70 protein-coding genes and 1 pseudogene (1 of these 71 cut by a window edge) are annotated in these 93858 nt (G+C 43.0%); 9 read left to right on the plus strand and 62 right to left on the minus strand.

Annotation, left to right across the window (positions count from 1 at the left end):
• The 3 genes from AC1DVJ_RS08895 to AC1DVJ_RS08905 all read right to left on the minus strand — a co-directional run.
• A protein-coding gene (locus tag AC1DVJ_RS08895; RefSeq protein WP_477589999.1) for a hypothetical protein crosses the window boundary here: on the minus strand, positions 1–78 show its start. Its footprint begins 963 nt before the window's first position; 78 of the gene's 1041 nt are visible here — the first part of the coding sequence; it begins with the start codon at positions 76–78; the stop codon falls past the left edge of the window.
• Positions 79–266: 188 nt separating this feature from the next.
• Positions 267–797 (minus strand): hypothetical protein, encoded by a 531-nt coding sequence (locus AC1DVJ_RS08900; protein WP_477590001.1) that lies wholly within the window; start codon positions 795–797, stop codon positions 267–269.
• Between the two features lie 174 nt (positions 798–971).
• The gene (locus AC1DVJ_RS08905; RefSeq protein ID WP_477590002.1) at positions 972–1697 is read right to left on the minus strand and encodes a polysaccharide deacetylase family protein; all 726 of its coding nucleotides are present in this window, start codon (positions 1695–1697) and stop codon (positions 972–974) included.
• 314 nt (positions 1698–2011) lie between these two features.
• Here AC1DVJ_RS08905 and AC1DVJ_RS08910 point away from each other — a divergent pair, with 314 nt between their 5' ends.
• Positions 2012–2182 (plus strand): hypothetical protein, encoded by a 171-nt coding sequence (locus AC1DVJ_RS08910; protein WP_477590003.1) that lies wholly within the window; start codon positions 2012–2014, stop codon positions 2180–2182.
• An 84-nt stretch (positions 2183–2266) separates the two neighbouring features.
• Here AC1DVJ_RS08910 and AC1DVJ_RS08915 read toward each other — a convergent pair whose 3' ends face one another.
• The 6 genes from AC1DVJ_RS08915 to AC1DVJ_RS08940 form a co-directional block, all read right to left on the minus strand.
• Positions 2267–2413 (minus strand): hypothetical protein, encoded by a 147-nt coding sequence (locus AC1DVJ_RS08915; protein ID WP_477590005.1) that lies wholly within the window; start codon positions 2411–2413, stop codon positions 2267–2269.
• 62 nt (positions 2414–2475) lie between these two features.
• A complete protein-coding gene (locus AC1DVJ_RS08920) occupies positions 2476–3018 on the minus strand; it encodes a hemerythrin domain-containing protein (protein WP_477590006.1) in 543 nt (180 codons plus the stop codon).
• A gap of 119 nt (positions 3019–3137) precedes the next feature.
• Complete coding sequence (locus AC1DVJ_RS08925; RefSeq protein WP_477590007.1) at positions 3138–4868, minus strand: SulP family inorganic anion transporter; 1731 nt, start codon at positions 4866–4868, stop codon at positions 3138–3140.
• 158 nt (positions 4869–5026) lie between these two features.
• Positions 5027–5353, minus strand: a complete 327-nt coding sequence (locus AC1DVJ_RS08930) for an ArsR/SmtB family transcription factor (RefSeq protein ID WP_477590009.1) — start codon at positions 5351–5353, stop codon at positions 5027–5029.
• A 109-nt stretch (positions 5354–5462) separates the two neighbouring features.
• Positions 5463–6068 (minus strand): molybdenum cofactor guanylyltransferase, encoded by a 606-nt coding sequence (mobA, locus tag AC1DVJ_RS08935; RefSeq protein WP_477590010.1) that lies wholly within the window; start codon positions 6066–6068, stop codon positions 5463–5465.
• A gap of 167 nt (positions 6069–6235) precedes the next feature.
• Positions 6236–6760: a DoxX family membrane protein gene (locus AC1DVJ_RS08940; RefSeq protein WP_477590012.1), complete on the minus strand. Its 525-nt coding sequence runs from the start codon at positions 6758–6760 to the stop codon at positions 6236–6238.
• 183 nt (positions 6761–6943) lie between these two features.
• On the opposite strand from AC1DVJ_RS08940, the gene AC1DVJ_RS08945 reads away from it, so the two are divergent.
• The 4 genes from AC1DVJ_RS08945 (at position 6944) to AC1DVJ_RS08960 (ending at position 8983) form a co-directional block, all read left to right on the plus strand.
• A complete protein-coding gene (locus tag AC1DVJ_RS08945) occupies positions 6944–7198 on the plus strand; it encodes a transporter (RefSeq protein ID WP_477590014.1) in 255 nt (84 codons plus the stop codon).
• 347 nt (positions 7199–7545) lie between these two features.
• The gene (locus tag AC1DVJ_RS08950) at positions 7546–8181 is read left to right on the plus strand and encodes a GOLPH3/VPS74 family protein (RefSeq protein WP_477590016.1); all 636 of its coding nucleotides are present in this window, start codon (positions 7546–7548) and stop codon (positions 8179–8181) included.
• Positions 8182–8215: 34 nt separating this feature from the next.
• Entirely contained in the window at positions 8216–8473 is a 258-nt protein-coding gene (locus tag AC1DVJ_RS08955) for a MerR family transcriptional regulator (RefSeq protein ID WP_477590017.1), read from the plus strand.
• Positions 8474–8503: 30 nt separating this feature from the next.
• A complete protein-coding gene (locus tag AC1DVJ_RS08960) occupies positions 8504–8983 on the plus strand; it encodes a small multi-drug export protein (RefSeq protein WP_477590018.1) in 480 nt (159 codons plus the stop codon).
• 132 nt (positions 8984–9115) lie between these two features.
• On the opposite strand, the gene AC1DVJ_RS08965 is transcribed toward AC1DVJ_RS08960, so the two are convergent.
• From AC1DVJ_RS08965 to AC1DVJ_RS08975, 3 genes are all read right to left on the minus strand, one after another.
• Complete coding sequence (locus tag AC1DVJ_RS08965; RefSeq protein ID WP_477590019.1) at positions 9116–9490, minus strand: DUF4352 domain-containing protein; 375 nt, start codon at positions 9488–9490, stop codon at positions 9116–9118.
• A 96-nt stretch (positions 9491–9586) separates the two neighbouring features.
• The gene (locus AC1DVJ_RS08970) at positions 9587–11818 is read right to left on the minus strand and encodes a family 78 glycoside hydrolase catalytic domain (RefSeq protein WP_477590020.1); all 2232 of its coding nucleotides are present in this window, start codon (positions 11816–11818) and stop codon (positions 9587–9589) included.
• A gap of 73 nt (positions 11819–11891) precedes the next feature.
• The gene (locus AC1DVJ_RS08975) at positions 11892–12800 is read right to left on the minus strand and encodes an AraC family transcriptional regulator (protein WP_477590022.1); all 909 of its coding nucleotides are present in this window, start codon (positions 12798–12800) and stop codon (positions 11892–11894) included.
• Between the two features lie 145 nt (positions 12801–12945).
• Between AC1DVJ_RS08975 and AC1DVJ_RS08980 the strand changes: the two genes are divergently transcribed.
• Positions 12946–15648, plus strand: a complete 2703-nt coding sequence (locus tag AC1DVJ_RS08980) for an MGH1-like glycoside hydrolase domain-containing protein (protein WP_477590024.1) — start codon at positions 12946–12948, stop codon at positions 15646–15648.
• A gap of 55 nt (positions 15649–15703) precedes the next feature.
• Here AC1DVJ_RS08980 and AC1DVJ_RS08985 read toward each other — a convergent pair whose 3' ends face one another.
• The 28 genes and pseudogenes from AC1DVJ_RS08985 to AC1DVJ_RS09120 all read right to left on the minus strand — a co-directional run bounded on the left by AC1DVJ_RS08985 (position 15704) and on the right by AC1DVJ_RS09120 (position 61382).
• A complete protein-coding gene (locus tag AC1DVJ_RS08985; protein ID WP_477590027.1) occupies positions 15704–17536 on the minus strand; it encodes a sensor histidine kinase in 1833 nt (610 codons plus the stop codon).
• A 14-nt stretch (positions 17537–17550) separates the two neighbouring features.
• A complete protein-coding gene (locus tag AC1DVJ_RS08990; RefSeq protein WP_477590029.1) occupies positions 17551–18987 on the minus strand; it encodes a response regulator transcription factor in 1437 nt (478 codons plus the stop codon).
• Between the two features lie 175 nt (positions 18988–19162).
• The gene (locus tag AC1DVJ_RS08995) at positions 19163–20782 is read right to left on the minus strand and encodes an extracellular solute-binding protein (protein ID WP_477590030.1); all 1620 of its coding nucleotides are present in this window, start codon (positions 20780–20782) and stop codon (positions 19163–19165) included.
• Between the two features lie 128 nt (positions 20783–20910).
• Entirely contained in the window at positions 20911–21783 is an 873-nt protein-coding gene (locus AC1DVJ_RS09000; protein WP_477590032.1) for a carbohydrate ABC transporter permease, read from the minus strand.
• Positions 21784–21797: 14 nt separating this feature from the next.
• Positions 21798–22748, minus strand: coding sequence for an ABC transporter permease (locus tag AC1DVJ_RS09005; protein ID WP_477590034.1), 951 nt, complete (start codon positions 22746–22748; stop codon positions 21798–21800).
• 361 nt (positions 22749–23109) lie between these two features.
• Positions 23110–23292, minus strand: a pseudogene (locus AC1DVJ_RS09010) (glutaminase); the annotation flags it as partial.
• 102 nt (positions 23293–23394) lie between these two features.
• Complete coding sequence (locus AC1DVJ_RS09015; RefSeq protein WP_477590036.1) at positions 23395–24510, minus strand: Ger(x)C family spore germination protein; 1116 nt, start codon at positions 24508–24510, stop codon at positions 23395–23397.
• Entirely contained in the window at positions 24507–25985 is a 1479-nt protein-coding gene (locus tag AC1DVJ_RS09020; protein WP_477590038.1) for a spore germination protein, read from the minus strand. The genes AC1DVJ_RS09015 and AC1DVJ_RS09020 overlap by 4 nt, the downstream gene beginning before the upstream one ends.
• A 20-nt stretch (positions 25986–26005) precedes the next feature.
• Positions 26006–27088 (minus strand): endospore germination permease, encoded by a 1083-nt coding sequence (locus tag AC1DVJ_RS09025; RefSeq protein ID WP_477590039.1) that lies wholly within the window; start codon positions 27086–27088, stop codon positions 26006–26008.
• Between the two features lie 430 nt (positions 27089–27518).
• On the minus strand, positions 27519–28727 hold the full coding sequence (locus AC1DVJ_RS09030) for an SGNH/GDSL hydrolase family protein (protein WP_477590042.1): 1209 nt from the start codon (positions 28725–28727) through the stop codon (positions 27519–27521).
• Positions 28728–28744: 17 nt separating this feature from the next.
• Complete coding sequence (locus tag AC1DVJ_RS09035; RefSeq protein WP_477590043.1) at positions 28745–30961, minus strand: FAD-dependent oxidoreductase; 2217 nt, start codon at positions 30959–30961, stop codon at positions 28745–28747.
• Positions 30962–31061: 100 nt separating this feature from the next.
• The gene (locus AC1DVJ_RS09040) at positions 31062–32684 is read right to left on the minus strand and encodes a response regulator (RefSeq protein ID WP_477590044.1); all 1623 of its coding nucleotides are present in this window, start codon (positions 32682–32684) and stop codon (positions 31062–31064) included.
• Complete coding sequence (locus AC1DVJ_RS09045; RefSeq protein WP_477590046.1) at positions 32684–34423, minus strand: sensor histidine kinase; 1740 nt, start codon at positions 34421–34423, stop codon at positions 32684–32686. The genes AC1DVJ_RS09040 and AC1DVJ_RS09045 overlap by 1 nt, the downstream gene beginning before the upstream one ends.
• 88 nt (positions 34424–34511) lie before the next feature.
• Positions 34512–36098: an extracellular solute-binding protein gene (locus AC1DVJ_RS09050; protein ID WP_477590047.1), complete on the minus strand. Its 1587-nt coding sequence runs from the start codon at positions 36096–36098 to the stop codon at positions 34512–34514.
• 70 nt (positions 36099–36168) lie between these two features.
• Complete coding sequence (locus AC1DVJ_RS09055; RefSeq protein ID WP_477590048.1) at positions 36169–37038, minus strand: carbohydrate ABC transporter permease; 870 nt, start codon at positions 37036–37038, stop codon at positions 36169–36171.
• 13 nt (positions 37039–37051) lie between these two features.
• Positions 37052–37999, minus strand: coding sequence for an ABC transporter permease (locus AC1DVJ_RS09060; RefSeq protein ID WP_477590050.1), 948 nt, complete (start codon positions 37997–37999; stop codon positions 37052–37054).
• A 233-nt stretch (positions 38000–38232) separates the two neighbouring features.
• A complete protein-coding gene (locus AC1DVJ_RS09065) occupies positions 38233–39396 on the minus strand; it encodes a glycoside hydrolase family 88 protein (RefSeq protein ID WP_477590112.1) in 1164 nt (387 codons plus the stop codon).
• A 15-nt stretch (positions 39397–39411) separates the two neighbouring features.
• Entirely contained in the window at positions 39412–41754 is a 2343-nt protein-coding gene (locus tag AC1DVJ_RS09070) for a polysaccharide lyase 8 family protein (protein ID WP_477590114.1), read from the minus strand.
• 24 nt (positions 41755–41778) lie between these two features.
• Positions 41779–42642 carry a carbohydrate ABC transporter permease gene (locus AC1DVJ_RS09075; protein WP_477590116.1) on the minus strand — a complete coding sequence of 288 codons (864 nt, stop codon included), beginning with the start codon at positions 42640–42642 and terminating at the stop codon, positions 41779–41781.
• Between the two features lie 31 nt (positions 42643–42673).
• Positions 42674–43594 (minus strand): ABC transporter permease, encoded by a 921-nt coding sequence (locus AC1DVJ_RS09080; RefSeq protein ID WP_477590051.1) that lies wholly within the window; start codon positions 43592–43594, stop codon positions 42674–42676.
• A 139-nt stretch (positions 43595–43733) separates the two neighbouring features.
• The gene (locus AC1DVJ_RS09085) at positions 43734–45377 is read right to left on the minus strand and encodes an extracellular solute-binding protein (RefSeq protein WP_477590052.1); all 1644 of its coding nucleotides are present in this window, start codon (positions 45375–45377) and stop codon (positions 43734–43736) included.
• A gap of 126 nt (positions 45378–45503) precedes the next feature.
• On the minus strand, positions 45504–47726 hold the full coding sequence (locus AC1DVJ_RS09090) for a helix-turn-helix domain-containing protein (RefSeq protein ID WP_477590053.1): 2223 nt from the start codon (positions 47724–47726) through the stop codon (positions 45504–45506).
• Positions 47727–48069: 343 nt separating this feature from the next.
• Entirely contained in the window at positions 48070–52020 is a 3951-nt protein-coding gene (locus AC1DVJ_RS09095) for a polysaccharide lyase family 8 super-sandwich domain-containing protein (RefSeq protein ID WP_477590055.1), read from the minus strand.
• A gap of 831 nt (positions 52021–52851) precedes the next feature.
• Complete coding sequence (locus AC1DVJ_RS09100) at positions 52852–56442, minus strand: discoidin domain-containing protein (RefSeq protein WP_477590057.1); 3591 nt, start codon at positions 56440–56442, stop codon at positions 52852–52854.
• 29 nt (positions 56443–56471) lie between these two features.
• Positions 56472–58211 carry a class I mannose-6-phosphate isomerase gene (locus AC1DVJ_RS09105; protein ID WP_477590059.1) on the minus strand — a complete coding sequence of 580 codons (1740 nt, stop codon included), beginning with the start codon at positions 58209–58211 and terminating at the stop codon, positions 56472–56474.
• A gap of 16 nt (positions 58212–58227) precedes the next feature.
• Positions 58228–59061, minus strand: coding sequence for a carbohydrate ABC transporter permease (locus AC1DVJ_RS09110; RefSeq protein WP_477590061.1), 834 nt, complete (start codon positions 59059–59061; stop codon positions 58228–58230).
• Complete coding sequence (locus tag AC1DVJ_RS09115) at positions 59062–59991, minus strand: carbohydrate ABC transporter permease (protein ID WP_477590062.1); 930 nt, start codon at positions 59989–59991, stop codon at positions 59062–59064.
• Positions 59992–60074: 83 nt separating this feature from the next.
• The gene (locus AC1DVJ_RS09120) at positions 60075–61382 is read right to left on the minus strand and encodes an ABC transporter substrate-binding protein (RefSeq protein WP_477590063.1); all 1308 of its coding nucleotides are present in this window, start codon (positions 61380–61382) and stop codon (positions 60075–60077) included.
• 257 nt (positions 61383–61639) lie between these two features.
• On the opposite strand from AC1DVJ_RS09120, the gene AC1DVJ_RS09125 reads away from it, so the two are divergent.
• Complete coding sequence (locus AC1DVJ_RS09125; protein ID WP_477590065.1) at positions 61640–62533, plus strand: helix-turn-helix domain-containing protein; 894 nt, start codon at positions 61640–61642, stop codon at positions 62531–62533.
• Between the two features lie 76 nt (positions 62534–62609).
• Here AC1DVJ_RS09125 and AC1DVJ_RS09130 read toward each other — a convergent pair whose 3' ends face one another.
• The 19 genes from AC1DVJ_RS09130 to AC1DVJ_RS09220 all read right to left on the minus strand — a co-directional run bounded on the left by AC1DVJ_RS09130 (position 62610) and on the right by AC1DVJ_RS09220 (position 87175).
• Positions 62610–65192: a glycoside hydrolase family 38 N-terminal domain-containing protein gene (locus AC1DVJ_RS09130; RefSeq protein WP_477590067.1), complete on the minus strand. Its 2583-nt coding sequence runs from the start codon at positions 65190–65192 to the stop codon at positions 62610–62612.
• Positions 65193–65253: 61 nt separating this feature from the next.
• A complete protein-coding gene (locus AC1DVJ_RS09135) occupies positions 65254–66189 on the minus strand; it encodes an ROK family protein (RefSeq protein WP_477590068.1) in 936 nt (311 codons plus the stop codon).
• Positions 66190–66645: 456 nt separating this feature from the next.
• The gene (locus AC1DVJ_RS09140) at positions 66646–66885 is read right to left on the minus strand and encodes a hypothetical protein (protein ID WP_477590070.1); all 240 of its coding nucleotides are present in this window, start codon (positions 66883–66885) and stop codon (positions 66646–66648) included.
• A gap of 200 nt (positions 66886–67085) precedes the next feature.
• Positions 67086–68003 carry a sugar phosphate isomerase/epimerase family protein gene (locus AC1DVJ_RS09145; protein ID WP_477590071.1) on the minus strand — a complete coding sequence of 306 codons (918 nt, stop codon included), beginning with the start codon at positions 68001–68003 and terminating at the stop codon, positions 67086–67088.
• A 69-nt stretch (positions 68004–68072) separates the two neighbouring features.
• Complete coding sequence (locus tag AC1DVJ_RS09150) at positions 68073–68891, minus strand: 5-deoxy-glucuronate isomerase (protein WP_477590073.1); 819 nt, start codon at positions 68889–68891, stop codon at positions 68073–68075.
• A 4-nt stretch (positions 68892–68895) separates the two neighbouring features.
• Entirely contained in the window at positions 68896–69039 is a 144-nt protein-coding gene (locus AC1DVJ_RS09155) for a hypothetical protein (RefSeq protein WP_477590074.1), read from the minus strand.
• Between the two features lie 16 nt (positions 69040–69055).
• A complete protein-coding gene (locus AC1DVJ_RS09160) occupies positions 69056–69514 on the minus strand; it encodes a NanQ anomerase/TabA/YiaL family protein (protein ID WP_477590076.1) in 459 nt (152 codons plus the stop codon).
• 105 nt (positions 69515–69619) lie between these two features.
• On the minus strand, positions 69620–70462 hold the full coding sequence (locus AC1DVJ_RS09165; RefSeq protein WP_477590078.1) for a carbon-nitrogen hydrolase family protein: 843 nt from the start codon (positions 70460–70462) through the stop codon (positions 69620–69622).
• A gap of 94 nt (positions 70463–70556) precedes the next feature.
• The gene (locus AC1DVJ_RS09170; RefSeq protein WP_477590079.1) at positions 70557–71822 is read right to left on the minus strand and encodes an amidohydrolase family protein; all 1266 of its coding nucleotides are present in this window, start codon (positions 71820–71822) and stop codon (positions 70557–70559) included.
• A gap of 87 nt (positions 71823–71909) precedes the next feature.
• A complete protein-coding gene (locus AC1DVJ_RS09175) occupies positions 71910–73625 on the minus strand; it encodes a glycoside hydrolase family protein (RefSeq protein WP_477590081.1) in 1716 nt (571 codons plus the stop codon).
• A 29-nt stretch (positions 73626–73654) separates the two neighbouring features.
• On the minus strand, positions 73655–75535 hold the full coding sequence (locus tag AC1DVJ_RS09180; protein WP_477590083.1) for an MBL fold metallo-hydrolase: 1881 nt from the start codon (positions 75533–75535) through the stop codon (positions 73655–73657).
• A 71-nt stretch (positions 75536–75606) separates the two neighbouring features.
• Positions 75607–76410 (minus strand): creatininase family protein, encoded by an 804-nt coding sequence (locus AC1DVJ_RS09185; protein ID WP_477590085.1) that lies wholly within the window; start codon positions 76408–76410, stop codon positions 75607–75609.
• Between the two features lie 49 nt (positions 76411–76459).
• Complete coding sequence (locus AC1DVJ_RS09190; protein WP_477590087.1) at positions 76460–78157, minus strand: glycoside hydrolase family protein; 1698 nt, start codon at positions 78155–78157, stop codon at positions 76460–76462.
• A gap of 66 nt (positions 78158–78223) precedes the next feature.
• The gene (locus AC1DVJ_RS09195) at positions 78224–78952 is read right to left on the minus strand and encodes a glycerophosphodiester phosphodiesterase (protein WP_477590089.1); all 729 of its coding nucleotides are present in this window, start codon (positions 78950–78952) and stop codon (positions 78224–78226) included.
• 112 nt (positions 78953–79064) lie between these two features.
• Positions 79065–80936: a hypothetical protein gene (locus AC1DVJ_RS09200; protein ID WP_477590091.1), complete on the minus strand. Its 1872-nt coding sequence runs from the start codon at positions 80934–80936 to the stop codon at positions 79065–79067.
• A gap of 192 nt (positions 80937–81128) precedes the next feature.
• Complete coding sequence (locus AC1DVJ_RS09205; RefSeq protein ID WP_477590092.1) at positions 81129–82736, minus strand: extracellular solute-binding protein; 1608 nt, start codon at positions 82734–82736, stop codon at positions 81129–81131.
• Positions 82737–82827: 91 nt separating this feature from the next.
• On the minus strand, positions 82828–83700 hold the full coding sequence (locus tag AC1DVJ_RS09210; RefSeq protein ID WP_477590094.1) for a carbohydrate ABC transporter permease: 873 nt from the start codon (positions 83698–83700) through the stop codon (positions 82828–82830).
• 14 nt (positions 83701–83714) lie between these two features.
• A complete protein-coding gene (locus AC1DVJ_RS09215) occupies positions 83715–84689 on the minus strand; it encodes an ABC transporter permease (RefSeq protein ID WP_477590096.1) in 975 nt (324 codons plus the stop codon).
• Between the two features lie 284 nt (positions 84690–84973).
• The gene (locus tag AC1DVJ_RS09220; protein WP_477590098.1) at positions 84974–87175 is read right to left on the minus strand and encodes a helix-turn-helix domain-containing protein; all 2202 of its coding nucleotides are present in this window, start codon (positions 87173–87175) and stop codon (positions 84974–84976) included.
• Positions 87176–87452: 277 nt separating this feature from the next.
• Here AC1DVJ_RS09220 and AC1DVJ_RS09225 point away from each other — a divergent pair, with 277 nt between their 5' ends.
• Both AC1DVJ_RS09225 and AC1DVJ_RS09230 read left to right on the plus strand, forming a co-directional pair.
• On the plus strand, positions 87453–87614 hold the full coding sequence (locus tag AC1DVJ_RS09225) for an ATP-binding protein (RefSeq protein ID WP_477590118.1): 162 nt from the start codon (positions 87453–87455) through the stop codon (positions 87612–87614).
• A 1345-nt stretch (positions 87615–88959) separates the two neighbouring features.
• Entirely contained in the window at positions 88960–89925 is a 966-nt protein-coding gene (locus tag AC1DVJ_RS09230; RefSeq protein ID WP_477590100.1) for a helix-turn-helix domain-containing protein, read from the plus strand.
• 317 nt (positions 89926–90242) lie between these two features.
• On the opposite strand, the gene AC1DVJ_RS09235 is transcribed toward AC1DVJ_RS09230, so the two are convergent.
• The 3 genes from AC1DVJ_RS09235 to AC1DVJ_RS09245 all read right to left on the minus strand — a co-directional run.
• Complete coding sequence (locus AC1DVJ_RS09235) at positions 90243–92042, minus strand: glycoside hydrolase family 36 protein (protein ID WP_477590101.1); 1800 nt, start codon at positions 92040–92042, stop codon at positions 90243–90245.
• Positions 92043–92091: 49 nt separating this feature from the next.
• Complete coding sequence (locus AC1DVJ_RS09240; RefSeq protein ID WP_477590103.1) at positions 92092–93501, minus strand: alpha-L-fucosidase; 1410 nt, start codon at positions 93499–93501, stop codon at positions 92092–92094.
• Positions 93498–93858 (minus strand): hypothetical protein (locus tag AC1DVJ_RS09245; RefSeq protein ID WP_477590104.1); only part of this gene is annotated, 361 nt, incomplete at its 5' end. The genes AC1DVJ_RS09240 and AC1DVJ_RS09245, both read right to left, overlap by 4 nt.

Below are 93858 nucleotides of genomic sequence, written 5' to 3' on the forward strand. Positions count from 1 at the left end.
GATTCCCATAAGAACAAATAAACCGCTAACGACGAGAAAGACACATTTTGCGAATTTGGAAGCAAACGCTCGATCCATGACTATCATTGCCCCTTCACTTGTGATTCTTATAGTTGTATTAAAGCATGAGCCAGCCCTCCAACACTGTGAGAAAAATCACTATGTACCCATTCCCTGGAAATTTTTTATTGCCATAATTTCGACAAAAAACAAAACGGCTTTCCTTCGGATTTTTGAAATCCAAGGGAAAGCCGCTATTTCTACCTCTACAAGGCCACTTTTTTAAAATCACTGAGCATTTGATCTGCAACTGGGAACACCATCTCCTCTTCAGACAGCAGATGCTCTGTGGATACCGCACAGGCCACACAAAGCAGCGAGATCACCTTTTTCAGCTTTGCACTGTCCAGAGCTTTACATTGCTCTGCATAGGTGAGAAATGAGAGTACAAATCGTTCAGCTTCTTTATGGCCCTCTTCCAGAACCCAGGTTGAGGTCAAGAAGGTAGGCTCTATATTCTGATTCGCATACGCGCCCAAGACGGGCAGAACCTCCGCTTCCTCCCAGTGCTCATGATCCCCAAGTTGCTGCAGGAACATTGCCATTTCTGTTCGTATGTCTTGAAGAATACGCTCCGACTCTTCCGAGCCCTGCATGCACACCATATGATTAGCCATTTCCTGAACATGGTCAAGTTCTTTTCTCAATGCGCTATGTTCTTCCTTTAATCGGTCAAAAATCTGTTGGAGCTTAGGAACATTAGCCTCAATTAATTGCATCGCTGTTTCGTTCACCATACCTGATTCCTCCTTTTTATTGCTTTAATCACATTGTAAACCTTTTTTTCAGCTTTCTCTGTGAGAAGAATCACAAATATTAATCTCGGTTTCGTTACAATAGAAGAAAAGAATTAGCGCAACTATGATATCAATCAAGAGGCATGCCGCATCAGCAGCATGCCTCTTGATCGTTCACGGATTCTTAGCAGGGACTGCCTTCCGAAAGGTTAATAACTCAGAGACGGTAACAAACCGATACCCCCTCTTTTCCAATTCCGGTAAGATCATTTTTAAAGCCTCGATGGCCTGATTACGTCCTTCCACGTAATCATGGAACAGTACGATATCCCCGCTGCTCGCATTGTTTAAAACTTTATTTACAATTTTATTGACCCCTGGCTTATTCCAATCCCTCGTATCCAAATGCCATGACCACATGATCATTTTATATCCTTCTTGCTTGGCAATACTGACTAAATTCTCGTTATAAAAGCCCCCGGGCGGACGAAATAACTGACATCGAATCCCAGCGGCGGAGAAAATGGTTTCCTCTGCTTTATTCATTTCATTTTTCATATTTGTCCGTTTAGAAAGAAAAGCATGGCTATATGTATGATTGGCTATCTCATGTCCTTCGTCTACTTCTCGTTTGRGCACGTCAGGATAGAGCTTTACTTTTTTCCCAACCACAAAAAAAGTGGCTTTTGCATGATACTGCTTGAGTAAGTCCAGGATCTGCGGTGTTTGACTCGGATGAGGACCATCATCGAATGTTAAGGCGATTACTTTCTCATCGGTTGATACTTCCCAGACGACTTCTCCGCGCTTTTCATAATAAGACCGGTCTTTTGGGTGAGCAGCGTATCCAACAGACTGAAATAATAAAAAACAAATACAACAAGTTAGGATCGTTCTCATTGTTGCCTCCCGATTCTATCTTAGTTTCAAGCCCTAAGGAACTACGTTCCCCGGGCTTTTTGTGTGCTCTTGTTAACCTATTTCTTCTTTTTTCTGCTTTTACCATGATTCGGTTTGTTATCTCTTTGGTCCTTAGCGTGATTTTCTTGTTGTTGATCGTGTGTTGTCATGACATTAGCCCTCCCATCTGAGGAAATTAAAAGCAAACATAGTGTACTCATTTAAGGAGCAATATAATCAACTAGTTTCATTCAACTGGGATAAAATACAAGTCACCTTCTCATACTAACTACGAGATGATGGAGGTGAAATCAATGCCCAAAAATGACGCCGATCCCAAACATGATCGCGAAGATAACCGAGCAGATAGTAAAAACAATCAACAGAATCACGCCAATTTCCTTGAGGAAGCACAAACCTTAACGAGTGAGAAGGCTGCTGATTATGTACCAAGTTTAAATGGTATCCCCAAAGGTCAAGTTTGAGTAACTGGCTAAATAGTAGGAAAAGCAAGCGGCACTTTTCGCATCGTATGCGATAGGGCCGCTTGCTTTTTGATGAGTATCGAATTATGGTTCATCGATATATTCTTTTTCGTTCGGAATGCTATTAAAAAGGTTTTCATCTTTTCTTTTCTGATCTTGCTCGGTTTCGCGGTTAACAATACTTTTCCTTATTTCTTCGGAGTTGTCTTGAACATTAGTGTTCTCAACCATGGATGTACCTCCTTTCATCGACATTAGACTTTCCAATATCAAGAAAGTTATTCGACGATCATCTATGAAAAAAAGTATTCCAAATCGGTTAACACACGCTCCGTTAAAGGGAAAACAAGCTGCTCTTCCATCGTAAAGTGGTCATTTAAGATCAAACATGCCTGAACGAGATGTGCTGCAGCACCGGCTAATTGCTTCTTCACAACAAGCGGAGTGACATCAATGACCGCCTCTTGAAAAGACCTTATAAACGAAACACCAAGTTGATGATCTTTCTCCAATACCCAGAAGGAAGGCATCATCGAAGGCTCCGATTGACGATGGAAATAGGTTAGAAGGAATGGAAATAAATCCTGCTCTTCCCACTCTGAATGCTTCCGAAGCTCTTGCATGAATTGATCGGTCATGACACGGAGTGCCCGAATCTGCTGTATCCCTTTTTCCGAATCCTCTACAAGAATCAATTCCTTCGCACACGCTTCGAGGTTCCTCAGCTTCTCTCTTAATTCGCCATGCTCTTCCTTTAAACGATCTATCGCATACGCAAGCTCCGCGGGGTCTGAAGAAGCAAGCCCTGACATGTAGCCATTAGTTTGATTCGTCATACAGAGTCCCTCCCAAGGTTCATTTACATCCTGCCTCTAGTGTAGCATCGTGCAAAGGTTATCGCTGTGCGTTAAATCACACTACCTGCCAATTTGTGCTACACCTAGGCCTTGAGGGTTTAATCATGGATAACATCCGGATTGGAAAGTTGATCGCATTCACGGAACGCAAAGTGCTTGCAGCCTAGGCATTGCGAGTGGTCCAGTTTGGTTATTGCGAAGCTTACAGCTTCGCCTGTTTTGTCAAAAATATGCTCCTGCCCAATGCGTTCATCTAATTTGGTTTTTCGAAGCATGAGACGCGGCTGAGGTTGGATTTCGGAAATGAGTACGGTACCGCCATGCTTATAAAAATGTTTGACGATACTTGAAAGATTAGCTACCCCTGTTGTATCGAGATAGGGTACATTGGCCATTTTTAACAGAAGCACTTTGGGCTTGTATTGAATTTCGTCCATGATGGATTTCTCAAACATATTCGCAACACCGAAGAACAACGCCCCTTCCACGGTGTAGATACTAATTTGCGGGCAATTATGCAGCTCGTTAACCATATCAGAAGATACTCGTTCATTCTTATCGGTAGGGTCAGGCAAGACTTTAGCAGCAATAAGAAGGTCACTCATATGTTTCACAAAAATAATGCCTGACATCACGATACCAACCTCAACCGCGGTTGTCAGATCTGTAAAGACGGTAAGCAGGAAGGTAATCAGCAGCACCACGGACTCTGCCGTCTTCGTTTGCAGCACATGCACGAACTCTTTCCTTTCGCTCATATTCCAAGCAACCACCATTAAGATCGGCGCCATACTTGCAAGGGGAATCTGGGAGGCGTAGGGAGCAAATACGAACAGCACCAACAAGACGACAATCCCGTGAATAACCCCCGAAAGTGGAGATTCTGCACCAGACTTTATATTCGTCGCAGTTCTGGCAATAGCTCCAGTTGCTGGAATACCTCCGAATAGGGGAGTTATCATATTGGCGATTCCTTGACCAATCAATTCACGGTTGCTATTATGTCTGGTTCCTGCCATTCCATCAGCAACTACGGCTGAAAGTAAGGATTCGATGCCACCTAGCATGGCAATAATCAAGGCAGGTTTGATTAATGTTTGGATGTTATCCATGGAAAGTGCAGGGAATTGCAGGCTAGGTAAACTATTGGAAATGGTTCCGTAGGTAGAACCGATGGTTGCAACCTCGCCAGGATAGAAGAGTGCGGCCACAACAGTAGATATCACTATGCCCACTAATGAGCCGGGTATCTTGGGGAATAGCTTGGGTGTCAGAAGGATAAGCGCTAGGCAAATCACAGCAGTTAAGACACTGTACATCTGAATTGTCGAAAGATGAATGCCTAATTCCTTCATATTGGACCAAAAGCCTTGATGCTTGGGAAGGTTACTTAATCCAAGGAAATTGGCCATTTGGCCTGTAAATATGGTAACGGCTATTCCTGCGGTAAAACCTATTGTGACAGGACGCGGGATAAATTTGATGACCCCTCCCAATTTAAATATCCCCATGAATAGCAAAATAACGCCCGCCATAAAACCGGCGATCAGCAAGTTTTCATATCCATACTGCATAACGATAACGAATAAAATGGGAATAAATGCGCCTGTCGGGCCGCCAATTTGGAATTTGGAACCACCCAACAAGGAGATGAGTATACCTGCCACGATCGTGGTGTATAAGCCATATTCAGGCTTAACACCTGATGCAATGGCAAACGCCATCCCTAGTGGAATGGCGACAATACCTACAATCAGACCTGAAACTAAGTCTTTTTGAAATTTTTTTCGCGTATAGCCCTGAAATCTGCCTCTAAAAGAAAAATTCATATTCAATCCCACCAATTTTAAATATTTGATTATTTGAATATATATAAAATCATATATCCATAACTAATGGATGTCAATTTCATTTTTCATAATAAATAAACGAAAAAAAGGAGGCGAACCGAGGATACTAACCCGATTCACTCCCTTTTTGAAGTGAGTTACTGATTTTTTATATTTTCTAACATGGAAATGGCATTCACAAGGTGATTGTCAAAAATTTGCTTTGCAACAACAAGCAGATCCTTAATTAATGGGTCTGTTAGCGAGTATATGACAGAAGTTCCGTCTTTCATTCCGCGGACAACGTTTTTACTTCTTAATACGGATAACTGTTGTGAAACAGCAGAACCTTCACTGCCTAATAACGTTTGAATCTCATTCACGTTTTTATCGCCATCCGCTAATACTTCAAGAATTCTTATACGTAAAGGGTGTGCTAATGCCTTGAAAAAGTCGGCTTTAAAATGTTGTATTTCTTGAAACATCACGTTCTCCCCTAAATGTTCGAAGATTTGAATATATCTATCATATCATAAATCGACGAGCATTATATTAATTGGGATTAGGACATACCAAGGATGCGTACCTGCGCTCTTACTTCCATTGGTTATCCCAGTGCTGCATGGACTCGTAGTCCTCCAACGTCTTCATATGGGAAACAAATCGCAAGTCAATACCGTTTTCAATCCAAAAGCGATCCCCTAGCTCGCTCCAAAAAACGCGTTGCAGCAGGGCTGAAACCGAGGTTTCCCCTTGCTGTAAGAGAGGCGCGATGCGGGACACACAGGCGCGATCATAAATACCATGCAGGGGATGCAGCTCGGCAGCCACCAAGGGGACGACGGCTTCGAAGCCATCCAGCTTTCTTTGCATCAATAAGTGAGCAGCTGCGCTCGAGATGAAGGGCATATCGCACCCGACGACCCAGACGGACGTATGTTTAGCTAGGGATAATGCCGCATGCATACCTCCAAGAGGCCCTTGTCCGATGAAAAAATCCGTAATAATACGAACCGAACGATCGACCTTGTTTAAGAAGGGTTTGGGATCATTCGTTACAACAATCAACTCATCACATATTTGCCTCATACAATCGATCTGCCGGACAATCAGAGGTTTTCCATCAAACGGCAGCAATGCCTTCAGTTCTCCGTTCATTCGACGGCTAGCTCCACCAGCCAAAATAACTCCTGAAAGCATACCCATCACTTCTCCTTTTCCACATCATGTACAGTTCCACTTTAGTCCAAATCACATCACCTGTAAGTGAAAAATGTCACACACGCCTATAACGAAAAAACCTAATCTTCCTCTCACCAACGGAGAAAAGATTAGGTTTATCAACAATTTTTCATGGGATACTGACCTCATCTGAGTTTTGTTTTTAAATGACATACTTCTAAGAGCTTATCAAACCATCTGTGCAGGTAAGGAAGAATCAGATGATCCACACCAAATTTCCCTGCATTCGCGCCAGCTATTAAAATAATGAACCCGAGGAGGACTAACCATGGATTCGTGCTAACAGTGCCAGCAAACATATACATGAAATTCATCAGTAAGCCGAAGAAAATCGCGGCTGTCGTCAAAGCACCTAGCAATAGCCCCACACCAACTAAGAGTTCGCCCCAAGGAACCAGAACATTAAACCACCCTATATGCGGAAGCGCAAAATTTTTCAAAAAAGCCACATAATTCGCATAAACCAAATCTGTCGTTCCGTTTTCTAGAACCGGTTTAGCAATGGCTCCTTTTAGATAACCTGTCGCGTCGAAAGCTTTGTCACCTGTGATTTTGTGCCATCCAGCTATCATCCATTCCCAACCCACATACAAACGAACGATTGTTAAAAGTATTGCAGCGTAATTATTTTCCCTTACCCATTTCATCATTTCAACCATCTCCTTCGTCCTTTATGATTTCATTATAGATCGAAGAAAATGCCGTGTATGTGAGATAAGTCACTCTGATTGGATAATTGGAACAATAGGCTTCTGCACAGACAAATAGTCACTCACCTACATAACATGTGGAAGGAATGATAAACACCTACTTTTGAAGGAGTGAAATGAACAATGAGTTTACAACAACTGCCTCCGCCGCCTGCATATCCCCCTGCAAAAACTTCTTCTGGTTACATGATCGACTGTGTGAATCAATACACCTATGTATGGCTAAAGAATGGCGATAGTTTCTGGTTTTATCCGATTCGTGTAGAGTCCTTCGGAACATCAGGTTTTAGATGGACAGGATCGTTCTGGGTGTTTTATGGCATAGATTCAAGGTATATCGATAGCGTATCGTGTCCTCCGATTCCTACGCTTTATTGAAAACATCCATATCACGAAAAAGGCCTGCAGCCGCTCGAAAGAGCGAATCTGCTGGCCTTTTTTTGCTCCTTCTTACAGCATCTATAACTTTTAATTAATTAAGGCACCATTACACCTGAAACCGAAAATAACTGTACTAATAAAATGTAGAATTACTAATCATTTATGGGATTAATGAATGAAACAGTTGGATAGACAGCATGGTCGTTCACATCATTAACCATATTCGAGTTATCATAAACCCTTTGACTTATTTTATTTAGCATAATATTATAAGTAGTAAGTAGTAAGTAGTAAGTAGTAAGTAGTAAGTAATAAGTAAACATCTTCGAAAGGATGAGACTACCATGTTAAAAAATTTATCAATTCCCCAAGAGTTTGTCTTACTTGCATTAGATCGTGAAACCAATAAAATAAAGTCTATTTTTCGTATGCATGTTGCCTTGTATACGGTAATTGCTTGTATGATGGAACTTTCAATAAATGGTAACCTTACATTTGAAGGCGATGATACTGTGAGAATCTCTAACTCAGCACCCACAGGTGAAAAATATCTCGACAGATTACTCGAAATTATGGCTGCTGAGAAACCAAAGAAACTAAAGAAATGGGTTTCTTACTTTTATTATAGAAGAGAAATTTATAAAATGGTTGTGGAAAGCCTTGTAGATAAAGGAGTTCTAGAGATTGAACATACGAAATTTTTATTTGTTGTTCCAGTAAAAAAATATGTAGATGTAGCCAATATACGGAACCACATCGTGGAGAAGATTCGAGCTGAGTTATTAGAACATGGGAATGTAGAGGAACATACAATAGCCTTGGTGTTATTTTTAAACATTAAAAGTATGCTTAAGGATTATTTTTCTGATTACGAACAAAAAACGTTAAAGCAAAAACTAGAGATATTGCGTAAAGAAGACATTTATAAAAAAATTATGACGGTTGATAAAGCTATCCAAAGTCTTGATAATGGCTACTAGCTTCAAGTAATGCAGCAACATAGGGGTGAAAAATATGGGGAGAAAACGAAGTTTAGATAACATTTTATCATCAGAGTTTGTGAGTATTAGTGAGTTGGTTGAACTTTCTGGCGTTCGATACAGTACCATTAAATATTACACCGAAGAGGATATGATCCCATTTGAGCAAGAGGATACAAGACTGACAAGAAGATACCCACGTGAAATAGCACTAAAGCGACTTGAGGAAATTCGTGTAATGAAAGAAGAAGATGGATTGACGATCAAACAAATTAAAGAAAAATTATATTAGAAATTTTATTATGATACAAGGGGTATTCAAATGGTTGAATGGGTTCAACAAATAGATGGAATTTGGCAATACATCGCATTATTTTTAATATCCATATTACCATTTCTCGATGTTTTTTATATTATTCCATTAGGTATTGTGTTGGAGATGTCACCTGTAGCCGTTGGGATTATTGCTTTTGCAGGGAATTTTATTATGGTTTTAGTTTTTGCCATGTTTTTTAGACAAATTTCTGAATGGCGTAACAAACGGAGAGAAAAAAAGGGGAAATTAAAGCCTTCAAAAAGTGAGACTAGAGCCAGACATATTTGGGAAAAATACGGTCTTCCGGTGTTTGCTGTGCTTTCGCCCTCGATACTTGGAACAGATTTAGCTGCTTTAACGGCTCTATTGCTTGGTTCATCTAAAGTTAGAGTCATCACTTGGATGGGGATTAGTTTAGTCGTGTGGTCGATTCTTATGACAATTGGCTCTGTATATGGGCTCCAATACATGAATTTGATAAAGTAATCGGCTAACACGCTATACACATTCTCCGTATCTCTAAGAGTTTCATATGCACAAAATAAGCCCAATAAATCAATAATTTGATTTACTGGGCTTCACGAATGAATGGATGTTCTATTGCACTTGCACTTAAATCTAATTAACTGTTTTAAACCATGCTCCGCCGGAATCATCGGAGTTTCTGTTAAATGTGATAAGAGGATCAGGGTCATTTTTATCGACTATAAATACAACCCAACCCGTATGTGAATCCCCATGTTCAAGTCTTGTACCAAATCGGGGAGCTGGAGTTTCCGGAAATAATTCTTTAGAATATTCCTTTCCTGTAGATGCAACAAGATTGAAGTTCTGTCCAGTAAGCTCAAGCTCAAATATTTCATCCCAATTTTGAAAATCTGGAATAGATACTGTTACACTTGCAAGTAGATACTCTCTGTCGGTATCAGGTGTTAAATTATTCGATGACCATTCTAACAAAACCTTTATGGTTATCGCCTGTCTCCACCTCACAAATTACATACAATAATAAAGCAAAGGAACCGATCCATTGATCGGTTCCTTTGCTTTACAATTTTCTTGTCAGTTCACTCTGCAAATCACTTGAATTTAAGCCCGTACGACAGGGATACCAGGAGGGAAGCTCTCGCTCCACACCCCATTCTCATAGCTCAGTCGAATCGTGCCCGTTGGCACATTCAACTGAAGCGAAAACGATGTCCAAGTCGCCGGAAGCTTCGGACAAAAAGCGATTTCTTGCCAACCCGGCTTTGCAGGTTTTAACCCGATAATATCCTCGATCAGCAGTGGAACCGGCCCGCTTGCCCATGGATGGCATAGGCTGGTGTTCCATTTCTGGTCCTTGCCCCATGCTTCGAAGCAAGTGGTTGCGCCTTCTTTGATCATATTCCCCCAAGAGTGTTCATCGTCGGCTGAGAGCAAGTCATAGATCAACGCATACTCTGCGACCTCCGCTAGAGCCTTCATGACAAAGTAGGAGAAATAAACCCCGCATGCGAATCGCTTAGTCCGGATCATGTCGACAATGGCGCTGACAGATTCCTCCGGAGCAATATGGAACAGCAGAGGAAGTACATTGGCATGCAGGGCATGATGCGTACTCTGCTCCGAATCTTTAAACAAGACTTGCTTCTCATCATAGAAAGCCTCTACGAAGCTTTTCTTTAACTTCGGCAATCGATCCTCATAGGCAATACCGAGTAATTCCCGTATCTCGTTTACAGTACTGATGCAACCGATATAAAAAGCATTGATAACATTATGGCAGCCATGACCGACCGGCCTGGTCAGTTCAAAATCATAGTTATCACGCAAGTTTTGCGGCCAATCGACCAGATTCCATTTGTCCGTGAAGTTTTCAAGCAATCCATCCGCACGCTCATATTGCTCAAAATGCCGCAGCAAACCCTCCGCATACGGGTACATCTCCTGAAGGAATGCCTTATCCCCACTGTAACGGTAATACGTCATGACTTGCATCGGCCACTGTAATGAGAAATCAGCTATTTCTTGCATGAAATGTCCGGGTACGACCGCCATTATTCCTTCACAGACGAAAGAGCTGCGCCCAAATTGCTCAATAGCCTTGCGGTACAGCCGTAAATCCCCACTGAGCAGCATATGCGAGTGACCAATAATCGTATTGTCTCCCAGATATTGCCCCTTCTCTCGGCTCGGACAGTCCACATAATTTTCCTGGGATCCATAACGGACACCGTTTTTGCAAATGTCAAAAACTTGATTCATCAATTCATCCGAGCTGTGAAGCACACAGCTTTGCTCATCAAACGGATAATGCCTGACTACGGCGTGGAATGAATCCGGTCGCAGTGCTTCCTCGGGTCCCTGCACTTCGACATAGCGGAATGCCTTGTAATCATACGTTTCAAATACATCTACGTCACCGGATAATGTCCACTGATCATGATAAAGACAATTGCAACGCATTTCGTAGCGAACTGCCTGATCCCCCGACATCAGTTCTTCCCCTGAGAAAATATGTACTTGTTCGCCCGCTTTTCCATGTGCATGCATGCCGAATTGGCCTGTCAGCTCGCCCCCGAAGTCGATCAGATAATGACCAGGTGCAAGCCTTTCAACATGTGAAGGTTGCTTCGTATAGACGGCAAGCGGCGGAGTTGGCTGCAGCACAAATGTATAATCGGTTTGCTCTGCAGCCTCAGCATGTGCCCAATCTGAATCATCATAGTCGACTTCAGTCCAGCCCCGCTCCGATTGCTTTGCGTCCAAATGCTCTGTGAATTGCGTGTCATACCCGAATTTCACACCGGGCTGATTATCATAAACCCGTTTCGCTTTCCAAGTCGGATCCGTCTTGACCAGCAAATTCTCGCCAGCCCACAGTTCCGCCACGAGACCTTGCCGGTAGTCGGCACTGTTATAAGCGCGATTTAACAACCCCTGATAATAGACATGAACGGCCATTACATTTTCCCCAACTTTTAAATACGAACGTACATCTATTTTATTGAAATAGTAATGATTCGCATCACTCTGAGCGGGCCCTTGACCAACGAACTCGCCATTGATATACAGCTTATAATAATCATCTGCCGTCAGTTGAAGCCAAATCTTTTCCTCATCCATCACCTTGTCATCCAGCATAAATACAGTTCTTACATACCAATGGTGATGCTGTAAGTCAGGATCATGTAGTTCGACTTCAAACGTATCGAGCTCTTTATGGTAGAGATAGGATTTTTTCAAATTTATAAAAGAACGATCTGTCAACCAACTTGCTTGCCACTCGTGTGTCAATTGAACCCACTCCACTTCACTCAAATTCTTATTTTTGTCCAATTGGCTTGAATCGCCTAGACAACTCTGGAGCTATCATATCGTGTGATCCTTTCCGGTTCAATATACACTTTTTCTAGTAGTTCACATTTCTCACATTAGGGAGGGTCCGTTTCTCAACAAACTGCCTCGGCGAGCAGCCGAAATGCCTTTTGAATAATTGATAAAACTGGGCAGGACTGGTAAACCCTACTTTGCCGCTAATTTCAGTTACAGACCACGCCTCTGTTAGCAAGAGCTGCTCTGCTCGTTTCATTCGGCGCATCTGGACGTAGGACGTAAACGTCATACCCATTCCTTTTTTGAACAGCTTGGCAAAATAGCTGCTATTATAGTTCAGCTTGTTGCTTATATCCGCAATTTGGAAATAATTTTCCAACTGTTGTTCGATATAGACAAGTGCAGGACGCAATTTTTCCGCTAGCTGTGGATCCATCGGTTTTATGATGTGGGCATCATCAATCTGAATTAACGTGTACATGAGCTTTTTCAAGCTAGCATTGATAGAGAGCTTGTAGCCCCGCTGTTGTAACGTCATATCAAGCAGCATCTCATGAATAAGTTGGTGAATGACCTGTATGCTTGCCGAATATTTGTGCAGCGTTTCATTGAACTGTGTTAAATTGGCCGAGCGGCCGGTAAATGCGGCGAGATACGGAAGCAAGGATGGATCCATAAAGGCTGCCATTTCCACATGGCAGACGATATACAGCAGATCGTCGCGCCCATGTTTATGGGATCTATGCAGTTCATTGGAACCCAAGATCACCACATGACCAGCTTGCAGATGATAGCTGCGATGTGTTATTTCTATTGTCAGGTTACCTTGCAGTACAGCGATCAACTCTACCTCTTCATGATAGTGCCAGGGCCCATATTGATCAGACGGTTGGCTAGGATGATCTATGGTCCATATTTTAATCCGGAAATTTGGATCTGCATAATCCACTTGTTCTTTATCATAAGCCGTCAGATTCACTGGCACGGGGATCCTCCTGCACGTCATTGTTATTCCCATCATATCATGAATGTCCGTTTTCAAGATAATTAAAGCTTATATCAAGAGGCATTTTGGTATGTACTCTTTTAAAATAAAGAGAAGAGCCTACATTTCGAAGGAGCGATAGACCATGCATGAGATCGAGAAACTCCCCGATGACCATGATCTTAGGCTGCCTGCTTGGGGACCTTATACCAAACAATACATGGGTATCTCCCATATCAGCGATCAAGCGCGAGGCTTGCGATTTGATCTTAGTTTAATGCCTGGCTTCTACAGGAGAAAAATGGATATTCCCAGCGTGCTGTGGGAATCTGGCTATCATCCATGGGAGGCAACGGCGGATTACAGCTTCTTCTCCCACCGCCATGAGCTTGAATGGAAAGATCGCGTCTATACCGACATTTCCTTCAGCCGTGTCGCCGATAAGTCCCGTCTGATTCGCGTATCCTTCGTGAACCAATCCGAGCATCCGCAAAATTTGGTACTGCACTGGATGGCTTCGCTTCAGCCGCCTCGCCTTCTCGGGCACGGCGACGTACAGATATGTGCGGATGCGCAGCTGCCCGAGGGCGCTGTGTGGGTTGATGCGCTAGATTATAGCGAATTGAGTTTCGCACGCCCACGTCCGTCGGATGGCTTGGTCTATGACGGTTTTCTTAGAGGTGAAATTCGAGGCCAGCATTTTACGGGAGGGTCCGCAATAGGATGCAACTTCGGTGCCGACCAAGGGGACTTGCTGCGTTATGAGATACACCTCGCAGAGCCTTTGAATAACGGCGTGTTTTTGCTGCGCTACCAAACGGAGAAAAGTGGGGAGCTTGAACTTCAAATTGGACATCAGACATATCGATTGGATGTAGAGACTTCCAACTCCCTGAGGGTTGCCCGTCTACCAATCGGGACGCTTGCAGCAGGAGAATTCACACTCTCCTTATATGCTTGCGGCTCCAGCCCCTTGGTGCTGGACGGCTTTACCCTACTCGAGCACGACGCTTGCGAGGAAGTTGTCTTTGTCGACCGACTCTGGCACATCGAGCCTGAATTACTGGAAGGGCCTGTTCCTGGCAGCCTGATCCTCCGATATCAAGATTGCCCTTATCATTACGGCCTTTTGTGGAACTACCACGATGTAGAGATACGACAATACAAAAACGACGAACTGGATCGGTATGCCCGTCATACGGTGCATAATCACGTTGATGCCGTCTTGCAGGGTAATGGAAAGGGTCACTTTACGAATGTGTTCATGCGTCCCATTCATGTCGCACCAGCTTCATCGAAGATCCTTCATGGCATGGTCATCTCTGGGACGTACGAAGAAGTGCTTGCCGCCCTAACAGCGGTTTCGCTAGACTATGACGAATGCGAAGCCATTTATCAAGCTGAACGTGCGAAATTAATTCCCCCTCCCTCCTATGCTACCGGTGGCACCTATGCGTTTAGCCAGCAGCTTATGCGAGCTACGCTGCTAACCAATACAGTCTTCCCTGTCTACACCAAACGCAGGTATATTCGCCACAGTACGCCAGGGCGCTGGTGGGATTCCTTATATACATGGGATTCTGGGTTTATCGCACTCGGGTTCTCCGATTTGGATGCAGAGCGCTCCATAGATTGCTTGAACGCATATATGACAGAACCTGGTGACCGCCAGGCTGCCTTCATTCATCATGGCAGCCCGGTGCCCGTGCAGCATTATGTGTTTCTTGAGCTGTGGAACCAAGGGCAGTCTCTCGCCTTCTTGAATCATTTTTATCCGCGGTTACGTCAATATTACTTGTTCCTAGCCGGGAAAATTAGCGGGTCTACGACTAGCATACTTCGCTCCGGACTACTTAAGACATGGGATTATTTCTATAATTCCGGGGGGTGGGACGACTATCCGCCGCAAAAATATGTGCATGCGCAAACGCTGGAAGCAACAGTTGCCCCTATTGTGACAACGAGCCAGGCCATTCGTATAGCTAAAATCCTGAAAATGGCTGCCGCCATGTCGGATAATTGGCAGGAAGACATAAGGGAATACGAGCAGGATATAGAACGATGGCGTCATGCTTTGGAAAAGCATGCGTGGGATGAAGAAGCCGGTTATTACGGCTATGTCGTGCATAGCGAGCAGGGTGAGCCAGAAGGCTCTCTACGGCACAGCTCCGGGGCCAATTACAACATGGGGATGGATGGGCTTTACCCGCTAGTATCCGGCATCTGTACCAAATCGCGTGCGGATCGCCTAGTTGCCGCGCTGTTTGATGAAAAACGGTTATGGACGCCAATCGGCCTGTCCACCGTTGACCAAAGCGCGCCTTATTATCAGGCGGATGGCTATTGGAACGGTGCGGTTTGGATGCCGCATCAATGGTTTTTCTGGAAAACCATTCTCGATTTGGGTTACACCGATCTTGCTTTCCGCATCGCGGATACCGCTTTAAACTTATGGAAGCGTGAGACTGAGGCCACCTACAACTGTTACGAGCACTTTATCGTGCAAACAGGTCGAGGCGCAGGATGGCATCATTTCGGCGGTTTGTCCGCTCCGGTCATCAATTGGTTTGCTGCTTATTACCAACTTGGCAAAGTTTCCACTGGTTTTAATGTTTGGATGCTTCAGCAGTCCTTTAACGAAAGCTATACGGCGTATCAGGCGGAATTTCGCTATGCCGGTGAAGCCGAACAAGCCTTCTGCATCGTGGTCAACATGGCAGACCGCGTACACTATGAAGTTGAGGGAACAGGGTGTACGGTCTACTTGACGATTAACAGCTGTGGTGGTGTAGAAATGTGCATGACCGATTGCATGCCGCAGGCCGCCGTAAGGATTCGGGCATGTTAAATGATTTTCACGTAACAAAACCCGCCTATCTAAGGCGGGTTCTGTTTGTGCTATTTTACCTATCCGCTAACACATCCGTAAATTCATATATAGCTGGAATCTTAACAATTACTGTCGTTCCAACACCAAGCTGACTCTCGATCTCTACCCCGTAACCCTCTCCAAACAGCAACTTTATCCGATTATTAATATTGGAGAGCCCGATACTTTTTCCTTCAAAACTGTTTTTCACTCTCTCCGAATAGGCCATATGCAGTTTCGCTTTTATGCGCTCCAGCTCTTTTGGACCTATTCCATGCCCCGTATCCGCTACTCGAAAACAGATATCTCCATTCTCATCCATATGGCCGCTCACACAAAGATGTCCGCCATCGTCCATATTTTCGAGTCCATGATAGACAGAATTTTCCACAATGGGCTGCAGGATCATTTTTGGTGATTTCATACCTAATAGCTTGTCATCAACCTTAACTTCCAATGAGAACTTGTTTTCATATCGAATGGAAATAATATTGAGATAGGCCTTAATACATTGAATTTCTTCGCTTATAAGGACGAGCTCCCTTTTTTCAATACTATAGCGAAAAATCTTGGACATACTTGACGTAATCAGCGCGATTTCCTTACTGCCGTATTCTAGACCGATACTACTAATGCAATTTAAAGTGTTATAAAGGAAATGAGGGTTGATCTGACTTTGTAAGGCAGCGAACTCCGCCTGTGTTTTGCTCAATTCCGCCTCATATAATCTTGCCTGGGTACTCATAACATGACTCGTCATCTCTTCCATATTGTCAATCATCCTATTAATATCATTGGCCAGAACGCCAACTTCATTGGTTGATCGTACCTTCACCCGAAAGCCCTTATCGCGATTACCCATTTTTTTCATATCGGAGACAAGCCCCATCACAGGTCGAGTCAGATTGTTTAAGAAGAAGTACCCTAGAATCATCATACTTAAAATGATACCTATACCTGCAATAATGCTAATATTCTTAATGGCATTCATGTCTGTTGTCAGTTCATGCACCGGTATCATACTTACGATCCGCCACTCGTCCGCTTGCCTTAAGCCTTTTACCTGAACGATGACATCTTCTCCATTGATTTGGGTTTTTACCCCATTGGTTAAGCTTTGGCTATCTACTGATAGAATATCCTTATATAAATCACCTTGAAATTTTGCATTGTTTGACGCAACAACTTCATTTCGATTGTTTAGGATATACAAAGCTGAGTTAGGCGTCAATTCGGTATTTTCCACAAGTTCTTGGATCTTTTCCATATTCACCATGACGGAACAATAACCTGTCTTTTTAGAAAATTGAACCCCGCCAATCGCCTCAACGATGGGTGCTATATAAAAGAAATATTCATTTCCTGTTTTTTCGTCCTTTAATAGGTTTGTAAATTTCCCTTTACCAATGGTCTCACTCTCATTTTTAAAAGAATTAATAAAATAATTGTACTGATTTGAAAACGTAATATCACTGTTGGCAGTCGCTAAACTGGAAATTTTTCTTCCTTGATTATCCGTAATCACAATGCCATTCAAATACGAATTAAACAACCTCATATATTCAATGAGGTCAATGACATAAGTGCCAATTTCAAAGCTCCTTTTATAATCATCATCTACAATGGTAAATTCCTGTACCCATTTATTATCAACAGCTATGTTTGTACTGACTTTAATATCGTTAAAAATGGAATCGATCTTTTGGGAAGTTTGTTCTATGATCGTATCCCCATAATTGACAGCTCTCTTTTGGGTTAAATTATAAAAGCTATAGTAGGAATAGAATTCCATGACGGTAAATATGGAAACCGAAAATAATAATATGAGTAAGATTTGATGTTTAAGCTTAAGTCTACTAATCTGCAAAGTCCCCACTCCGATCAGCTTTTTCTGAATTTCGTAGGTGTAATCCCACATTGCTTCTTAAATACTTTATTGAAATAATAGTAATCCAAATATCCTACTTTTGTTGCAACTTCTTCAATAGACAACTCTGATCTTTTCAATAGCTCGCAGGCTTTTTTGATTCTCAAATCGGTTACATATCCCGAAAAGGTTGTGCCCAAAACTTGTTTGAACAGTTGGCATAAGTACACTTGGTTTATCAAAAATTTGATAGATAAATCTTTCAGATATAACTCATCATGATAATGATTGTCAATGTATTTCACCATTTGGGTAAAATAAGCGTTCTTGTCATTTTCATGCACGGACTGGCCATTTAGTTGCTTTAAGTAGTTGAAAATATCATTTAAAAAGCTGCATAAGGACTCAAAGTTTTCAAATCGCTCTTTCAGTTCAGCATAATTGAGGAAATCAAGCTCCATATCCTTCAACTCTTCGTAATAGGTGCCAACCAAGCTACTGACCACTTGATTCCATAAATAAACGACTTCTCCCATACCTAAATAATGAAAGGAGAAAAAATGCCTCATTTTCCGAATGATATCATCCATGTCTTCAAACTTTTTCTCTTTCATACTAGAAGCAATGCCATCTATAAACGGATTCACCAAACTAAGCTTTGGCTCGTATTCAAATAACCCTTTTTCCTCATTCAAAAATGTTTGTGAAGCCGCCAGATCGGACTCCTTGATTAGCTTGGCCATTTGATCGTAATTCGTAGCAATGGAGCTGATTCCTATTGATTTTATACTTGAACCTGTGAATATTGAGGCTTCCAACTGAACATCCAACTCTAATCTCTTATCACTTTTGAGAATGTACAGTGTCTTTCTTGAGCCAAATTCAACTTCTAAGGTATGCCCAATATCGCCAAACTTAATAGCTTGACCATCCTTATTCTCACTATCGGAGTACACGATAACAACACGCCAATAATCGTCCGATGTGCTATCAAAAAATGGCGTTAAACGTTTTAATTCACTTTTATCAGGTGCCGTAAGCGCCTCTAAAATAAGGTTATTTCGAATGCCTCGCTTCTTGGAGAAATACAAGGCCAGCTTTTCAAGTAAGGGATCTGCCAACTCAATATCTAACGGCTTGAGAAAATAATCCAACGCACCATATCTAATGGCCTCTTGCGCATAAGCAAACTCAGCGAAACCGCTTACAACAACAAAGTCAACATCTAATCCCCTGTCTTTCGTCATCTTCATAAGGTCAAGGCCGGAAATATCAGGCATTCTAATATCTGTAAAGACGAGATCAGGTGATTCCTCAGATATGAACTCAATTGCCTTATGGGCACTTGTAAATTGACCTACGATTTCAAACCCATATTGCTGCCAGTTAAAGGCATTCCGTATTCCTTTTATCGCCCAAGGTTCATCATCTACAATAATGACACTATACATAAGTACCTCCATGATCGTTAATAATCGACAGTTTGTTTTAAGATAATTCATCTAAATAATATTACTCTAAATTTTAATTAATAAAATGTATTTTTATAAATTAATTTTGTAATTATTTATGTTTTTTATAAGAAGCAAAAAAACCTAGGCTAGTGCCTAGGTTTAAAGCTTTTAATTACTTCTTATTCGCTTTCATGGCTCTGTAGATTTTCACATTTTCATCTACCACAGCCTGCCCGCCTGCTGCCTGGAATTCGGCAACCAACTTATCATACAAGGCATCAAATTCTGCTGGCTTACAGACAATTAGTTTATCCGTCATGATTTTGTTCATATCACCAAGTGTTTTGCCGAATTTAATATTGGCCTCATTTGGTGTATCAAAGAAGAAATTGGTGTATGTATCCGTCGTATTGATTTTGTATGATTTTTCTGCAACATCTTCAAGTCCAGGCGCCGTTGCAGCTAATGCTTTTATATTCTTCTGCTGATCACCAAGCTCCACACCATTTACAACGAGTGTATAATCAAGATTTAGATAACTCGTTTGCATATTATCCCCTGTTTGATTAATAACCTGCGGAATCCCATTCACCATCTTGTGGTTAACGCCTTCTACACCATATTGAAGGAAGAATAAATTTTTCGGGTCGGACATCCAGTTTAAGTATTTAATAGCCAGCTCTGCATTTTTACTGGTCTTCGGAATAAAGACATTGACGCCATTTTCGTTATATGCGAGTTTTTTATATTTTCCATCTGAATCCTTAAAAGCGTCAATGGGTACAAAGTTTGCGGTAGGCACATTTGCTTTTAATGGCTGACTGATATTTTGCCTTAACGGATAATCCCAGTTTGCAACGACGAATCCTGCTTTACCGTTGGTAAGGTCAGCATCGGCTTGTTTGGCTGTTTTGTCTAAAGCAAAATCAGGGGAGATTAATTTTTCATTGTAAAGCTTGTTCAGGAACTTCATCGCATCTTTGTTTCCAGGTCTTAACCAGCTGTATGCAGCTCCCCCTGAGCTAGGAGCTGTAACAAATTCTTCCTCCGACTGTTTCCCCCAGAAAGATTCGCCTAAATTTCCATAGGAATAATTCAAACCAGTTGCAGCAAATACCCAAGGGATAACGCCACTTACGCCTCCCGGATTTTTATCTCGGAATGCAACTAACGTATTATATAATTCATCCCTCGTCGTAGGAACAGGCATCCCTAATTTATCGAGCCAATCCTTTCTAATAAACATACCATTCCATGCCAGTGAAGTTCTTTTAGCAGGAATGGCCATCTGTTTACCATCAAACATTCCATATGAAAGAACCGTCTTACCCAAATAATTCGTTAATTCTTTGCCACTCTTAGCCAATAAATCATTCAATTGGACAATACCATTCGATTTAGCGTATCTAGATACGGTAGGACTGTCATACGTAAATGAGAGATCGGGTGCCTCACCTGCTGCCATCAATACATTAAGCTTGTCAATTTCTTGAGATCTAGGTACTGGAACAAATTTCACAATCGCGTTGTTCTGTTTGCCAAAATTATCATTGATATATCGAGTCCACGTATTATTGTTCAGATCTGGCTGCCCCTGTATACCTCTGTCAAATACCTCAACCGTTAGTGTAACCGGAGGACCTGAAGGAGTTGGAGCTGCCGTTGCAGCTGCCGTTGAAGCTGCTGGTGATGCTGATGAGCTTACTTTATTACTATCGCTTCCACAACCTGTTAAAGCACTTATTAATAGAGTCGAAACCGGTAGTACAGCCAACATTTTTTTGATTTTCATTTTTGTGACCTCTCCTTATATCGTTTTTAACAAAGTAGTTAACTTTTCCGTAGTGCCCCTAAAATCGAAATTATTATTATCCATCCTACCTCATTGCTCCCATAACCACCACCCTTCAAGCTGCCTGATTATCCCTTAATTGCCCCCGTCATGACACCATCCACAAAATATTTCTGAAGTTTCGGGTAAACGACTAAAATTGGAATGGTTGCAAACATCACGCTTGCCGCTTTCAATGCCTCTGGAACAATATAAGTCCCCACACTGCCTTCACCTTGCTGGCTATCTAGCTGTTGGTTCGCCGTGATGATTTGGTACAGCTTTAATTGCATCGGGTACAGGTTCTTATCAGTTATATAGAATAGCGCATCCTGAAAACCGTTCCATCTGTCCACCGCGTAAAAGAGGCTTAACGTTGCGATAGAAGGCAAAGATAGTGGAAGCACAATTCGTACCAGAATCCCAAGATCACTACAACCATCAATCGAGGCCGATTCTTCCAAGCTTTCCGGAAGTGATGCAAAAAAAGTTTTTAGAATGATTAAATTGAAAACACTCATAGCGCCTGGCAAAATTAAGCTCCACATCGTATTCATCAAATTCAGATTTTTCACAAGAAGATAGCTAGGTATTAAACCGCCACTAAAATACATGGTGAATACCAGAATGGTTAAAATAAAGCTTCTTCCCTTTAACCTTTGCTTTGTAAGCGGATACGCTGCACAAATCGTTAAAAACATGCAAACGAGTGTATAGACAATGGTTAGCACAATCGTGTACCCCATCGTATAAAGCATCTCAACATCACTTAGAATCGTTTTGTAGGTTTCAAGTGTGAAGCCTACCGGCCAAAGTCCGACCTTCTGAGAGATAATGGCATCATTCGAACTTAGAGAAAGCGCAATCATATACAAAAATGGAATTAAACAAGTTATTGATACAGCCGTTATGAATAAAATAATACTTATATCCGTGAAATTGATTCTTTTTTTTCTACGCAACAAACTCACACTCCTTACCAAATTCCCTGCTCACCAATTCTTTTGGCAATGTAATTGGCTGCCACTAAAAAGATTAACCCTACAACCGATTGAAACAGTCCAACGGCTGTTGCCTGCGAAAAATCGCCAGATGCAACTCCAATCCGATATACATAGGTACTGATGACATCGGAGTACTCATTTACCAATGAATTGCCCATCACAAATGGCCGATCAAATCCGATCGAGATCATCTTGCCGATTTGTAAAATTAGTAAAATAACAATGGTAGGCTTAATCCCAGGCAAAGTAATATGCCATATTTTACGAACCCTGGTGCATCCATCGATATCTGCCGCCTCATATAACTCCTTATTGATGCCAATGATGGAAGCCAAATAGATAATGGTACCCCAGCCAACGCTTTGCCATACCCCAATAGCGACATACATGATCAACCAATTGGTTTTTTGAGAAAGGAACTCAATTTTACCAATCCCGATACTAGATAAGACTGTATTCGCCATGCCTCCTGAGGAAAATAGCAGGTAGGCCATACCGCCAATAATGATCCAGGATAAGAAGTGCGGTAAATATAGAATCGTTTGGGTCACTTTTTTAAATCGGACAAACCGGATTTCACTCAACAAAATGGCCAGGATGATCGGTGCAGGGAACCCCGCTACCAAATCCAGAAGGTTCAACACGAGCGTATTGGTAAGCGCACGGTAAAAACTATCTTGTTCAAAAATGAATTTGAAGACATCAAGCCCAACCCACTCACTCCCGCTAATTCCCTCAAAAATGTTATAGTCCTGAAAGGCCATCAACACGCCATAGATCGGTGCATATCGAAAGATGAGGATATACGCTATTGGCAAAAGTAAGAGTAAATATAAGAGTGAATCTCGTTTTAAGCTATGTAAGAAACTCTTCTTTTTATTTATTTTGATATTCTCTCTATTGGTTTCTAAAACCGCTTTCATTTGTATCGTCCCTCTCCTACTATTTTTAACAAAATAACCTCCTACGAAATAATTTGAGCAAATTTCTTCTAAAGCGTTCTCATGTAAAGAATTATACGCTCATGAATTTTTATTAAAATGTAATTTTATAAATTGTTTTGGTAATAATTTTATATTTAAAACTTGGGAAATCTTTATCAAAGTAATAACTTAGTTGACATTCGCCCCCTTGCGAATCGGATGCGCACGACGCGCGTGTTGAATGACAAATTGGTTTTGAAGTGCAAGAAGCCAGCAAACACAAGGGTTTGCTGGCTTCTTAGTGAAAATAAAATGACAAATAAAGTTTTGAAGTGGTTTTACAGTCAAATCGATTGAATTACAAAATACCACCCGAAACACCACTCTTGGCGGGTATTCCGACTTCAATGGTAAACTTGCCTCCATTAGCTAATATCAACGCCATGCGTGCGAGATGGTTGACATTGATTTCGATTGAACAGTGCTTAAAATAAACCTCCAGATGCTCTTCAACATTCCCTTCAAGAATTCCGTTATCCTTCAGAAGGCATTGATGGGAAACACTCATGGGAGATTAATCCTACTCTGGTTGCTGCACCAGCCTCATTTTTATTTTCAGCCTTGAATGACCCTGCGATTTACCATATTATCCCGCCTTATAAGTCCCCGAATGCTCTAGGAACAAATGGATATTCACCTTCAATGCAGGTTTGACTTCTGGTGAAGGGTAAATTTCTCGCCATTGGCGAAGATCATATTTATACATTTCCTTCCCCAAATTCAGCAAGTCGGTGTTGGATTTTTGACCCAGTTTAAAGGTTTCCATGATTTCATTGCGTATCGTTTTGTCCGCAGCCGCCCTCAACTCTTCTTTGGAGAACTGACCATTCCCCATTTCCATGCTGGCTTTTATTTTTAAGTCCAGTATATATTGAAGCTGATCTTTCGCATAAATCCACTTCACACTCCGACGAATACTTCTTACCATACACGTCGCTTGAAATTGCTCTCCATTTACCTGCAGCAGGACCTCATCTGAAGGTCTGTTCATCCAACGAATTCCTTCGACATCGGTAAGCAGAAATTTCTTTTTATACTTTTTTTGATAAAAAGCATAGAATCCATCGATATAGGCTACGGGAATMGATTTATCTTTTGTCTCCCACATGTTATGTAACGATAGAGAGGGAATAAAAGCCGTTTCCCCGGGCTCTCTATAGGCCTTAAGGAATTGTCTCACAGAAACCGGCAGAGTTCGTTCTATTTTGGCGGCAGCGGGTTTAGGATTGTGGATGACGGTCAGCTGAGGCGAGAGGCCAAGTAGAGCATCTGAACCAAACAACGGCGTGAGGGGCTCTTTGGTCCCAAATAACCAGACAGTATAACGAAGCTCCCGATAGCGGTATAACGCTTCCAGGATGTCCTCTACATCTTGCTCAAGCGCGCGGCTGGTTAAAACAAGAGCAGTCACCTGTCCTAAATACAACTCCTGCTGGGATGTCACTTGATTTAAATTTTGAAAAGCGACAAACGGGTTACTACCGGATGCCGTACCGATCCATGTGGTCTCTCCAGCATTTTCTCCACGCTTGGCAACTTTACCGAAATTTAACAGTTGGGAAGATACGAGATATTGTCCATCTTCATAATCAACGCCAATTGCAGCTACGAATACGGTATCTTGAAGCTCACTTCGATCCCAACAACCGGTGAGGATCAGGCTGCAGCCTAGAATCAATACAACGATACGTCCGAAGTTCAAGTAGCATCATCTCCTTGACGGGTGGCATCTTTCGGTTGCAGAGAACGCGGTCTCTTTTTCATTTGAGATAGTGGTTTTCTCAAGTAAGCTGGCACCATTTCCTTCCAAATCGGTGGAGACAATGGACTCAAGTAAGGGATGCCGAAAGATTCCAAGGCGGACATATAAAAGACAATGCAGATACAGGAAAGGATAAACCCAAATATGCCCAAAAAGCAGGACATGAGAAGAACAAAAAATCTAAAAATGGTCGCGGTCCCATTTAAGTTTTGGTTGATCAGCATAAACGATGCAATGGTAGATATCGATACGACCACGATCATGATTGGCGAGGTAATACCGGCTTTTACAGACATGTCACCAATGATCAACCCACCGACAACGGCAACCGTCTGACCGACCGATTTGGGCAAACGAACGCCTGCTTCCCGGAACACTTCAAAAAGGATAACCACTAGAAACGCTTCGAGTGTGGACGGCACAGGAAGACCAGACCTGTTTATTTTTGCTGAAGCCAGCAGGGAGAAAGGGATCTGGTCGATATTGAAGGCGGATAAGGAGATCCAGAACCCCGGCAATAGTGTACCGATAATAAATCCAAGTATTCTAAGGAGTCTTTCTAGGCTAACAAATTGAAAAGGTAAATAGAGATCCTCCGGTGTTTTGAGAATCTCAGTAAACGTGACTGGAGCAATGATGGCATTAGGGGAGCCATCAGCTAAAAATACAAACCGACCGACCATTAAGCTTTCAGTAACATAATCCGGACGCCCGATATAATCGATTAACGGAAATAAAGAATTCGAATTATCAGCAAGCAATACTTCCAATTGGCTGCTGTTATGCAGCACATCCACATCAATTTTACAAAGTCGTTTTTTGGCTTCTTGGATCAAATCTGAATTTGCAATATCATTTACATACAATAATGCCACCTTGGTTTGACTTCTTTTGCCCACAGTGTAATATTCAACGGACAATGTGGCTGATTTAATTCTGCGTCGAACCAAGGCAACGTTGGTTGCCAAGTCTTCGGTAAAACCGTCGCGCGCCCCTTTTACTGAGACCTCTGATGCGGATTCCTCAGGATTGCGTTTCGGAGCATTGGCGATTTCCAGAGAATAAAAGGTTTGTGATTTTTCTAAATAAATAATTAAGGTTCCAGTAAAAACATCAGCTGACAGCGTATCAATGTTGTCATTCTCATTGAGCTTTTTCAATCGTAAAGGACCGAAGCACTCGAGAGATTGTTCGTCCGGATGAAGCTCTATCATGCCCTCCAAATGAAGCAGGACATAATTATTGATTTGCTTGGAATCGGCTATGCCGATGCAGTAGATTAAAATCACGCTATGCGTTGAATGACGAAATTTCATTAAAACGTTATCGATTTGAACATCTTGGCTGTTTTTGAACAGCTGCCTGATGGAGTGCTCCTCTAAAGAACCGATGGTGATCTTGTCTGACTGTAGCATAGTTGTACCACCTTTTTAGACTACGTAGTTTCGTTCTTGTGCCTCCATAGAGCGATAAGAACGAGTAGGATCACGACAATCAGCAAATGGAATAGTAATACCGCTGGGAAATACCAATGCCGTAAAAATAACAAAAAATCATAATCGCTTATATGTAGTAGGTTAGCCAATATGAATCCTGCACCAATCAATGAAGCGGCTAATGCTCGAGTACGCCGCTTATTCAAATTCGCAAGATCGAGGATCATACAGATGCCAAGTGAAATTCGAACGGATGCGCCGGTGATCCACTGATAAATGGACAAATAATCCATATGCTCGATAAAGTGTCCAATACGTAGAAGCCGCCATTCTTCAAAAGAAGGATATCGTTGTTTGGCAGCCTCCACAGGACCAAACTCACTGATCGAGCCTAAAGTCGGACCAAAAGCCAGGCAGACTAACAGCAGAGCAAGTAAAATATAAAAAAATAATGATTTTTTTGAAGCTTGCTGATTTAGAAATATGATGATAACCAGCTCCGACAATCCGCCGCCTACAAAAATCAGACCTTTCAGAATAGGACTCCAACCGTTTTCAAGGACGGGAAAGATACTGGAGTAATCCTTGTTCGGAATGTTCGCAAAGGAAATGTAGAAACCGAGCAAAGATACGGTCGGCAAAAAAATGCCGCATGCAATCATAATCATGCGTACACCAAAAACGCTGACAATCGCGCATAAACCACATAAGAATAAGGCGATAACAAGCACGGGAGTATGTGGTAAATAGGAGACATGCGTCCACATGACTGTATCTTTGACCGCGACGAAGACGAAAAAAATAAAATATACGATCCATGAACTCCGAAAAAGAAGGGACGCTATGAAGCCATAGTTGATCTTGATCCAGTCTTGAATGTTACGTCCGCTCGTTTTTTTACAGATGTAGTAAACGGGAATCATGAATAAGCAGAGGGGTACAGTCAATATTACGATGCTGATCCAAGCGTCCCTTTGTACCGTTTCCAATAATAAAGGGACCATTTGAACGTGATTCATTAGGCCGACAGACATCATTAAAGTCATCATAACGAGCGCAAAGGGCAAATTCTTTTGAATCATGTAAGAATCCCCCTCTGAGGTGAAATGAGCTTGATTTCTATATGTTTACCCATTTTCAGGAAAATATCCCTCCCATTTTGTGCGGTGCGAGTTGTCAGGTGTCATTGAATCGGACAACTAACAAGCCCTAGTCTCCGGATATTTGCGAACATGGTTCTTAAAGTCAGCGACAGGGCTACTAACAACTTTACTTTATGCAATCGATCCGCAGAAGGCTCTCGATTCTCGGACGACCGCTTGTAACAGCAAGAGGGGATGCCAGGTTGTTGTTGTTGTTGGGTGACAAATAGATTTTGAAGTGCAAAAAGCCAGCAACCATAAGGGTTTGCTGGCTTTTCTTATAAAAGTGATTTACAAATTAAGTTTTGAAGCGCCGCTTCCCAGTCAGATACGATAAGACCTTCTAAGAGGACAAAGCCGATCTTATCCATTATAATGGCGGCTGCACCAACAACAACTTCCCAAGCTGGATCACCGTTTGATCGTACCAATCCAGATGCTGCCTTACATGCTCCATACTTCGTTCATTGCCGCATGCCTTAAACACGGCCGCTTTGTCTGTCTTCTCGTTATCGACTTCGAAACGAACGGTATGGTTCCCTTTCGGAAGCTCCGGCAAGAAAACATACTGATTCCGATTATGATCGTTGTGTGGTGTGAATCGATCGACAAGGAAGGGTTCCCCGCCATCCACCGTCACCTTCAATCTTCCGGAATCCGGCCCCCCGATATCGAACAACCCGATACGGGTACCTTCGAACTGCACCGTGATAGCCTCTCCGGGATCGACTGCTCGCCATAGGCCGGGGAACAACCAATTATAATCGCGGACCAAAGCTAAATCATCGGGGGTCATATAGGACCATCCTGCTGATAAATTGGCATGGCCATCCAGCGGCAGCATAGCAGCGTACTCCCAAGGATTGTCCGGGACCAGAGGGTTCTCAGGGAGGTTATGTTCAACACTTCCCGAGCTAACTTGAAGTTCGCGAATCCGCACAAATGAACGGGTAATCGTAACCGTGTAAATCTGGTGTCCGTCGGGAATTGTAGGATGGATCGAATCATGCGTAAATATAACGGCACCGGGAATGGACTCGCCTGCCCTTGAGGTAAAAACGAGCTTTCCCTCCGACACTAAATGACTGACCGCTACACCCAGATGAATCGAAGGAATGCCATAATAGTCGGCCACATCCTCCTGCATAAGAGCTCCCTTCTGGTATTCCCCGGACTGAAATCCTACCACATCCCGCTCCTTCAGCGTATAAACGAACAGGATATCGGTAAACCGATTCCGCTTGCGGATTTGGCGGACGATCCCTTCGATCCGCGCCTTAGACTCGGGAACTCCGCCATCGTTACCGACAAACTCAACAAACACGAGATCAGGCTGATGACGAAGCACATGCGTCTCCATACGGGCGCATCCCAAATCCGATCCAGTTCCGTCAATGCCTGCATTCACACAGCGGATATCCGCCTTGGGATATTGCCCCCGAAGCCAATCCGCCGTCATAACTCTGTATCCTTCAGAGCGAGTATTACTGCCGCCAAAATAGACAATTGTCACGGTTTCCCCATTTTCCAACTTGTGAATTACATTTGGTAACCCTCTTCGAGGGAATAATTCCTGCATCGCAACTTCACCTGACCTCACTTATCGTTTTTAGGAGCAAACAATTTTACAGCAAACACTTCATGATAAGGCGAACCGTAAGTTGCGCAGCAATTAATCCGAATTCGGGTTACACATTTCGCATCCACCTTATGTTTATTCAATGTGAGATAATTTCCACGGATTTTGATTTCCCTCTCGGTTCCGTCTTCGAAGGTCAAGGTCACATCATAATCTTGGATAAGGGGCTCGATTGGATCGTCGAAATGCTCCAAATCCAGTTGCGAATTAAAAACAAGATGGATTTCGTCCAGATTTTTAGGGCTTGCAAAACAGAGTTCCAACCATTCCTGTCCTTCCGTACATTCGGAAATCCAGCCGTTCGGCAGACCATAAGGTCTGGAGTAGCCGTTAACGACATTCTCGGGATTATACATATTCTGGGAAGGGAGCAGCTCCTTAAAGCAAATGCTCTTATTGAATTTCTTCAGCCTAGACGGCTCTTCCGGCCTATAATGGAAGCTGACCGCTCCTGTTATTTTCTCATCATTACCGTATACGGCAAGCCTCGCCGTACCTTCCAGTACGATGTATATTTTGTCGTCAGCTGGCTTCGTGCAGCCCAAGTCCAGCGTAATCCAGTCGTCATGACCGGCCGCTATAGCCAAGCTATAGTCTTTCAACTGGCTGGTGGGAATGTAGTTTTCCTTCCGTTCCCCGCCAAACAGCTTCACATGCAAAGTTTCCGAATGCTTGGAACTATTTTTAATTTTGATCCGTACGCTTTCCGCCACGGATGTCTCAATCGGCAAGACCAAACATAACCCTTTCTCCAAGGGAATCGCTTCGGTTGGATGAAGATTGTCATAGCTGCGCTGAGACGAGGCACGAATATGTAATCCGTCAGCGAAGTAAGGATCCAATTCCTCTTTTAGCCCTACAATCGTTTGCCCGTCTCGAAGCAGCAGCGCCTGCAGCTCCTCCATATGAGCTTCGACTATGTCTGCGGGGTCTACCTCATATTTCAAGCATAACGAAGCGGCCGTTCCAACCGCCTGCCCCATACAACCGCAGGTAGCCATTACCCTTGTAGATCCGAAAGCAACATGGGTAGCGCTTATATTGCGACCAGCGAACATAAGGTTAGGAATATTTTGGGAAAATAAACTACGGAATGGAATATTGTATAATCCGGGCACGAAATTCCATGCAGTAGCCGGTCCCTCATCGTAGATGCCCTTAGCAGCATGTAAATCCATATACCATCCCCCGACGGATACAGCATCTTCGAAATGCGGCTTCGCGGTAAGATCATTCTGGGACAACATGTGATTCCCAATAAATCGCCTCGATTCCCGCTTTCCCGGAATTGGGCATACATAATCCAAGATGAGATTATCCACATTATCAAATTCGCCGCTATTTTTGATATAATCCCAAATCCCGTAAACCAATTTCCGCAGCTCCAATGCGATGTCTTCATTGTTTTTGATAACATCCATATGCCCGCCGTATTCCAGCCACCACAATCCGCCAAGTCCGTTGATTTTTCTAGGAAAAGCCCGATGATTCAAACCTTTTCTGATACTATCGAAAAAGGCCAACTTCGTAATATCATACGCAAAGCCAGGCCTCTTGTACGGAACGTGATACTCTACATCACGAGCTTGGAAAAGGATCGTGTCTCCCATGGTGTAATGGTCTGCCACTTCAGGAGCCAAGTCTTCCTGGTATTCATGCTTCGCTTCTCTCCCCCATCGGAAGAGAGCACCTGCCTGATATCCGACAACCCCGTCTCCGGAGCAATCGATGTAGGTTCGGCTTTCAAAACGGAATTTCCTTTCGGAAGCCAATTGAAGGCCCTCCACCCATTTGATTCTGCCGTTCTCCATTCCTGTTTCATGCACGCATGTATTCAGAAACAGAGAAATGTTAGGCTCATCATAAACCATATCCAACAAGACCGTATCCGAAAGCGAAAGCATAAGCTTTTTGTTATATAACGGATTATAGTGGAAAATCTTCAGCTTGAGTTCTTCCACCAACCCGCCCTCACGCGCATAATAGGATGGGCTTTTGCCGAGATATGCCGACCCGTTGATATGAACCCTAACCTCGCTGCTGGCATTCCCCCCAAGAACCGGTCGATCATTAATAAGTGAAACTTGCAGCCCTTGACGAGCGGCAGCAATGGCGGCGCATAGCCCAGCAATACCTCCGCCTACGACGGTTACATCCGCTTTAATAAGCTCCATTTTGATAACCTCCATGATAAGATACATCTATCATGGTAATCCTTTTGATCCCCGTTTTTTTACATGATTTCGAGAAAAAATCATACATTTTTTTGCAACCTTATTTGGATTCATACCGTGTCATTTTTATCCGATATTGCTTAGGTGTATCACCCGTATATTCTTTAAATAATTTGCAAAAATACCCCTCATTTACAATGCCTACTTCCTCGCACAATTCCAATAAAGAATAATCCTGAACATTTAACAGCTCGAGACCCAACTGGATTTTTTTACGGTTGATGTAGCTGATAACACCTTCGTTCATTGTTTTCTTAAATAGGCTGCTAAAATACGATGGCGCTAAGTTCACATCCTCAGCAATAGCCTCCAATGTTAAACGCTGTTTCAGATTTTTCTCTATAAAGCGCATGGCTCTCATGATTTCTGCCCGATGTAAAAGTTGGCCAGCGTGTACATATTCGAATGTGAAGTCGCTAATATAGGCGAGTTGGTCCCGAAATGCCATAAATTCTATGGGAAACTCTGCTATATCCGTGGTCGACGTGTTCCCCGATTTAAATTTCATAATAATGTCTCTATACAAGTCTCGAAGCATAGGTGTCATGATGGACCTATGGATTTTATGATCTGTAGCAAATTGGTTTAAATCAGCAAATTCTTTCTCCAGCTCTTCCTTGGAAACCTGTCTTTGCACCCATATAAGAAATTCAGCCAGTTTCTGCTGAAAGTCTTCTCTTCTGTCATTCCGGTAATGGAACCGATGCGCCGGCGTTTTGACTACTTTCTCTGCATGATAATAGAAATCCTCACTCACATTTTGTGCTTCCGTGTAAGCTTGTTTGATAGATTCCCAGCCTCGATGCGGACCGCCAAAAGCTACGGATACCCTTTGATTCAAATACTGCTGCAAATTGGAGACGATCTGACTTCCCAATGCCTGGCAGGCATACTCCGTATCCATATCACTGCGATTATTTTCCCAGGAAAGAAAGCCAATAAAACGATTATCGAATAGATCTGTAGCTACACCCCTGCCACAATTCATCACCGTTTCTTCGATCACATTCGTAATCGCATACTTCAAGATGTTTTGGTCAACAGCTGAATATTCATTTCGGAAACTTTCATACAGATTCATTTCAACAATAAAGCAGCAATAGTTGGCTTGAAAGAATTGGGACTCCATGAGATTGGCAAAATTCGATGCCCGATGAGTAGGTATTTCGCCTCTGATCAGCTCATTAAAAAATTGCTTGCGRACTCTATATTTATTTTCAAGAACGGATACGTTTAAAGATTGAAATTCCTCTTCTTTTTTCTTAACCTCATCCAAAATGCCAGCTGCCTTATCCAAAGCTCGATCCAAATCCGCTTCATTCAACGGAACCTTAACAATGTACTCCAATACGTTAGTCTGAATAGCTCTCTGTGCGTATTCAAAAGACGAATAGGCAGTCAAAAGAATGTATTGGGTATTAGGCAGCTCCGGCTTTAACTGCTCAATCATGGCTATCCCATCCATTCGCGGCATAACGATATCGGATATAACAATATCTGGCTTTAGCTGTAAAATCTCCTCTATCCCCTTCAGCCCATTATTCGCCTTTCCCACTAAATGAAATTTCCTTTCCTTATGGGAGAGCTCGCTAAAAAATAATTCCAATCGTTGAATAATTAGATCTTCATCGTCAACAATGAAGCAGGTGTAGTCTCTCACCATCATACATCTCCTTTAAACGAACCTACCGGGAACACGGCTCGGACACAGGTTATCTCCTGAGGTGTGCTTATGATTTGGAGCCCGAACTGCTCCCCGTAGTGAAGTCTTATTCGACCATGAATATTATTTAACCCGATTCTTTTCCTTTTTACTTCCTGATCCCTCGGGTCTGCCATTAAAATATGTTTTATTTTATCCGCTGGAATTCCTTCGCCTTGATCAATGACTTCGATCATGACGTTGCCGCCCTTCATGTACGCATGAATAGTAATCGAACCTTCGATTCCCCCTCCGTTATAGCCATGGAAGATACTATTTTCCACAATTGGCTGCAGCAGCATTCGAAAAACCGGAAAATCCATTAACTCATCTTCAATATTCTCAATCAAGTGGAAGTGCCTATTATATCGAATGTTCTGGATCGCGATATAGTCCGCTACATTTTGCAACTCCTGACGAAGTGAAACCTTCTCCGAAGCGTCGGCGATCCCATATTCCAATGATGCAATGAGAGACGTGATCACCACATCTACTTTCTCTATTTGCCCGAGGCGTATGACATTGCTGATAGATCCAAGTGTGTTATACAGAAAATGAGGATTTATTTGAGATTGCAGCACTTGGATTTCCAGCTTCCGTTCAAGTTCATTATGAAGCTCCGCTCGCCGAATCAGTTCCACAATTTGCTGCAGCATTCGGTCGAATGCTCGGGAAAGGTCGCCGAATTCATCGTTTCGCTTAATGGTAACTGTCGTTGTCAAATCGCCTTGCTCTACCCGCTTCATTTTTGTTTTGAGTGCATAGAGCGGATTCCTTATATATTTGGCAATAAAGAAGGAAATGAACAAACTTAAAAGTAGGCCTGCAAACAGAAGCCCGAGATAATAAGTTTCCAATCTGGACAACGCAGCTTCCATGCGAGATTCATCGTTCATCGAGATGAGGAACCAATTGAATTTCTCCGTCGGTTTCTTCAGAATAGAGACCGGTAAGCCATCTTTTGTATGCAGTTGAAGGCTTGTTCCCGTCGTATCAAGAATTTGTTCTGCCGACATTTCCCCAATAGAAAAAGTATGATCTTGAATACTTAGGGGGCCTCTATTTTMCGAAAATCCAGCAATGATTTTACCCGATGTGGTAATCAGAGCTAGATTCATTTGTTCTTTTTTATTAATCTTAAACAAGGTTTCTTCAATAGCGTTTAGATCCAAGTCTACTGCAATAGCCATAGGATACGGAGAGCCGTTCAGATATCTCACCATCGTAACTGTCCAGCCGGAATACTTAGATTTATAAGGATCACTAACAAATGTTGTCCGTCTGTTCTTGTCGGCCGCATCAAACAAAGGCTTTCTATCCGATAAAGGTTCATCGAAAATTCGCGTAGGCGTACTTCCGCCTAGAATGGATAAATCACTATTGATCAAGTAAATGTTACTCACGTAATTACTGTTGAGTTCATATAGCTCTCTTAATTGCTTTTTAATCACTTCCGTATTGGTAATGTTTGCTTTAACCGAAGTTTCGACCGAGAACAGGATCGTCTGGAAGGAGGAAAAATTAACAGTTAGATACTGGTCAACTTTATCCAATATTTGGTTCGTGTAATAAATGTCGTTGGTTCTTATTTCCTTTTGGACATAGCGATAGGACAATTGGCTTATCAAGATGATGCAGCTTAATACAAACGCGAACACAATCAAAAATAATTTTATAGGCAAGCTGATTCTTCTTCGCATCGGTCATCTTCCTTTTAAATCTGTATTAAACTAAGCATAGCATAGGACAACAAAGAGAGGGGCTATTTATCGCCACTCTCTTCGTCTATTACTTGATCAAGCCTGCTTCTTTAAATTGTTTAACGGCTGTATCCTTATATTTCTGCATGTCGAACTTCGTATCCAATGTTTTGAGGAAATTGTCCCAGTTGGTAAGAGGGTCTTTGCCCGACATAAATTTGACTAAGCTTTCATTAATAAAACGTGTGCGGTCAGCTGCCAAGGTATCGCTCGGGTCTGCAGTCAACAAATTTCCGGGCAAAGTAGGACCCACATATTGTTGATTATTCGTGAAAGCTTCTGCCGTCTTCGGATTCTGGAAGCTGAAGTACTCGGCATCATCGCCACGACGCGGCATTCTATAATGATCAACCCATAAGTACTTTTCTTTCATTTCCTTGGATAATTCAGAGGTTTTATTTTTGATCTTGCCGTCTACGACATCCCAATGAATCCCTTTAATTCCGTATGCGAAATTCGGATAGGCTTCTTTGTCCGTAAAGAGATATTCCAGCATAGACAAGATCCGAATGATTTTGTCCTTATCCGCTTTCTTGGAAATGGCCCATGAATTGCCTTGGAACGATTTTCTCTCCACGATTTGATCACCGTAAGGTCCTTTCATTGGAGGAATAACGATCCATTCCGGTACCTCACCGCTGATTTCTTTCATTTTCTGCTGATAATCCGGTTCCAGTCTGCGGGCATCTCTGATCATAAAGCCAACTTTACCTTTAAATAACTTTTGGTCCAACAAATCAGGTGTATTCATCGTCACCCAGTCTGGGTCCACAACTTTCGCTGTCATCATATTATTGATGTAAGCGAGCGCTTCCTTCATTTTAGGATCAATAAAAAGGAATACCGGTTTATTGTCTTTCACTTCAATGGCTGAAGGAGGATTGACGCCAAACATCCACATCAAGCTATCGAAACCGTAGGTTTGCAGATTGCCCTCTTTATTCATACCGCCTATGAATCCGTACGTATCGTTTTTGCCATTTCCGTCTGGGTCTTTCTCCGTAAAGGCTTTCATCACTTCGAACAGCTCGTCAGGAGTTGTCGGCACTTTCATATTCAGCTTTTTTAACCAATCGTTGCGGATGAAGAAGCTTCGACTGATACCGTTTACATTATCATAACCTGGAACTCCAATCGTTTTTCCCAGATATGATGTAGCCTCCCAGGAGTCTTTACCAAAACGCTTCTTCAATTCAGGAAATTGATCCAAGTACGGGGTCAAATCTGCAAGAACGCCTTGGTCATAATATTGCGCAAGATCGGATCGACTCTTCAAGAAGAGCAAATCTGGAATATCCCCGCCTGCAATGAGGGTATTCAGTTTGGTTGTGGCTTGACCAGCTTGTGGAATCGTCATATCCAAGTCGATGTTCATCGCCTTTTCCAACATTTGGCGTTGAATATCTTCCTCACGTGGAGGTATCGGAGCGGCAGCATTGAAAGTACCTTGGTTAAACATCGAGATCTTCATTTTGTTCGCAAACTTGTTAGCCTCGGACTGAGGGCTGCTCGAAGCTGTCTGCTTAACTTCTTCTTGGTTCCCACATGCTGACAATAGCGTTCCCAGCCCTACGATAGCAGCCAGAACAGTAATTGAAATCTTTTTACGCTCCATATTGACCTCTCCTTTTGCTTGTATATATATTATCACGGTGTCCCCGTAACAACCTAGGTAGGAATTGCTTTTAACCTTTAATCGATCCCATGAGCACACCTTTGGTAAAATGCTTTTGCATAAATGGATAAACGATCAAGATCGGAACCGTAGTCACAACAATAGCAGCCATTTGCACAGCGAACTTGCTAACCGTTCCGGAATTAGCAATCGAATCAGCGCTTTGTGTTGCGACATTAAGCAGAATGTTGCGCAAGACAACTTGCAGCGGCATTAAGTTCGAATCATTCAAGTAAACAATGGCATCGAAATAACTGTTCCAATGCCCCACAGCGTAAAATAAGGAAATCGTGGCAAGGACGGGCAATGACAGGGGTAAAATGATCCGCCATAGCGACTGAAGTTCACTTGCGCCGTCGACCCTCGCCGATTCCTCAATTTCAGCAGGCAATTGCTCGAAAAAGCCTTTAATAATGACCAGATTAAATGCACTAATGAGATGCGGAATAATCAATACCCACGGACTGTCTAGCAATCCCAGTGAGCGGATTAACAAATACGTCGGAATTAACCCTCCACTAAACATCATGGTAAACACAATGAATATTAAAAATGTGCTGCGACCTGGCAAATATTTTTTGGATAACGGATAAGCAGCTAGGACCGTAAAAAGCACATTAAGTGCAGTACCTACGATCGTGCGAAACAACGTAATTTTATACGCCTGCCCTATACCGTGAGAAATGAATACTTCTTTGTAAGCTATAAAGGTAAAGGATTCAGGTATAATCACAATTCCTCTTCTTAACACTTCCGATTCTGGCGTCACTGAAACAGCAACCACATACAAAAAGGGAAGTAAGCAAAGTAGGGCTAGTATAATAAGAATAAAATATACGACTGTTTGCCATATTTTTTCCCCGACTGTCAAATTGATCATTTATAAAACCACCTCACCAAATTTGCCCATCGAATTTTTTGGCAAGCTTGTTCGCAGCCAAAACTAAAGCAAATCCGATGATAGCTTTAAACAAACCCACAGCCGTTGCCAAGCCAATCTTAAGACGCTCCAACCCTTCACGGTATACCCATGTGTCGATAATATCGATCTTCTCCTGGTTAAAGCTGTTGGCAAACATGAATATTTGGTCAAAGCCCGCATCCAGAATATGGCTTAATTTAAGGATCAGCATGAGAATAATGACTCCTCGAATGCCTGGCAATGTGACATGCCATAGCTGTCTCCACTTGGAAGCGCCATCAATCCGAGCCGCTTCATATAAGCTAGGATCAATTCCCGCTAATGCTGCAAGGTACAATATCGCTCCCCAGCCAATATCCTTCCATATTTCTGATAAGATGATCAGCAGTCTGCCCCAGGCAGGTTCCGTTAGAAAGGAGATGGGCTCAACACCATTTTGCTTTAAAATCATGTTGAAAAGACCATCACCTGGGGCTAATAGCGCCACCATCAGTCCATAAACAATGACCCATGATAGAAAATGGGGCAAATACGTGATCGTTTGTACGATTTTCTTAAACCATTGGGTATAAACTTCATTGAGAAGCAAAGCAAGTACGATGGGAGCGGAGAAACCAAACAATAGCTTATACAGCGATATGATAATCGTATTTCTCATAATGTCCCAGAAATAAACGCCGTTAATAAAATCTTTAAAATTTTTTAATCCCACCCATGGGCTATCCCATAGTCCCAAGGCTAGGTTATAGTTTTTAAAAGCAATAATGATTCCCGCCATAGGAATATATTTGAATACGGCAAAGTACACTAATGCCGGAAATAAGAGAGCATACATCACTTTATATCTTTGTATCGTTCTTATCCATGAATCCCGTTTTTTGGGGGTGGGAATGGCGTCCGTTGCTAATTTTGCTTGCATATCATCACCTCGTCTTTATTTATATTTGTATAATAGCATCCTCCTATCTGATAAATTTCTGTGATTTCTAGAATTTCTTACAAGATATTAAGTAAGTGGGCATTGATAATTCCACCTTGTTCGTAGCATATACTTTGTACACGGAATTGATTGTGATACCTGTTGGGTGACAAATAAGTTTTGAAGTGCAAGAAGCCAGCAAACACAAGGGTTTGCTGGCTTCTTATAAAAAATTAATTTACAATTTCCGGCTTTGCAAGTACTACGCTCTTACGCTCATACCAGTAGCCCTTCAGCCCTTTTTCCATACGTAGAAGTGCTTCTAAGTAATAATAATCGCCCCAGATCATGTAATCATCCGGTGAAGAATTCCCTCTTACATGGTAGGAACCATGCTTCAACAACCCTTGTGCTTCCGGCTCGCCCATCGTCGAGTAATTTAATACGAGCGACTCCATAGAACGAGTGACCGCTTCATTGAAAAATTCAGCCTCAACATCTGAAGGATCTAAATGCTCCAACAATTCCAGCATTCCGCACGCAGCAATAGCCGAGGCAGAGCTGTCCCTGTAAGTGCTGTCCGTAACCTCCGCGTTAAAATCCCAATAAGCTACGCTGTCGGCCGGCAAGTGCTTAATGAAATACTTCGCCAACCGTTTGGAAGTTTCCAAAAACAATGGATTTTTCGTATATCGGTAAGAAAGCGCAAATCCATAAATCCCCCAAGCCTGTCCACGGGTCCAGGTTGATCCATTCGTATAGCCTTGATGCGTGGATCCGCCTATCGGCTCGCCTGTTTCTTGATTAAAATGGAAGGTATGATAAGAGGAATCATCCCCTCGCACCAGATAGCGTCTGCTTTTTTCGGCATGAAGGATAGCTGTTTCTCTGAACTTTGGATCTCCGGTTTGCTCGGAAGCCCAGTAAAGCAACGGCAAATTCATCAAACAGTCAATGATGATACGGCCACCTTGTTCGGAATCGCCGATCGGCCCCCAGGCTTGAATATAACTGCCTTGCTCGCGCCAACGTTCCATCAGCTTCTCAGCTGCATGAATCGTTAAAATCATCGCGCTCCCGTTCTCCTCGACCATCCATTGGGCCTTAGAGGATAAAGAATAAAGAAACCCAATATCATGATGTTCCAATGCGATATTCTTCTTCAAACGGTCTCGAAAGCTCTCGACTGTTCTTCGCGCAGCCAAACGAAATTCAGAATCATTCGTAACCTCATAGCACAACCAAAGCAGCCCCGACCAGAATCCATCCGTCCATTCGTCGTTTGCGTTTAGCATATAATCTTTTCCTTCTGTGCTAACGTGAGGGAACAATTCTCCAAAACGAGTAATATTAAACCGTGTTTTTTGTACAGCATCTTCAATTGCTTGATTCCACATCATAGTATTCACTCCCTAGTAAATGTCTGGTATTTCGACCGAAACGATAGGCGTACCCAAGTTAAATTTGGCATTGAATGATTTTCCTGCAGCACCTTTTACATGAACGGTCATCTTGATTGTTGGACTGAACTGTGTCACCGTAATGCCCGGGTCAAGACTATTCACACCCGCTGCGCTTCGGTTGATCTCGATATGGATCGTACCCGTGTTGGACTGTGTCGGGTCGGAAACTCCAACATCGAGCTGATTCGATGTTTCCAGTGTCGTAACGGACGCCTTTTTATCGCTCGTCATAAATCCTTTTCCGTCTACTGAAATAGTTTTCACGGCATCATACCAGAAGTTTGCGCCCACTATGTTCAGTGAACTGTCCTTTACGGCCTGAGCATCCACCGAATTCTCTAGGATGATAATATCCGAATTCTTCGCATAGTTGGCCATCTCCGCTGCGCTTTTATTTGGTAGCACCACATACGCATAAGAAGCATCTATTGGATTCGCACCGTGATCAAAAGCAAGGCTCAAGTAGTTATTCGTATAAGACGTCGTGCTGCCGTATTGATTAATATCACGCCAAGCTCCCTTTCTGGACTCCAGGAGTCCATTTATGTCAGCAGGAACAGGGAAATAATAGCCGATGTCGGAACCGCTCACACTGCTTGCTAAATGCGCCCATTGCACCTTAGTCATGGTCTCTGACCATTCGAACATATCCGGTTTCGCGAGCCCATTCACGGTCAACGTGTTGTCACCATCGGTGTTCAGCTTACGATTCTCGATGATGGTTTCCACGTTAGCGTTGTTGGCATTGGTAATGCCAGCCCCTAAGGCAATCATTTTATCACCAAATAAAAACCAAGATTTCTTGCCTTGGAGTGGACTTCCCGTGTTCTCTGAGAGAGCAAACTGCATGCCTGCGGTACTGTAAAGTCCACCAACAGACGATCCTCCTACCCAAACATTAGGGTTTGGGTATTTCGTCCACGCGATAGGCGTGCCGCTGCCTGTTCCGTCCGTCGTCGTTCCAGGTAAACGATACCTATCAACAGTGGCCCAATAATGATCGCTGTATTGATTCAAATCGTTATTGTACAATTGCGTCATGCCTGCGCCCGTCCACCAAGCTTGCGAATTCTCCCCGTTTCCATATGAGAATGCCGAGATGCGATCGGAAAACATGCTTAGACCGATGCCGAAGCCGGGACGTAGATGTACAACACGATCCATACCCGCGAAAACATGAGACTTCACTAATTCTTCGCTTGGAAGAACGGAAGGATCCCTCATCGTCGCCTTAAGCAATGCAATATGGAATATGGACAAAGAATCATAATAGTTGGTAAACGTGGAATCCGTCTGAACCCACGCCTTCACCATGCTTTTGAACAGAGCTGCGTGTTGAACTGGCGCTGATTCAACCAGGAGCAGGATCGATGTGATCACATTTCTCCCTGTTAGATGGTCCTGCTCTCCCTGTCTCGATAGTTTCCGCCCGCTTACCATATCCATCATAGCGCCTTTATAAATGAGCGGTTGATACGCATGTATCACCCATTCGTACACATGATTGGCATTCGGATCGGTCAAGGACCAAGTGGATCCGTTTAGGATGTAGAACAGCTTGGCCATATCATTCAGAAGCACATATCCGTAACTGCCGGTATACGGCACACAACCATGCTGGATGAAAGAACCGTCAACATAATAGCCATCTCCATTCGTTACATACGGGAAAATCTGACTTAGCGCATCTCTACCTTGGATGATTTTCGAGCTCGATTGGTCAATAATACCGCGAATAATGAGAGCCAGCGCTTTATCCGCACAATTAGCCCCCGTTTCTGCAGCACCATTAAGAACTCTTTTCTCCGCATCGGGACACCACTGGTCAATGGCGCTGATATAATTGCTGATTTGAGCAGGGGACAATTGGTCATACATCAAGACCATGATGTCATTCAGCTTTAGCGGCGAACCGATTTCCCAATCCCACCAGTTGTCGATTTCAGTCTTATAAGGGTGATATAGATTCGTAAACATCCAATCGAGCCCGCCGATGATAACACCCGCAAGCTCAAGGTTGCCTTGAAGATAAGAACCGCTTGTAGAAAAAGCAAGCGCCATGGACAACAAGCGTCTATAGTTACTAGTTATGGTAGAGGAAAGCGTCCAGTCCGACAAGTCGCTCCATAGGTGCGTTCGGTTAGCATCCTTATTGAGTGATGTCCAATGCTGTAAAGCTGTAGAACTAATGCTCTCTAATCTCGTTGTAATATCTGACAGGTCAGCGAGGCTACATACACCTCCTGTAAGAAAGCTTTTCCACTTTCCTCTTAGTTCGTCATATTCATTCATAACCAAAGTTATCAACTCCCAATATCACCCTTTGACTGCTCCAATCATGACACCTTTAACAAAATATTTTTGCAGGAATGGATAGAGCAGAAGAATAGGTCCTGTAGCTACGATGATCGTGGCGTACTTGATGGTCTCTCCGACCGGCATTTTATCTGCTCCGCCAACACCAGTCATCATGCTGTCCGTGCTGTTGGAGATCAAGATTTCTCTCAGAATAAGCTGCAGCGGGAATAACTCCCGAGTCCGCAAGTAAATCAAAGCATTAAACCAAGCATTCCAGTGTCCCACGCCGTAGAAAAGAATCATAACAGCTACGGTAGGCATAGACAGAGGCAGGATGATACGGAACAAAATCGTGAAATCGTTCGCCCCTTCCAGTTTTGCCGATTCTTCCAAACTCACCGGGACGCCTTGAAAGGATGTCCGCATGATAATCAGATTCCAAGCGCTCATGGCCGCAGGGAAAATTAACGCCCATCGGCTGTCTAGCAAGCCAAGGTTTTTGATAAGCAAGAAACTCGGGATTAAGCCTCCGCTGAAAAACATCGTGAATACAATCATCATCATGATCGGATTCTTCCATAGCACATTTTCCCTGGATAGGCCGTAGGCTCCGAGAGAAGTCATTAGGATATTGATTGTAGTTCCAATGGCAACATAGAATAAAGTATTTAAATACCCCGTTAAAATCATGGGGTTATCAAAAACTGCCTTGAAGGCATCCAATGAAAATCCAAGCGGTTTAATCAATATGCCCGTATGCTTCACAATAGCAGTGGGGTCACTGATGGAAGCGAACAAAACATATAACAAAGGATATATAGTGGCGAGCGACAATGCCGCCAAGAAAATGATGTTGGAGGTTTCGAATGCAATTTCTCCCATTGAGCGTTTTATTTGCACGGTGCTTCACTCCTTACCAAAGTTTTGTTTCGCTGTATTTTTTGCTGATTGTGTTTGCGAGCAATAAGAAGCCGAAATTAATTACGGAATTGAACAAGCCCACCGCTGCAGTATAGCTATAATTAGCTTCCATAATCCCTTTGCGGTAAACAAAGGTACCAATGACATCAGCCGTTTCATAAGTCATCGGATTATACATCAGCAAAATCTTCTCATCACCAACCGTCATGACATGGCCAATCCGTAAAATAAACAGGATGATAATTGTAGAAGTAATGCCTGGCAGGGTTACGTTCAGCAGCTGTCTAAATCGTCCGGCACCATCCACCTTAGCTGCCTCATATAAGGAAGGGTCAATGGCGGTAATGGCCGCAAGATAGATGATAGTGCCCCAACCTACTTCTTTCCAAATGCCTGAAACAATGTATGTGAAACGGAACCACTCCGGTTTTTGCATAAATGGAATCGGTTGACTGCCAAACATCTCAACCAATTGGTTAATCATTCCCCGCGTTGATAAAAAGTCAACCATCATACCGACGATAACGACGACAGATACAAAGTGAGGAAGGTAAGTAATCGTCTGTACACTTTGCTTAAACCAGCGCAAACGGACCTCGTTAAGCAATAGCGCTAAGATAATCGGTGCAGGAAACCCAAAAATAATATCATAGAAGCTGAGTAATAACGTGTTTTTGACGATCGGTAAGAAATACTGACTATTGAAAAATTGTTTGAAATAGGTAAGTCCAGCCCAGTCGCTGCCCATAATACCGAGTCTCGGAGAGAATTCCTTAAAAGCGATTTGTACCCCATACATCGGACCATAATGAAACACTGCATAGTAGAGTACGACCGGCAACAGCATCAAATATATGATTTTGTTCCGTCGGAAGTCTTTTGCCACGATTGTGCCGAATCGTTCTTTCTTCATCTTTTTCTTCCACTCCTATCCCATAAAATTCGCATGCCAAATAGTCCATTGAAGAGATTCATCCTGGGAAAGAATGAACAAGTAATTTCTTTCCCAGAACGAAACAAATGGAAATCGTTTAGAATCTATGCATGATGTATTATTTTCTGCTATTGAAACGGTCAAGCTGATCTTGTTTCAATTTAATGGCATCCTCGATGCCCATGCTCTTCAGCTTCGCAGTGAACTTATCGTAATTTTCGATAGGCTCTGCACCCATAATGAATTTCGTGATCATTTGATCCAAATAAGTGTTCGCATCGTTCATGATGGTAGCGTATTTGCTGCTTTCTTCAGAAGTTGGTGAAAGCGGCGGCAATTGTTTCTTGTTATCCGCGTTCATCCAGTTTTTGATAGCTTCCTGTTGCTCAGGCTTGGCTGCAAATTGCTCAATGTAACGCTTATCTTGAATAAACGGACCGTTAAAGCTGGATCTTGCGAATTTCGCAATGGCCTGGGCCATTGGCAGCTTGTCTGGGTTTTTAGCTACAATGTCCGTATATTTCGGATATCCGTTGTCCAGCTTGTAGCTTTCGCCATCAATTCCGAAGTTAAACAGCATGGTGCCTTCTGGGCTATATGCATAGTCTAGCCATTTGACGATCTCAGCCGGATTTTTGGCAGTAGCGGAGATGGCTGCTCCGATTCCCGTAAACGCAGCATCCTTTTGTCCAAGGATTGGCTTGTCGCCTTTTTTCAATACCGGAGACAGCGTGCCAATTAGCTTGAAATTGGGGTTAGTCGGTGTAACTAAATCCATATAACGACCAATTCCACTTCCAACATAGGTGAAAACTCCGCCGAGAACATTACTTGTAACCTTAGCATCCTGCAATTTACCGTCCGTTGCTGCGAAGTCTCTATCAATTAAGCCTTCTTTATACCACTTTGTTAATGTGCTCATTAAATCCTTAAATTCTGGCTGGATTGGCCCATACTTGACCTTTCCGCCTTCCTGATAAAATTCGGATGAAATGCCCCATGCTTCACCAAATGCGGTGAGCGCATTCATGGATGTTCCACGGTCTTTCGGATCACTCTTCAGTAGGAACGGAATTTCATCTGCTTTACCGTTACCGTTTGGATCTTTCTCCTTAATTGCTTTCAACGTCGTGTACCATTCATCGATTGTTGTTGGAGCCTGCAAGTTCAGTTTATCGAGCCAGTCTTTGCGAAGCGCATTACCGTTAAATGTTAACAAGGCATCGTCGCCGCGGATGAACGGCATTACATACATGTTTCCTTCATCCGTCGTAATCAGTTTCTTCACATCCGGATGATCCTTCAGATACTTGCTCAGGTTTGGAGCATTTTGTTCGATAAGTTCGTTCAAGCGAATAATTGTCTTTTCTTTGATTGCGTTATCCGGACCTTTCGCTACGTCTGTGCCCCAGTTGTATTCAATTACATCAGGCAGCGATCCCGATGCGATCATCAAGTTGAAGCCTTCCTTCTCTTGACCTATAGGCGGATGCTGGAATTCAACCTTTGTGTTGGTTAATTTCTCCAGTTGTTTGTATACGCCCATCTCATTAAAGTTTTTCATGGTTGCGGATACGTTTCCGTTCAAGCTTGCCCAATACGTAAATTTATCCGGGTACTTCGCAGTCGTGGAACCTTCCGTAGTGACGCTCTTGTCACCTGCAGGTTTGGTATCATTGTTGTTTCCGCATGCCGTTACCATACTGGTCGCCATCGTAAGCGTTATAACTGATAAAGCTGCCTTTTTCAAATTCTTAGTCATCTGAGAAATCTTCCTCCCTTTTTGCTATCTTGGTTTGCTGTCTTGCATAACTCAAAGTTACATGATCAGCTTGCAGGAAGGAACAGCGAGAATTACGTAAAGGCTATCCACACTTTAGATCAGCACCTATCCGTTCTTTGGATTGACTGATTTATTTATAGATTCACGGTATTTCCCTGGTGTAATGCCTTCGATTTTCTTAAAGACCCGTATAAAACCAACGTCGTTGGCATAGCCAACAAGCAGTGCAATTTGTAAAATCGTATGCGAACTGGACGCCAAAAGCTGTTTCGCTTTCTCCATCCTTGAAGAAGCAATATAGTCTGATAAGTTTAGACCGCTGTAACGCTTGAAAAAAGCAGAGAGATAAGAGGCATTTAAATCCAACGAATCTGCGATGGCCGTCAAACTTAAACCGCCTTCATGCAAATGCTCGTCAATATACGATAAAATTTGATTATACAGCCGCTCATTATGATCGGTCTTTTCCTCTTTCATCCGCTTGCAGATTTGCTGGAACAACTCCTTGGTTCCTGTTAACATTTGCTCAGCAGTTGAACATGATTCGATAAATTTAACGGGGTCGAATCTCTGGTCTAGTAAGGAATCGTCACGATATCGAAGCGCATGGAGCAGCTTCATAGCGGTGCTGAGCAGGTCAATAAACAAACATTTGCCCATATCCAGCGTGATACCTCGATCACGGAAATTCAGCTCATAAAGATGATCTAGAAGCTTGATCACGTTTGCTTCGTCACCGCTTTTGGCGAAATTAATCAACTGTCCTTCCATTTCAAGCGGATAATAGTGATAATGAAGCTTCGTATCTTTAATGTCTTCATAAAAAATGACAGGCCTCTGCCCCTTGGTCATTCGGTAATCAAGCGCCATTTCGGCTTCCTCGTAAGCCCGGCCAATTTCTTTCAACCCTGGATGAACATTACTCACAGTAAAGGTTACATTCATTTTGAATCGTTCTAGAAGGATTTCTGCCAATTGCAGCGCATTCAACGAAATATGCGATACAAATTCTGCTGAGTCATCTCGGGTATTAACTAGAATAGCCAGTCTGTCTTTTTCCAAATCTACGGCATACCCTTGACAGTGAAGCACTTCCAAACTGACGTTGGATACAATAGAGCGAACAAGCGCCCATTCATGTTCGGTATCCGATTTCCTAAATCCGCTGCAGTCATCGATTTGAGCAATAATAACGCTAAACCGCTCTAAAGGAAAATACAGGTTCATGAATTGCAGGGAGTCGTCAGTCGAAGCAGATTCTCCGATTCTCCCTTTAACTAAGCGATTCAAAAAGTTAGCGCGAATAACGGGAAGCTGCTGATCCAGCAGGCTGCGCAGCTGATTCTCTTCTTCAATTGATGCGTGTATGGATCGTTTAATGAACTCTATTTCATTGTAGATCGGTGTGTCCCTATTTTTTTTCTGATTAAGTAAGACAGTAACGACTTCTTTAATTGGATTATAATTCCGGCTCGCCAAATAATAAGACACCACTACACCTGCGAGAATTGACAGCAATAGAATGAAGAGGGCCCATTGTTTAACTGTATTTACATTACTTAGCACAACGTTAGTCGGCGCTGCAGTTATAAACTTCCAACCGTTTAAGCTTGAGGTCGTATAGGATACAATCATATTTTGATTGTTATTTTCAAAGGTAAATGAACCTTTGTTTTGATCAAATTTATCTTTAATTTGCTTGAGTTCCCCACGATCTTCCCCAGTGCTCATCATTAGATCCAGCTTCTCATTAAGGATGTAAACCGTTCCTTGATTGGCCGTATAAATCTCGTTCAGCAAGTTTCGGATTTGCTGCTCGTCGATTAAAATAACTAGCGTAGCTTTCATATTGGCACGTTCACCAATCGGCAATGACTGTACGAAGGTAAGCAGGTTTTTCGTGCCTGATTGGGTCTGAACCGGTAGTGATGGCAGAAAGGTTCGATAATGGTACCCATTAATAACGGTGCTCTTGAACTGTTCGAAGCTAAAGTCCTTATAATGGTATATGGAATCGAAAAGCGTATGGAGATCGGTTTTCATTCGAGGTGAAACTAGTATTTGGGAATCATTAAAATAAACATAAAAATCTTCTATAAAACTGTTAGAACTCTTGTAGCCCGGGAAAGAGGATATAAGTTCAATGTATCGGTAGGCTTGAGTTACTTCATCGCTGCCCGCATTTAATTCATTAATTAGCTTAGGATTAAAAGCGACTTGAGAAGTCATTTGGTTCAGTTCCGTCATCTGATGATCAACAGACTCCCGAACTTGCTCCAACAAGGCCAAATTAAATCGTTTGGCGTTCTCTACCATTCCTTTTTCCATCCCAATATAAATAACTGTTCCGACAACAATGGGAAGTAAAAGAACGACAAAAAACGACAAAAGAAGTTTTAAAAAAACGCTTTCACGTTGGGTTCTCCCTTTTCGTCTTAGCTTAGAAAGCGTCATGAATCTTCCTCCTCATGGTGAGATCTCATATTGATAAATGATAATTTATACTAATGTATCTTTTCGACTTCTATGAGTCAAGGAAATAAGCATGCCTAAATTTTATATCACCTTTCCAGTTTTACATACTTATAAATTTTACCATATACTATTTTCGGAAGTGAAAGAGGTCCATGCTAAGCAGCATGGACCTGAATATTTACCTCGGCACGAATGTTTATCTATTTGACATTAAATATGCAGCATCTCTAAGCAAATAATTTGCCGCTTCAATCGATATGTACTTTCCTTTTTGTGCCTGAACCTCGCTGACAAAACTATTCAAATTATTGCTGGACAGCTTTGCCAGCAGGCTCTTTGCTATTCCCTCATTGTCGATCCAATCGCTCTTGGAAAAGCTAAGTACTAACGACTGCAAGGAAGAGATACTTGTAGTCGTTTGGAATTCGATAGTCTGACTGTTCACGTTTCCAGCCATATCGCTTGTCGTAACAACGAACTCATGATTACCCAGCGGCAGGGTATATAGTGCGATCGTTTCCCCTTGATGTACCGCATAAGTATCCATTGTCACCGTAGTCCTGCCGCTGTCAACACGAGACAAGTTATCGCTCAGTGTGATGAGTGGCTGAATATCTGCAGCATCGCTGTAGGAACCATATACTAGACCTGACACGGTAATAGTCGGAGCAGTTGCATCCAAATTGAAACTGATGCTTTTCGCTGCCTCTGCATTTCCAGCATAATCCGTTGAACGATAGCTTATTGTATACTTCGCATCTTCGGCGAACGTGACCGGCCCAAGATAAGGCTTCCACGAAACTCCACCATCCACCGTATACTCCGTCTTAGCCACACCTGATAAATTATCGCTTGCGGTAAGAGATAGCGTGACTGGATGGGAATGCCAACTATTTTGACCATCTTCTTGCTCAGTAGTACTGGATGCAGCGGTAGTAGGTGCGATCGTATCCATACTTGGCGAGTTTATAAGAATAACTGGTCGATAGGATTTGTTTGAGTGCTCCTTCGATGCATAAGTCACATAGACATTTCCTTGATTTGTAGGCGAGGATACTGCGATTGATAATAGCTTATCCGCAGTTAGAGCCGCATTAATCTGTTCGGTGACATCAATGCTTACAGGGGTACCCGCGGCCGGTACAGTCCAAGAAGCGAGCTTACTACCTGAAGCAGGTTTGTTACTCCATGTAATCGTGCTTTCATTCCAAGCATGATTGTCTACTAGATTAGCCTGGTTTGTAAAACCTGTGTTACCGCCTGTCGGAACCAAAATCATTCGAGCATCCCAAACTAAGCCGGTAATGGAGGACAGATCAAATTTCAGGTATGCGGATCGGTAATAGCTGGTGCCATCATTTTTGATATACATTGTGGAATCGTTGCCATAATTCGTATTTGAAAAGGTGCCGTCTCTGACAAATGCATCTGCTGTATCATTTAGAGATGCGCTTGGATTAGGGGCTATAATAGGTGTTGCCGTCACTTCATTCGAATTATCACTCTCACCTGCACTGTCTATAGCCGAAACAGCAAAGTAATAAGGTATTCCATTTGTAAGTCCTGTGACGTTAAAATGGTTAAATTTGCTGACATTTGYGATCTGAATTTCACTTGAATAGTTTCCGGGAGCATTGCCGTACTTCACTTTATATCCCTTTTCGCCGCCAACTGAGGCCCAGCTTAAATCAACTTGTGATGAAACGCCTATTTGGGGAGTGTTTAAGACTGGTGGAGCCTTAACAGCGGATGCCTCAAAATTAAATTTCGCATTAAATGTTTTTCCAAGAGCACCATTCACGTTAATCGTCATCATGATTGTCGGACTTAACTGTGTCACCGTTATACCCGGATCCAGACTGATCACACCGGTTGCACTTCGGGTGACTTCTATATTAATGGTTCCCTTGTTTATTTGAGTGGGATCGGATACGCCGATGTCCATCTGGTTTGCAGTTTCCAGTGTCGTAACCGAAGCCTTCTTGTCGCTTGTAATATAGCCTGTTCCGCCTACGGAAACCGTTTTCATAACATCGTTCCAGAAATTTGCTCCTACTGCGTTCAGCGATGTGTCCTTCACGGCTTGTGCATCCGATGAATTCTCAAGAATGGAAATATCCGGATTGCTTGCGTAGCTGGCCATATCCGCTGAGCTTTTATTCGGAAGTACAGCATACGCATAAGATGCATTCGTTGGATTCACGCCGTGATTAAACGCAAGACTAAAGAAATTGTTTGTATACGGAGTCGTGTTGCCCCCTTGATTGATATCGCTCCAGGCTCCCGTTCTTGACTCACGGAGTCCATTCAAGCTTGCCCCACCCGGGAAGTAGTAGCCGATATCAGATCCAGCGGCATTGCCAGCCAAGTGCGCCCATTGAACATTCGGCATGGTCTCCGACCATCCGATTGCGCTTGATTTGGCAACTCCGTTCACAGTCACAGTGTTGTCTCCGTTACCGCCGAGCTTGCGGTTCTCAACGATCGTTTCCACATTCGTGTTGTTCGTATTTGTAATTCCTGCCCCTAAGGCAACCATTTTATCCCCGAACATAAACCATGATTTCTTACCCTGCAATGGACTTCCTGTATTCTGTGAAAGTGAAAACTGCATGCCGGCTGTACTGTAAAGACCATCAACAGATGCCCCTCCGACCCAAGTATTGGGATTGGAATAATTCTTCCAAGCAATCGGTGTACCGCTGCCCGTACCGTCTGTTGTGGTTCCCGGCAATCGATAGCTATTAACGGTAGCCCAATAGTTATCACTGTATTGGTTCAAATCAGCGTTGTACAATTGCGTCATCCCAACACCCGTCCACCAGGCCTTTGAATTTTCCCCATTTCCGAACTCAAACGCGGAAATTCGATTAGAGAACATGCTTAGGCCAATGCCAAAGCCGGGACGCAGATGGGCAACTCGACCCATACTCGCAAACACCTGAGACTTAACTAATTCTCCGAATGGAACAACCGAGGCGTCATTCATTGTAGATTTAAACAATGTAATCAGGAAAATCGATATAGAATCGTAGTAGTTGGTAACCGTCGTATCCGACAGAATCCACTCTTTGACCATACTCTTATATAGCTTTGCTTTATCTGCAGGCGCGGACTGGGCTAAAAATAGGATCGATCCAATCACGCTTCTTCCGGTTGCATGATCCTGCTCACCCTGCCTTGATAACTTCCGTCCGCTTACCATATCCATCATAGCGCCTTTATAGATAAGCGGTTGATAAGCATTCGTAATCCATTCGAATACATTACTCACATTAGGATCTGTAACCGTCCATGTGGATCCATTAAGGATATAAAGCAGTCTTGCCATATCGGTAAGCAACACTACGCCATAACTCCCGGTATACGGGATAGATCCATGATCGACATATGAACCGTCGGTATAATAGCCATTCCCGCTGTTCACATAAAGGAAAATCTGACTCAGCGCATCCCTTCCTTGAGCGATCTTCGAGCTAGATTTGCCGACAATCCCCCTAATGATGAGATTCTGCGCTTTATCTGCACGATTAGCTCCCTCTTCCAGGGCATTATTGATAACCCTATTCGAGGCATTTGGGCACCATTTATCAATGGCGCTGATATAGTTGCTGATTTGAGCAGCCGTCAATTGGTCATACATCAAGACCATGATATCGTTAAGTTTGATCGGCGTACCGATTTCCCAATCATACCAGTTATCTATTTCAGTCCTAGAAGCATTATATTGATTGACATACATCCAATCGAGTCCCCTAATGATATCATTTGCTAGCATGGCGTTTCCTTGAAGAGAAGAACCGCTAGATGAATACGCAAGAGCCATAGCATACAGACGGCCATAATTGTTTGATATCGTACCAGAACGTGTCCAGTCCGATAAATCGCTCCAAAGGTATGTACCATCTGTAAGCGTATTTATGGATGACCAAAATACATTAGCTTTAGAGGTAATGCTGTCCAGTTTTGAAGTAATATCCGGATCTGCAGCGTTGTATTCACCTCCAACCAAGTAGCTTTTCCACTTTGCCCTTAGACCATCGAGTTCATCAGCAGCTTGGGCGGACGGGACCATCGAAATCATCGACCATAACATCGTTGCAATTAGAAAGACGGCTATATACTTGATTTTCAAACTGGCTTGCATGAAAAATCAGCTCCTTAGTTAGTCTCTTTCATTAATAAAATTTAGCTCTTTCTTGCTTAACTCAAAGCTACACGATTCGGCTATAGGAAGGAACAGCGAGAATTCCGCAAAGGCTATCCGCTCTTTTGAATATCGGCTATCCATTCTTTGGATTGACTGATTGATTTATAGATTCGCCGGAAAATCTAACAATGGACAAGCTATTAAGCCACTCATCGGATCGTTACGGCATGGAAAAATTGGTTGCAGGCTTTATTCTTTCTGGCATCATCACCTCCTCCACCCTACTAAATAAGCGTTCACCTGGTTGAGTGAAACGCCTATTTACTTCTTTATTTGTTACTTCAAAACTTTATTGTCTACTTCAAAACTTATTTGTCAACCGATAAAAAAGCACGATTGTTGGGTGACAAATAAGTTTTGAAGTGCAAAAAGCCAGCAACCATAAGGGTTTGCTGGCTTTTTCGTGAAAAATAAAATGACAAATAAAGTTTTGAAGTGGTTTTACGGTCAAATTGTCTAAATTACAAATTAGTTTTGAAGTACTTCTTACAAAGGGATTCTTCTCTATTAATTATTCAGGTTGTGAACTATTTGTCAAAATAGGAGAACGTATTACCATGATAATACTCGAAAGAGGAACCCCATTTTCCTAATAAATTATCACCTCTAAGATCAATGATTGCCAATTGTCCCTGAGATTTTAGAACTCTCTTTGCCTCCATCAATACTTTTTTAGGGTCCCAGAAATCCATCTGCAAATTTCTTCAGCTCGCAAAAAAAAGCTGGATATCCAGTGAAAAGATACCCAGCTTATGGAATCACATTACATCAAGGTGCTATAGGCGCAGGGTAGAATCGTACCTCGCTTAATCCGAAAGTACTTTGAATCCCAAAGGCTCCCTCAAATACCCCGCCGTAATTGCCCGGATTGGCATCCGTCGCACTATTAGGTGTTATTCTCACATAACGCGCATTTGCTCCACCAAAATCAACGACACCGCCGCCAACTAGATTTGTTGGCGCAAGTGCTGCAGTTCCATTTGCCGCTTTCGCGAACTCATAGTGACCATCCGCGCCAAGAGGAATCCAGTTTTCTCCATCTACTGAGTATTGCACTGTGGCATAACGAATCCCTGTTCCATTTTTTAACCATCCAGTGCCATCATCTTCGTTATAGTTCCATACGAACATTTCACCAAGACTAGTCGTTCTGCCCAAATCAAATTGAATCCAGTTATTGGTATCATCTGCATCTTCCGGCGTTGCCCACATATTTGAAAACGTATTGTCATGGGTGTCCGTTTTACCGTCTGTTCCCGACATTCCGGAATCATCAACTGTTTTTGGCGCTGTTATACCGTAGTCTGTATTTTCACTACCTGCAACTGCCGTTGCAGGTAATGAAGCAGTGAAATGTTTGTCAATCGAGATGACATATTCCTCTGTTGTTCTATGATCCGCCGCAGTCACCTTCCATATATTACCATCTAATAATGCAGTCGTGCCGTCAGTTATTTTCGTTCCGAGCGTTCCATCCGTATAAACTTCATATGTCTGTGCGGATCCGTCATTGGAATAAACAGCATCTGTGACACTATTTACAGTGGAACCGCTAGAAACATGGATTGTACCAGCGCTAATTTGGGATACAACATTGTTATGCCCGAATTTAACACCAATTCCAGTATTGGTTCCACTATAAATCTGACGCATATTTACAAAACGAGGATGATACATTTCACCATTCACATAATGTACATTGCCGCCATCTTCCGTTGAATTCACATTATATGAGATCAGCAGCTCACCGGGCTTGGATATGTTAGGATGTGCTTTCGCATTATAAATGAACGTATTAGCCGCATAGGATTTATCTTCCGGTGTATAGTACAAGGTTGTAGGCGGTCCGAATGGCCCTACAGGGGTATTGCCGATACTTTCTTTAATTAAACCATGATCTGCGCTAAAGACACCTGTCGAATACACAAGTCGATATTTGCCGTCATTCGGTCCACCAATGATTGGTGTCACACTTAACTCTGGCGATACATCAACATGACTGTCTGATATGATCTTGGCTGCGCTAATATCGCTAGTCCAACCGTTATTGCCATAGTACATCCATTTACTTTCATTCTCGAAATCTGACGGCAATACGCGTGCTACAAGCAGTCCCCTAACTCCAAAAACTGTTTGGTAGCCATATGTGTAGACATAACCATCGGGATTGGGTGCCCCGGCTTCAGCCGTATTCGGCATAAATCCAGCTCCGAATTGATTTTCTTGTGTAAGCATATTGGGAACATCGTTGCCATTTGCATCTTTTTTAGTTCCCCACTGGAATTCGGTGTGGTAAAGCAGCGAGGTATCTACTTGTGTTTGATTGACAACATCAATCTGTCCTTGGTTGATAGGAACCTTTATCATAGAAACGCCTACTACTTTAAACTGCCAGCCTGCAGGTTGAGTTGGGTCTGGGGCCACATTCATTGCGGAAATGTAAACATTGTTGTTCAAATTGATGCCATCTTGGAGCCAGTACCAATTATCTGGCGTTGCCTTAGGGGTTCGGGGAACGAAAAGACCGCTTGTTGTTTTTCCGTTAGCATCTTTACCCCAAATGTAATTCATTGCTGCGGGATCAGGATTTCCTCCATCCAGCACGCCCAACGTATTATTAGTAAAATCGGAAACATTTCTGTATTTTGAAACGGGATTAGCATTACCTACAAACGTATCGCTGAACAAGAATAGCGTTTTGGTTAGACCCGCCTTGCCAGGAGCATCGTAGCCGTTATAAGCGATGGAATAAATACCGTCGGAGCCCGTCCAGCCCGAAGTTTTGGTTACAAGCGCTGTCCAATCACGTGCAGGTTCAATTATGGTGCCTGGCGCACTGTAAAATCTCACCTGACTTAGCCCGAAAATTGCATTCTTGCTCCAGTTTCCATCACTTGCGGCAGAGTTCGGCACAATCTTTACATATCTTACACTCGCACCATTAAAATTGACGACTCCTCCGCCAACGAGATCCGTTGGTCCTTGCGCTCTCGATCCGGAAGCCTTTGCAAACTGGTAAGCACCCAGAGTTGTCCATATTGTTCCATCTACAGAATATTGTACTTGCGCATTTTTAATACCGTATTCTCCAGCAAACGCGTTATAATTCCATACATGCATTTCACTCAGAGGATACGTGCCTCCCAGGTCAAATTTTATCCAGTTATTCGCGCCCGGATTGACCGCGGTCAGCCACATTGAATTTACAGCATTATTATGTACATCCGTTTTACCCGCTGAGCCAGACATGCCGAAATTGTTAACTGTGTTAATTGCAGGTGTATAAGTTGAATTAACACTGCCTGCAGTAACATCCAAAGCGGTGACATTTTGATCCATTTCTGTGATATAGCTGGTGTATCTATAGATACGAATCTGGCTCAATCCAAAAGACGTGGGCCCTTTTGCATTCCAGTTACCATCGCCAGCAGTTTCATTCGGCACGATCTTGACATATCTGGCAGCAACGCCGCTAAAATCAACAGTAGTATTTGCCTTCTCTGTTGCTGAGCCGGATGCCTGCGCAAATTGTTGGGTCTTACCTGATCCGCCAAGGTTGGTCCAAATCAACCCATCGGTTGAATATAGCACTTGCGCATTTTTTACTCCCTTATTCGTAGTGCCCGGTTGATTGTAATTCCATACCAGCATCTTCCCTAAAGGATATATGGCGCCAAGATCGAGCTGTATCCAGTTGCTTGACCTTGGATTATTATCCGTCAACCACATGGTAGCACCGTTCGCGTCATTATCATGCGTATCTTGCGTTCCATAATATCCTGACATTCCAGAGTTATTCGTTGCATTTACAGCCTTATTGACAGAAGTTTCACTGCCAGTTGTAGTAGTAACCGGCGTCAGCAGGAATGAATCTCCAACGGGATTAACTGTAATCGCGTACTCAGCAGTTGTGCAGTTGTCCTCTGCTGTGACCTTTAGCATATTGGTAGTCATTAACACCGTATTTCCAGTACTTATCTTGGTACCGCCATGTGCCGTGTACACTTCGTATGTTTGCATAGAATTATTCGTGGCTTGCAAGGCTGCAATGACTTGACTTACAGTCGTACTAAAAGCAGCACGGATTGTTCCCGGCCAAATCCCTGTTACTACTGCTTCTTGTCCAACTTTAACATTTATCGAAGTGCTTGAACTGAGCCTATTAGATGTCTCGCCAATTTCCCCTTCGATTCTTTTGCATGAAGACACTTCTTTTGCTTCCCATTTTGTAACCTCATTGGAAGCCCGTTGCTTGGAAGAATCACTTGATGGAGTTTGAGCATTCGCAATATTAAAAACAGATACCATTAAGTAAGCAGCTAAACCAAATGCTGTCCATTTCTTCATTACGCTTCGCATACTATTTCCCCTTTATCGATTAGATTCACTTAACTTCTTACGTATGCTTTTAAGGTCCCAATTCGTTTTCCCTGACTTCGTCCGATTGGTCGAATTGTATATTCGCCTACGGCTGCGGGGATAATAAATGTTTCCGCATAGTGAACAACTAACGATAGAAAAGCACCGCTCGGACTTTCAACAATGGCTTCTTCACCTTCGATAAGATTCAATACCTGCACACCATTATTCGTGTGATGTGATACCTTATCGGTAAACCAATGGCGTCTGGTCTCGATAAATTCGAACTCGTGAAGACCGGTTCTTTCTTCTACCCATCCGTCTCCTTCTGCCAATTTCTCCACTTGGTTGACCAAATTTTTGGTAACCCAATCGGTAGTACGATCCCATTGTATATTAAGACGTCCATGCTGTAAGTGAACCGGACGCGGTCTACCGTCCAGTCCTAGACGTTCCCAGTCCCATAATTTAAATGTGAAAATATAAGGTGTAGCGCTAACTTCCAAAACCATAGAGTTTGTTCCCGAGCAATGAACCGTACCAGCCGGTATTAAAAAATGATCATGTTTTTGAGCGGCAAATGTATTGATATAGGTTTCGGCGGGAAACGAATAGTCCCCCTGTTGTGCCCTCTCCAAATCATTAAACATGCTCTCAGGATCGACGTCTTCCTTTAATCCCAAATAAACAACCGCATTTTCCCCAGCGTCCAGCATGTAATAGCTCTCATCCTGCGTATAGGTCATTCCAAAAGTTTCTTTTATGTAGTCCGTAAGTGGGTGGACCTGCAAGCTAAGATTTKGGCCCCCCATCGTATCCAGAAAATCAAATCGAATTGGAAATTCCGCTCCGAAACGGGCAAATACTTTCTCGCCCAGCAAAGCACTGGATTCGAAAAATACGAGATTAATAGAAGGAAGCTCTACACGAATATCTCCGTACTGAAAATACAAGCTATTTTCTTCGGGCACGCCGTCAAAGCCCCAAGCATAAGGGTGTTCCTTCGGTTCAAGATCAATATTCTCCTGCAACCAGTGACCGCCCCAGACTCCTGGATCAAAGTAAGGAACAAGACGAAACGGTTGACTGGCCGTTTGTTTCAAACCAGAAAACAATGCATGAAGCGTAACCATTTTGGGATCGTCTTTGTGGTTGGTGTCCAAATAATAGTCAATTTTGGGTAGCAAGCCGCATTTTAAACGATCGGCTACGCGCCATTCGATGAAATAGCCTCTTTTGTATTTCCTTAGAATATCCTCATGGTGATTAGCTGCCCGCCAATTGCCAAATTCCTTACTCCGATACCTTTGTTGAATTTCCCAACGAGCCATATCGGCATAAATGAGAATGTCGCTATCTGCAATCAACGATGCGCCGAAGCCGTAAACAATAATAACGCCTTCCTCTACTGATTCGATTTGGCGTTTGATATGATCCAGTTTCGCAGAATCATAGAATTCATCAATGGAGAAGGGAGCCATGCGCCCAAACACCCGATCCTCCGTCAAATATTGAGAAAGTTTATTCTCCATCTCTTCCGGTTCTATAGCGGCTTCTTCTATCGGGATGATTAGACTGGGAGTTATGTTCTTAAGTCCGTTAATGATTTCGTTTGTTCTTACCGCAGGATAACACTCAATGATAACAAGCGTTTTTCCATTGCTTTTCATTCTCTTCAGCAATTGTTCGGCAATCGATGCATAACCTCGCCACACCTCTTGCTCCATCCCATTAATCAAAACTACCGGTTCTTTATCGTAATTCGACATAGCTGTCAACCTCCATTCAACCCTTTACGGCTCCAGATGCGACACCATCCAGAATTTTTTCCGAGAATACCACAAACAAGATCATGATAGGTACAGTCGCCACAACAGAACCAACCAATGCTTTGTCCATCGAAAGCATCAAATTGCCTGTGTACTTCATAACAATAAGCGGTACGGTTTTCTTTTCTTCACTTTGAAGGAAGATAAGCGAAATAAAAAACTGGTTCCAAATCTGCACTGACATAATAATGCAAATACTAAAAATGACAGGACTTGCCAGCGGAAACATGATCCGATAAAATATTTTCCATTCGGATGCTCCGTCTAATAGTGCGGACTCGTAAACTTCTGAAGGCATTTTCGCAAAGAACACGGTTAGCAGCAACACTGGCATGGATATCCCCGATGACAAAATCAAGATAACAGACCAACTGGAATTCACCAGGTGCAAGCTTTTCATCATTAAGAATATCGGCAATACCCCTAGCTGCGCAGGAAACATCATCCCCAGCAAAAAATAAATTTGCATCGCACCGTTCAAACGAAACTTATACCTGCCCAGGGCATAAGCCACCATCGATGAAAATAGAACTATAATAGCTAACGTGGCCACAAGGATAAATACACTGTTGAAAAAAAACAGATGAAATTTCTGTTCCGTAAACATGGTTATATAATTATGAAAGCTTAAGGAACGCGGTTTGCCAAACGTATTCGATAATAAATCCGATTTTTCACGCAACGAATTATAAACCATATAAAGCAATACAAGAACTGTAAATATCGAGTAGATCCAGAGCAGTATGGAAGCAAGCGAGGCTGTAATTTTTTTCTCTGAAAAACTGTTCACTTATACTTCCTCCCCTCTACGTTTATAAGTCAAAACAATTTGAAGCAAAGAGATGACGAAGATTAGTAAAAACAGGACACAGGCGACCGTTGAACCAAGTCCCATGGCATTTTCGCTTAAATTTCCTCCAAGAGGATTATTCGATACTCCAAAAGTAATGCGATAAAAGAATAGCGACATGACATCCAGATGATGATTCACCCCTCCGGAAACGCCACCCAAAATAAAATTGAAATCAAAAATTGTCATGGAAATAATGTACGTAATCAATACCATATTAAGAATCGTGACTCTGATTTGAGGAAGAATGATGCTGAATAACCGCCTCCAGTAGCCGGCTCCGTCCAAATAACCAGCTTCTATTGATTCACGGGAAATCATTTTCATCGCGCCGAGAAAAAAAACCATTCCTACGCCAAAACCTGTCCAAGAAATCATAAGCCATACGATATACATGCCGAATTCGGGAACGCCAAGCCAAGGCCGTACATATTCACCTAGGCCAATTACTTCAAGCAATTTATTGAAGACGCCAACGTTGCTGTCCAGAAGTAACGTGAAAATGAAGGCAATAACAGGTGTTGAAATAAACTGCGGTGAAAAAATAGCGATTCTAAAAAATTTAAAACCTTTTACTTCGTTGTAAATCATATAAGCTGCAATAATTTGCAAAGGGATCAATATAATCACGCTTAATGCGAAAATTTTCAAGCTATTTAGCAGTGCATTCGTAAATTGCGACATCAGTTCCGAAGAAGTAAACAATTCGACGTAATTGGAAAATCCTACAAATGTTTTCGGCCCTATCCCGTTCCAACGAAAAAAGCTGATTCGTCCAGCTGCAATAATAGGGTAGACGACAAATAAGGTATAAATGATAAAACCTGGTGCGAGAAAAAAAAGATAAGGTCTTTTTCTGATGAAGGCCATGCCAAAACTCACCTACTCCATTGGTTTCTAAGTAAACAATCATGCCGATAAAATCATCCATCGGCATGATCACCTTACTCCTCTTACTTTTTGCCCAGTTCCTGTTGCATCAATTTTGTAGCATCTTCACCTGTGATTTTACCTGTCATCAGGTTAGACAGAATACCGGTCAACAGCAGGTCTTGAGGCTTGGATTTCTCCGTTGATCCCGCAGCGAAGCCATTGTAAATATTTTTACCGATTTTATCAAAAGCAGAGAACTCGGCAACAATATCACCCTTAGGCTTAATATCCTTTATGATGGGTACATTACCATTAGCATCTTCAACAATTTGTGCCGCTTCCTGACTGGACAGGAATTTCACATATTCGGCGGCTTCTTTCGGGTGTTTACTTGTAGCAGCAACCGAATAGGTTGTAGAGTTGTTCATCCCTTCTTGGGCATATCTAACACCCGCTTTATCGGGAATTGCAAACCGACCGATGTTCAAGGTGGTTTGGGCGTAAATGGAATTACTCCAAGTTCCGTCAATGATCATTGCCGCTTTACCGTTCGTGAATGCCAATTGTGCTGCCTTTCCATCCATCGCAGCAAAGTCTTTTCCCCAGTAACCTTTTTTGGCAAAAGAAGCGTAAATATTGAACAGATCCGACATTTTGGCTAAGTCGGCATCAGCAACTGGCTTTTTCTGGCTAATAGAAACAATGGCATCATTCATAAATGCAGGAGCAAAAACCTGAACAGGCCAGTAACGATCAAAATCGCCATTTCCGCCCATTGCGATAGGGGTAACTCCTTTACTGACCAAGGTATCTAGATTTTGAGTGAATTCATCCCACGTCTTTGGAGCTTTTAGATTGTTTTTCGTATAAATATCTTTATTGTAATACACTAAGGCATAATCGAAGAACTGTGGCAACGAGCTGTATAGCTTACCGTCGACGGTTGCGTAATCAACAGCTTCTTGAGGGAATCTGCTTACATCCAACTTGTAATCATTAAGCGGAATAATTTGTTTATTCTTCACCATTTCCKCCATCTTCGTGGACTTATTGCCCTGTACATAGAAGGCATCCGGCAACGCATTTGCTGCCAAAGCGACGTTTAATGAATCTTCCGTTTCAGACCATTGATAGTCAATTTTGATGTTCGGGAATTTTTTCATGAAAGCGGCATTTATTTTTGTAAACGGTCCTTCCAAGACAGCCTGGTTTGCTGAATCTCCCCAGACCTTCAACGTGACATTTTCCCCCGCTTGCGGAGTGTTAGAATTATTGCTGCTTGTAGGGTTCGCACTGTTGATAGCTGTGTTCGGATTGCTTTGTGAACAACCTGAAGCCAACAACATGATCATGAACATTCCGGTAGCTAAGCCTTTTCCTCTTTGCATACGCTTTCATCCCCTTAATTATCAAAAAGTTTAATACAGAAGCAAAGTGAGTTCTTGTGCAAATGCGGACTGTATCTATAACTAATTATATGGATTGTCCACTTATAAGTCTTTACAGTTAAAAGACATGGATTTATAAAAATTAGACAACTTCCAGTAGCAGTCTATCAACCTCTTTTCCCATCAAATTCTAATGCTGGCATGTACCATACTCGTGTATAATATATAGGTTATCTAACAATCAGGCGGTGAAACCCATGGATATGACTCAACAGGAACTGCATAACAGTAATTCATTGCTTAACGAATGTGCTATTAATTTACGCGGTAAGGACCTTTCGTTCTATGTTCATTATTGGGGCGGCGAACAAAAGCTATACACCAACCATATTCATAAACATTCATTTTTTGAAATATGCTACATTGTTAACGGGCAAGGGACTTACGTGGAGAACAATCAGAATTATCCCCTAAAGAAAGGGACATTCTTTATGTCGCGTCCTCATATTAAACATCAAATATTTAGCAACGAAGGGCTATATATCATTTTTATTGCATTTGAATTGATCGAATCCGAGTCTTCCGTGGAAGCTGTAAATAGATTCCAAAATATGGCGAAGTCAACCACGATTTATTTGGAGCAAGCGGAAAACTCTTCTGCCATTTTAATCTGGACCGCACTCCTGAAGCAAGTCCAATATGCGAATCAATTTCTCGAGAACAATGTACTGTCGTTATCGAGCGCGCTTATCTCTACTTTTGAAGTCATGTTTTCCGATAATAGAAACAAAACAAAAATCAGTCCGACTCAGCCCTCAAGCACTACACTTGTACATAAAGCAAAACTATATATTCGGGATAATCTTGCTCAATCTTTGAAACTCGGCGAAGTAGCAGACTTTTTGCATGTTTCCTCGCGTCACCTATCCAGATTGTTCGCTGAGGAATTAGGGCAAACTTTTATAAATTATGTTCGCAAAGAGCGAATTCGCCAGGCCGTTAAACTACTTTCCACTACCGAGTGGTCCCTTAAACGCATTGCGGAGGAAACAGGGTTTGATACGGTTCACTACTTTACTACTGTTTTTAAATCAGAAATGGGGGGGCCTCCCGGCCAATTCGCCAAAAAAATGAAAGACCAATTGGAGTAAATATCAAACACCCCTTGGACTGGCATTCAATGCCTTTCAAGGGGTGTTTTGATATTTGGCGAGTTGTTTAAGTTAGTTAACGAATACGGATCGTAATCCATTGTCTAGCACAGATAGTCCAGCTGAGTCCACCGTTTACGACCTCCAGCTCATTTGTATTTTCTTCCAAAATATTGGTTATATAAGCTTTATTTATAGCGTAATCTGGCATCTTAATGAACACTTGGGACGGTTCATCCTTCACATTTTGTAATCGAACCACAACACCGTCTCCATTCTCAGCCGGCTTGACATATTGAGTCACAATGCCGTCCCCCGCCACATCCAATAATTTCTTTTCCTTTTCAGCCGTAGCGTGAATTACAGGGAAAATTTGTACAGGATGGGAAGCTTCAACCCCTCTTTTGATCGTTTCATCCACCTGAAATTTGGTGAACGTCGACAAGACGTATTTGACTGTAATTCTTCCAGGTTGACTTGCTCTAAAATTCGTATCCCAATAATTGTTTATTGGCCATGCCAATAAAAGCGGATTCGCATCACGGTTGATTGTTTTTTGTTCTTTGCCAAAATTAAAATCGCCAATTTGTACAAGTGGCGCATCCGGGCATGCGAGCGTGATCCCATGATTTTCGTCATACAAAGAAACGGTTTGGTCAACGGTTACCCAATCCTTGCAGGCTTCGGGAAGCTGATCATCATCCAGACGGATGCTTGTGCCCGCACTATCAAACACAGCCTTCCAGTTGCTTTCCAAAGTAAGTGGAAACGCAAAATAGATAGATTCCGGCTTTCTGTTCTCTAGCTTGTCTATAATGGCAGACAACTCAATATTCGGATTGTTTTTAAAGAAAGTAATCCTTTGCTGCAAAAGTTGTACTTCCGGAGCTTCCCAAACGAAAGCCAAGGTTACCCCGGAATCATGCTTTTCGACCTGGAAGGAAATCAGTCTATCGACAGCCCTTCTGCTTGCTTTCCAATCGTTTTGCCAACAACTTATGCTGTTATTACAATCATCAAGCACCCTGTTGTATAACGTAGTCCTGTGCTGCTTATTTATTAGCGGGTCCGGAGTTTCATGAACGAATTGAAAGAAGGTCCACTCGCTTCCTGCATCAATCATTTGCCAACCCGTACTTTTATCCGTCAATTCTTTCATTCTTCCGGTCTCTTTATCGAAGGTCATCTTGTAAAATGGTGTTTCAATCCATTCATCCGAGACTTGAATGGCATCTGAGGAATCTTCAGATGAGACCGGGTCTGGAATTGGGATGATCTTATAGCTGAACGGAGGCATTTTTATTAGTCCAAGTGAAGGCGTACTCCAATCGACATCATAGTTATTCTGATTGAAATGAAATCTTGTCGCAGACGTATGTCTTCCCTCATGTATAAAATCTTTAGGTAAATGCAGGTCGCATGTTTGTTCAATATGCGTCGGATTTACAAGTAAAATCCCCTCCGGCCCACCGGACTGAAGTGGGTTACCTGCGAGCTGTTCCAATTGTTTATTGAGAATATACCCGCTTAAGCTGTTGCCTTGATAGGCGAAATGCGCTTTGTGCATCCACTGGGTCTTAGTAAATAACGAATCAGGTTCCGTGACCGAGACATTGGCTCCCCATGTATGTTCATCATACATCTGAACTTCGTTCCAAGCTTCTTTGTAGAGGCTGCTATCGCTCTGGTTTGGTTGAAATGCCGACAGAAATTCCGCGCTCTTCAAGCTGACTTTGGTTCTGCGGTTCAAGCGGGTTTCTTCAGCGGAACTTGCCGCTCCGAAATTCCAATAATCCGTCCAGTCCCCAGAATAAGCTTGTATAGATTCAGCTGGCTGTTCCCTCAGTTTCTTCAATAACGTTTCGGGCGTAACGATCCTGATTTTTTGTTCATAACCTTCTGCGTTCCAATTACGAATCATTTCCAGCAATTCCTGATCTGGAGGTGTATTATCCAGCATAGGCATATTGGTTGCGGATAGATAAATAAAATCGTAGGGATATCCTTCGCTTTCAATTCTCGCGATGTACCGGTCAAGCCCTTCTTTCATAAGATGGATACTTTTCTCTTCCAAACGGCAAAATTGGGTGAATAGGGAATAATGTTCGCCATGAAAGGTCAACAGCTCTCTGCCATCTGGAGCAATCCACCGGAAAGCTCTTGGTCGTAACAGCGGTATACCTCCAAAATGCATATTGATTCCGGTCGTATACAGCTCCACTCCTGCATCCAACATCGTTTGTGCCATCGTCCAAGGTTGACCGTTGATATCATGATTGATAGCTGTTCGGATGGGAACTCCAAATTTTTCGCGAAGTTGTTTAATCGGATACAGCATACGTGCCAATTGCTCTGCATTGCATAATGGGGTCATATGCATATTCAGCGCTGCCAGACAGATCTGACCGTTTTGCAAAAGGGCTCCGAAGCGCTCGATTTGATGACTGCTTGCTGTTTCAAGCCATTTCATGACTGGCTCGGTAGCCTCACATGTCCAATAGAAGCGATTTTCTTCAGTCTCATTCCGGGTTTGTTCGCAAAGCTCTATTGCTTGATCGATATATGTTTTTTGCAGTTCCCACAGGACTGGCTGCGTATGGGTATAACCGACATCTAAATGGCTATGATGATACACAAGGATTTCCTTTATTTTAGACAACACGCATTTCCCCTTTTCCGATTGGTCGGATAAATTTGATTATTTCTGAATTAGTTATTGCTTATGCAGTTGTCTTGTTTGTTTGCTCCAATAACTTGGACACGCCGATAAAAGTACTAATGGAGGTTTCTTCCGAGGTTTCAATTGTTACGTCATAACCTTCGAGAGCATCCCGACAACCTTCAAGGAACAAATCATGGCTTTTGGCAATTTGTCCGCCTATAATTATGGCTTGAGGTTGAAATGAATCCAAGAAAGGAATCAGCATGTTCCCGATCTGTTCGCCAAAATTTCGAAAAACTTTAGCAAGCTCCTCATCACCCTTTCTTGCCATTTCTGCCAAGTCTTTAATTTCGTTTGTTGAATCGATTCCTAACTCTTTTTGCAATCGATAATATCCCCGTTTTGATATGTAATCGTCTGCAATGGAACTGCGAAATGGGGTGCAATAAATCCATCCATTCTCCGGAACATCCTGTCTATTTTTGACCAATTTCCCATTCTCAATGAAAGCTGAACCTAATCCAGTACCAATTGTGATGCAAATCGATTTATGATACGGTTTTGCTTTACCTGAAACAATTTCCCCCAAGGCAAATAAATTGGCATCATTTTCAAAAACGATGCGGAAATCCTTTGACTTTTTCTGTTTAAAAAATGGCTCATTTTCCAATATTCCTGTTATATCTTCTCTAAGATTAACACCATAAATCGCTTCGAATTTATCGACGCCATTGATATAGCAGATTCCTTCTTCATAATCAAATGGTCCGGGAAACGCATATCCAATTCCTTTTATTTGAAAATACTTATCCATAATCATGCTGAGTTGCTGTTTGATTAAATCCGCGAAATGATTTAACAATTCACCTTTCGTTCCTTTGGATTTTGCAGGATATACGGCATAAGTATTAGGCACCACTTTACCATGCTGATTTAATACAGCAGCCTTAATAAACAACCCTCCAACATCAAAAACAATCGTATAGTCATTCATTTTCCTACACATCCTCTTCAAAATACATCACATTATCTTCTATATAATCTTATTTTATTAATTTGCACACGCGTTGTCTTTTTGATTTTTAGACTTAGTTTTATAAAATAAAGACGAATAGCGCCCTTTTCAGACGTCAGAACTTCGTTGGACACCAAAACGGAACTGAATGAAGGATGATAGGTGTGCCTATTTGGGTGGGGTTCACCATCCCTTGACTCCGTTTTGCGTATGTTCTGTTGGGTGATAAATTGGTTTTGAAGTGCAAGAAGCCAGCAAACGCAAGGGTTTGCTGGCTATTCTTATAAAATGGATTTACAAATTAAGTTTTGAAGTGGCGTTTTCTCACTAAAACCCTTAATTACAAATAAGTTTTGAAGTACTTTTTACAAGAGCTGAACGGATCCTCACTGCCAACGAGCTTCTTAGACGTGAGTTCCTCCTACGACCATAAAATCAACATTGATCACAGCGAGTCATACCTCTTACCTCCATGATCGAGTTTATTGGGATAAATTTGATCACCTCCCGTACTTTGTCACCGACCTGCTCCGCCGGAATCTCATATATCAGAAATTCTTCGATTCCATCATCCTCCCCAAAAAATAAATACTCGTGGAATACACCCCAATCAATTGAGTTTTGATTGAAATGCACTTGAATCGAATCCCCTTTATTTAACATTCTTTCATTCATTTGTATCTCTCCATCTGCAGACAAAAAAAGCACCTGAAGACAACGGCCTATTACCGTTATCTCCGGATGCTTTCCGGTGCGATTCGTATTAACAGCATAATAACATACCAAAATCTTCCTTGTCTATTTACCTAGAGTATTTTGTTCTTATTACATCATGCCGCCCATTATGCCTATTGTGGTTGTACTCCAACTGATGTTCATCCTTCATCGGACAACTGCCTCCACGCTTCCTGTACAAGTGCAACATTCTGATCGATTGTCTGCTCCGGTGTCAACTCCGGATGGCAGCGTATTTCCAGGGAAATCGTACCTCGTTCGCCGGCCCCTATATAACCCGTGCCCTTAAAGAGGGAAAGAACTTCACGTACCTCCGGCAAGCCTACTTCCGTGCCTTCCCACCCAAGTGGCGGGTGCTGGTCGCCCCACCATGGATGGGAACGATCCTTCATCAAGCAGTTACCCAAATGTACATGCCGCGTCCAATCCCGGCTCGTCTCAATGGTGTGTGCAAAGCTTTCTTGCATTAGCGGAATGTGCGACACGTCCACGACGATGCCTACATTTGGCGTATGGACGGCAACGCGTTTAACAAACTCGACAACTTCCTCCGTAGGTCCGCAGAGCGATTTCTTATCGGTACTCCGATCCATCAGCTCGATAAGAAAGTGCATACCGCCGATTTTCCGCAGATAGGAACCAAGCTCCGCGATATACTCCTCAAGTGCATCGTAAGCAGCCGCTCTACGTTCCGGGCCTGGATCTCCGCCTACGCTTTGCATGAAATGAGCGACTCCCGCCGCCTGCGCAACATCTGCTTGGTCCTTTGCCAACATCAATATTTGCGCCCGTTCCGTAGGGCTTAAGGTGCACAATGGCATTTTCGGAGTAGGCATCAAGTAGCCGTTATACACGATTGTCTTTCCACTCTCTCGGATCATGTCGATTGCCTTATACCGGTACCGGTCCCCATAAGGAATGGTCAGGTCCACTACTTCAAGATCCGGCCGTGCCAGTACGCGTTCCAGCGTTTCCACATGATACTCGGGATCGTCCTTGCATGGATACAGTCCATGGTGACATAATCCAATCTTAGCAACCTCTAATAGTTCGCTCATGCAATTCCATCCTTTCTGTATGCAGTTAAGCAGAAGAGAAACTCGGATCCCATTCTGCTCTACATTTTCCTACTGATTCTGAAATGGGTTTGCCATCTTCTCTTCCTCAAGCATAAACTGAAAATCCGGATGAATGCTCGCCTTGGACTGTCGTTTCGGTCCCGCGATGAACGTTACATGGTACAAGTCCGCTCCTGGTCCGCATGCGGTTGGATGATACCCCTTGCCAATGAACAACGAATCGTTGCTTCGCAAACTAAAGGCTTGATCCATCTCCCCTTCGTCGTCGAACTGCCAAGCGAGAGCATATCCCTGCGGCTTAGAAAATTGGAAGAAGTACGCTTCTTCATAAGCGACCTCTTCCCCTGGAATGTCGTACTGGTGCCGGTGCGGCGGAATGGTCGACCAATTACCAGACGGTGTAACGGTCTCGCCTACGACAAGCATGTTGCCCGTCGTATTGTCTGACCACAGTACGAAGCGTACTTCACGCTGCCAATTGGCGGCCCCACGCTTCACCGCGCGCACCTGATCCGGTGTGATCACCTGCAACGGATACACTTCAGCTGCTTCCGCGTGGGCAACCGCGAGGAGTGAGTCCTCCACTGCTGTGAGCACCACCTTTTCTTGCTTCGGGATCAACGCTGCATAAGCCAAATCTCGAAACGGATCACGTCGAGGGCCGAACGCGCACTCTTCTCTCTCTCCCGCCTTGAAACGACAATTCCCCTTAACTAATACAAGCGCATACTCCCTGCCGGCTGTGTCTAGCTCATAGCTCTGGCCTGCCTGTAAACGGAGGGCGCCTGTTTCCATCCGACGGAGATTCCCATCTACCAGAGCCGTATAACCTTCTTGCAACGGCTTACGTATTCTTCCGCATTCCATTTTGTCAGCCTTCCTTTCTACTCGAAAATGCCACGTAAAAAACATCGGGATTATTAATCGTCATCCCCATGGTCCGCGCTTCCGTTAGGAAAGAGGCATTCGTACTCGGACCGGTTAATAATACCGTTTTAACGTCAGTAATTTTCATTTATCTCTTCCTCCTACTATTTATTAAGATTGATCTTAATAACGACCTTCTTGATCTCGCCCGGCTCACCCCAACCGCATTTCGGCTTGTGGGCATCCTCCGGGAAGAAGATGGCGTAGGTGCCCGGCCACATATTAAGAGCAATTCCGCCGTCGCCTGCAAAATTGATTTTGTCGGTTTCTTCTATATAAGGGGTTGTAGGCGTTAGTCGATCGACATGCTCATAGTACATCAATTCTTGGCCGGATACGAGAAACTGGATGTCGAGATACCGCTTGTGGGCTTCCCATTTGGCCTCGTCTACGGAAAGCGGATCGAACGTTTGCACAAGAGCATAAACATCGTCACCATCGATCTGATATTTGCCGTCCGGTACCGGATTTTGAAGAAATTTGCGAATATATTCGATTCCCTCTCTCATACCGGGGATCAGAGATTCATATAAACCGCTATTGTCTAATATGTCGAAAATCATGACAGACCTCCATAAATTTAATCAATATACGCGGCGTAAAATGCCGGTCGATTCCCATTCTCGCTCTTGATTTTAATCCGGATTCGGAAAATTTTTTGTCTACATTTAATGGCCTATATATCCTTTGGATGCAAGACTTTTTTTAAACGCCGTCCCCTTATGTTGGCGTTCGAGGATTTTGCATTCGATAAGAATCAGGGCTTCAGCTTGATCCCCGTACGGTCCCTGCGCAAGCATTTCCCCGTCAGAGCCCACCGCGAGAGAACACCCGATGCATTTTTTGCCATCCCAAACACCGCCTACAATTAAGCCAACATTGGATACTCCGATTATAGGAATATTATATAATTTTGAAAGAAAGGTATAGGATTCCATCCACTTTACACCATACGGCTCTTTTGTGTTGTCATGTTCGCTTGGGACGGCCCAACTGGAAGGGGAAAGGAGTAATTGCGCCCCCATTCTGGCTTGGGCATGTCCTAAAGCCAACGAATTGGGTGCGTTGTCCGCGCAAATGTTGATAGCGATGACCCCTAACGGAGTGCGGGCAACTGAAAGGGAGTCACCAATCGAGTAAAGATCATGGGCGATTTCCAATTCATTGATTTTTCTATGCTTGGAAAGGATTTCTCCGTCCGATGATATCAAGATTGCCGCATTGAACAATTGATCGCCATATTTCTCTGTCAATCCAGCAACGACATACATATTGGCACCCCTAGCCGCTTCGCACAATAATTCGCTGTAATCGCCGGGAATCGTCTTTGCCAGCCTTCTGGCATCCGGATAGGTCCATCCCAAATCCATGCATTCTGGCAACACGATAATATCGCAGTTCAACTTTCTTGCTTCTTGTATCATTTCGCAAGCACGCTGCAGGTTCTGGGTTGGATCTCCTGATTTCACGCTCATTTGTCCCATCGCTATGCGTAATGTTTGTTCAAGCATCTCTGTGCTCCTTTTTTCTTCGCTTAATATACACTTCATGATCTGCGGCCGCAGTTCGGTCCACGAAAAAAGAGCAACCCTTCCTACGTTCGCTCTACTCGAATCCGTAAAAACGAGCGGGATTATAGTACAAAATTCGGTTGGCAATTGTTTTGGCGTAAGCTAAAGTCATAGATCCGTCTTCGACTTTGTTCGCCAGCACTCTGGCGATGTTATCCTTGGCGAGCTTCAAATGCCCGTAAATTTGCTCCACGGAAACGGAGTCACCTCCAAAGCCGAAAATTTTGTTGGACGGCACAGTATCCAGCCATTCGTTTAAATAATTCCTGGCTACGACCGGTGAAATCGCATGGAGCCAACATTGGTTGGCGTACACGTTTGGAAAATTTTTGGCAAGTGTCGCAAGCTCGCTCCCGTAAGGGTAGCCGCCGTGAAACACATCAAATTTAACTTCTGGATATTTCATGAACAGATTCGCTAAAAGCACCGGATTGGAATTCGTAATATAATTACCGTTTCCTGATTGCAGACCCGTATGTATCTGAATAGGCAGCCCAAGTTCCTGCGCTGCACTCACAGTCTCATGTGTGAGATAGTCCTGAAGCTGCGTGATCTCTGCATCGGTTAGTTCGTCTCCCGCATACAGTCGTGAATAAAGCTTGTCTGCTGTAGTCCGCTCCACCTCCATGAAGAGGATCTTTCTATTGTAGGCCATGCTATTCTTGAGCGTGATGGCTCCCTTGCTCTTAGCCGTATAGGCCGCACGCCGCATCGCATCTGTGAATAGACTCAGTGAACTCTTCTCTAAGCCGGTCTTCTTCTCCATCTTGACGATGCTGGAACGTCTTTTCTTCAATTGAAAATCGTGCGGCCTGAATGTCGATCTCATATAGGGTTCTTGATGATCAAATTCCTCATTAGGGGGGAGCTTGTCCAATATGCAATAACGGATTCGGCAGCGCTCCACCAGCAGACGGTCATACAAACCCGGTTTGCTGTGCTGCTTCAGCCGTTCGTTCGCCACGCGGTATGTGGACTCCTCCAGCTCCTCTATGCCGAATAAATCCTTCAGCACAATCTGAATCACTCTGTAATACCCCGTGTTTCTCACATCGTCGAGGAAAGGTGCGAGAACATTCCACTTGACTTCAAGCTCGCTCTCTTCATCTATCAGCAATTTACAGTCGAATTCCTTCATCCCTGCCGAGATCAGATCATCGGTTATATATTGATTGAAGAGTACGTTAAAAATATCTATCTTTTTGCTTGCCCGGATGCTTGATGGTTCAAGATGCTCATGGGTGTCGAAAACATCAAGACTGTCAATATGCTCGAGTAATACTGGATAGTACTTTTCCATTGTTCTTCTCTCCCTCTACAATTTCATCCCACTGCTCAAGTTAGCCGTTCAGGATAGCATGAATTTCTTTTTTTTTGAGAAACAAGTTCAACCATCCTTGTAGGAATATTTGACATTTAGACCCTTATGAGTCTTAATTCGATTTATTGAAAAGTAAGAAGGGGCCCTATTCTTTATGAGACTAAGCTGGCGTCTGTGCCCTAAATGCTTTATCACATTCCATTCGCTTATCCGTGAAACTCGGCGCTCGCAATCCCATATGCAAAAACCGTCTGCTCCTGCTTCATACAACTCTTCAGCGCGATTAGCGAAATCCTCGCCTGGCATTGTTCTTGGCATTAGGCTGTAATATACGGGTACACTGTGATTGGAATATTCCTTCCAATAGTTGATATAAGTTGGATTAACTTGATGATCTAAAAACAAATAATTGATGAGACCTTCATCCAGCCACACATCAACATCACAATCTTTTTGAGGTACTCCTGGCTCGAAGTTATCAAAGCCTGAGATTAGAACCGACAGCTCTCTATTGGGCTTCTCGTCTAATAGAGCACGAATTTCGCGCAGGAACTGAGTGGTGTAGCTTGCACAATGTTTGATCCACCTTGCATCATCCTCAGGTAAGGTGCGAGGATCTATGCTAAATTGCTCGATGAAATCTTGAATCGCCGGCTCTTCATACAGAACAAAAGGATTAGCGCGATTAAAGTGAAGCTGGATGCCGTCGATCCCATATGCCAGAGCCTCGGAAATGAGGGTTAGCCAGTGGTCTCGAACCCCTTTGAAGGCAATACTGGAATTGCCGCATGGATTACCTTCCTTGTCTCGCTTAGCCCACTCCAAATGATCCCAGAAAAACCGACTCCAGTTAATAGGATAACGGCTATAAGGACGGCTTCCCCCCATCATTCTAAGGCTAGCAAAAGCCTTCATTCCTTCATTGTGAGCTAGCCGGGTGAACTCTTCCAAGGGATCCACCCACCCCTCAGGCCAAGACTTGTCCAAGGTGCCTACATCGCCAGTCTTGGTTTTGAACAAACATAGGTTTCCACGCATAGCTTCAAAGCAAAAAATACCGAAATCGGAATTGCGGAATGGCTCAAATTCATTTTCAAACCACATCTTATCCGTGGGATGATACATGGTTTGTCCTGCGGTATGACCTGTAAGCGCACCAGTACACCATATAGCCGCCATATTCCGAGTATCAGAAGAAGACTTAAGCGACTCTTCCAGCAGCTGGTCTTCCTTATCTTCTGGAACTAGACGGATGTAGGAAATATTGGCAAGCTGGCCATAATACTTATTGTCATAAGGCTCCCCAGGAGGACGTAATACTAAGTCCTCTCCTGTCAACTCGGCCGTTTTCCAATATGTTTCATAAATAGTATTGAAGGAATGCTTCCCATTTTTTTCTGACTGGAACTTCTCACGGTATTTTTTTTGCGCATGCTGATCATATTTCTCATTGCCAATACGGGAAAATCCGTTGTCGCCAGTCAACTTTAAGAAAATGGCTCCATAGTCCCATTCCACCAAGCGGTCGGTATGAGCGTTGTGATATACGCAAAAACCATAATTCATTCCCACAAAAATTTTGTAGCGGCCTGTTATATTCAGTTTCAAAACGATTTCCGAAGCATGGTCTTCGGGTTCTGCAAACAGCATGACCCCTTTAGTCCCGTTCTCAAGCTCGTAAGGGACACGATGCCATAGCCCCGCTCCCCAATTATCAGATATGCTAGAAGTTGGAAGGCATGCCCCCATATCGCTTATCATGATCTCTGTTCTAGTGTTCATGGCAATCCCCTTTCCTGAATATATGAAAATCAGTTAGTTGCTTCATTCACCGAAATGAGCGCCTCCGCCTGCTGACCGAAACGTCTTCCATCCACAGTCAAGTCGGCCGCCACTCGCGCTCGGCGCCATACAGTTGAACCCGATGAAGGGATGATGCGGAATTCGACACGCTGGGTGGCATTAGCATGGAGCTGCAACGACATTCGCTCTGGCTCTGCCCGCCAGCCAGAAGGCATAACAAGCTGTACTTCTGCGAATGCTTCGCGCGGGAACGGGTTCATGACCTCCACGCACAAGGCAGCCGATTCACCGATGCGCATCTCAGTCTGGTAAGGTGAAATACGCAGCCCCACACCTTCTGCGCCGAAATCTACATCTTCAAGGGGTAGGAGCTCTCGGTGAAGTCTATCTATTGCATCGCCTAGCTCCTCCAGCCTATCCAAGTAATCAGGCTTAACCCACAGCGGGTCCCAATGTCCCGTCACAATGACGTCAGGCTGGAGTTTACGGTACAGCGCTGCGCTCTCTACGTAATCACGCTTGCTGAATCTGTTCTGGTATACATAATTAGCCTGCATTCCTTCGTTATCTTGATACTGATCTCCGGCTATAAGCACTCGCTTGCCGTCTACCTCCAAAGCAATGGCTACCGCGTTCAGGACATGTCCTGGCAGGGGATACAAGGTGAAGGTGTACTCTTCCCAGCGAATTTCCTCACCGAGGGGCAGTTCCCGATCAACGTGAATCGGATCATGCCAGAGGCATGGCAAGTCATAATCGGCTGGACGCCGAAGCACATCGGCGAAAATTTCCGCAGCCCACACCTCCGTCCGTTCCTGATCCCTCAGCAAATTAATGCCGGCCACATGATCGTCATGGAAATGGGTCGGTACGACTGCTTCCACCTTTGTTACGCCATACTGCTTTTTCAGCGTGCCCAGCGTATACAACCATGGCCTACTAGACGCCCGATCAAAACCGGCGATTTTTCCGCTTCTAAAGTCATAGCCGAAATCGAAAAACAGCGCTTTTCCGCTCTTAGACAGCAGTATATAGTAGTTCGCGTTGCTCGTAAGGCTGCGTAGGAAATTCGGCGTGACTTCCCCGAACGGTTTCTCACGTAGCTGAAATAACCACTTGTCCTGTTTTCGGTAGTGCATCAGCTCCCGCAGCTTCTCGATTAGCCGCTCTATACCCGCAGCCGGTTGTTCTATCCGTTCGCCATGGGATGGCAAAAGCAGCTCAGGTCCCCGCTCCTGCAGATCGAGCAAGGATAAGACAGTAGCCTTAAGCCCCTCCCCGCCGTTGTAGGACCACTGCGTCGCGGCCAGCGACCACAGCTTGCCGGGGCCTGCGATCAGGTCTCCGGTAAATGCGACATCGCAGCCATCGATTCGCGTCATCAACGTTATGGACCCAGTTGTATGTCCTGGTGTTGGAACAACAGTAAACGTGCAGCCTGCAAGCTCGCGCGTTTCATAATCTTTTAGCGTCCCTGCAATCACCACCGGCTCTAGAAGGGAAAATCGATCCTGACGGGTATTGTAGTTGTTATACACTTCACGCGCTTGCCAGTGGGCATCCACATGGGCAAACAAGTCCTGCTCCATATGCGGTACCCAGATCGGGATCCCCTTATCAACCGCTCGCGGTAATCCCTGGCCTTGATCACGATGATGATGTGTCATTAGGACGGCTGCTACGCGCTCAACACCAATTTCCGCAAGCCGTTCTAGCACATCGCCGCTTCCGAAATCAATCAGGACGGCATCCTTTCCGCTTTTCACCACATAGACATGGCACGTATCTTCATACAAGAACAAATTCTCCGAAAGCTTAAGCATAGGAGCCTCCCCAGCCATTTCGTTCATTGAAAATGTTAACTTGGCCGTGTCACCAGTTGTCTCCATTAGTTGCACTCTCCTAATGTATCTTTATTGGGTAAATTTATTGCAAAAGCTCCTCAAACTGCGCAATAAAGTCAACTTCCGCTAATCAGCTTTTGGTAGTGTTTCGTTACAAATTTTGACATACCCTCTACCTGTAGTTCAAAACAGGCCATTCCTTCTTCCTTAGAAGCATCTAGATAGGAAGTACGGCCCCCAATTCCAAGGTCAGGTATTTCCTGCATGTCATTGGCTTTCATGTTTACTCTGTCATGAGCGAGATGAAGCATCATACTCGTTTCATAGCCAGCTGCATGATCGGAGACTCTTCTTGGATTCCCCTTTTCTATTACGGTATACTCCATTGTAAAAATTACTGGTTCTTGCCCTTCATCAGTTTTCATAGAATAGCATACTTCGTCCATCAAATTTTGCTGAATCGAAGGGTTATGGCCTGATACGAGGACGACCATTTTAAAGCCACGTTGAAGGTAGTTCTGACAAGCATTTAGAATAAAGTTCTTTAGAAGAGATGTATCAATTTGGTAGAAAGAACCAGGTAGTTGAAACCCTGCTTCTGGATCCATACCAAGCCCATAACCGTTTCCACAGTCACGATAAACGTCGGTGGAAAAGTAAAATGGTGGCATTACTACACCACCTATCTTTTTAGCAGTACTGATACACAGCATCTCAGCCTTTATAGCATCACACCCTATGGGGTTCTGCCTTCCGTGCCATTCTAATGTGCCTATCGGCTGGAAGGCTACAGAAAAATTCTCCTGTATGGCCAGTAGTTCTCCCGGTCTCAGATATTGGGCACGTACTTCATCTGGTATAGTCTCAAAAGGTACAGCCTTTTTTACCTTTTCAAATTCATAATATTTTTTCATATTCATATAACCTCCCTTCTTGTTTGAATTTCCTTCCTCAAATTGTGCATATATGTCAACCGTCTTTGTATGAATACTTTACATTTAAACCCATGTGAAACTTGATGGCTGATGTTTTAAAATAAGTTGGTGCAACTTCCTCCAGTTGGTCAAGCATATCCCTGTGCCCAAGGCGCTTAAGTACAGCCCATTCACTCGCCCTCTGGAACCTGCGTTCACAATCCCATACCGTGAAGCCATCTGCACCGGCATTATACAGTTTACGTGCCAGGTCTGCATAATACTGTCCAGGCTGCGTTCTGGGCATAAGGCTATATAGCATCTGTACCTTGCCGTTGGAGAGCTCCTTCCAGTAGTTCATATATGCAGGGTCGGTGTTATGGTCAAAGCAAAGTATGTCAAGGAGATTCTCCTTCATCCATGAGTCAACATCGCAGCCATTTACAATAAGTCCGGGAATAAATTCCTGGGAACCTGCAATAATTACAGAGAGTCTTCTTCCTGGCTTTTCATCCAGCAACATACGTATCTCACGTAAAAACTGTGTGAGATATGATGCTGCGTGCTTCAGGTATCTTGTGTCGCCTTCGGGCAGTTCCTTTGGATGAATACCGTATTCCTGCATGAATGCACTTACCAACGGCTCCTCAAAGAGTACGAATGGGGCGCTTCTATTCAAGTGAAGGTGGATTCCGTCAATACCGTAGTCTAAAGCTTCAGAAATGAGGTTCAGCCAGTGCTGTCTGGCTTCGGGAAAGGCCAGGCTTATATTGGCAATAGGGTTGCCTTCCGCATCACGTTTGGACCATTCCGGATGGTCCCAGTAATGTCTTGACCAGCTAATAGGATTTCGATTATAAGGCCTCCCGGCACCCATCATTCGCAATGCTGCAAAAACCTGAAGACCCGCTTCATGACCTTTTTTTGTAAATTCCTCAAGCGGGTCGGTCCAGTCTTCCCCCCAGGATTTATCCCATGTGCCCACATCTCCATATTTTGTTTTAAAAAGGCACAAATTTCCTCGCATTGCTTCAACACAGATAATTCCGAAATCATTAGCCCTAAGGGCTTGAATTTCATCATCAAACCACCTGCTTTCGGTGGGATGGTACATGGGATGCCCTGCAGTATGCCCGGTTAGCGCTCCTGAGCACCAAATTGACATAAGATTGCGCGTATTTTTATTTTGCTTCAGTTTCTCATCAAGTTCCATATCTGTGGAATCAGCCGGAATAAAACGTATGTACGAGATATTAGCTACTTCTCCATATTCAAGAGTGTTATATGGCGCTTTGGGCGCACTGATTATGATATCTTGCCCGCTTAAGACCTCTGTCTTCCAATATGTCTCATAAATTGTATTGTAGTGCTGCTTTGTCGCCTTCTCAGGCAGTGTTTTGGGAGGATATTTACCTTCCGCATGCATATCGTATTTCTCAGCGCCAAACCTGGAAAAACCCTCGTCGCTGCTCAATTTCAAAAAGATTGAACCATAGTTGAAACCACTACTGCTGTATCGCTGGAAAGGATAGTTAACACCAACGAATATTTTGTACTTTCCCGATAATCCCGGCTTTAACACCAATTCCGGAACCATGTCCAATGGATCCGCAAAGAGCATGTTACCTTTAGTACCATCCTCAAGCTCATAACTTTCCTTCCACCATTTTCCAGTTATACCTCTATCCGCTATGCTCTCTGAGGGCTGACATACAGTCAAATCTGATATTAGTATCTCTTTATGATCTATCAATTTTATCCCTCCATTATTAAAACTAATCAAGCAATCTATCATATGGAGTCCTATCGCCGGCATAAGTTATCCGTTCGATATAGTTTTCAGCCCTCGCAATACTTCATTCAGTTTGTCAGGAAAATTAACCGTCATCCCGTCTGCACCACAATCAATGGCTTTCATCATTACTGAGGTATCTGTGACCTTCCAGGCTCTTACATTAAAATTGTGCTGACGGGCTAGCGAAACCTGATCTGCGTGCAGCAAGTTCGCATTTGGGCAAATCTGGGTTGCCTGAATGTCTTTCAGGCGGTTAATGGCCTCCATATCGATGACTTCTACAAGGTGGCCAAGGGAAATTGTACTGTCCAAACGGCGCATATTGGCAAGATAATCATAATGAAAGGAGGTGATGGTTGTTTTGTCCCGGATTCCATACCTGTTAATCAACTCCAGTGTTTGCTGCTCAATGTCCGGCACTTTTAATTCGAAAGCAAATACAAGTTCTCTCCTGCCGAAGAAATGAAGAAACTCCTCGAAAGTTATAATTCTTTCTCCTTTATAAACAGGTGAAAACCATGAACCGGCATCCAATTGCTTTAGCTCATTCAATCGATAGGAAGATACCGGTCCCTTTCCATCGGTCTTTTCATCAACAACATCATCATGAAAAATAACAAGGTGACCATCCATTGTCCGCTGAATATCCATTTCTATTCCTGCAGACTCCAACTCTATTGCCTTATAAAAGGCTGCCAATGTATTTTCAGGGGCATATTCGGATGCTCCCCGATGAGCAAGGTTCAGAACCATCTCTTACCCTCCAGTAATATAAATTTCAGCGTAAATTAGTAATGAAAGAAACATCAACAGCAAGTATACAAAAGCTACTTGCTGTTGATGCAGATGTATATTCATTTATTCATTAAAGCTTGGATGCAGTATCTAGACTTTTAATGTAATATTTAAAAGCATCTGTTTTTTCGCCTGCGTGCTGGAGGTCGCAGTCATCAGTCCATAAATAATCGAGATCGAGTTCCCTTCTTACAGGACCGGTTCTAAACACAATCCTATCAAGTGTTTTTACAGGAGCTTCGAAAAACCATCCATTCATGCCTGTTGATTGCCCTTGGTATATTTGATTTGAACCTAGGGATTTTCCATCCAGTTCAACATTAAACATATGGTTTTTGGTATCTGCTACAATTTTGACATCATACCATCTGCCAGCTTCATAATTTGCAAATTTCTGATGGTTACGCCCATGGTGTATGATCAGTTCTCCGTTATCGCCAAATATGACCTTAAAAGGCGTCCTGCCCTTATTATTGCACAATTCGATATAAAGGCTTCCCTTATCGTTCTGGGGGGCCATTATCCTCAATGATACCTCTACATTGACGCCTTCAGGAAAGACTTTTTCCGCTTTGGCATATTCATGGGGGTCAAAGTCCTCAAGCATCAGACATTTACCTGCCCCGTCAGGGCTAGAAGCGATTTTAACCGGTGCCCATTTCGGACTGTAAACATTCCAGCCTTCAATCCAGGAATCCTCCTGCATGCTGCTGAAATCCTCATGCACATCCTGCTCGACCGTACCCGTAATGGGTACCTGCAAACGGCTGATCCAAATATCCTCCTTGTTTACACTGTATGCCACATACATGGCCCCATCTGGCCCAACGCCTTCATTTGTTTCGATGCCCCGGAAATAATTGAAACCCGGTCTTTTGAATGGTCCTCCGACATATCTTTTCGGTGAGATGTCGCTGATGACATGCATCATTTTATCGAAAGTCAGCCCGTCAGAACCCGTAACTACCGCCAAAGGCCACCTGATGCCATTATTTGTGTGCGGGTTGTAAACTAAAGCGTATCTGTTATCCGAAGTCTTTTGACCCCATATTTTAGAGCCACCATGTGTAATCGTAGGAGTTAGTGCAACTTTTGACCAGGATTTTCCTTCATCATGGCTAACTGCGGCTTTCATCCATTTCCAGAGTCCAATAACTGTACGGTCGGGAAGCCTGTATCTGCAAAACGCCTTGTTGTAAAAGGCTCCTCCGTCCCTTGACTTCACAGTAACAAGCTCATCATCGTCGCCCTGCTCCTCTGCCCACTGCTGTGTGACAAGTGGATCCGCCATAAGCTGCTCACAGGCTTCTATAAACTTAACATCCTCGGACCTTGTATAAATTGGGTAGGATGTATTACTTTCATTCCATATCGTATTTTTATTGTAACGGATAAAGAAAATCGGCCCAAGTGAATCATCTGGGTATATTTCTCTGACTACTCTTCCAATGCTGAACCTTCCGAAGGGAACCTGATCAAAGCTTGGCGATATACCATAATTGGCAAGAACCAGAAACTTTCCGTTCGGTGCTAAGTAATATCCCATGCGCTGGTGCATCACAGCATATGTATTGTCCGGCAGCTTTTTGCCATCATATTCGAAAAGACCATCGGGTACTTTATAAACCGGAAATATCACTTTGGGCTTGCTCCAATGCATCCCGTCTTTTGAAACAGTAAGAAGTGTATGTCCCGGTGGCACATGCTCTTCAATCTCATTACTAAGGTATTCAAGGTAAATCTTGCCGTTGTGGTAGGAAAGCATCGGTGAATGATTATAAGTCCAACCCGTATCTTCCGCTTCCTGCGGGTTTTCACGGTTAGCTCTTAATACTTGAATGCTGTTGACACCGATTGCCGGAGGCAGTTCTCCATGGGGGTAGTCTATATTAACTGTTTCTTCGCCGATAAATCTGATCGGTTCTTCATAATTGATATTCATATTTACCTCCATTCAATGGTAATACATTTAGGATAAAGAAGAGATCCTAAACACAGGAACAGCTTAATAGCTGTGTAAACCCTGTGTTTAGGATCTTTTTTACAGCCCTGCTCTATACACCGTGCTAACTCTCAGATCGGAAATTCACCGGAGTGTCGGCGATATCTTTTTTGCCACTTGATTATTTTAGATTTATTTAGCCGAATCTACGTATCTCTTATACCCTGTGTTGTATATGCTCATCAATTCCTCCACTTTCAGAGCCTTCATCTTGCCAGTATACTCATCCCATTTGTCCATCGGCAGAAGGCCTGTTATAAACTTGGACAGGTATTCATCCCTGAGTGAAAAAATCGGTCCGACAAGTTCAGCTACCCTTTTTGTTTCATCTGGAGTAAATTTTGTGAATCTGAATTTAGTACCTACGGTAGTCTTTGATAAATCCGCTGTAAAAGTATATTTAGATGCAAGTAATTGTTCAGCCAATTGAGTCTTATTCGGTTTATCAATGACCGGCTGGTACGTGTTCGCAAGTGGAGTTTGATAGATCATCGCACCGAATTGCTTCATCTTGTCAAGACTATCAGGAGTTATGGTATATTTATTATCTTTAATCGTCGCAATGCCTAAATCTACACCTTGCCCAATGCCCATGTTAACAAGACGGACTCCTTCATCTGTAAAGAAGAAATTAAGGAGCTTCACTGCAATTTCTTGATTCTTAGACTTTGCATTGATCGCGATAGGCTGCTTCAACATGCTATCGGTATCTCCTCTTCTTACCCCGGTTGCGCTTTTCATGGGCTCGAGCAATTCAAAGGTATAACCCTTTCCTGCAAAATTCTTTTCAAGTGCATCGTTCGCCGCATTAATCCTGCTTGTAGAATTGAGAGCGACCGCTACCTTGTTACCGTAAACTCCTTCATAATACTGATCCTCCGATACTGACAAGAACTCCTTCTGCATTAGGCCTTCCTTCTGGAATGTCGCCAGCCACTGGATTGCAGTCTTCATCCTGTCGTCTATAGCACCTAACTTGACAACTCCGTTGTCGACAAAATATTCATAATTGATGTCGAATAGTGTATAGAAATGGTTCATATTCAATTTATTTATTGTTGAGAACGGAATTGTTTTCCCGCCACCAGCAGGATCCTTTTCCTTTATGGTTTTCAAAACCGAATAAAGCTCGTTGATATCCTGTGGTGCCTTCAAATTCAACTGGTTGAGCCAGTCAGTCCTGATCATGAAATGGCTGTTGAATGAAGGCTGCGTCCTGAATGTAGGAATGACGTATTGTTTACCGTTTGAAGCCGCAGCCCAGAATTTAGCTTCTGCATATAACGGATTCTGCATGTATTTTTTGATATCAGGGGCATATTTATCAATCAAATCGTTCAGCGGAGCGAATGCGCCATCTACTCCATACCTTAAAAAAAAGTCGAGATCGCTTCCCTGGACGATATCGGGAAGATTACCGGATGCGGCAGCAAGATTCAGCTTTTTAGTCAACTCACTGTCCGGAACAGGAATAGGATTGACTTTTAYACCAGTGATTTCCTGAAGCTTCTTAAAAAACGGTGAGTCGCCAACAATTGGAAACTGTGGATCCTCTCTCATCATCCAGCTGATTTCAACAGAAGTATCTGTAATCTTATTACTGGCGGGTTTTGCTGCTTCAGTAGGTTTACTGCTTACACTAGGCTGTTCTGCTGAATTCTGTGAACAACCGGTAATTGTTGGAACCAAGAGAAGCGCACCGAGTAAAATACTACTCACTTGAAAAAACTTCTTTTTCATGAATGAGACCTCCGTTTTTTTTATATTATATTTGTCATTACCTTTTAAAAAGGTAGAATAACCAGATAAATTGTACAGCAGCATGTTACACTTACCCTTTGATGGAGCCGATCACGATTCCTTTAACGAAATACTTCTGAACAAAAGGATAAACCAGAAGGATGGGCAGAGTTGAAACGATTATTATTGCATACTTTATAGAAGCCGAAGACACCTGCACCAAAGCCATAGAATCCGAAGCCGCCCTGTCCATGGTCTGAGACTCAATAAGAATCTTGTAAAGAACTACCTGAAGCGGAAACAATTTGGGATCCTGCAGATATATCATCGCAGGCATAAAAGCATTCCAATGATGAACTGCAGTAAAAAGAGCAATCGTCGCAAAAATAGGTTTTGACAGTGGAATAACTATTTTGACTAATATCTGGATTTCGTTCGCACCATCAATTAACGCAGCTTCATCCAGAGCTTCCGGCAAGGCTCTCAAAAACGTACGCACCATAAAAACATTCATGGCTCCCAGCGCTCCGGGTATAATCAAAGCCCATCTTGTATTTACCATTCCAAGCGCATTAGCCAGCAGGTAGTTGGGAATAAGGCCTCCACTGAAAAACATTGTAATCGTTATCATGAAAGTAAAAAAAGTAACGAAAATGAATGACTTTTTCGACAGAGGATAAGCGGTAGTAAACACAAGTACAACTGTTAATAAAGTGCCAAAAACAGTATAAATAATTGTATTGTAATATCCCATCCAGATAAATCTGTCGTCGATTATTTTCTCGTATGCACTCAAGTTAAATCCCTTGGGAAAAAGCTTAATCGCATTCGATTCAACAAAAATCGAGTCGCTGACAGAACTGGAAAAGACATAAACAAACGGATAAATCGTAATACAGCAAAGTAAAGCAAGCACCAATACATTAAATGTATCAAAAGTTTTCGAAGATAAACTCGTTTTCATTTAATATCCATCCTTTACCACAAACTATGTTCACTGACACGTCTGGCGATTCTGTTTGCCAGAATTATCAGAATTAAGCCAACTATATTGTTAAAAAGTCCGATTGCGGTTCCTATGCTGAAATTTGCACCCATCAGCCCGATACGGTATACATATGTTGAGTACACATCAGCTGTTTCGTAGGTCAGCGGGTTATACATGAGTAAGACCTTCTCCGAACCCACACTCATAAGACCTCCAATATTTAAAATCAGGAGTATCACAATCGTGGGAATGATTCCGGGTATGGTTATGTGTATCAGCTGCTTCCACCTGTCGCCTCCATCAATTTTACAAGCTTCATATAGCTGAGGGTCTACTCCTGCTATTGCTGCTAGATAAATGATGCTTCCGAAACCTATATGTGCCCAAATGCCTGACGCAATATACAGCGTTCTGAAATATGCCGGATCACCGAAAAAATAAATGGGCTCAATATTGAATATTGAATGAAGGAGCGTATTTATTATCCCAGTCGACGGTGATAAAAATGTAACCATAATGCCTACTATAATGGCTGTTGATATGAAATGGGGAACATAAGTAACGGTTTGTACGACCTTTTTAAAAGGAGACCACTTTAGTTCATTTAGCAGTAGTGCTAGGATTAAAGGCGCCGGAAAACTAAAAATAAGATTATAGACACTTAGTAGAACTGTATTCCGTAACAGCCTGAAGAAGTTAGGATCACTGAAAAATGCTTCGAAATATCTGAAACCGACCCAGGGGCTATTAAATATTCCCTTGAATACATTGTAATCTTTAAAAGCAAGAACGATCCCCCCCATTGGGATATAGTCGAAGATGATAAAGTACAGCAACCCCGGCAGGAACAGTAATATTAGGAACTTGTTTTTTTTAATCCTTTTTATTAAATCAACACTTTTTGAAGTTTTTATGCCTACGCTGTTTTTTGTATTCATTTTTAGTAACGGCTTTAATGGTAACATTCACTCTCGTTCTCCTTTCAACATTCGGTGAATTACGGCTGCAACTACAACTTGTGATATGTATGACACCAACATTAAGATATCCAATGATTTACGTAAAGGAACAGTTCCATCTTCAGCACACGATTTTCATGACGTTCGAGTCCAACATGGGCAAGTGCAGGTTTTAAGAAATTAATGTTGTAAAAAGTGTGCTGCCGTAGGAAGTGTTCCTTTACAAAATCGCCCCCATTTAAAAGAAAACTCTTTTGTTTCGATAAGAAACAAAAGAGTTTTCTATACATTTATGATTGATCCCGATATACCGTAGGCTGTACACCTTTCACCCTCTTGAATGCACGGCGAAAAGACTTGTCGTTATTATAACCGACCTGTATCGCGATATCTTGAATTGACATGTCAGTAGTCTCTAGCAGCTCGCAAGCTTTCCCCATACGCAGGTTTTCCAAATATGTGGAGAAATTGTTTTCCATTCGGTCTTTGAACAGAAAGGATATATAGTTTTCCGATAATTCGAAATCCGTTGCCAAAGTTGTAAGGGAAAGATCCGGGTTGCTGAAATGTTTATTGACGTAATCCAACATCATAAAAATGATCTCATGATGCTGAGATTGCTTCAGCTTAATGTAGCAACGCTGCAACTCTTTGAAGACATTGGACAGTTTATTAAATGAATAGGTCACATCCTTAATATCTATCTTTTCCATGGCTTTTTCGATCTCTGACCTCAAGGTACCTTCGTTTTTGGGGATTTGACTAATAATTTTGTAAACACTGCCTTTAAGCTCCATTATGAGTTGATGCTTATTGTCTACGGATATTTTTCGCTGTTTAAAATTACTAGTGAAAATATGCTCCAAGAGTGAATTGAGTGCTTCTTCATCCCCGCCTTTTACGGTATGAACCAGCTTATGTTCAATCTCAAGCGGAAAATAATAGTCATTCGACATATCCAACAGATCTGTCCACAAGATTTGATTCATTACAGATAAATCAGATGCGCCGAACGCTTCATAGAATGATTTCCAGCTCTCTGTAATTCTTGGTTGGAATGATCCTACTGTTAGATGACTGTTAATCTTAAATTTATTAGTAATGAGCTGCAACAGTTTGCCCAGCCCTTCTTCCAGACGTTTCTCGCATTCAGCCTCCGATTCTGCAGAGATGTGCAGGAGGGCCACCGTGTCCTCGTTCAAATCATTTGCGTACACAGGTAAGAGTAAATCATTTACTAAGTTTTTAATTATAAATTTATTGTTTTGAAGCTCCTGAACGTTCCTGTTTGTAATGGACCCGTCATAATTTTCAATTCGAATGACGATCCATATGAACACATTCCCCTTATAAGAAAGCTTCGCGTGTTCCGCGAAAGTTTTCGCTTCTCCCTCACTTTTAAACTCCCCTCGCATGACCTTCTCGATAAATACCGTTTGTAATACCGGAAGCTGTTGCTCCATTACGTTCTTCAATTCATCATGGCTTGTGGAAATGTCATGTAATTCCCTTATCAACCGGACAAACGGTCGACGATTCCGATAAGAAAGATATAGCGCTGTTATCGCTCCAAAAATAAGAGAGATCAACGTGATGATCCATATCGACTGTCTAACGTATTTTACTTTATTTAGGAATACATCTTCGGGCGTGATCAGGAAATATCTCCAACCTAATAACGCCGATTTGCTCGAGGTAACGTAATACCTAACGGAATCAATTGAAATGAAGCTGCCTTCAGCGGTAGTAAGAGCAAAGTCTAATGGAGTAATCCCTTTGGAATCGGTGGTGACCATCACTTCGTCCGCTTTATTCACCGCGAACGCCCAGCCTCCTAATCGGGATGATACGGGCGTCAGGATACTCCTGATTTTCGCTAAGTCGATGTAAACGACAACAGACGCATCAATGTGGGCGCCTCCACCAGGATTTATCGGAAAAGAGAAGGCTAATGTTTCTACAGGTCCTCCACTGTATAGAACAGTTTGAGGCTTATGGAAGGTATACCCTGGAGTCGTCATTTCCTCTGTCCACTCTTGGTAGGAAAGAGAACCATATTTAATGAACTTTTCGTATCCCTCACTTCCGTCATATGTACCGCGTGTTGTAAGAACAATATCCGAATTTTTGTAAATCAAGAGGATATCCTTTATATAGGCATTTAAGAACCGTTGACTCTCCAGCTCTCTTGTCAGTTCAATTAATTCATAATAATTCTGATCAATTAATGGCAATTTGACGTTTGAAAAACGCATTATATTACTATTAACAGCGAGTCGATTTGTAATTCCCGTTATAAAGTCTAGCTGCTCGTCCACGATTTTTCCGGTCTGATCCATCATTGCCAAACCGCTTTGTTTCGATTCCTCCTCAATAACGTGTAACGTTTTGTAGTGCACGAAGAAACCGATCACAATGGGGATAACTAAAATCAGTAAATAGGAGATCAGTACTTTATACATCCCGTTCATTCTTGTCTTTACCTGCAGCATATCGGGCCCCCGTTTCAATCCGTATTAATAAGTGAACTCCAGTAGCCATTGATGATAATGATACGACAGCACCAGTAAGAACAATGAACAACTTCTTCTTTATTTTTACCCTCTCATAATATTAACCCGTATACAGTTAATACTATAATGGAAGTTTCAGGAATTCGTCTATATAAATATGAGTCTCACAACTATTCCCCCTGGAAAAAACGCGCCATCACAATGACTATACTCTTCAGTAACCTGAACTAGTTGATTCCAACGAAGATAAAACATCATATTAGATGGAGAAGTAGCCTTTGTAGACAAGACGGGGACCATTGTTACGTCCAATAAAACCTTCGAGGAGTGGGGACGCATCTTATACGTTCCTGTCCTTGCTTCGGCCACTCTTGACCGTTTTGTGCACCTTTCACATCAAAGCCCCGTCCTAGGATAGAATCCATGAGAGTGGGACAACTCCTTTTAATGAAAATGATTACTTGGCTCTCACGGCTATTTGTAGTAACACTTAAGATATCTCCTACACTAATTTCTCCACAAACTCTTCCTTCAATGAGCCAGATACCGTCACCCTATTGACTTTTATGCTACTATTTTTTCACCTTTAGAAACCACAACCGCTTTGTCCGAAAGTTAGTCTAGAACAACTTGTATGAAAGTCTTACATACTTTTAGACACGACGAGATAATACATGGAGTTTGTCGGATATGAACGAGTATTTCGATAGCCATTCCTTGTCTATTGAAAATTCGTTAATAGAGATTGATTTTACCTTTCCATATCCTTGACCTCTACCATCCTTGTGTCTATTCATCTGCGTTTTGCGTATAGCACTACCTCTACTCATCATAAATTCAATATGCGTGCACCCAATGGAGTGAACGCAACTGCTGACTAAGGACAAATGTCCTATATATCTTGGTACTATACAATCTCGCCAAATAGATCATGGTTCCATACTTCAGAACTATATTTGTCACTTCAAAACTTTGTTTGTTACTTCAGAACTTTATTTGTCACTTCAAAACTTTATTGTCTACTTCAAAACTTATTTGTCACCCGATGATGGGTGACAAATAAGTTTTGAAGTGCAAGAAGCCAGCAAACACAAGGGTTTGCTGGCTTTTCTTATAAAGTCGATTTACAAATTAAGTTTTGAAGTGGTATTTATGGGTAAAAAAGCTGAACTACAAATAAGTTTTGAAGTACTTCTTTCAACATTTTGTTTCATAAAAGTCTGAGTTGTAGATGCCTTCTCATGTACGTGCATTGTCTATTCGCATAGCGTTACCCTTTTATTACCCTAATCGTTTAGTCAAATTAACATCAAAAGAGCTATATACGTGTGTACTTTCGTTCTGCTTCCATTAAATTCTTAAGCCGCGAGTTCCTCCTGCAGCCGTTATCAGCATAATGACGGTAGCGTGCTTTATCGTCATTAACTTTAGTTAATGATAGAGGAAAATAGCGCGTAATATCAAGGTTTTTGCACAATCCGTACTGGAATGAAATATATTTTAGATCATTGTAATTTACTCTATTGCGTGAGCAATTTGTGAGCATCTTTTTTGCCGCCTCAGAAGTGAGCAGCATTCTACATGTGTGACGATGTGCCCAAATAATAAATGCCTGACTTCCGAATTTATTCGTTAGTCAGGCTTTCAATTTGAGTTGGAATCATTATTAATTAATTACTTTTCGTGATTCACTCACAGTCCCTGATATATCTTCCAGGGATTGTCTGTTCAATATAGCATATAGCATATGATATACTTTTTGCATGATTCGAGGATCAATTACACATATAAAAGGAGAAAAAGAATTGTCGGATCAAACTCAGATTATATCCTTTCAAGAGATTCGATCGCGTGTCGTGGGTGCAGGCGTGTATCCTTTTCATCCCAGTCAGAAAATCCCGCCTCGACTCCCCTATTCGCATACTTTTACTTTTATCAAAAGCGGACAGGGAACCGTTACTATCGGTGAAGAAGAACACCTTGCTGAGCCGTACGACTTGTTCTATTTCGAGCCGGGCATCGTGCACAGCTACGCCGCAGACAGCAAAGATCCGATGGTCCACGTTTCCGTCTACGTCGATCTGCTCTGGAACACGTCACCAAAGCCGAAAGGAGACGAACATCTCAACGAATACCGACTCGATTCGTTCGATTCTAATCTGAGCGCAGCGCGTGTCGATTTTAGCGCCTATCCGCAGCATTCCTTCAACTGGCCGCTGAAAGTCAAAACAAGAGTTCCAGCCCAAGCCGAATGGCTTGACGCCTACCTATCCATAATCAGAGAATTCGACTCAGTGGACTTTACGGCGGCCATCCGACTGCGCTCATTGTTCGAGATGTTTTTGACCGGTTTTGTACGCTTCTTGTCTAATCCCTTTGAGCCTAACGATCCCCGGATCCGTGCCATCATCACATGGATGCGAATGAATCTGACGGATGATTTCCGTATCTCTGATTGGGCGAATACCTTTAAGCTGAGCGAAGCTTATCTGTATGAGTTGTTCCGAAAAGAAACCGGCGACAGTCCTAATCAGTACTTCATGCGCTGCCGGTTGGAACATGCAAAAACCGAGCTCCGAGAAACGAACATATCGGTTACGAGCATCGCGGACAAACTCGGCTTTTCTTCCGTGCATTATTTTTCGAGACAATTTACCCGATACCTAAGTGAATCGCCCAATCAATATCGGAAGCGCATTCGTAGCCAGGTTTATCCTCCCCACCCATAAGCTATATTACTTTTTGATCAGAAAAAAGACTGCCCGTTTGAGTTGTTAGAATATACAAGCAGAACATGTATGAAAATGTACATTTTTACGAAAATTGTTATGTTCCTCTTTAAGTAGCCTTACTCCCTTTGTTCGGTGATTGGTATTCCTTCAATATCTGCATTAAAAAGACAGGGCTTTGTTTGCCCTGTTCTTTCATCCGAACTTTTTTAATCGGCAGACTGATCCTGACCAACTTCTCCGGATTCCCCGTTCTTTATTCTGCAACMAGATTTCCTTCATGCTGCTTTCTCCATTGTCCTGTAGCGAACCCGCACCTACGAACAGATCAACAATTTTGCTTCATGTTTACCGAGCTCGACCTGAATGATCTCTTGGTCGGCGGCTGTGATTTCACCCGTCCAGAAATCCTCGATCCGACTGTTCTTACTGCTCGGGATTTGAACTTCCAAGGTTATTGGATGGTCTTCCCAGTTAAACAAGAACACCATTTCCTTATTCTGAAGTTCCACTCTGCCGATAGTAAGGCTCGAATCCTGAAATTTTGCTGCAACTCCCGAAGGAGGCAATAGTTTCTTCAACAACGCCGTCGACTTCTCCGACATCTCGACGACTTTATCCCCCGACAAAACCATAGCGCCTGTCGCTTTAATAAAGGTCGCAAGAAAAATGAATTCATTATCCGTCAAGTCCGATTTGGTCATCACAATATTTCCATCTGGTTCCAGTTGTTCCCTCTCCAAATTCTCAAACAACGCGCAATCAGGATCATTTATCCAGATGCGTTGATGCTGCCAATTCCGCCTGAGGTTTTCTTTCGCCACATCATGGAAGCTGCTCCACGTACGTAAAATATCGTTCGCGATTCTCATCCCGTGCACCAGCCCAAGCGACGGCCACATCGGCGCGTTACAGCCGAGGATGAAACTATCCGGACCCGCACCCTCGAGTATCGCTTCCATACCTTGCCGATAAGCTTGAATGCTTGTATAAGAGGGATCGTACCTCTTGCCAAACGGAAGCGCTCCCCACATATTCGCATCTAATTTAAAATATGTACAACCCCATTCTTCTCTCATAGTCCTGAACAGCTTTCGCAGAAAATCGCGAGCCTCGGGATGTGATCCATCGAGCATGTACCATGGACCTCTCCTCCAACCTCCGAATGAATCTCGATCCGAAGGTAATGGTCGATCAAATTCGTCTTTTACGAACCACTCCGGATGCTCTTTGAATAAAGTGGATTGCTCCTCCGCAATGAACGGAGCGACCCAAATAGCGGGCTTTAATCCTTTGCTCTTGATTTTATCGCAAATCCTTTTCACGTCGCTTCCGAAGTCCGGATGCATCGTAAGCCAATCTCCCATATAAGCTTGATAACCGTCATCGATTTGAATAAATTCCAAATCAAGATTTCGCTCGGTAATCGCATTCATATTTACTTCTACGTCTAATTCGGTGACTTCGGGCCCATAACATGCCCATGAACACCATCCTGTAGGCGGTTGCGCATACGCTAACTTCGGATGATGCTGATCGAGCTGTGTTGCCAGTTCCAACATCAGTTGCTCCCTATCTGCTCCCTGGAACCAATGAAAGATCTCCAACTCTAGGCTTTGTCCGGGTTCTAACAACACTCCCTCCAAGTCCAGAGCAATCTCAAGAAACTTATCGTTGATTCTAAACTCGCTTCTGAAACGGTTAGAAGAAACAAACGCCATTAAATAATACTCGGTCGACGAAGGGGACAATAGCAACAAATTATACACGGTAGATAAACCGTCAACAGTCGGCATCCGATAATGCGTGTGATCATTATAACTCCCGAAAAACTTTGGTTCGCTAATCGTTCCCCCATATTGGGAGAGTTTGCTATATCCTTCACCGTACATAGGTGTATTTTCTTTCAGGCCATGTTCTCCCGTGAACATAATGACTTCTTTTAGTCTTACGCAGCTGTCGCCTTGGTTGATAATCGTGCTTTTACAGGCATCACCTTCCCACGTTTTGGAGAGATGAATTTGATTCGCAAGGGTGCTTTCGCAATCTAAAAGCCTTATTTCTTCATTCATAGAAATAATTAGCGCTTTATTAAATACATTAGTAATCAAGCTCATTTACGTCACTTCCTTAATTAAATTAGAGTTGCAGTTTACTGTTAAACCCTTATGCTGTAAGGATACGGAAGACATGGGCGATTGGCGCCTCGCGAGCGATCACGGACTCAGGAAGCCTGATGGACAAGCCTTCGTCTGTATGGCTATAAGCCAGTTTCTCATATGTGCCCACCAACTCTATGCTCGAAGCTGGTCCCCTATAAGGGATCGAAACCGAGTCCGTTACCAACGTGTCTGCCGTTTTGTATAGATACGAACAATAGACACTTTCGTCTTTTTTGGTAAACGCACAGTTGCCTGTATAATACGGTGAGCAAATTCTTGTTCCGTAGACCGCTTCACCGTACGTTTTCATCCAAACACCCAATTCCTTCACTCGACTAATAACTTCCATTGGCAATCGACCATCCGGCCCAGGTCCAACATTAATAGCCAAATTGCCTCCCTTTGCGACGACCTCAAGAAGAATATGTACCAACTGTCGTGTTGACTTAAAGTTAATGTGGTCATCATAATTAAACGACCACGAAGTCCCGAGTGTTATACAGCTTTCCCAAGGAATATCCATCGGCTCCTCTGGAATCTCTTGTTCCGGAGTGACGAAATTTTCATAATTGCCTCCAACTGTACGATCAGCTGAAAGTAGCCATGGTTGATTTCTACGAGCCCTCTCAATCGCTTCTCCAAGTCGAATATCCTGACCTTGACAGCTGGGTCTTACCCAACCGGCATCCAGCCATAGTACGTCGATTCTTCCATACTGGGTCGTTATTTCATCTATTTGTTTATGTGTAAACTGGACAAACTCTTCCCATAATGATGGATATTGCTCTGGATCATAGGACGGTCCTCGCCAAGTTGAACGACTGCGTTCCATTCCAGGTGCCCAGTAATAAGGCGTATGCCAATCCGCTTTGGAGAAGTAAGCTGTAATCCCCAAGTCTTTCTCGCGGAACGCATTGAATACATATTTACATATGTCCGCATATTGATGAGTATGGAAGGGCGTATCCGTCCCGGTTATCCGATAATCGGTTGTTCGGGTGTCCCACATGCAAAAGCCATCATGATGCTTGGTTGTAAAGATTACATATTTAAATCCGCCTTCTTTTGCTAACTCAGCCCACACTTCCGGTTGAAAGCGAATCGGATTAAATGTTTGGTTCAAGCCAAAATACTGACGTTTGAATGCTTCACTATCCTTTTCCCAATCGATGAGCTCACGAGACCAGTCTGCATCCTCATCACTTAATGGCCATGATGCTTCTATGCCAAGTTGGGAGTATGGACCCCAGTGAATCATGAACCCTAATTTTTGATCTTTGAACCACTCAAGACGTTCCAAAAGAACGGGATTATCCGGCTTTATCCACTTCGATTCAATGGTGAAGTTATGTACCCCTTGATGTACCTCTTGCTCATCATTTTGATCTAGACGATTCATTTCTTGTTCGGTCATAAGCTATCCTTTCCGAAACAATTTGAAAGCTCCGATTGCACGATCTCAAAACGACATGAGAATTCCACTTCCAAATCAGGGTTTTTCATGGTCAGTATGATGCGATAAAACGGAGTATCTTGTTTTAAATATGAATCAGTTAATATCCGCTCAACCTCGACCTTCCACCGCTCGAGATCATAGTGCATCATAACTGCGTTCATCTGAATACGCCCTAATTCTGCCTCCTGTGGGGGTACACTGCTTATGAACACTTCTTGAAAAGATTCAGGCACTATGGAAAAATTGGCCTTATCCGTAATGACTAATTGCGGATTCTCGTTCTCTGGACGTCTCCATATAAACTCTCTAGTAAGC

This window comes from Paenibacillus sp. P4_A9 (assembly GCF_056402415.1).

Coding starts and splice junctions, on each gene's coding strand:
- AC1DVJ_RS09145 (WP_477590071.1), bottom strand. CDS start 68,003: ATGAGCGAACTATTAGAGGTTGCTAAGATTGGATTATGTCACCATGGA.
- AC1DVJ_RS08920 (WP_477590006.1), bottom strand. CDS start 3,018: ATGACGAATCAAACTAATGGCTACATGTCAGGGCTTGCTTCTTCAGAC.
- AC1DVJ_RS09070 (WP_477590114.1), bottom strand. CDS start 41,754: ATGAATGAATATGACGAACTAAGAGGAAAGTGGAAAAGCTTTCTTACA.
- AC1DVJ_RS08995 (WP_477590030.1), bottom strand. CDS start 20,782: ATGAAAATCAAAAAAATGTTGGCTGTACTACCGGTTTCGACTCTATTA.
- AC1DVJ_RS08990 (WP_477590029.1), bottom strand. CDS start 18,987: ATGTATAGTGTCATTATTGTAGATGATGAACCTTGGGCGATAAAAGGA.
- AC1DVJ_RS09060 (WP_477590050.1), bottom strand. CDS start 37,999: ATGCAAGCAAAATTAGCAACGGACGCCATTCCCACCCCCAAAAAACGG.
- AC1DVJ_RS09100 (WP_477590057.1), bottom strand. CDS start 56,442: ATGCGAAGCGTAATGAAGAAATGGACAGCATTTGGTTTAGCTGCTTAC.
- AC1DVJ_RS08955 (WP_477590017.1), top strand. CDS start 8,216: ATGGGGAGAAAACGAAGTTTAGATAACATTTTATCATCAGAGTTTGTG.
- AC1DVJ_RS08930 (WP_477590009.1), bottom strand. CDS start 5,353: ATGTTTCAAGAAATACAACATTTTAAAGCCGACTTTTTCAAGGCATTA.
- AC1DVJ_RS09210 (WP_477590094.1), bottom strand. CDS start 83,700: ATGAAAACGAGTTTATCTTCGAAAACTTTTGATACATTTAATGTATTG.
- AC1DVJ_RS09005 (WP_477590034.1), bottom strand. CDS start 22,748: ATGAAAGCGGTTTTAGAAACCAATAGAGAGAATATCAAAATAAATAAA.
- AC1DVJ_RS09025 (WP_477590039.1), bottom strand. CDS start 27,088: ATGATTCAAAAGAATTTGCCCTTTGCGCTCGTTATGATGACTTTAATG.
- AC1DVJ_RS09050 (WP_477590047.1), bottom strand. CDS start 36,098: ATGGAGCGTAAAAAGATTTCAATTACTGTTCTGGCTGCTATCGTAGGG.
- AC1DVJ_RS09030 (WP_477590042.1), bottom strand. CDS start 28,727: ATGCAGGAATTATTCCCTCGAAGAGGGTTACCAAATGTAATTCACAAG.
- AC1DVJ_RS09020 (WP_477590038.1), bottom strand. CDS start 25,985: ATGCTACAGTCAGACAAGATCACCATCGGTTCTTTAGAGGAGCACTCC.
- AC1DVJ_RS09080 (WP_477590051.1), bottom strand. CDS start 43,594: ATGAAGAAAGAACGATTCGGCACAATCGTGGCAAAAGACTTCCGACGG.
- AC1DVJ_RS09075 (WP_477590116.1), bottom strand. CDS start 42,642: ATGGGAGAAATTGCATTCGAAACCTCCAACATCATTTTCTTGGCGGCA.
- AC1DVJ_RS09065 (WP_477590112.1), bottom strand. CDS start 39,396: ATGTGGAATCAAGCAATTGAAGATGCTGTACAAAAAACACGGTTTAAT.
- AC1DVJ_RS09055 (WP_477590048.1), bottom strand. CDS start 37,038: ATGATCAATTTGACAGTCGGGGAAAAAATATGGCAAACAGTCGTATAT.
- AC1DVJ_RS09200 (WP_477590091.1), bottom strand. CDS start 80,936: ATGAATATCAATTATGAAGAACCGATCAGATTTATCGGCGAAGAAACA.
- AC1DVJ_RS09085 (WP_477590052.1), bottom strand. CDS start 45,377: ATGACTAAGAATTTGAAAAAGGCAGCTTTATCAGTTATAACGCTTACG.
- mobA (WP_477590010.1), bottom strand. CDS start 6,068: ATGCTTTCAGGAGTTATTTTGGCTGGTGGAGCTAGCCGTCGAATGAAC.
- AC1DVJ_RS09135 (WP_477590068.1), bottom strand. CDS start 66,189: ATGAATGACTATACGATTGTTTTTGATGTTGGAGGGTTGTTTATTAAG.
- AC1DVJ_RS09170 (WP_477590079.1), bottom strand. CDS start 71,822: ATGGAAAAGTACTATCCAGTATTACTCGAGCATATTGACAGTCTTGAT.
- AC1DVJ_RS09195 (WP_477590089.1), bottom strand. CDS start 78,952: ATGGTTCTGAACCTTGCTCATCGGGGAGCATCCGAATATGCCCCTGAA.
- AC1DVJ_RS09035 (WP_477590043.1), bottom strand. CDS start 30,961: ATGGAGCTTATTAAAGCGGATGTAACCGTCGTAGGCGGAGGTATTGCT.
- AC1DVJ_RS09150 (WP_477590073.1), bottom strand. CDS start 68,891: ATGGAATGCGGAAGAATACGTAAGCCGTTGCAAGAAGGTTATACGGCT.
- AC1DVJ_RS08960 (WP_477590018.1), top strand. CDS start 8,504: ATGGTTGAATGGGTTCAACAAATAGATGGAATTTGGCAATACATCGCA.
- AC1DVJ_RS08900 (WP_477590001.1), bottom strand. CDS start 797: ATGGTGAACGAAACAGCGATGCAATTAATTGAGGCTAATGTTCCTAAG.
- AC1DVJ_RS09125 (WP_477590065.1), top strand. CDS start 61,640: ATGGATATGACTCAACAGGAACTGCATAACAGTAATTCATTGCTTAAC.
- AC1DVJ_RS08950 (WP_477590016.1), top strand. CDS start 7,546: ATGTTAAAAAATTTATCAATTCCCCAAGAGTTTGTCTTACTTGCATTA.
- AC1DVJ_RS08915 (WP_477590005.1), bottom strand. CDS start 2,413: ATGGTTGAGAACACTAATGTTCAAGACAACTCCGAAGAAATAAGGAAA.
- AC1DVJ_RS09185 (WP_477590085.1), bottom strand. CDS start 76,410: ATGAATATGAAAAAATATTATGAATTTGAAAAGGTAAAAAAGGCTGTA.
- AC1DVJ_RS09215 (WP_477590096.1), bottom strand. CDS start 84,689: ATGTTACCATTAAAGCCGTTACTAAAAATGAATACAAAAAACAGCGTA.
- AC1DVJ_RS09175 (WP_477590081.1), bottom strand. CDS start 73,625: ATGAACACTAGAACAGAGATCATGATAAGCGATATGGGGGCATGCCTT.
- AC1DVJ_RS09155 (WP_477590074.1), bottom strand. CDS start 69,039: ATGAAAATTACTGACGTTAAAACGGTATTATTAACCGGTCCGAGTACG.
- AC1DVJ_RS09140 (WP_477590070.1), bottom strand. CDS start 66,885: ATGAATGAAAGAATGTTAAATAAAGGGGATTCGATTCAAGTGCATTTC.
- AC1DVJ_RS09240 (WP_477590103.1), bottom strand. CDS start 93,501: ATGACCGAACAAGAAATGAATCGTCTAGATCAAAATGATGAGCAAGAG.
- AC1DVJ_RS09165 (WP_477590078.1), bottom strand. CDS start 70,462: ATGCTTGAACAAACATTACGCATAGCGATGGGACAAATGAGCGTGAAA.
- AC1DVJ_RS08925 (WP_477590007.1), bottom strand. CDS start 4,868: ATGAATTTTTCTTTTAGAGGCAGATTTCAGGGCTATACGCGAAAAAAA.
- AC1DVJ_RS09235 (WP_477590101.1), bottom strand. CDS start 92,042: ATGAGCTTGATTACTAATGTATTTAATAAAGCGCTAATTATTTCTATG.
- AC1DVJ_RS09090 (WP_477590053.1), bottom strand. CDS start 47,726: ATGGAAAAAGGAATGGTAGAGAACGCCAAACGATTTAATTTGGCCTTG.
- AC1DVJ_RS08910 (WP_477590003.1), top strand. CDS start 2,012: ATGCCCAAAAATGACGCCGATCCCAAACATGATCGCGAAGATAACCGA.
- AC1DVJ_RS09180 (WP_477590083.1), bottom strand. CDS start 75,535: ATGGAGACAACTGGTGACACGGCCAAGTTAACATTTTCAATGAACGAA.
- AC1DVJ_RS08980 (WP_477590024.1), top strand. CDS start 12,946: ATGCATGAGATCGAGAAACTCCCCGATGACCATGATCTTAGGCTGCCT.
- AC1DVJ_RS09115 (WP_477590062.1), bottom strand. CDS start 59,991: ATGGCCTTCATCAGAAAAAGACCTTATCTTTTTTTTCTCGCACCAGGT.
- AC1DVJ_RS08945 (WP_477590014.1), top strand. CDS start 6,944: ATGAGTTTACAACAACTGCCTCCGCCGCCTGCATATCCCCCTGCAAAA.
- AC1DVJ_RS09230 (WP_477590100.1), top strand. CDS start 88,960: ATGATTCGAGGATCAATTACACATATAAAAGGAGAAAAAGAATTGTCG.
- AC1DVJ_RS08940 (WP_477590012.1), bottom strand. CDS start 6,760: ATGATGAAATGGGTAAGGGAAAATAATTACGCTGCAATACTTTTAACA.
- AC1DVJ_RS09220 (WP_477590098.1), bottom strand. CDS start 87,175: ATGCTGCAGGTAAAGACAAGAATGAACGGGATGTATAAAGTACTGATC.
- AC1DVJ_RS09160 (WP_477590076.1), bottom strand. CDS start 69,514: ATGATTTTCGACATATTAGACAATAGCGGTTTATATGAATCTCTGATC.